The sequence below is a fragment of the Bradyrhizobium sp. CFUWI genome (assembly GCF_056429085.1).
Genome location: NZ_JBWJZE010000006.1, coordinates 229,673 through 339,011 on the forward strand (window position 1 = coordinate 229,673; position 109,339 = coordinate 339,011).

Annotated in this window: 119 protein-coding genes and 1 tRNA gene (1 of these 120 only partly in view); 29 read left to right on the forward strand and 91 right to left on the reverse strand. The window is 64.5% G+C overall.

Annotated elements, in window-relative coordinates; genetic code table 11:
• Both mhpA and AC066S_RS15700 read left to right on the forward strand, forming a co-directional pair.
• Positions 1-1,448, forward strand: partial view of a bifunctional 3-(3-hydroxy-phenyl)propionate/3-hydroxycinnamic acid hydroxylase MhpA gene (mhpA, locus tag AC066S_RS15695; protein ID WP_478270125.1) — the 3' portion only. The gene continues 61 nt to the left of window position 1, outside the view; only the last 1,448 of its 1,509 coding nucleotides appear in the window; its start codon lies off the left edge, out of view; the stop codon is at positions 1,446-1,448.
• A gap of 25 nt (positions 1,449-1,473) precedes the next feature.
• Positions 1,474-2,325 (forward strand): fumarylacetoacetate hydrolase family protein, encoded by an 852-nt coding sequence (locus AC066S_RS15700; protein WP_126258174.1) that lies wholly within the window; start codon positions 1,474-1,476, stop codon positions 2,323-2,325.
• A gap of 24 nt (positions 2,326-2,349) precedes the next feature.
• Here the strand turns inward: AC066S_RS15700 and AC066S_RS15705 are convergent, their stop codons facing one another.
• The gene (locus tag AC066S_RS15705; RefSeq protein ID WP_478270126.1) at positions 2,350-3,192 is read right to left on the reverse strand and encodes a hypothetical protein; all 843 of its coding nucleotides are present in this window, start codon (positions 3,190-3,192) and stop codon (positions 2,350-2,352) included.
• A 214-nt stretch (positions 3,193-3,406) separates the two neighbouring features.
• On the opposite strand from AC066S_RS15705, the gene AC066S_RS15710 reads away from it, so the two are divergent.
• The 3 genes from AC066S_RS15710 (at position 3,407) to AC066S_RS15720 (ending at position 6,604) form a co-directional block, all read left to right on the forward strand.
• Positions 3,407-4,291 carry an IclR family transcriptional regulator gene (locus AC066S_RS15710; protein WP_478270127.1) on the forward strand — a complete coding sequence of 295 codons (885 nt, stop codon included), beginning with the start codon at positions 3,407-3,409 and terminating at the stop codon, positions 4,289-4,291.
• A 124-nt stretch (positions 4,292-4,415) separates the two neighbouring features.
• The gene (locus tag AC066S_RS15715; RefSeq protein ID WP_478270206.1) at positions 4,416-5,360 is read left to right on the forward strand and encodes a Bug family tripartite tricarboxylate transporter substrate binding protein; all 945 of its coding nucleotides are present in this window, start codon (positions 4,416-4,418) and stop codon (positions 5,358-5,360) included.
• A gap of 23 nt (positions 5,361-5,383) precedes the next feature.
• Positions 5,384-6,604 (forward strand): ABC transporter substrate-binding protein, encoded by a 1,221-nt coding sequence (locus AC066S_RS15720; protein ID WP_478270128.1) that lies wholly within the window; start codon positions 5,384-5,386, stop codon positions 6,602-6,604.
• 55 nt (positions 6,605-6,659) lie between these two features.
• Here the strand turns inward: AC066S_RS15720 and AC066S_RS15725 are convergent, their stop codons facing one another.
• Both AC066S_RS15725 and AC066S_RS15730 read right to left on the reverse strand, forming a co-directional pair.
• Entirely contained in the window at positions 6,660-7,151 is a 492-nt protein-coding gene (locus AC066S_RS15725) for an SRPBCC family protein (protein WP_126258169.1), read from the reverse strand.
• Positions 7,148-7,540 carry an ArsR/SmtB family transcription factor gene (locus tag AC066S_RS15730; protein ID WP_478270129.1) on the reverse strand — a complete coding sequence of 131 codons (393 nt, stop codon included), beginning with the start codon at positions 7,538-7,540 and terminating at the stop codon, positions 7,148-7,150. Before AC066S_RS15730 ends, AC066S_RS15725 begins: the two co-directional genes overlap by 4 nt.
• A 285-nt stretch (positions 7,541-7,825) precedes the next feature.
• On the opposite strand from AC066S_RS15730, the gene AC066S_RS15735 reads away from it, so the two are divergent.
• Entirely contained in the window at positions 7,826-8,881 is a 1,056-nt protein-coding gene (locus AC066S_RS15735) for a serine hydrolase (protein ID WP_478270130.1), read from the forward strand.
• Positions 8,882-8,889: 8 nt separating this feature from the next.
• On the opposite strand, the gene AC066S_RS15740 is transcribed toward AC066S_RS15735, so the two are convergent.
• Positions 8,890-9,594 carry an SDR family oxidoreductase gene (locus tag AC066S_RS15740; RefSeq protein ID WP_135169913.1) on the reverse strand — a complete coding sequence of 235 codons (705 nt, stop codon included), beginning with the start codon at positions 9,592-9,594 and terminating at the stop codon, positions 8,890-8,892.
• A 117-nt stretch (positions 9,595-9,711) separates the two neighbouring features.
• Here AC066S_RS15740 and AC066S_RS15745 point away from each other — a divergent pair, with 117 nt between their 5' ends.
• Positions 9,712-10,551 carry a GNAT family N-acetyltransferase gene (locus tag AC066S_RS15745; protein WP_478270131.1) on the forward strand — a complete coding sequence of 280 codons (840 nt, stop codon included), beginning with the start codon at positions 9,712-9,714 and terminating at the stop codon, positions 10,549-10,551.
• 107 nt (positions 10,552-10,658) lie between these two features.
• On the opposite strand, the gene AC066S_RS15750 is transcribed toward AC066S_RS15745, so the two are convergent.
• Both AC066S_RS15750 and AC066S_RS15755 read right to left on the reverse strand, forming a co-directional pair.
• Positions 10,659-11,105, reverse strand: coding sequence for a hypothetical protein (locus tag AC066S_RS15750; protein ID WP_164718677.1), 447 nt, complete (start codon positions 11,103-11,105; stop codon positions 10,659-10,661).
• Between the two features lie 1,200 nt (positions 11,106-12,305).
• Positions 12,306-12,878, reverse strand: coding sequence for a hypothetical protein (locus AC066S_RS15755; RefSeq protein WP_478270132.1), 573 nt, complete (start codon positions 12,876-12,878; stop codon positions 12,306-12,308).
• Between the two features lie 392 nt (positions 12,879-13,270).
• Between AC066S_RS15755 and AC066S_RS15760 the strand changes: the two genes are divergently transcribed.
• A complete protein-coding gene (locus AC066S_RS15760; RefSeq protein WP_126258163.1) occupies positions 13,271-13,930 on the forward strand; it encodes a peroxiredoxin in 660 nt (219 codons plus the stop codon).
• A gap of 95 nt (positions 13,931-14,025) precedes the next feature.
• On the opposite strand, the gene AC066S_RS15765 is transcribed toward AC066S_RS15760, so the two are convergent.
• A complete protein-coding gene (locus tag AC066S_RS15765; protein ID WP_135169911.1) occupies positions 14,026-15,756 on the reverse strand; it encodes a methyl-accepting chemotaxis protein in 1,731 nt (576 codons plus the stop codon).
• Between the two features lie 114 nt (positions 15,757-15,870).
• On the opposite strand from AC066S_RS15765, the gene AC066S_RS15770 reads away from it, so the two are divergent.
• Both AC066S_RS15770 and AC066S_RS15775 read left to right on the forward strand, forming a co-directional pair.
• Entirely contained in the window at positions 15,871-17,316 is a 1,446-nt protein-coding gene (locus AC066S_RS15770; RefSeq protein ID WP_478270207.1) for a cryptochrome/photolyase family protein, read from the forward strand.
• Between the two features lie 68 nt (positions 17,317-17,384).
• Positions 17,385-17,699 carry a histone gene (locus tag AC066S_RS15775; protein WP_478270133.1) on the forward strand — a complete coding sequence of 105 codons (315 nt, stop codon included), beginning with the start codon at positions 17,385-17,387 and terminating at the stop codon, positions 17,697-17,699.
• A gap of 77 nt (positions 17,700-17,776) precedes the next feature.
• Here the strand turns inward: AC066S_RS15775 and AC066S_RS15780 are convergent, their stop codons facing one another.
• Entirely contained in the window at positions 17,777-18,649 is an 873-nt protein-coding gene (locus tag AC066S_RS15780) for a DMT family transporter (protein WP_478270134.1), read from the reverse strand.
• A gap of 98 nt (positions 18,650-18,747) precedes the next feature.
• Positions 18,748-19,194 carry a hypothetical protein gene (locus tag AC066S_RS15785; RefSeq protein WP_126258159.1) on the reverse strand — a complete coding sequence of 149 codons (447 nt, stop codon included), beginning with the start codon at positions 19,192-19,194 and terminating at the stop codon, positions 18,748-18,750.
• A gap of 291 nt (positions 19,195-19,485) precedes the next feature.
• On the opposite strand from AC066S_RS15785, the gene AC066S_RS15790 reads away from it, so the two are divergent.
• Positions 19,486-19,749: a hypothetical protein gene (locus tag AC066S_RS15790; RefSeq protein WP_126258158.1), complete on the forward strand. Its 264-nt coding sequence runs from the start codon at positions 19,486-19,488 to the stop codon at positions 19,747-19,749.
• A gap of 33 nt (positions 19,750-19,782) precedes the next feature.
• On the opposite strand, the gene AC066S_RS15795 is transcribed toward AC066S_RS15790, so the two are convergent.
• Together AC066S_RS15795 and AC066S_RS15800 are read right to left on the reverse strand one after the other, a co-directional pair.
• On the reverse strand, positions 19,783-20,244 hold the full coding sequence (locus AC066S_RS15795) for a host attachment protein (protein ID WP_126258157.1): 462 nt from the start codon (positions 20,242-20,244) through the stop codon (positions 19,783-19,785).
• 38 nt (positions 20,245-20,282) lie between these two features.
• A complete protein-coding gene (locus AC066S_RS15800; RefSeq protein ID WP_126258156.1) occupies positions 20,283-20,693 on the reverse strand; it encodes a DUF3775 domain-containing protein in 411 nt (136 codons plus the stop codon).
• 237 nt (positions 20,694-20,930) lie between these two features.
• Between AC066S_RS15800 and AC066S_RS15805 the strand changes: the two genes are divergently transcribed.
• The 3 genes from AC066S_RS15805 (at position 20,931) to AC066S_RS15815 (ending at position 22,639) form a co-directional block, all read left to right on the forward strand.
• Entirely contained in the window at positions 20,931-21,221 is a 291-nt protein-coding gene (locus AC066S_RS15805) for a hypothetical protein (RefSeq protein WP_126258155.1), read from the forward strand.
• 169 nt (positions 21,222-21,390) lie between these two features.
• Entirely contained in the window at positions 21,391-21,558 is a 168-nt protein-coding gene (locus AC066S_RS15810) for a hypothetical protein (RefSeq protein ID WP_347338956.1), read from the forward strand.
• 112 nt (positions 21,559-21,670) lie between these two features.
• The gene (locus AC066S_RS15815) at positions 21,671-22,639 is read left to right on the forward strand and encodes an AraC family transcriptional regulator (RefSeq protein WP_167767563.1); all 969 of its coding nucleotides are present in this window, start codon (positions 21,671-21,673) and stop codon (positions 22,637-22,639) included.
• A gap of 77 nt (positions 22,640-22,716) precedes the next feature.
• Here AC066S_RS15815 and AC066S_RS15820 read toward each other — a convergent pair.
• From AC066S_RS15820 to AC066S_RS15830, 3 genes are all read right to left on the reverse strand, one after another.
• Positions 22,717-22,793: transfer RNA gene (locus AC066S_RS15820), tRNA-Arg, on the reverse strand.
• Between the two features lie 149 nt (positions 22,794-22,942).
• Positions 22,943-23,470, reverse strand: a complete 528-nt coding sequence (locus AC066S_RS15825) for a hypothetical protein (protein WP_478270135.1) — start codon at positions 23,468-23,470, stop codon at positions 22,943-22,945.
• 160 nt (positions 23,471-23,630) lie between these two features.
• Positions 23,631-24,203 carry a hypothetical protein gene (locus AC066S_RS15830; RefSeq protein ID WP_478270136.1) on the reverse strand — a complete coding sequence of 191 codons (573 nt, stop codon included), beginning with the start codon at positions 24,201-24,203 and terminating at the stop codon, positions 23,631-23,633.
• Positions 24,204-24,383: 180 nt separating this feature from the next.
• Between AC066S_RS15830 and AC066S_RS15835 the strand changes: the two genes are divergently transcribed.
• A complete protein-coding gene (locus AC066S_RS15835) occupies positions 24,384-24,767 on the forward strand; it encodes a VOC family protein (protein WP_126258151.1) in 384 nt (127 codons plus the stop codon).
• A gap of 148 nt (positions 24,768-24,915) precedes the next feature.
• Here the strand turns inward: AC066S_RS15835 and AC066S_RS15840 are convergent, their stop codons facing one another.
• On the reverse strand, positions 24,916-25,413 hold the full coding sequence (locus AC066S_RS15840) for a hypothetical protein (RefSeq protein ID WP_126258150.1): 498 nt from the start codon (positions 25,411-25,413) through the stop codon (positions 24,916-24,918).
• 255 nt (positions 25,414-25,668) lie between these two features.
• On the opposite strand from AC066S_RS15840, the gene AC066S_RS15845 reads away from it, so the two are divergent.
• Entirely contained in the window at positions 25,669-26,022 is a 354-nt protein-coding gene (locus AC066S_RS15845; RefSeq protein ID WP_164718693.1) for a GrlR family regulatory protein, read from the forward strand.
• Between the two features lie 55 nt (positions 26,023-26,077).
• Here AC066S_RS15845 and AC066S_RS15850 read toward each other — a convergent pair whose 3' ends face one another.
• The 9 genes from AC066S_RS15850 to AC066S_RS15890 all read right to left on the reverse strand — a co-directional run bounded on the left by AC066S_RS15850 (position 26,078) and on the right by AC066S_RS15890 (position 39,414).
• The gene (locus tag AC066S_RS15850; RefSeq protein ID WP_126258148.1) at positions 26,078-28,765 is read right to left on the reverse strand and encodes a PAS domain S-box protein; all 2,688 of its coding nucleotides are present in this window, start codon (positions 28,763-28,765) and stop codon (positions 26,078-26,080) included.
• 122 nt (positions 28,766-28,887) lie between these two features.
• Complete coding sequence (locus AC066S_RS15855; RefSeq protein ID WP_478270137.1) at positions 28,888-29,802, reverse strand: DMT family transporter; 915 nt, start codon at positions 29,800-29,802, stop codon at positions 28,888-28,890.
• 77 nt (positions 29,803-29,879) lie between these two features.
• The gene (locus tag AC066S_RS15860; RefSeq protein WP_135169906.1) at positions 29,880-30,695 is read right to left on the reverse strand and encodes an NUDIX hydrolase; all 816 of its coding nucleotides are present in this window, start codon (positions 30,693-30,695) and stop codon (positions 29,880-29,882) included.
• A 4-nt stretch (positions 30,696-30,699) separates the two neighbouring features.
• Positions 30,700-31,653 carry a dihydrodipicolinate synthase family protein gene (locus tag AC066S_RS15865; RefSeq protein ID WP_126258145.1) on the reverse strand — a complete coding sequence of 318 codons (954 nt, stop codon included), beginning with the start codon at positions 31,651-31,653 and terminating at the stop codon, positions 30,700-30,702.
• Between the two features lie 108 nt (positions 31,654-31,761).
• Positions 31,762-32,640: an SDR family oxidoreductase gene (locus AC066S_RS15870; protein ID WP_478270138.1), complete on the reverse strand. Its 879-nt coding sequence runs from the start codon at positions 32,638-32,640 to the stop codon at positions 31,762-31,764.
• Positions 32,641-32,763: 123 nt separating this feature from the next.
• Positions 32,764-33,624 (reverse strand): MaoC family dehydratase, encoded by an 861-nt coding sequence (locus AC066S_RS15875; RefSeq protein WP_478270139.1) that lies wholly within the window; start codon positions 33,622-33,624, stop codon positions 32,764-32,766.
• A 257-nt stretch (positions 33,625-33,881) separates the two neighbouring features.
• Positions 33,882-34,271, reverse strand: a complete 390-nt coding sequence (locus tag AC066S_RS15880; RefSeq protein ID WP_126258142.1) for a Zn-ribbon domain-containing OB-fold protein — start codon at positions 34,269-34,271, stop codon at positions 33,882-33,884.
• The gene (locus AC066S_RS15885) at positions 34,271-35,428 is read right to left on the reverse strand and encodes a thiolase domain-containing protein (protein ID WP_478270140.1); all 1,158 of its coding nucleotides are present in this window, start codon (positions 35,426-35,428) and stop codon (positions 34,271-34,273) included. Before AC066S_RS15885 ends, AC066S_RS15880 begins: the two co-directional genes overlap by 1 nt.
• A 494-nt stretch (positions 35,429-35,922) precedes the next feature.
• A complete protein-coding gene (locus tag AC066S_RS15890) occupies positions 35,923-39,414 on the reverse strand; it encodes an indolepyruvate ferredoxin oxidoreductase family protein (protein WP_478270141.1) in 3,492 nt (1,163 codons plus the stop codon).
• A gap of 282 nt (positions 39,415-39,696) precedes the next feature.
• On the opposite strand from AC066S_RS15890, the gene AC066S_RS15895 reads away from it, so the two are divergent.
• The gene (locus tag AC066S_RS15895) at positions 39,697-40,932 is read left to right on the forward strand and encodes a c-type cytochrome (protein WP_478270142.1); all 1,236 of its coding nucleotides are present in this window, start codon (positions 39,697-39,699) and stop codon (positions 40,930-40,932) included.
• Between the two features lie 62 nt (positions 40,933-40,994).
• Here the strand turns inward: AC066S_RS15895 and AC066S_RS15900 are convergent, their stop codons facing one another.
• Positions 40,995-41,639, reverse strand: coding sequence for a trimeric intracellular cation channel family protein (locus AC066S_RS15900; protein WP_126258138.1), 645 nt, complete (start codon positions 41,637-41,639; stop codon positions 40,995-40,997).
• 168 nt (positions 41,640-41,807) lie between these two features.
• Between AC066S_RS15900 and AC066S_RS15905 the strand changes: the two genes are divergently transcribed.
• Entirely contained in the window at positions 41,808-42,203 is a 396-nt protein-coding gene (locus tag AC066S_RS15905; RefSeq protein WP_126258137.1) for a hypothetical protein, read from the forward strand.
• Positions 42,204-42,382: 179 nt separating this feature from the next.
• Here AC066S_RS15905 and AC066S_RS15910 read toward each other — a convergent pair whose 3' ends face one another.
• The 3 genes from AC066S_RS15910 to AC066S_RS15920 form a co-directional block, all read right to left on the reverse strand.
• Positions 42,383-43,192 carry an isocitrate lyase/PEP mutase family protein gene (locus tag AC066S_RS15910; protein WP_126258136.1) on the reverse strand — a complete coding sequence of 270 codons (810 nt, stop codon included), beginning with the start codon at positions 43,190-43,192 and terminating at the stop codon, positions 42,383-42,385.
• A 70-nt stretch (positions 43,193-43,262) separates the two neighbouring features.
• Positions 43,263-43,613, reverse strand: coding sequence for an antibiotic biosynthesis monooxygenase family protein (locus AC066S_RS15915; protein ID WP_126258135.1), 351 nt, complete (start codon positions 43,611-43,613; stop codon positions 43,263-43,265).
• A 36-nt stretch (positions 43,614-43,649) separates the two neighbouring features.
• Positions 43,650-43,958 (reverse strand): NIPSNAP family protein, encoded by a 309-nt coding sequence (locus AC066S_RS15920; protein WP_126258134.1) that lies wholly within the window; start codon positions 43,956-43,958, stop codon positions 43,650-43,652.
• Positions 43,959-44,175: 217 nt separating this feature from the next.
• Here AC066S_RS15920 and AC066S_RS15925 point away from each other — a divergent pair, with 217 nt between their 5' ends.
• The 3 genes from AC066S_RS15925 to AC066S_RS15935 all read left to right on the forward strand — a co-directional run bounded on the left by AC066S_RS15925 (position 44,176) and on the right by AC066S_RS15935 (position 46,520).
• Positions 44,176-44,874 carry an ArsR/SmtB family transcription factor gene (locus tag AC066S_RS15925; protein WP_478270143.1) on the forward strand — a complete coding sequence of 233 codons (699 nt, stop codon included), beginning with the start codon at positions 44,176-44,178 and terminating at the stop codon, positions 44,872-44,874.
• Between the two features lie 194 nt (positions 44,875-45,068).
• A complete protein-coding gene (locus tag AC066S_RS15930; protein ID WP_478270144.1) occupies positions 45,069-46,079 on the forward strand; it encodes an alpha/beta fold hydrolase in 1,011 nt (336 codons plus the stop codon).
• Positions 46,080-46,271: 192 nt separating this feature from the next.
• Positions 46,272-46,520 (forward strand): GCG_CRPN prefix-to-repeats domain-containing protein, encoded by a 249-nt coding sequence (locus AC066S_RS15935; protein WP_126258131.1) that lies wholly within the window; start codon positions 46,272-46,274, stop codon positions 46,518-46,520.
• Between the two features lie 159 nt (positions 46,521-46,679).
• Here AC066S_RS15935 and AC066S_RS15940 read toward each other — a convergent pair whose 3' ends face one another.
• Both AC066S_RS15940 and AC066S_RS15945 read right to left on the reverse strand, forming a co-directional pair.
• Positions 46,680-46,958: a twin-arginine translocation signal domain-containing protein gene (locus AC066S_RS15940; protein ID WP_126258130.1), complete on the reverse strand. Its 279-nt coding sequence runs from the start codon at positions 46,956-46,958 to the stop codon at positions 46,680-46,682.
• 114 nt (positions 46,959-47,072) lie between these two features.
• A complete protein-coding gene (locus AC066S_RS15945; RefSeq protein ID WP_126258129.1) occupies positions 47,073-47,387 on the reverse strand; it encodes a hypothetical protein in 315 nt (104 codons plus the stop codon).
• Positions 47,388-47,517: 130 nt separating this feature from the next.
• Here AC066S_RS15945 and AC066S_RS15950 point away from each other — a divergent pair, with 130 nt between their 5' ends.
• Both AC066S_RS15950 and AC066S_RS15955 read left to right on the forward strand, forming a co-directional pair.
• A complete protein-coding gene (locus tag AC066S_RS15950; RefSeq protein ID WP_478270145.1) occupies positions 47,518-48,171 on the forward strand; it encodes a glutathione S-transferase family protein in 654 nt (217 codons plus the stop codon).
• Between the two features lie 74 nt (positions 48,172-48,245).
• Positions 48,246-48,398 carry a hypothetical protein gene (locus tag AC066S_RS15955; RefSeq protein WP_164718673.1) on the forward strand — a complete coding sequence of 51 codons (153 nt, stop codon included), beginning with the start codon at positions 48,246-48,248 and terminating at the stop codon, positions 48,396-48,398.
• A 16-nt stretch (positions 48,399-48,414) separates the two neighbouring features.
• Here AC066S_RS15955 and AC066S_RS15960 read toward each other — a convergent pair whose 3' ends face one another.
• The 3 genes from AC066S_RS15960 to AC066S_RS15970 all read right to left on the reverse strand — a co-directional run bounded on the left by AC066S_RS15960 (position 48,415) and on the right by AC066S_RS15970 (position 50,919).
• Positions 48,415-48,762 carry a hypothetical protein gene (locus AC066S_RS15960; RefSeq protein WP_135169894.1) on the reverse strand — a complete coding sequence of 116 codons (348 nt, stop codon included), beginning with the start codon at positions 48,760-48,762 and terminating at the stop codon, positions 48,415-48,417.
• A gap of 61 nt (positions 48,763-48,823) precedes the next feature.
• Positions 48,824-49,246, reverse strand: a complete 423-nt coding sequence (locus tag AC066S_RS15965) for a hypothetical protein (protein ID WP_478270146.1) — start codon at positions 49,244-49,246, stop codon at positions 48,824-48,826.
• A 140-nt stretch (positions 49,247-49,386) separates the two neighbouring features.
• Entirely contained in the window at positions 49,387-50,919 is a 1,533-nt protein-coding gene (locus tag AC066S_RS15970) for an acyl-CoA carboxylase subunit beta (protein WP_028136994.1), read from the reverse strand.
• A gap of 140 nt (positions 50,920-51,059) precedes the next feature.
• On the opposite strand from AC066S_RS15970, the gene AC066S_RS15975 reads away from it, so the two are divergent.
• From AC066S_RS15975 to AC066S_RS15985, 3 genes are all read left to right on the forward strand, one after another.
• Positions 51,060-51,464, forward strand: a complete 405-nt coding sequence (locus AC066S_RS15975) for a DUF4260 domain-containing protein (protein ID WP_126258125.1) — start codon at positions 51,060-51,062, stop codon at positions 51,462-51,464.
• Between the two features lie 143 nt (positions 51,465-51,607).
• Positions 51,608-52,198 carry a hypothetical protein gene (locus AC066S_RS15980; RefSeq protein WP_478270147.1) on the forward strand — a complete coding sequence of 197 codons (591 nt, stop codon included), beginning with the start codon at positions 51,608-51,610 and terminating at the stop codon, positions 52,196-52,198.
• Between the two features lie 283 nt (positions 52,199-52,481).
• Positions 52,482-52,829 (forward strand): DUF1330 domain-containing protein, encoded by a 348-nt coding sequence (locus tag AC066S_RS15985; RefSeq protein WP_478270148.1) that lies wholly within the window; start codon positions 52,482-52,484, stop codon positions 52,827-52,829.
• Between the two features lie 169 nt (positions 52,830-52,998).
• Here AC066S_RS15985 and blaOXA read toward each other — a convergent pair whose 3' ends face one another.
• The 10 genes from blaOXA to AC066S_RS16035 all read right to left on the reverse strand — a co-directional run bounded on the left by blaOXA (position 52,999) and on the right by AC066S_RS16035 (position 61,832).
• On the reverse strand, positions 52,999-53,817 hold the full coding sequence (gene blaOXA / locus AC066S_RS15990; RefSeq protein WP_478270149.1) for a class D beta-lactamase: 819 nt from the start codon (positions 53,815-53,817) through the stop codon (positions 52,999-53,001).
• Positions 53,818-53,985: 168 nt separating this feature from the next.
• Positions 53,986-54,249 carry an EscU/YscU/HrcU family type III secretion system export apparatus switch protein gene (locus AC066S_RS15995; RefSeq protein ID WP_126258121.1) on the reverse strand — a complete coding sequence of 88 codons (264 nt, stop codon included), beginning with the start codon at positions 54,247-54,249 and terminating at the stop codon, positions 53,986-53,988.
• Positions 54,246-55,859, reverse strand: coding sequence for a flagellar hook-length control protein FliK (gene fliK, locus AC066S_RS16000; protein ID WP_478270150.1), 1,614 nt, complete (start codon positions 55,857-55,859; stop codon positions 54,246-54,248). The genes AC066S_RS15995 and fliK overlap by 4 nt, the downstream gene beginning before the upstream one ends.
• Before the next feature lie 80 nt (positions 55,860-55,939).
• Positions 55,940-56,734 (reverse strand): ATP12 family chaperone protein, encoded by a 795-nt coding sequence (locus tag AC066S_RS16005; protein WP_478270151.1) that lies wholly within the window; start codon positions 56,732-56,734, stop codon positions 55,940-55,942.
• A gap of 107 nt (positions 56,735-56,841) precedes the next feature.
• A complete protein-coding gene (locus AC066S_RS16010; RefSeq protein WP_478270152.1) occupies positions 56,842-58,059 on the reverse strand; it encodes an RluA family pseudouridine synthase in 1,218 nt (405 codons plus the stop codon).
• The gene (locus tag AC066S_RS16015; RefSeq protein ID WP_478270153.1) at positions 58,056-58,397 is read right to left on the reverse strand and encodes a HigA family addiction module antitoxin; all 342 of its coding nucleotides are present in this window, start codon (positions 58,395-58,397) and stop codon (positions 58,056-58,058) included. The genes AC066S_RS16010 and AC066S_RS16015 overlap by 4 nt, the downstream gene beginning before the upstream one ends.
• A complete protein-coding gene (locus AC066S_RS16020) occupies positions 58,394-58,684 on the reverse strand; it encodes a helix-turn-helix domain-containing protein (RefSeq protein ID WP_028137002.1) in 291 nt (96 codons plus the stop codon). Before AC066S_RS16020 ends, AC066S_RS16015 begins: the two co-directional genes overlap by 4 nt.
• Complete coding sequence (locus AC066S_RS16025; protein ID WP_478270154.1) at positions 58,684-59,031, reverse strand: type II toxin-antitoxin system RelE/ParE family toxin; 348 nt, start codon at positions 59,029-59,031, stop codon at positions 58,684-58,686. The genes AC066S_RS16020 and AC066S_RS16025 overlap by 1 nt, the downstream gene beginning before the upstream one ends.
• Before the next feature lie 63 nt (positions 59,032-59,094).
• Entirely contained in the window at positions 59,095-60,429 is a 1,335-nt protein-coding gene (locus AC066S_RS16030) for a replication-associated recombination protein A (protein WP_478270155.1), read from the reverse strand.
• Positions 60,426-61,832, reverse strand: a complete 1,407-nt coding sequence (locus AC066S_RS16035; protein WP_478270156.1) for a DegQ family serine endoprotease — start codon at positions 61,830-61,832, stop codon at positions 60,426-60,428. The genes AC066S_RS16030 and AC066S_RS16035 overlap by 4 nt, the downstream gene beginning before the upstream one ends.
• 315 nt (positions 61,833-62,147) lie before the next feature.
• Between AC066S_RS16035 and AC066S_RS16040 the strand changes: the two genes are divergently transcribed.
• Positions 62,148-63,761: an OprO/OprP family phosphate-selective porin gene (locus AC066S_RS16040; protein ID WP_126258117.1), complete on the forward strand. Its 1,614-nt coding sequence runs from the start codon at positions 62,148-62,150 to the stop codon at positions 63,759-63,761.
• Between the two features lie 42 nt (positions 63,762-63,803).
• On the opposite strand, the gene AC066S_RS16045 is transcribed toward AC066S_RS16040, so the two are convergent.
• Positions 63,804-64,181 (reverse strand): winged helix-turn-helix transcriptional regulator, encoded by a 378-nt coding sequence (locus tag AC066S_RS16045; RefSeq protein ID WP_126258116.1) that lies wholly within the window; start codon positions 64,179-64,181, stop codon positions 63,804-63,806.
• 120 nt (positions 64,182-64,301) lie between these two features.
• On the opposite strand from AC066S_RS16045, the gene AC066S_RS16050 reads away from it, so the two are divergent.
• Complete coding sequence (locus AC066S_RS16050) at positions 64,302-65,315, forward strand: zinc-binding alcohol dehydrogenase family protein (RefSeq protein ID WP_126258115.1); 1,014 nt, start codon at positions 64,302-64,304, stop codon at positions 65,313-65,315.
• Between the two features lie 98 nt (positions 65,316-65,413).
• Here AC066S_RS16050 and AC066S_RS16055 read toward each other — a convergent pair whose 3' ends face one another.
• Both AC066S_RS16055 and AC066S_RS16060 read right to left on the reverse strand, forming a co-directional pair.
• Positions 65,414-65,719: a DUF1330 domain-containing protein gene (locus tag AC066S_RS16055; RefSeq protein ID WP_135169883.1), complete on the reverse strand. Its 306-nt coding sequence runs from the start codon at positions 65,717-65,719 to the stop codon at positions 65,414-65,416.
• A gap of 8 nt (positions 65,720-65,727) precedes the next feature.
• A complete protein-coding gene (locus AC066S_RS16060; RefSeq protein WP_135166009.1) occupies positions 65,728-66,516 on the reverse strand; it encodes an SDR family NAD(P)-dependent oxidoreductase in 789 nt (262 codons plus the stop codon).
• 181 nt (positions 66,517-66,697) lie between these two features.
• Between AC066S_RS16060 and AC066S_RS16065 the strand changes: the two genes are divergently transcribed.
• Positions 66,698-67,675, forward strand: a complete 978-nt coding sequence (locus tag AC066S_RS16065; protein ID WP_126258112.1) for a Bug family tripartite tricarboxylate transporter substrate binding protein — start codon at positions 66,698-66,700, stop codon at positions 67,673-67,675.
• A gap of 77 nt (positions 67,676-67,752) precedes the next feature.
• Here AC066S_RS16065 and rplQ read toward each other — a convergent pair whose 3' ends face one another.
• The 45 genes from rplQ to AC066S_RS16290 all read right to left on the reverse strand — a co-directional run bounded on the left by rplQ (position 67,753) and on the right by AC066S_RS16290 (position 109,300).
• Positions 67,753-68,169, reverse strand: coding sequence for a 50S ribosomal protein L17 (gene rplQ / locus AC066S_RS16070; RefSeq protein ID WP_025036979.1), 417 nt, complete (start codon positions 68,167-68,169; stop codon positions 67,753-67,755).
• Positions 68,170-68,313: 144 nt separating this feature from the next.
• Entirely contained in the window at positions 68,314-69,345 is a 1,032-nt protein-coding gene (locus AC066S_RS16075; RefSeq protein ID WP_049820165.1) for a DNA-directed RNA polymerase subunit alpha, read from the reverse strand.
• Between the two features lie 114 nt (positions 69,346-69,459).
• Positions 69,460-69,849: a 30S ribosomal protein S11 gene (gene rpsK, locus AC066S_RS16080; RefSeq protein ID WP_007603045.1), complete on the reverse strand. Its 390-nt coding sequence runs from the start codon at positions 69,847-69,849 to the stop codon at positions 69,460-69,462.
• 131 nt (positions 69,850-69,980) lie between these two features.
• Positions 69,981-70,349, reverse strand: a complete 369-nt coding sequence (rpsM, locus tag AC066S_RS16085) for a 30S ribosomal protein S13 (protein ID WP_008549231.1) — start codon at positions 70,347-70,349, stop codon at positions 69,981-69,983.
• A gap of 185 nt (positions 70,350-70,534) precedes the next feature.
• The gene (locus AC066S_RS16090) at positions 70,535-71,425 is read right to left on the reverse strand and encodes an adenylate kinase (protein ID WP_135169881.1); all 891 of its coding nucleotides are present in this window, start codon (positions 71,423-71,425) and stop codon (positions 70,535-70,537) included.
• Between the two features lie 268 nt (positions 71,426-71,693).
• Positions 71,694-73,025 (reverse strand): preprotein translocase subunit SecY, encoded by a 1,332-nt coding sequence (secY, locus tag AC066S_RS16095; RefSeq protein ID WP_478270157.1) that lies wholly within the window; start codon positions 73,023-73,025, stop codon positions 71,694-71,696.
• Between the two features lie 151 nt (positions 73,026-73,176).
• Complete coding sequence (gene rplO, locus AC066S_RS16100; protein ID WP_478270158.1) at positions 73,177-73,662, reverse strand: 50S ribosomal protein L15; 486 nt, start codon at positions 73,660-73,662, stop codon at positions 73,177-73,179.
• 76 nt (positions 73,663-73,738) lie between these two features.
• Entirely contained in the window at positions 73,739-73,933 is a 195-nt protein-coding gene (gene rpmD, locus AC066S_RS16105) for a 50S ribosomal protein L30 (RefSeq protein ID WP_011088137.1), read from the reverse strand.
• A gap of 25 nt (positions 73,934-73,958) precedes the next feature.
• Positions 73,959-74,555 (reverse strand): 30S ribosomal protein S5, encoded by a 597-nt coding sequence (gene rpsE / locus AC066S_RS16110; protein WP_014494507.1) that lies wholly within the window; start codon positions 74,553-74,555, stop codon positions 73,959-73,961.
• Positions 74,556-74,602: 47 nt separating this feature from the next.
• A complete protein-coding gene (gene rplR, locus AC066S_RS16115) occupies positions 74,603-74,965 on the reverse strand; it encodes a 50S ribosomal protein L18 (protein WP_007603036.1) in 363 nt (120 codons plus the stop codon).
• A gap of 11 nt (positions 74,966-74,976) precedes the next feature.
• Positions 74,977-75,510: a 50S ribosomal protein L6 gene (rplF, locus tag AC066S_RS16120; RefSeq protein ID WP_126258108.1), complete on the reverse strand. Its 534-nt coding sequence runs from the start codon at positions 75,508-75,510 to the stop codon at positions 74,977-74,979.
• Between the two features lie 16 nt (positions 75,511-75,526).
• Entirely contained in the window at positions 75,527-75,925 is a 399-nt protein-coding gene (gene rpsH, locus AC066S_RS16125) for a 30S ribosomal protein S8 (protein ID WP_014494505.1), read from the reverse strand.
• A gap of 14 nt (positions 75,926-75,939) precedes the next feature.
• Positions 75,940-76,245 carry a 30S ribosomal protein S14 gene (gene rpsN, locus AC066S_RS16130; protein ID WP_126258107.1) on the reverse strand — a complete coding sequence of 102 codons (306 nt, stop codon included), beginning with the start codon at positions 76,243-76,245 and terminating at the stop codon, positions 75,940-75,942.
• Positions 76,246-76,291: 46 nt separating this feature from the next.
• Positions 76,292-76,849 (reverse strand): 50S ribosomal protein L5, encoded by a 558-nt coding sequence (rplE, locus tag AC066S_RS16135; RefSeq protein ID WP_018647250.1) that lies wholly within the window; start codon positions 76,847-76,849, stop codon positions 76,292-76,294.
• Positions 76,842-77,156 carry a 50S ribosomal protein L24 gene (rplX, locus tag AC066S_RS16140; protein WP_007603031.1) on the reverse strand — a complete coding sequence of 105 codons (315 nt, stop codon included), beginning with the start codon at positions 77,154-77,156 and terminating at the stop codon, positions 76,842-76,844. The genes rplE and rplX overlap by 8 nt, the downstream gene beginning before the upstream one ends.
• Entirely contained in the window at positions 77,156-77,524 is a 369-nt protein-coding gene (gene rplN / locus AC066S_RS16145; protein WP_007603030.1) for a 50S ribosomal protein L14, read from the reverse strand. Before rplN ends, rplX begins: the two co-directional genes overlap by 1 nt.
• 83 nt (positions 77,525-77,607) lie before the next feature.
• Entirely contained in the window at positions 77,608-77,856 is a 249-nt protein-coding gene (rpsQ, locus tag AC066S_RS16150; protein ID WP_007603028.1) for a 30S ribosomal protein S17, read from the reverse strand.
• 13 nt (positions 77,857-77,869) lie between these two features.
• Positions 77,870-78,076, reverse strand: a complete 207-nt coding sequence (gene rpmC, locus AC066S_RS16155; protein WP_011088144.1) for a 50S ribosomal protein L29 — start codon at positions 78,074-78,076, stop codon at positions 77,870-77,872.
• A gap of 5 nt (positions 78,077-78,081) precedes the next feature.
• Positions 78,082-78,495, reverse strand: a complete 414-nt coding sequence (gene rplP / locus AC066S_RS16160; RefSeq protein ID WP_008136349.1) for a 50S ribosomal protein L16 — start codon at positions 78,493-78,495, stop codon at positions 78,082-78,084.
• A gap of 30 nt (positions 78,496-78,525) precedes the next feature.
• On the reverse strand, positions 78,526-79,251 hold the full coding sequence (gene rpsC / locus AC066S_RS16165) for a 30S ribosomal protein S3 (RefSeq protein WP_092294149.1): 726 nt from the start codon (positions 79,249-79,251) through the stop codon (positions 78,526-78,528).
• 17 nt (positions 79,252-79,268) lie between these two features.
• Positions 79,269-79,655: a 50S ribosomal protein L22 gene (gene rplV, locus AC066S_RS16170; RefSeq protein WP_126258106.1), complete on the reverse strand. Its 387-nt coding sequence runs from the start codon at positions 79,653-79,655 to the stop codon at positions 79,269-79,271.
• Positions 79,656-79,665: 10 nt separating this feature from the next.
• The gene (gene rpsS, locus AC066S_RS16175) at positions 79,666-79,944 is read right to left on the reverse strand and encodes a 30S ribosomal protein S19 (RefSeq protein ID WP_008136357.1); all 279 of its coding nucleotides are present in this window, start codon (positions 79,942-79,944) and stop codon (positions 79,666-79,668) included.
• Positions 79,945-79,956: 12 nt separating this feature from the next.
• Positions 79,957-80,790 carry a 50S ribosomal protein L2 gene (gene rplB / locus AC066S_RS16180; protein WP_126258105.1) on the reverse strand — a complete coding sequence of 278 codons (834 nt, stop codon included), beginning with the start codon at positions 80,788-80,790 and terminating at the stop codon, positions 79,957-79,959.
• Positions 80,791-80,802: 12 nt separating this feature from the next.
• On the reverse strand, positions 80,803-81,105 hold the full coding sequence (locus AC066S_RS16185) for a 50S ribosomal protein L23 (RefSeq protein ID WP_028137022.1): 303 nt from the start codon (positions 81,103-81,105) through the stop codon (positions 80,803-80,805).
• Positions 81,102-81,722 carry a 50S ribosomal protein L4 gene (gene rplD, locus AC066S_RS16190; protein WP_074116741.1) on the reverse strand — a complete coding sequence of 207 codons (621 nt, stop codon included), beginning with the start codon at positions 81,720-81,722 and terminating at the stop codon, positions 81,102-81,104. Before rplD ends, AC066S_RS16185 begins: the two co-directional genes overlap by 4 nt.
• Before the next feature lies 1 nt (position 81,723).
• Entirely contained in the window at positions 81,724-82,437 is a 714-nt protein-coding gene (gene rplC / locus AC066S_RS16195) for a 50S ribosomal protein L3 (RefSeq protein ID WP_028137024.1), read from the reverse strand.
• 98 nt (positions 82,438-82,535) lie between these two features.
• On the reverse strand, positions 82,536-82,844 hold the full coding sequence (rpsJ, locus tag AC066S_RS16200; protein ID WP_002712302.1) for a 30S ribosomal protein S10: 309 nt from the start codon (positions 82,842-82,844) through the stop codon (positions 82,536-82,538).
• An 83-nt stretch (positions 82,845-82,927) separates the two neighbouring features.
• The gene (gene tuf / locus AC066S_RS16205) at positions 82,928-84,118 is read right to left on the reverse strand and encodes an elongation factor Tu (protein ID WP_126258104.1); all 1,191 of its coding nucleotides are present in this window, start codon (positions 84,116-84,118) and stop codon (positions 82,928-82,930) included.
• A gap of 40 nt (positions 84,119-84,158) precedes the next feature.
• Complete coding sequence (gene fusA, locus AC066S_RS16210) at positions 84,159-86,231, reverse strand: elongation factor G (protein ID WP_126258103.1); 2,073 nt, start codon at positions 86,229-86,231, stop codon at positions 84,159-84,161.
• 33 nt (positions 86,232-86,264) lie between these two features.
• Positions 86,265-86,735, reverse strand: coding sequence for a 30S ribosomal protein S7 (gene rpsG / locus AC066S_RS16215; RefSeq protein ID WP_008136420.1), 471 nt, complete (start codon positions 86,733-86,735; stop codon positions 86,265-86,267).
• A gap of 15 nt (positions 86,736-86,750) precedes the next feature.
• Positions 86,751-87,122, reverse strand: coding sequence for a 30S ribosomal protein S12 (rpsL, locus tag AC066S_RS16220; protein ID WP_007603006.1), 372 nt, complete (start codon positions 87,120-87,122; stop codon positions 86,751-86,753).
• A gap of 882 nt (positions 87,123-88,004) precedes the next feature.
• Entirely contained in the window at positions 88,005-90,026 is a 2,022-nt protein-coding gene (locus tag AC066S_RS16225; protein WP_478270159.1) for an ABC transporter ATP-binding protein, read from the reverse strand.
• Between the two features lie 134 nt (positions 90,027-90,160).
• Positions 90,161-92,221, reverse strand: coding sequence for an FAD-dependent oxidoreductase (locus AC066S_RS16230; RefSeq protein ID WP_478270160.1), 2,061 nt, complete (start codon positions 92,219-92,221; stop codon positions 90,161-90,163).
• A 193-nt stretch (positions 92,222-92,414) separates the two neighbouring features.
• Positions 92,415-96,611 (reverse strand): DNA-directed RNA polymerase subunit beta', encoded by a 4,197-nt coding sequence (rpoC, locus tag AC066S_RS16235; protein WP_126258100.1) that lies wholly within the window; start codon positions 96,609-96,611, stop codon positions 92,415-92,417.
• Between the two features lie 129 nt (positions 96,612-96,740).
• Entirely contained in the window at positions 96,741-100,859 is a 4,119-nt protein-coding gene (gene rpoB / locus AC066S_RS16240; RefSeq protein WP_126258099.1) for a DNA-directed RNA polymerase subunit beta, read from the reverse strand.
• A 514-nt stretch (positions 100,860-101,373) separates the two neighbouring features.
• Complete coding sequence (gene rplL, locus AC066S_RS16245; protein WP_100177007.1) at positions 101,374-101,751, reverse strand: 50S ribosomal protein L7/L12; 378 nt, start codon at positions 101,749-101,751, stop codon at positions 101,374-101,376.
• A gap of 54 nt (positions 101,752-101,805) precedes the next feature.
• On the reverse strand, positions 101,806-102,324 hold the full coding sequence (gene rplJ / locus AC066S_RS16250) for a 50S ribosomal protein L10 (RefSeq protein ID WP_126258098.1): 519 nt from the start codon (positions 102,322-102,324) through the stop codon (positions 101,806-101,808).
• A 586-nt stretch (positions 102,325-102,910) separates the two neighbouring features.
• Positions 102,911-103,864 (reverse strand): 2-hydroxyacid dehydrogenase, encoded by a 954-nt coding sequence (locus tag AC066S_RS16255; protein WP_478270161.1) that lies wholly within the window; start codon positions 103,862-103,864, stop codon positions 102,911-102,913.
• Positions 103,865-103,954: 90 nt separating this feature from the next.
• Positions 103,955-104,647: a 50S ribosomal protein L1 gene (gene rplA / locus AC066S_RS16260; protein ID WP_126258096.1), complete on the reverse strand. Its 693-nt coding sequence runs from the start codon at positions 104,645-104,647 to the stop codon at positions 103,955-103,957.
• Positions 104,648-104,653: 6 nt separating this feature from the next.
• Positions 104,654-105,082: a 50S ribosomal protein L11 gene (gene rplK, locus AC066S_RS16265; RefSeq protein ID WP_006611824.1), complete on the reverse strand. Its 429-nt coding sequence runs from the start codon at positions 105,080-105,082 to the stop codon at positions 104,654-104,656.
• Positions 105,083-105,213: 131 nt separating this feature from the next.
• A complete protein-coding gene (gene nusG / locus AC066S_RS16270) occupies positions 105,214-105,768 on the reverse strand; it encodes a transcription termination/antitermination protein NusG (RefSeq protein WP_007602985.1) in 555 nt (184 codons plus the stop codon).
• Positions 105,768-105,959 carry a preprotein translocase subunit SecE gene (secE, locus tag AC066S_RS16275; protein ID WP_028137033.1) on the reverse strand — a complete coding sequence of 64 codons (192 nt, stop codon included), beginning with the start codon at positions 105,957-105,959 and terminating at the stop codon, positions 105,768-105,770. Before secE ends, nusG begins: the two co-directional genes overlap by 1 nt.
• Before the next feature lie 370 nt (positions 105,960-106,329).
• A complete protein-coding gene (locus AC066S_RS16280; protein ID WP_478270162.1) occupies positions 106,330-107,598 on the reverse strand; it encodes a methyltransferase domain-containing protein in 1,269 nt (422 codons plus the stop codon).
• An 85-nt stretch (positions 107,599-107,683) separates the two neighbouring features.
• Complete coding sequence (locus tag AC066S_RS16285; RefSeq protein WP_478270163.1) at positions 107,684-108,700, reverse strand: lysylphosphatidylglycerol synthase transmembrane domain-containing protein; 1,017 nt, start codon at positions 108,698-108,700, stop codon at positions 107,684-107,686.
• A 12-nt stretch (positions 108,701-108,712) separates the two neighbouring features.
• Positions 108,713-109,300 (reverse strand): SIS domain-containing protein, encoded by a 588-nt coding sequence (locus AC066S_RS16290; protein ID WP_245481408.1) that lies wholly within the window; start codon positions 109,298-109,300, stop codon positions 108,713-108,715.
• Positions 109,301-109,339: the final 39 nt, after the last annotated feature.

Genomic DNA, 109,339 nt, shown 5'->3' on the forward strand with positions numbered 1-109,339 from the left:
GCGCCACGCTCGCCAACCTGCTCGGCCTGTGCGGCGTGCGCACGCTGGTGCTGGAGCGCGAGGCGCGGACCTATCATTTGCCGCGCGCGGTGCATTTCGACGACGAATGCATGCGCGTGTTCCAGACCATCGGCCTGGCCGACGCCATCCTGCCGCACGTGATCCTGAGCCCCGGGATGCTGTTTCTCGACGCCGACGGCCGCATGCTGCTGGACTGGTCCCGTCCGCAAACGCTGACCCCGATGGGCTGGCATCTCAGCTATCGCTTCCACCAGCCCGAGCTGGAGGATGTCCTGATCGGCGGCCTCTCCCGCTGGCCACACGTCGCCTTGCGCAATCGGTGCGACGTCTTCGCGCTCGATCAGGACGAGCGTGGCGTGCGCGTCCGCTACGAAGACCTCTCGAACGGAAAGCTCACTGAAGTCCACGCAGCCTATGTGATCGGCTGCGACGGCGCACGCTCGCTGGTCCGCCGCTTCATCGGCTCCGGCATGGACGATCTCGGTTTCCACGAGCGCTGGCTGGTCATCGACGTGCTGCTCAAGCGCGCGCGCGACGATCTTGGCGACTACAGCCTCCAGCATTGCGATCCCAGGCGGCCCGCGACCTATGTGCGCGGCACCGGCACGCGGCGGCGCTGGGAGATCACGGTTCTTCCGGACGAGGACTCCCAGGACGTCGCGCAACCAGCCAAAGTCTGGGACCTGCTGTCGCGCTGGATCACACCCAACGATGCCGAGATCGAGCGTGCTGCGGTCTACACTTTTCATTCCGCGATTGCCCAGCAATGGCGGAATGGACGGTTGCTGCTCGCGGGCGATTCCGCACATCAGACCCCGCCCTTCCTCGGCCAGGGGATGTGCGCGGGCATCCGCGATGCCGCGAACCTTGCCTGGAAGCTCGACGCCATCATCCGGGGCGGCGCCAGGTCCGAACTGCTCGACAGCTATCAGAGCGAGCGCCTGCCGCATGTGCGCGAATTCATCGAGCTCGCCATTCGCCTCGGCGGATTGATCAACACCAAGGCGATCGAAGCGGGTCTGGCTGCGGGCGAGCCCCGCGAGAACGCGCCGGTGAAGCTCGAGGTGAAGAAGCCCCTGCTCGGCCCCGGGCTGGCACCCCGCGACCTGCCTCTCGCCGGAGATCTGGCGCCGCAGTTCGAGCTGCGAGACGGCAGCCGCAGCGACGACCAGGTCGGCTACAGCCATGTGCTGTTCGTCGCAAACGCGGCCGCTCTCTCCCTGCGCCCGGCCCTCGCCCAGACAGGACTCAAGATCCTGAGCAGCGATGACGCGCCGGCCATCGGCGACTGGCTGCGCAAGCACGACATCACCGCCGCGCTCGTTCGCCCCGACCGCTATGTGCGCGGCACGGCCCGTAGCGAAGCCGAACTCGACCAGTTGATCGCCGCCATCCAGCCTTTAGCCTGCGTGCCGTCCGCGGCCTGACCGAACATTTCTCAGGGATGATCTCATGAAGCTGCTTTCTTTCATCGCCGACGGCCGCTCCTCCTTCGGCGCCGTCAAGGACAATGCCGTCGTCGATCTCGGCGCGCGGATGACAGGCTGCACGACGCTGCGGCAATTGCTCGAAACCGGCCGCGTGGCCGAGGCGACCAGGCTGGTCGCGTCCACCGCGCCCGATCATCCGCTCGAGCGCATCACCTTCCTCCCGGTCATCCCCGATCCCGGCAAAATCATCTGCGTCGGCCTCAATTATCGGGACCACGTCGCGGAGACCGGCCGCACCGTCACCGAGAAGCCGGCGCTCTTCGCGCGCTTCGCCTGTAGCCAAGTCGGCCATCTCCGGCCGATCGTGAAGCCGAAGGTCAGCGACGATTTCGACTATGAAGGCGAGCTCGCGCTGGTCATCGGCAAGCAAGGGCGCCACATCCCACCAGACCGTGCGCTCGGGCACGTCGCCGGCTATTCCTGCTACAATGAAGGCAGCGTCCGCGACTGGCAGCGCCACACCAGCCAGTTCCTGTCCGGCAAGACCTTTGCCGAGAGCGGCAGCTTCGGTCCGTGGCTGGTGACGGCGGACGAGATTCCCGATCCGTCAAAGCTCAGCTTGCAGACGCGCCTGAACGGCACCGTCGTGCAGGACACCACCACCGATCTCCTGATCACCGCCATCCCCGAGCTGATCGCCTACATCTCCACGATCTGCCCGCTCGACCCCGGCGACGTCATCGTGACGGGCACGCCCGGCGGCGTCGGTGCCAAGCGCACGCCGCCCCTGTGGATGCGCCCGGGCGACACCGTCGAGGTCGAGATTTCCGGCATCGGAACCTTACGCAACAAGGTGATCGCCGAGCCGGCCTGACCGCCGCCTTCGCGATCAGAACGTTCACGCCAGATAGAGCGCCAGATAGCCCTGCATCGCATAGAGCGCGCAGAGCGCCAGGCTCGACCACACTGCGGCGCTGAAATACAGGAACATCCAGGTCAGCTCGCCCTTCCAATGCGCGATGTCGTGGGTCACCACCCAGCGCGTCGAGACGTCATGCAGGCCTTCGAGGAAGCCCATGAACGTATTGCCCTCGGCGTGCCCTGCCCGCCAGCGGCTGAGATACATCGGCACGTCGACGGTGACGAGGAAGGCGAGGAAGCAGGCGATGCCGACGATGCCTGACATCAGCGCCCAGCGCACCACGCCCTGGAATTCCGGCACCAGGCGGCACAATGCGATGCCGGCGAGGAAGAAGGTCACCGCCCACAGCGAGTTCTCGATCGCGTTGTAGAGGAAGTTGGTCGTCACCACCGCATACCAGGAGAAGCACTCCGCGAGGATGATGATGGGCACGATCACGAGCGCGATGTTCACCGCGGTCTCCGCGCCCGTCATGTGACCCAGCTGATGCAGGATGATGGCCCATTGCGCAACGAAGCAGAGCTCGGCCACGGTCGCGACCGTCCGGCCGACCACGACGCTCGACAGCCAGGTGTCGAACAGGCAGATGCGCTGCACGTCGGCGCGCGGCAGGAACGATCGGAACGCGCAGCCGAACACATAGCCGGCGCAGAGCAGGAACATCAGCCCGATGCCGGAGCCGGCACCGTAGCTGCCCGAAGGCGTCGGGTAGAACTCGCGGTACAGCATGAACCAGACCAGGATATTGGCGCTGCTTACAAGCGTGAGAGATCCCCACCACCACGCGAGGGGGTTTGACCGCGCCTGCCACTGCAACATTGAGCCGCTCCGCAAATAATTCGATCTGACATGTCGTCGTAATAATCCTGTCACAGGACGGCATGCAATCACGACAAAAATCTGTGTGCTTGGTCCTGCCGCGCGCGCTTTTCGGCGAAACGCCGGCGTCGTATGGGTGTCCACATATCGGACAATTTTAGCGGGAATGGCGAATCTATTGGACAGCGCCAGCATTCGCGTCTGATACTTCGGTATGGCCGCGACAACCCCATCCAAGCCGCGACATCCGCTCTCCTCTGCCGCCGCCGTGCTGGCGGAGAGCGTCGATGACGCCGCCTTCGCCACGACGCTGGCAAAGGGGCTCGTCGTGCTCGAAGCGTTCAAGGCCGGGAGCCCGCTGCTGGGCAACATGGAGCTGTCGACGCTGACGGGCATCCCGCGGCCCACAGTCGCGCGGCTCACCCACACGCTGGCCGAACTCGGCTACCTCCGCTACGACGCCGAGCGGGCCAAGTATCGCGTCGGGGCGCGGGCGCTGCGGATCGCGCATCCTCTGCTCGCAGGAATGCAGTTCCGCCAAGTGGCGCGGCCGATGATGCAGGAGCTGGCGCTCAGCGTCCGCGGCACGGTCTCGATCGGCCTGCTCGACGCCACCTCGATGATCTATGTCGAGACCGCGCGCTCCGGCGATGTCGGACCGCACGTGCCCGACATCGGCATGCCGATTCCCGTGGTGCTGACCGCGATGGGACGCGCCGCGGCGGCGACCCTGCCGCCGGCCGATGCCGACCGGCTCGAGCGGAACATCGCCGCCGAAGACGCCGAGCTATGGTCGGCCTTTCGCGACAAGTACCGCGCCGGGATCGCGCAATGCAAAAGCCGCGGCTTCTGCACCTGCTGGGGCGAGTACATGGCCTCCATCCATGCGGTCGCGGCACCGCTGTTCCACGCCGGCGAATCGAAGCAATCGTTCTCGATCAATTGCGGCATCCCCGCGTTCCGCCTCCAGTCTGGCCAGCTGGAAGGCGAGATCGGTCCGCGCATCGCGGCGCTCGCCGACAGCATCCGCGCCATCGTCGGGCAGGCAGAGCTCGCGCCGCCGCGCAAAACCAGGAAGGTCACAAGCGCTGCAACATGACATGCCTGGCCGCGCGAAGGACCGAAGGTTCTCGCCGCGGTGATGGAAGACGACCAACGATAAAAACGGGAGGAAGACCACAGTGGCATCGCTCGAAGTCACACGCCGAGCCCTGCTGGGCGCAATGGCAGGCGGCCTGGTCGCCGGCTCGGACCTGACGGCACGGGCCGAGGATGCATGGCCCTCGCGCCTGGTGCGGCTGATCTCGCCCTACGGGCCCGGCGGCTCCAACGACATCTCGCTGCGCCTGCTCGCCGAAGAGTTCGGCCGCAGTCTCCGTCAGCAATTCATCGTCGAGAACAAGCCGGGCGCCGGCACCCGCATCGCCAACGACATGGTCGCCCATGCCCCCGGCGACGGCTACACGCTTCTGTACGTCGCGGCCCCCTACGCCACCGCCGAGGCGCTGTTCGGCAAGCTGACCTATGACCGCAAGGAGCTGCAGCCGGTCGCAATGGCCGTGATCGCGCCGCTGTTTCTCATCATCAGCGCGGACGCACCGTTCAAGACGCTTCCCGAGCTGATCGCCTACGGCAAATCCAAGCCCGATGGGCTGACCTTCGCCTCTCCCGGCGCCGGCTCGCAGCCACATCTTGCCGGAGAGCTGCTGTTCCGCGACGCCGGCGTCAAGGGTCTCAATATCCCGTTCCGGGGCGATGCCGCCTCCTACACCGAGCTGCTCGCCGGCCGGGTCGATGCCACGCTGACGGCGCTGCCGACCGCCCTGCCCTACATCCAGAGCGGCAAGTTCATCGTGCTCGGCGTCGCCTCGGCCGAGCGCAGCGCGCTCTACCCGCAGGCGCCGACCCTGCGCGAGCAGGGCTTTCCCAACGTCGCTGCCGCCGGCTGGTACGGCTTCATGGCGCCTTCCACGACGCCGCGCGCGATCGTCGACAAATTCCAGGCCGAAGTCCTGCGCGCGCTCGCCGAGCCTGCCATCAAAGACAAGCTGACAGCTCAAGGCCTCGAAGTGCGCGCCGGCACCGCCGCCGAGTTCGGCCGGTTCATCGACAGCGAAACGCAGAAATGGACCAAGCTGATCCGCGACGCCGGGCTCAAGGGCGAATGACCGTGTGCGAACAGGGAATGGAAATGAAGAACCGTCTTCTCGGACGCATCGCGGCCTCCGCACTCGCTCTGGCGCTGTCGATCTCACAGGCTCACGCGCAGAAGAAATACGATCAGGGCGCTTCCGACACCGCGATCAAGGTCGGACAGACCGTGCCGCTGAGCGGTCCTGCCTCGGCCTACGCCGTGATCGGCAAGACCCAGGCGGCCTATATGAAGATGATCAACGACCAGGGCGGCGTGAACGGCCGCAAGGTCGAGCTGATCCAGTATGACGACGCCTATTCGCCGCCGAAGACGGTCGAGCAGGTCCGCAAGCTGGTGGAAAGCGACGAGGTGCTGCTGACGTTCCAGATCATCGGCACCGCGCCGAACGTCGCCGTGCAGAAATATCTCAACGCCAGGAAGATCCCGCAGCTGTTCGCGGCCACCGGCGCGGCACGCTTCACCGATCCCAAGACCTTTCCCTGGACCATGGGCTTCAACCCCTCCTACCTCGTCGAGGGCCGGATCTACGCGCAGTATCTCCTGAAGAACCACCCGAACGCCAGGATCGGCGTGCTCTATCAGAATGACGATCTGGGCAAGGACTATCTTGCCGGCCTCAAGGCGGGCCTCGGCGACAAGGCGAAGATGATCGTGGCCGAGACCTCCTACGAGATCACCGAGCCGACCATCGACTCGCAGATCTTGCGGTTGAAGGACGCCGGCGCCGACGTGCTGTTCAGCGCCACGACGCCGAAACAGGCGGCGCAGGCGATCAAGAAGGTCGCCGAGATCGGCTGGAAGCCGCTGCACATCATCGACATCAACGCCTCCTCGCTCAGCGCCGTGCTGAAGCCGGCGGGTCTGGACAATTCCAAGGGCGTCGTCAGCGTCGGTTACGTCAAGGATTCCGCCGATCCCGAATGGAAGGACGATGCCGGCATGAAGCGCTACCTCGCCTTCATGGCGAAATACTATCCCGAGGGCGACAAGGAATCGAACCTGAACGTCTACGGCTACATCACGGCCCAGCTGCTGGTGCAGGTGCTGAAGCAATGCGGCGACGATCTGACCCGCGAGAACGTGATGCGGCAGGCAGCGAGCCTCAGGAACGTCGTGCTCGATCTGACGCTTCCCGGAATCTCGGTGACGACAACGCCGACCGACTATCGCGTCAACAAGCAGTTCCAGATGGTGCAGTTCGACGGCCAGCGCTGGCAGAAGCTCGGAGACATCGTGACGGACGAGGCGAAGGAGTGAGGCGGCGAGACGCGAAAGCGGTCCCGGCGAATCCTTCGCCGGGACCGCCTTGGCATCAACGCTTCATGCCCGCCACATAGGCCGCGAGCTTGTCCAGCGTCTGATAGCCGTATTCGACCGCGCCGAAGCCGATCATGCCGTCGCGCTGCTCGGCGCTCGAGGCCAGCTGGCGCATCATCAGCACGGTCTTGCCGTTGCTCTGCTCGGCAAAGGTGACGGTGAAGCGGAACATGCCGGGATCCTCGTCCTGGTCGAGGCCGTGATCCATCTCCATCAGGGACGGCCGCTCGATGCGGCGGAAGCGCATGCGGTTCGGATAGACCGTGCCGTCGGGGCCGATCATGTTGAAGCGCCAGACGCCGCCGACCCGCACGTCGATCTCGAAGGTCTCGATCTTGAACCCCTTCGGCCCGAACCATTGCGGCAGGTGCTTCGGGTCGGACCAGGCCTCGAACACCAGATCGCGCGGCGCGTCGATCACGCGCGACATCACGATCTCGCGGTCGAGCGACCATTGCGACAGTGCGGGATTGGCGGACTTCGTCATCGCTCAGAACCTTTCCGTTTGGTTGTTCGGGACGGCCGCTTGACGGCCGCCCTCTCCTTCTCTTTCTTGAGCTTCATCACATAGGCCTCGAAGCGGTCGAGCCGCGCCTCCCAGATCGCGCGCTGCCGCTGGAACCAGTCCTCCGCACCGAGCAGCGCATTCGGGCTGAGACGGCAGGTGCGCACGCGGCCGGATTTCTCCGACATCAGCAGTCCGCTCGTCTCCAGCACGCGAATGTGTTTCATGAAACTCGGCAGCGCCATGTCGAAGGGATCGGCGAGCTCGCCGACCGAAGCCTCGCCGGCGCACAGCCGCATCACGATCGCCCGCCGGGTCGGATCGGCAAGCGCTGCGAAAACCTGGTCGAGGCGGGTCAATTGGTTATCCATGAAGCTAACTATAGGCGACTTGGTCAGCCGCGTCAACAATTGTTAGCTCATAAGCTAAGTGATTTTGATGCCGCGTGGCGATGCGGAACCTGCAGCGCGCAATTGTGAATTGGGCCGCGGGAGGTTTCCGGATAGAGCAGATCGGGGGCGCATCAACATCGTTGATCAGAGCAAGTGCGCCCTGTTGTCACCCCATCCCCGATCACTCGGCGAATCTTCACCCGCGCTGCCCTCGTTCCCCTTGCGATCGCGCTTGGCCCGCGCCGCGCCTTTGCGGATTCCGACATGATCGCGCAGATGCGCGACATCGTCGCGAGCGAGCTGGCGCCGACCGCGACGCCGGACCATGCCGGCGGCCTCGCCGCGGCCCTTTATGCCGGGCGCCATGTCGAGTTCTTCAGCTACGGCTTTGCCGATGATGCCACCAAACGGAAGGTGACGCCGGACACGCTGTTCAACCTCGCCTCGTTGCGCAAGCCGTTCGAGGCCACGCTGGTGGCGCTCGGCGCGGCGCGCGGCGAGCTGCGGCTCGACGACCGCCTGCCGAAATACCTGCCCGAGCTGAACGGCAACTACATCCGCAACGTCACTGTTGGCCAGTTGGCGGCGCACACGTCGGGCCTGTTGCTGCCGACCGACCATCCGCCCTGGCCGAACGAAGAGTACACGCGCGAGCATTTCATCGCCTTGCTGAACGCCTTCATGCCGGCGCCCGGCATCGCACCCGGCCGGCAACGCATCTACACCCATGCCGGCTACGTGCTGCTTCAGCTCGTGCTCGAGCGCTGCTACGGCATGCCGATCCATGCGCTGATCCAGCACCGCATTCTCCGCCCCCTCGCCATGGACTCCACTTTCGTCCCCGAGCGCGGCGCGGACAATCGCGCCGTCATGGACCGGGCCTGGATGCCGCGCCTGGTCCAGGGTTATTCCGACCAGGGCATGGCCATCGGCCCGATCGGCAACCAGCAGAGTTATTTTGACTTTCCCGGCACGGGCCAGATGTTCGGCTCCGCGCGGGATTTGGCGATCTTCGCGGCGGCCTGCGTCGACGGCCGCGCGATCAATCCGAATTTGCGCGAGGCGTTGCGGATGACGCAGCGCGAGGCCTTCCGCGTCGACGAAAAATTCGGACAGGGTATGGCCTGGGAGACCATGCATCTTCCGGGCGTCACCATCATCGACAAGCCCGGCGGCCTCAACAACGCCTCCGGCTATATCGGCCTGGTGCCGGCGCGGCGGATCGCCATCGTCCTGCTGGCCAATCGCGGCGAATATCCGCACGAGATCGCCCGCTACAGGATCCTGCCGGAACTGGTGAGGCTTGTCGCTTCACATTGAGGCGGCGCTCAGACCGAGCGCGTCAGCCCGCCGTCGACGCGGATGTTCTGGCCGGTGATGTAGGCGGCGCCGTCGGAGGCCAGGAACGAGATCGTCGCCGCGATCTCCTCCACTTTGCCGTAGCGCTTCATCGGCACGCTGTCGCGGCGCGTATCCTGCTGCGGCAGGCTGTCGATCCAGCCCGGCAAGACGTTGTTCATGCGGACGTTGTCGGCGGCATAGGTGTCGGTGAAGATCTTTGTGAAGGCGGCAAGGCCGGCGCGGAACACCGCCGAGGTCGGGAACATCGCGCTCGGCTCGAACGCCCAGGCGGTCGAGATGTTGATGATGGCGCCGCCCTTCTGCGCCTGCATCAGCGGCGTCACCAGCCGCGTCGGGCGGATCACGTTCAGGAGATAGGTGTCGAGGCCGCTGTGCCACTGCTCGTCGGTGATCTCGGTGATGGGAGCGCGCGGTCCGTGGCCGGCGCTGTTGACGAGCACGTCGATCCGTCCCCATTTCGTCATGGCACCGTCGACGAGACGCTTCAGGTCGTCGTTCTCCGTGTTCGAGCCGGTGACGCCGAGCCCGCCAAGCTCGGCGGCCAGCGCCTCGCCCTTGCCGGAGGACGACAGGATCGCGACGCGAAACCCGTCCGCCGCCAGCCGCCGCGCAGCCCCTGCCCCCATGCCGCTGCCGCCGGCGGTAACGAGCGCAACTTTCTCTGCTGCCATGACCGATCATCCCTTTGAGTTGAGGCGAGCTGCAGGCTCGGCCTATCATGCGGCCTTCTACAGCCAGACCTGTCGGCAGGTCCATGGTCGAAGGATGCATCCCATGAGCAACGCGCGATGAGTGACTTGCTGATCCGCAATCTGCGCCCCGAGGAAATCTCCCTCACCATCGACTGGGCCGCGGCCGAGGGCTGGAATCCGGGCCGCGGCGATGCCGCCTGCTTCGCAATCCCCGACGCGCAAGGCTTCTTCGTCGGCGAGATCGATGGCAAGCCGGCCGCGACCGTCTCTTGCGTCAATTACGACGATCGCTTCGCCTTCCTCGGCTTCTACATCGTGCGTGCAGACCTTCGCGGCTCCGGCCACGGCCTGCGGATCTGGAACGCGGCTATCGCCCATGCGGGCTCCCGCGTGATCGGGCTCGACGGCGTGGTGGCGCAGCAGGACAATTACAGGAAGTCCGGTTTCCAGCTTGCTTACGCCAATATCCGCTACGGCGGCGGCGTCGCCGCGCCGGCGAGGTCACCCGCCGATGTCGTCGCGCTCGACACGATCCCGTTCGCGCTTGTGGACGTCGACGACACCACGGTCTTCCCGGCCCGGCGCAGCGCCTTCCTGCGCGCCTGGATCAACACGCCAGGCCATGTCGGCCGCGCGCTATTGCGCGACGGCAAGCTCGCCGCCTGGGGCGTGATCCGGCCGTGCCGGACCGGCTACAAGATCGGCCCGCTGGTCGCCGACGGCCGCACGGCGGCGGAGGCGATCGTGCAAGCCCTGCTGGCCAGCGCGGATGGCGAGGTGTTTCTCGATGTCCCCGCCGTCAATCGCGAGGCCATCGCGCTCGCGGAGGCGCTCGGGCTCAAGCCGGTGTTCGAGACGGCACGGATGTACACGGGCGCGATCCCGCCGCTGCGCATCGATCGCGTCTTCGGCGTGACCAGCTTCGAGCTCGGCTAAAGCATGTTCCGGAAAAGTGCGCAGCGGTTTTCCGAAAAGATCATGCTCAAACAACAACCTAAAGCGCGATGACGATTCATCCTAATCGCATCGCGCTTTAGCGCCGCTCAGTAACAGCGCGTGATGTTGACGGTGTGCTCGCTGCCACCGCGTCCGGGCACCGTCACCTGCTCCGTCGGACAGCTCGGCACGTAGGGCCGGTCGGACGGCACGACGTTGGGCGGGAAACGATGCGTCCAATCCCACGGAACGTCATAAGTGTAGGTGTAGCGCACGTCGGCGGAGAGCGGCTGGGCTGGGTCGACGAAGGGCTGGCTGTAGCCGGCGCTGTCGTGGAAGAAGCCGCCGCCGCCGGGCCAGTAGACGAAGGGGTTGTTGCGCCGGTGGAACCGGGCGCCCGGCGCGATGGGCGGACGCGCGATTGCGCCGGACCGCGCCGCGGTCACCCCGTGCGGCGCAGCGCCACCGGGTTGTGCAGAACTATCGCTGAGGCTAAGGAGCAGCGCGGCTGCGCTGAGTGAGGCGAGCAAGGCCCCATGCATTCTGTAGGTCATGATACGCACCAACTCGTTTGGCTTCGGCGGCTCCCCGCAGCTACGCTAGGCCGGGCCGTCGCCCACCCGCAAACGTATAATTAATCTTTGGTTAAGGCACGGGATTAACCGGGGAACCGATGCGTCAAAGCGCGCCCGATTGCCGCCTTCTGGCTCGTTCGGCCTCGCAGGGCGACGTCGGCCCTGACGGGGACAACGCCGGCACCCTGACCGGCCGCTATCGCTGGTGGAGCCGCTCTCTCACCATCCGTTGCGTTGCCCGGCGGGCAAAACACCCGAGACCTAGGTCAACGCCCGTCGCCGAAAATATTCCACTTTACCGAAATTCGGAAATGACGTATGTGTCGCGCAACCCGGCCCAAGGAAGAGGGGCGTATCGCGATCGTCACGAACGCGGGCCGGGCGGCGGTGGACGCCGATGGCATCGGCGCGAAGGGTTTTGCAGGGCGGAGAGCCGTGAGCGAAACGTCTCGCGCACACGACCGATGCGATCGGCGTACGGCAAAATCGTGTGGTCCTGACGCCCGGGGTCTGGCGTCAAGTCTTGCGGTGATGTGGCGGCCCGACCGGGCACGCGCATCAGCCATCCGCAAGGCGACGGGGGCAATAGTGCAACGCTCCCCGGGGAGAGCACGACATAAGCCGTCAAACCACTGCGCAGGGAAGGCCGGATGTTTGGCTCCACCTGTATGCCGCTGTGCAGCTTTTCTTAAGCACACGCTTTCGCACAGTGGACCGTGGGTGCCCGGCCGGCACCCGGTCTTCCCTGCGCCCTCTTTCAATTGATGAGGGTGAGACGACCAGGCAAAGCTCGGGCGAAGTGCGCCGCGAGGATGCGACGCTGTGTCCGCATGAAGGCGAGTACGTTGCAAACCCTATGCACCACCGTCACCCTGAGGTGCGCGCGCTGCGGCGCGATAGCGTCGCAGAGCAAGCCTCGAAGGGCGACGGCCCCGCTGCACCAGCTCGGCCGCACATCCTTCGAGGCTCCGCATGCGATGCATTCGCATCGCACGCCTCGCACCTCAGGATGACGGATCAATTATTGTCGCGGCGGAGCGATTCTGACGATGCTGAGGCAGTATGCGCGAAGACTCCGGTCTCGTGCCCCGGACGCAGCGCAGCGTCCCTGGCGTTGCGAAGCATCGTCCGGTGCGGTGCGCTGCAGAGCCGGGGCCCATGCAGCAGAGAGTGCGCGTCTCACATGCCGATGTCGAACACGTTCGGCAATTGGCCCGCCAGCGGCAGCGCGGTGGCGCCGAGGAAGGTCGCCACCATCGCCATCAGGCGACGGTTGTTGTGGCGCTTGCCGCGCATCTGGCCGGCGATCCACTCCAGCATCTCGCTGTTGACCTTGGAGGCGTAGGACGGCGCCCAGCTCTCGATCTCGGTGTCGGCCGACAGCGCGACGCTGCGCGGCGGCACCTTCAGGCCCGAGGCGCTCGCGGCATAATGGGCAACGGCCTTGGCGAGCAGGTCGTCGAAGCGGCCGCCATCGCTGCGCTCGGTCGCGGCCTCGTTGATCTCGAACAGGACCTCGGCCTCAGCCCGGCTGACCGGCTGGTCGTTGACGGCGGTGGCGGCCAGGATCCGCATGCACCAAGCGGTGTCATCGGCATCGAGCGAACGGGAGAAGTGCACCCTTCCCTTGGTGGTCGGGCCTTCGCCGGTGATCACACCGTCACGCACGATGGAGAGTGCGTGCGCCGCGGTGTCGCGGCAGGACGGTTCGAGGGACGAGGACTCGACAGATTTAGGCGCAGCGGCAGACATAGTTCACTTCCAGACTTCTTCTGATCGGCCAGCATTTTCATGCCGGCGTAAAGGGGTGGTTAACGATTCGATACGGCGATCACGACTTTTCGAGATGGTTGCCAATTGGTCGCTGTCAGAACCGTTTTGGTTCCAGGACGCGCCGGGCGAGCGTGATGGAAGTCATAAAAGGCATAATCGGGGCGAGCGAGACCGTGCGACCCCGGGTGGAGATGTTTCGCCGCAGGGGCCGCTGTAACAATAAGTTGCTAGGAAATCGGGCCTTCAAGGAAGAAATTCACATTTTACTTGAACCGGTTCAGCGGCCGTTCACTTGGCTTGGTAAGGCCCTATAATGAGGATGACGGCCAGAGAAAAATTCCCCAGTAGATTCAATGCGATGAGGTAACATCATGACACTCCCGATCGGCACCACCGCACCCGACTTCGAAGCCGAGACCACCGAAGGGAAGATCAAGTTCCACGACTGGATCGGTAACAGCTGGGCGCTCTTGTTCTCGCACCCCAAGGACTTCACGCCGGTTTGCACGACCGAGCTCGGCGCCCTCGCCAAGCTGAAGCCGGAATTCGACAAGCGCGGCGTCAAGCTGATGGGCCTCTCGGTCGATCCGGTCGACAACCATGCCCGTTGGTCGGAGGACATCAAGGAGACGCAAGGCGCAGCGCCCAATTATCCGATGATCGGCGACACCGATTACAACGTCTCGAAGCTCTACGGCATGCTGCCGGCCGCGATCTCCGGCGATCCCCTCAAGCGCACCGCGGCCGACAACCAAACCGTCCGTAACGTCTTCATCATCGGGCCTGACAAGAAGATCAAGCTGGTGCTGGTCTATCCGATGACCACGGGCCGGAACTTCCAGGAGATCCTGCGCGTCATCGACTCGCTCCAGCTCACCGCCAAGCATCGCGTCGCCACGCCGGCCGACTGGACCCAGGGCGACGACGTCATCATCGCCGGCTCGGTCTCCAACGACGAGGCCAAGACGATCTATCCGCAGGGCTGGAAGGAGCCGAAGCCTTATCTGCGCATCGTGCCGCAGCCGAAATAGTCGACAGTCATTCCGGGGCGGTCCGAAGGACCGAGCCCGGAATCTCGAGATCCCGGGTTCGGTGCTTCGCACCGCCCCGGGATGACAACGCTGAATTAAGCCGTCCGCACGCGGTCGAGGAAACCGTCGACCTCTGCCTTCAGATGCAGGCTCTCGCCGGACAGCGCCTGCGCCGAGGCAAACATCCGGCTCGAGGTCTCGCCCGTCTCGCCGGCGCCCTTGGCGGCGTGCCGGACGTTGACGGCGACCTCGGCCGTGCCTGAGACCGCCGCGCGAACGCTCGCCACGATGTTGTGGGTTGCGCTTTTCTGCTGCTCGACCGCAGCCGAGATCGAGCCGGCAATCCCGCTGATGCGCTCGATGGTCTCGCTGATCGCCTTGATGGCGGCGACCGATTCCTCGGTCGCAAGCTGCATGCTCTCGATCTGGTTCGATATCTCGTCGGTCGCTTTCGCGGTCTGGCCGGCCAGCGTCTTGACCTCCTGGGCCACCACCGCAAAGCCGCGGCCGGCATCGCCCGCACGCGCGGCCTCGATGGTGGCGTTGAGCGCCAGCAGGTTGGTCTGCTCGGCGATCGAGGTGATCAGCTTGACGACGTCGCCAATGCGCGCGCCGGCTTCCGAGAGCTGCGCGATGCGCTGGTCGGTGGCCTCGGCCTGCCGGACGGCCTCGGCGGAAATCTCGTTCGATTCCTGCACGCGTCGGGCGATCTCGGAGATCGACTGAGACAGCTCGTCGGAGGCCGATGCCGCCGAACGCACGTGCTCGGAGGCATGTTCGGAAGCGCCCGCGGACTGCGCCGAGAGATCGGCGGTGGAGCGTGCGACGTCGGTCAGTTGTCGTGCCGCGCGCTCGAACTCGCCCGACGATGTCAGCACCTTGTCGAGGATGCCGCCGACGCTGCCGCGGAACTCCTCGACGAAGTTGCGCAGGTCGGATTTGCGCTGCTCGGCCGCCGCGGCCGAGGCCGCCGCCTGCTCGCTGCGCATGCGCGCCCGCTCCAGCGAATTGCTCTTGAACACGGCGACCGTGCGGGCGATCTCGCCGATTTCGTCGGCGCGATCCTCGCATTCGATCGTAACGTCGCTCTGGCCGTCGGCAAGTGCGGTGAGCGAGCGCGTAACGGAGGTGAGCGGTCGGGTGACGCGGCGGACGACCAGCAGGGTCAGGCCCAGCACCAGAAGCGCGGCAAGTCCGGCGGCCGCGGCCATGCTCTCGATCGCGTGGGCCAGCATGCTCTCGTACTGCACCATGGGGATGCCGACATAGAGAATACCGACGACCTTGCCGGCCGCGTCAGCGATGGGGAAATAGGCGGTCATGAAGGTCTTGCCGAACAGCGTGGCCGGACCTTTGTAGGCCTCGCCACGGCGCAGCGGCGCCTGTCCTGGATGGTCGGCGGCAAGCTGGGTGCCGACGGCGCGATCGCCGTTTTCCTTTTTCACGTTGGTGGAGCGGCGGACGAACTGCCCGCTCGCATCGTCGAACACGAACAGGGTCGCATTGCCGCCGACATAGGACACCGCCCGGTCGACGATGGCGTGATCCTTGAAGTCGGGCATCTTGGGGATTTCGGCGCGCACCACCGCGCCATCCCGCATCGTGATCTTGGCGGCCGGAACGATCTCGGTGAAGGCGAGCGCCAGCGTGCGCAGGTTGACTTCGATGTCGCGCAATGCGCGGTCATTGAAGGCGGAGGTCAGCGACCAATAGCCGGCGCCGACCACGAGTGCCGTGTTCACCGCGATCAGCAACACGGCGCACAGAACCGCTTTGGTGCCCAGCTTGAACTGCGGCAAGAACTTCCCGGTCAGAACCTTGGACATGAATGGAACCACCCCCGTAATCCCTGCATAATCCTGCAGTGGTATTACAGTCCCATTAACGACAGTTCCCTACCGCCGCCCCCGCATGCTTTCCAAATCGTAAACGAGGATCCCCTGACCGCGCCGAGCGTGCCGTCCATCATCGTCTGGTTTCGCGACGACCTTCGCCTGGCCGACCATCCTGCTCTGCACGCCGCTGCGAAGACCGGTGCGCCGGTGGTCTGCCTATACGTGCTCGACGACGGCCTCGCCCGACCGCCCGGCGCCGCGACGCGATGGTGGCTGGCGCAGTCGCTGCGAGCGCTCGGTGCCGCAATCGCTGCGTGCGGCGGATCACTGGTCCTGCGCAAGGGACCGGCGGCCAGGATCATTCCGGACGTGGCACGCGAAAGCGGTGCCCGCGCCGTCTACTGGAATGGAATTGCACAGGCACCGCATCAGGCCGTCGAGAGCCAGCTTGAGGCGGCGCTGACAAAGCTCGGCGTCGATTCGCAAAGCTTCCCCGGCGATCTCCTGGCCCCGCCCTCGGCCATCCGCACCAAGGAGGGCCGCGGCTTGCGCGTGTTCACGCCGTTCTGGCGGCGCGTACTGTCGCTCGGCGATCCGGCAAAACCGCTGCCTGCTCCGAAGCAGCTGCGCCCCGCACCGAAGATCGCCGGCGATGTGCTGGAGAGCTGGCGACTGGAGCCGGCCAAGCCGGATTGGGCGGGCGGCCTGCGCGAAACATGGACCCCGGGCGAGGCCTCGGCCCGGCAGCGCCTGCGCGACTTCCTCAGGCACAGCGCGCGCGCCTATGTCGGCAACCGCGACCGTCCGGACCGGGACGGCACCTCACGGCTCTCGCCGCATCTGAGGTTCGGCGAACTCAGCCCGCGCCAGATCTGGCACGCGGCACGGTTCGCGGCGGACGAAGACCCGGCACTCCGTCCCGGCATCGAGAAATTCCTGAGCGAGCTCGGCTGGCGCGAGTTCTGCCGCCATCTCCTCCACGATCACCCCGACCTCGCCACCAGAAACCTGCAAGCGAATTTCGACGGCTTCCCCTGGACGCGCGACATCAAGGCGCTCGCCGCCTGGCAGCGCGGCCGCACCGGCTATCCGATCGTCGATGCCGGCCTGCGCCAGCTCTGGCACACCGGAGCGATGCACAACCGGGTGCGGATGGTGGTGGCTTCCTTCCTGGTCAAGCACCTCTTGATCGACTGGCGCGAGGGCGAAGCCTGGTTCTGGGACACGCTGGTCGACGCGGACGCCGGCAGCAATCCCGCCAATTGGCAATGGGTCGCCGGCTGCGGCGCCGACGCTGCGCCCTATTTCCGCGTGTTCAATCCGCAGCTGCAGGGCGAGAAGTTCGATCCGGATGGAACCTATGTCCGGCGCTGGGTGCCGGAGCTGAAACAGATGCCGGCCAAGCTGATCCACCGCCCCTGGCAGGCAACGCCGATCGAGCTCGCGAGCGCAGGCATCACGCTCGGCGAGACCTATCCGCACCCGATAGTCGATCATGCCAGTGGACGCGAACGCGCGCTCGCAGCCTACGCGAAGATCCGCAAAGGTTGAGCGTTGCTTTGACACAATTATGAAACGCGCTATCGTCGTCGCTCCATACAAACCGTGGGGGACACGATATGGACGACGACAAGCCGATCACCGAACAAGCGATGGAAACGATCACCAATGCCGTGGAAGCGACCAAGGACGCGGCAGTCACCGCCGTCAAGAAGGTCAGGAAGGCCGCCAAGAAGGTCGCGAAGAAAGTAGCGCCGAAGAAGGCTTCCAAGAAGAAGGCCAAGAAGGCCGCGAAGAAGGGTTCGAAGAAGGCCGCCAAGAAGGCCACCAAGAAATCCTCGAAGAAAGCGGCCAAGAAGACCGTGAAGAAGACCGTGAAGAAGGCCGCCAAGAAAGCTGCAAAGAAGAAGAAAGCCAGGAAGGCGAAGCGCTGATCGAGCCGCTCAGACGGGTCTCCGGATGCGAGCGCCTCCGGAGACCCTGTCCCGCCGCGCTCTTTCCGGATCCCGATCTAGAAGCGGCGGTTGACCACGAACACCGCAGCGGCGCACATCGCCATGCCGGCGATCGCCAGTGCATCGAGCTCCTCGCCGAACAGCAGGTAGGCCATCAGCGCAGTCACGGCCGGCACCAGATAGAACAGGCTCGCGACCGAGGTCGCCGCGGCGTGGCGGATCAGCCAATACAGTAGCCCGATCGATCCGATCGAGAGCGCCACGGCGAGCCAGGCGAGCGCGAGCACGAACTCCCGCGTCCAGTGCACCACGCGGTCCTCGAACAGGAAGGCCCCGATCGCGAAGAAGATCGTGACCGCGGCATATTGCACGAGATTGCCGGCGCGCCAGTCGATCTGGTTGCAATAGCGGCGCTGATAGAGCGTGCCGAGCGTGATGCTGATCAGCGAAACCACCGAGGCGAGCCAGCCTAGCCCGGCGTCCCCCGTCATGGGACGGTTGTGCAGAATCATCACCACGCCGCCGAGGCCGAGCACGAGCCCGGCCCATTGCACCGGCGTCACCTTCTCGCCGAGCCAGCGGTTGGCGATCGTCGAGGTCAGGATCGGCTGAAGGCCCGGGATCAGCGCTGAGAGCCCGGCGGGAATCGAATGCGCGATCGCGATTGCGGTGCCGCCAAGATAAAAGCCATGGACGAGAATGCCCGCGACCGCGCTGTGGGCGATGCCGGCGCTGTCAGGCCATTTCGGCCGCGCGAGGCCGGCGATGATCGCCATCAGGCCGACCACGATCGCCATGCGGATAGCGAGATAGGTCAAGGGATCGGCGTTGTTGACGACGTATTTGGTGCCGATGAATCCGGTGCTCCAGAGCAGGACGAACAGGATCGGCGCGGCGCGGGCGGTCAGGGCTTCTTGATTATGGTTCATTGCCGCCCTCATTGCCCCACCGGGGGGATATGCGGCAATGCGAATTTCGTCCGGACGATGCTGCGTTGCGATGGAGGCTTGCGACTCAGCGCAGCCGCTCACCACTCTTCCGGACAGGGGTCGATGATCTTCCAGAGCTCGACGCCGTTCTTGATCTTCTTCATGTCGGTGGTGAGCCCGCCATTGCGACGAATCCAGTCCTTCACCGTATCGGGATAGTAGGACATCAGGTCGGAGGTCCCCTCGGAGCTGGTGACCTTGATGCCGAAGGTGAAGGCCTTGTCGTAATAGGCCTGATGGAAGCCAAGGCTTGCGCGCGGCGTCACGCAGATCTTGTTCATCGGCACGATGCCGAGCACCAGCGTGCAGGCCGAATTGCAGATGCCGTCGATGATGACGCGCTCGCCCTTTTCGCGGACCCGCTTGTACTTGGCCTTGTATTCCTCGACATAGCCGCCGTGGTCGCGGGTGATATGCAGCTCGGCTCGCGCCGGCGTAGCGGCGGCGAGACAGAGCAACAGCAGGCTCAGGTGCGTGATGCGCATGGCAAGGTGCGGCGATAGCCTTCAGGGAATGCACCGGCCTCGAAGGAGCCCCAAAAGGCCGGCGACAGGATTCTTTACCGAATAGTCTTTGGTCATACTTGTGTGGGGAATTCGTTAAGCATCCCGAGAAGGCCAAAAATGGGCAGGCCTGGCCGCCACTTGGGCAATTCTGTCACACCCACCCGGGAATCTGCGGGTTTGCCCCGGATTTCCGGCCGCCGGACGGGTGCCCCGGCGGCTCGAAATGGCTATAAATGGCTGACCTATTCGCGCGGGTCCCGGAGAATCGAGATGAGCAAGTTGACGCTAATCGCCGCGGTTGCGGCCCTGTCGGCCGCAATCCTAGCCCCTGGCCTGGCGGAGGCGGGGGGCCATCACCGGCACCACCGCGCCTATGCCAACCCGCTGCCCTACCCGATCAGCTATCTGCACAATTACGGTCCCGGCATCACCCCCGGCACCTTCGCCTATTACGACGGCCCCTCGACCAACCATTGTTACCAGAGCGCGGCCGCCTATCGCGGTCAGGACCGCCGCCGGCACCCCTGCTACTGAGGGACGCCGGCCGCGGCCTGTTTCCGGGCGCCTCTATTTGGCGGCGCCCGACAGCAGCAATTGCTTCTCGATCTCGTAGACCGGCAGCTTGACGAGATCCTTGCCGACCTCGCCCTGAAGCGCCTTGCGCACAAGGTCCGAGTAGTCGGCGCGGATCATGCCAAGCGCACGCGGCGAGGCCACCATGGTCAGGGAAGTGGTCTCGCCGGAGCTGACGGCGGCATCGAGCCGGCCGGCCAGGCTTCGCAGGAAAGCGCGCTCGGCCTCGTCGTGCCAATCGGTCTGCTCGACCGAGCTGCGGGCACCGCCGGCAGCGGCATGCACTCGCCCCGGCGCATCGCTCCCTTGCGCGCTGGTCGACGGATTCGGCTGCTCGTGCACCTCCTTGGTGTGAAGGTTGGGAAACATCTCGTCGCCGAGGTTCTCCAGAATCAGCGCCTTGCGCCCGTCGCACACCACCAGCCAGTCGCCCTTGTCGATTCTCATTTTATCCATTGCAACTCTCCTTGAAACTTACCGACGCGCATCGAGCATCAGAGATGGTCTTCGAATTCCTCGAAAGACTTGCCGAACTGCGCCATCGCCTCCTCCAAATAGTCGGCGAGCATTGGCGTGCCGATCAGGTAGGAAGCCGTGCGCGCGTTGTGCGCCTGCGCGGCCTGGGCATGCAATTCGCGCCAATTGGAGAGATCGCCGTCGCCGCGGCCAAGCCAGGTCAGCGCCACCAGATCGATCTGCTCGTCAACATTGAGATCGCGAATGAAGCCCGCGAGCTCCGCACGGTCGGTGGTCCCGCCGCGCCCGTTGCGGCCATAGCTCATGTCATCGTCGCCAGACTCCAGGATGACGCCGCCTCCGGCCGCCTCGCTGTCGGACCGGCGCGATTTCGAGATGACGAAGAAGACTTTCTCCGGCGAGATCGACAGATTTGGAATGACTCGCATCCAGTTCACCTTGCCCGGCAGCGAGCCCCATGCTGCCGCCACACAGCAACACTATGAGCCGAGGCGGATTTGCGAATTGCGCAGGATCAAGGTCGGAACGGCATTAGGCATGCGGCCAAGCCCAGCCCGGTGGGCGGATTTGCTGAAGATCTGTTCATCAGCATTACATTTCGGCTCCGCCACAATTTGATCAGAACCACTTCGATATCCTGTCTTGCGTAAGCGGAGGAAGACATCATGACTCGCAAGATTGGCCTCGTCGCCGCAGGCCTGTTCAGTGCCATGTTGGGTGCTCTGGCGGCATCGCCAACGGCGTCTGCCATGCCTATCGCGCCCGCGCCTGCAACATCCGATATCGCCGGCGTCGAGCAGGTGCGCATGGTCTGCGACGCCTGGGGGCGCTGCTGGTGGCGCCCGAACTACTATGGATATTACAGGCCCCGGCCGTATTACGCCCCTCGATATTATGGGCCGCCGCGCTATTACGGCCCGCGCCATTATGGCTATTACGGCTATCGCGGCTGGTAACATGTGAAGGGGCCCTCCGGGGCCCCTCGCTCTTGCGAGATCACGTCTTGCGCCGTTGTCGTCAGCCTGAAGCGATTCCAGAACTGATCTAGATCAAAGATGAAACCGCCCACACCGTCATTCTGCGGTGATGGCCGAGTTGATCGTCTTTCGATGCCCCGAGACGGGCATGAACGTGCAGACGCATCTGGAGAAGCAGGAGAGAACAGAGGGGCGGAGCTTTGCGTCCTTTGCCTGCCCCGTCTGCCCACGTCTGCACTTCATCGACCTCGCTTCCGGAAAGCCGATGAGCGGGGAGCGTGGACGTGACATTGATCCGACAGACATCATGACATGATGTCCGCAATAGTACGGCCTGAAATTCGGTTTACTGGAACGCGATGTTTCGCCATTGATGGCGCTGCATCGACGTTCATTTGATTGTCACTTTTCAGCAGCCGGTCAGACCCATGTTGTTCGACGCTCTCACTCCGTCCTCCGCGCTACAGCTGATCGGCTTTGCCGACGTCGACGCGTTTCGACCGATCGAGTCGATGGAGGATGCCCGAAGCATTCCGCTCGACATCCCGAACTTCGCCGCGGCCCGCGCCGTCGTCTCCCTTCCGGCGTGCCGCATCATCGTGATGAGATCGTTCGCGCGCATCCTGGACACGGCCTATCGGATGCCGGGCGGGATGGTGATCCTGTCCATGACCGACGACCTCCAGGTCAACCTCAAGGGCCTGGATCTCGATGCGCGCTTCTTCGTCACGCTCCGCGGCAACGATGAATGCCATTTCGTCGAGCCGCAGACCAATCATTACGCGATGATCATCTTCTCCCCCGGGCTGAAAGACCGAGGCTGGTTCGATCGCGCCGACGATTTGCGGGCCCGTGTCGCGAACCGGCCGGCCCTGCTCCACACGCGGCAACTCCTGCTCGACATCCTGCGGACCGCCTCGGTGCAGCCGCTCCTGTTCGAAACCACCGAAGTCGCGCTCCATCTCCAGGAAGGCCTGCTGCTCGCGCTCGACGATTTGTTTCAGACCGATTCGATGTCGGACCTGAGCGCCTCGGCCCAGGCCGAGCGTTCGATCAAGCTGGTGCAGCGGATCGACGATTACGTCGCGGCCCATCCGACCGCTGCGATCTATACCGCTGATCTCGCCGGCGAGTTCGGCGTCTCGATCCGGACGCTCGGCGGCGCGGTAAGCAAGGTGCGGGGCATGAGCCTGCATCAGTACATCCGGCTCAAGAGGCTGTGGGCGACCCGCGCCCGCCTCCTCAAGGGTGGCGGCGCCACCGTCACCACATGCGCGCGCGCCCAGGGCTTCCACCATCTGGGTGAATTTGCCGCGGCCTACCGCGCGATCTTCCACGAGACGCCCTCCGACACGCTGGCGCGTGGACGGCAGAGCGGTGTCCGTCAGGCTGACTGACCCAGCGAGCCTTGCGACGGTGCCCAGCCTCAGCGCCGGTTCGGAACATATCTGGAACGGGCTGGACAAAGGAGGACTGGCGCGCTCGGAAGGATTCGAACCTCCGACCCTCGGAATCGAAATCCGATGCTCTATCCAGCTGAGCTACGAGCGCCTGGGCCCGATTGGACCAGAACCGGGAAACACCGCACCGTGGCTGGCGAGCCAGCGCACCGACGGGCGTTCGGATGGATTGGAATTAGCAGAGAGACTGACCAATAAAAAGCCCTCCCCGCCTCGTTTCGAAGCGGGGCGTGGCCGTTTTTACCAGGTGTTGCCGAAGAAGCCGAATTGCGGACGCTGCGCGACCATCATCGGCCGGTCCTGCTGTTGCGGTACCGAATGCGCCCTGGCGATTCTGCGCTTCGGCGGCTGCGCCTGAGGCGCCTGAGCAGGCTGGGCTTGCGCTTGAACCTGCGGCTTGGTGTCCGCCTTGTTCGCTGCGGCGGCGCCCGCCTTCGGTCCTCCCGGCGTGAACTGGGCGAACGTCTCGCGCACCCGCGCCTTGGCCGACATCTCGGCGAGGGCTGCCGACGTGCTGTCCTGCACCGGCGGCTGAGGCGCAACCACAGCGGCAGTTTTCATCGCAGCCGGGACGAGCGTGGGCTGGGTAGTGTCGAGCACGACACGCTCGGGCAGATGGCGATCGGAGCGAATCCGGATCAGCGGCTGATCATTGCTTGCGGTGGCGACGGCCTGCGCAACCGGCTGCGATGGCAGAACGAAGTCCGCTGCGAACAGCAGTGCGAGCAAAGCTCCACCGACAAAGACGAAATATCGAAAGACAGGCATTGGCCACGCTCCGCCCCCCGCATCCCCGCGTGGGCTCTCCGCCTCAACAGGCGATCTCTTAATTGGTTCCTGGCCCAGCCTTCCGGTTCAAATGGCGACGCGAGGTTTTTTGGCCAAGGGCCGCGGAGGGTAACTTTTCCGCTACCGGAACATGCCGCCTTTATGCGCGGCGTGCCGCAACCAGGGAACATTTCGCCTGATCGGCATTCACGTTGACGAAGCCGACGGGAATCCGGGCGTAGGTCTTGCGGCTCCTCATGCCGACCGGGTCTGCCAGCACGCGACTGCGATCGGTGAGATGGCTGCCATCGCGCCGCGCAAAGGCGCAGACGATCTCGACATCTTTTACGGCATAGTCGTTGTCGTTTCGCAGCGTGAACGTCACCAGGGCTTTCGAGCCAAGGCCGCCGCGGCGCCAGGTCTGCGAGGAAATCCTGAGACGACCAAGGTCCGCCATGGCCGGGACCTGAGCTTCGGAAGCCAGCGACGCCGATCCGGCCGGATCGTTCGAAGGAGCCGTCTCGACGGCTGCCATCTCCGACTTGACCTGCTCAGCGCTATTGCCTTTGGACAGAGGCAGCAGCATCCAGACGCCGCAGCCGACGATGATGGCCGCCAGCAACCACAGAAGGCTGCGACCAAATGAGACGCTTGCAATCGTGACGGCTCGCGCCAGTCGCTCGCCGGTCCCTGCAAAGCGCCTCAATCCGATCCGGTCGAGCCTGGCGTTCATGGTTGCTTCACCGATCGCAGCCGAAGCCGTCGAGCGACGGAATGGGCCACTGCTTACCTTAATCCGGAAGACGACCTAGGGTTCCCGCACGCTTGCGAATCGGCAAGGACGGTGGCGATCACCGACCACGGCCGCTAACATGCGCGGCAACATCGCGCAGGACCATCAGGAGACATCGAAATGCCAGTCGTCACTTGGGATCACGTCCATCTGCGCAGCCCCGATCCGGAGGCGACCGCAGCCTGGCTGCGGGACATCCTCGGTGGCGAGATCGTCCGCGCGCCGGGGCGGATCGACGTGAACCTTGGCGGCGCCAGGATCTTCATCGCGCCGCTCGAGGGCGACAGCGCGGTCAACCCGCCGCCTCCGCACCCGCATCAGGGCCTCGACCATTTCGGGCTGACGGTGAAGGACATCGATGCCGTCGCGGCCGAGATCAAGGCCAAAGGCGTCACCTTCACGCGCGAGCCGACCACGATCCGGCCCGGGGTGCGCATCTGCTTCATCCGCGGCCCCGAAGGCATCTCCATCGAGCTGCTCGAGCGGGACAACAAATATACCTGACCCGCGCGCGCCGCGTCGACGCATCGGGCAACATGCCGCCGAGGCCGCTAAAGCATGATCCGGAAAAGGGCGCAGCGGCTTTCTGAAAAGACCATGCTCAAACAATAATCTAGAGCGCGATGACGATTCTTCCTCGCCTCATCGCGCTTCAGGTCATGCTGCCCGGCATGAAGCAGCGGACGGTGACGCCCATATAGCCGTAGATCGGCCACACCATGGTGCGCCCCACCCGGTTCGGCTCGGAGATCACGGCCTCCTCGGGGACATCGACCCAGACCAGCTCCTGCGGCTGTCCTTCCAGCCCGGAGCCGTAGCGCGGGAGGCGGACGCGGTAGTGCCCGTCCTTGCTGTCCCAGTCACTATCCGAGAGCGCCGAACCGTCGGCATCGGAGCAGCACGGCCCCTTGCCGCTGCGCAGGCCGTCGAACCAGGCTTTCAAATCCGGATTGGTGTTGGCGAACTGGCCGCGGTCGCGTGCCTGGCCGATGGGGGCTGCGAGCGCAAGCAAGACCAGGGCCCCTGCCAGTCTCGTCGCGCCTCGCCAGCGTGTTACGCTGCCGGAGCGCCGTCGTTCCGTTTTGCAATTCGTGGGACGCGCACTGTACAGACGCGGCTCATCGCCGCCGGAATCGATCCAGTTCCTCATCGTCTTGCTCCAGCACCCCGCGGCCAGTGCAGCTAGTTGTTGTGCATTTTGCGGGCCAACTCTGATTCGCAACGACCGGCCTCGCCCCATCATCAGACCGTCATGATTGCGTCAAGCACAAGTCGGGACAACTACGGCTCGCGGCAACCTCCGGCGGCGGCCGGCAAACTGCCGCGTTGCGCGGGGCGATACGCTTTGGCATAAAAGCCGGACCGGCTACGCCATTGGGCGATGGCGGCCGGCCCGTGGGACGTTATGAAGAACGGCCTCTATTCGATTCACGTGACCCTGCTCGATGGTCGAGTCGGCAAGGGCAGCGGCGTGATCCTTTTTCGCGACGGCAAGATTCTTGGCGGCGATGCCTACCTCTATTACACCGGCAGCTACGTGGTGAAGGACGACACCAGCTTCAAAGGCGAGGTGCTGGTGCAGCGGCACACCTCGCCGCGGGGCGACGACAATCCGCTGTTCGGCGGCCCTGCCCCGGTCGGCATCGGTGTCAACGGCACCTACACGGACACGCGCGCGGAGATGACGGGCACGGCGCTGGTCGGCAAAGCCAGCCTGATCTTCGGCGCAACGCTGCACAAGCTCGCTGACGTCGACTAAAGCGGATACCGGTTCGCGTCAAGAACGCGCGCCAAAACCAAAAGCTGGAGCGCGACTATTCCGCAGCCTGCTCCAGCGGCGCCACGCGCGGCAGGATGATCTGGATGCGCGTGCCGTTGCCCGGCTCGGAATCGAGATCGAGCCGCCCGCCGAGCCGATTGGTGACGATGCTGTAGACGATGTGCAATCCGAGGCCGGTGCCGCCCTGGTCGCGCCGCGTCGTGAAAAACGGATCGAAGGCGCGCCGACGCACGTCGAGCGACATGCCGCAGCCATTGTCGGAGAAGATGATCTCGACATTGTCCTTGCCGGACTCCCGCACCTGGATGTCGATCGTCCCCGGCCGGCCGTCCGGGAAGGCGTGCGCCACCGAATTGAGGAACAGATTGGTCAGCACCTGGCCATAGGGGCCCGGATAGCTGTTCATGGTGAGATCGGGCTGGCACTCGACATTGAGCGTCAGATTGTGCTTGCGCAGGCCCGGTCGCAGGCTCATCACCACCTGCTCGGTGAGGTCGCCGAGATCGAAAGTGCGCTGGTCCGAATAGTTGCGGTCGGCGGCGACCTGCTTGAACGACTGGATCAGCTCGGCGGCGCGGTTGAGATTGGAGACGAGCTGCGAGGACGCATCGCGGCTGGTGCTGAGGAAATCGTTGAGTGTGGAGCGGCGGAGCTCGCCGCGCTCGACCTCGGCGGTGAACATCGCAGTCTTGCGCTCCAGCGCGGAGGCGACAGTGAGGCTGATGCCGACGGGATTGTTGACCTCGTGCGCGACGCCGGCAACGAGGCGCCCGAGCGCGGCGAGCTTCTCGGCCTCGATCAGCGAGGCCTGCGTCTCGCGCAGATTACGCAGCGCGGTCTCGGCGGCTTCCTTGGCCTTGCGCATCTCCTGCTCACCGCGCTTGCGCTCGCCGATGTCGAGCGCGACGGTGACGATGCGCTCGATCTCGCCCTCGGCATCGAGCAGCGGCAGCTTGTTGACAAGCCATTGCCGCATGTTGCCGGAGACGTCCTTGTATTCCTCCTCGTAGAAGCCGAGCCCCTTTCGCAGGGCCAGCACGCGCTTGTCGTTCTCGTCGGTCTTGGCCGCGCCATAGCGCGACATCAGGTCCGCCGTGGTGCGGCCGAGCGCGTCGCCGGGCTCGATGCCGAAGATGCCGGCCATGTAGCGGTTCATCAGCACATAGCGCAGGTCGCGGTCCTTGACATTGATCACCGCCGGAACGGTGTCGATGACCTGCTGGAGCAGGCGCCGGCCTTCGGCAATGGCGTCTTCCGCCCGCTTCTGGTCGGTGATGTCGCGCAGCGTGCCCTCGTAGCGGACGATGTTGCCCGCTTCGTCCCGCACGCCGGTGGCGCTGTCGGAAAGCCACAGGATGTCGCCGCTGCGCTGGCGCACCTGATACTCGAATTCGCGCACCATGCCGTCACGCGCCATCAGCCGCTGGTATTCGGCGCGCGCCTCGGGATGGACATAGATCGTGTGGGCAATGTCGTTGATGCTGGCGATGAGATGCTGCGGGCTGTCGTAGCCCATCATCCGGGCCAGCGCCGGATTGGCGTTGAGGAGCTCGCCGGCCGGCGTCGTCACGTAGATGCCGTCGATCGAGCCCTCGAACAGTTTCCGGTAGCTCTCTTCGGCGAGGCGCTGCTCGGTGAGCGCGCGCACCGCCGCCTCGCGTGCCGTGTCGGCCTCCTCCAGCGCGCGGCGGAAGACTTCGGCGGCACGCGCGATGTCGCCGATCTCGTTGTCGAGGTCGGCCGACGGGATCGAGGTGTCTTTCCGGCCCGCCGCAAGCGCGCGGATGGAGCGTGCGATCTGAGCCAGCGGACGAACCGTCCGCCGCACCACGAAGCCGGCCGCCAGAATGCCGATCAGAACGCCGATGCTGCCCAGCACGATGCTCTGCCATCGCGCCTCCGTCAGCGTGCGGGCAAAGTCGCGCGACAGCACATGGCCGCGCCGGTCGCTGACCTCGCGCAGCAATTCGGTGACGCGGCCGATCAGCCGCCCCTCGGTTCCCAGCACCTCGCGGTCGATATCGGCGATCTGCCGCTCGCGGACGGCCACGGCCATAATGGCCTCGGCATAGTCGTTCACCGCCGCCTTGAGCTTGGCATCGCCGATGTCCAGTGCCCGCATGTTCTGGGCGGCCTGCTCCGCGGCGGACGGGTTGCGCGCGAGCAGCCCGAGCGCGATGCGGCTCTGGGTCTCCAACAGGCGCGAGGCCAGCTCACGGTCGGCGGTGCCGGAGACGGCCACATCGAACTGTTCGCGCAGCGGCGGCAGGCCGGCGAGCAGCTGGGCGCGGCGGTCGATCAGGGTCGATATCCGCTCGAGGCCGGTCCGATAGGTCGCGAGGCGTTCGGTGACCCCGTCGATCATGTCCTGCTGCTCTGGCGCGAGCTCGATGCGGGTCTTTTTCAGGATGTCGCTGAGCGTCGAGGCCGCCTCGCCCACCTGCTGGAACTGGATGCCGGCGCCGGGATCGGTGACGAAGTCGCGGGCGGCGAGGCGCAATTCGTTCATGCGGCGGTCGATGTCCTCGGCGAGGTCGCCGACGCTCTGGAGCCGCTGCAGCTCGGCGAAGGTGGTGTCGATGTGCCGGATCGCGATCACGCTCGCGGTCGAGGTGACGATGATCACCGCCAGCACCAACAGAAAGCTGCCGAAGGTGAGCTGGCCGATGGAGAGCGAGAAGGTTCGCTTTTTCTCAGGGGTCGGCGTCAATTCGGCGGACATTGGGATGATGAGAGGACCGGGCTATTGGCGGCCCAATATACGACGTATTGCCGCCCGGGGGGAACATGCCTCCGGACGCCGTTTATGCTTAATATCGCGGTCCCGGAGCCCCCGTCCCCGACCTATGACGGTTTGCCGCTCGCGAGCTGCCGGGCCGGGATCGTCATGGCGGCGACGCCGAGGACGACGCAGGCCAGCCCGATCCAGGCGGTCGGGCTCAGGCTCTCGCCGAGGAAGGCGACGCTGATGGCGACGCCGATGGGCACACGGAGATAGGCCTGCGCGGTGGTGCCGACCGAGCCAAGGGTCTGGATCAGGCGGAAGTAGATCGCAAACGCCGCGGCCGTCGAGAACACGGCGAGCGCAAGCAACGCCAGCACGGAGCTCAGCGACGGCGACAGCGTCCAGGGCTGCTCGACCGCGAGCGAGGCCGGGATCAGGACGGCGGCCCCGGCCAGCAGCGAGCCGGCGGCCGGCGCCATCGGGTCGAGGCCTCCAAAGCTGCGGCCGAAAATCGCGGCGCAGGCATAGCAGATGGTGGCCGCGACGATGGCGGCCTCGGCGAGGAGGCCGCCGCCGATGTCATGGAAGGCATCGACGCCGACGATGAGGCAGATGCCGGCCATCCCTGCCATCACGCCGAACAGCTTTCGCGGGCTCGTCGCCTCGTGGCGGGTGACGACGGCCGTGAGCAGGAAGGTGAAGATCGGTGCGGCGGAGTTGAGAATGGTGGCGAGGGCGGCATCGACATGGCGCTCGCCCCAGGCGATCAGCGTCCAGGGGACGACGCTGTTGAGCACGGCCTGGAAGGCGAAGCGCCGCCAGGTCGCGGCGTCGCTGGGCATCTTGATGCCTCGCGCCGCCATGACGCCGAGCAGCAGGAGGCCGGCGATCGCGGTTCGCGCGGCGATCAACGTGATCGGCGGAATGGTGGCAACGCCGAGCTTGATGAACGTGTAGGAGCCGCCCCACAGCGTTGCGAGCGCGACCAGCAGCGCCAGCTCGGCGGCGATGTTGGTGTCCTGCCTGATATCCATGGCCTGCTCCGTCCTTCACAATGGACGGAACCTAACGCGACCACGGTCCTCAATACTTCGTCGGGCGTCGAAGTGTATTAGCCCAGCGCCCCGACCTCGAACACCTCGCCGTCATAGCCGGCCTCGCGGGGAATGCGGAGCTGGCGGCCGGTGTCGGTCTTGGTCATGACCGGCATCACCGTGACGATCGACAGGCTGCGGGCATGCTCGAGCGCGGCTTGCACCGTTGGCTGCTTCGCCAGCCGGATCAAATTGCGCGTGGTCGGGAACGGCAGCTTGAAGCGGCCGCTTTCGCCGCCCTCCACCGCCTCGCGCGGCGACACCCAGATCGAATCGGTGGATTCCCGGCCGTCATGGGCGCCGAGCTGGTCCGGCGGCGCGGCCGCCAGGAAGAACCAGGTGTCGAAACGCTTGGGCATGCCCTCCGGCGTGATCCAGTGCGCGTAAGGCACCAGCGTGTCGAGCGCGAGCTGCAGACCGTTGTCGGCCAGGATGCTCAGGAAGCTGACTTTGTGCTCGTTGAGCGCGACGCGATGCGCGTCTGCGATCTCGCCGGCACGCCTGGCGTCAACGGGAGCGCCCGTCGCCTTTGACCGCGCCAGCAGGATGCCGCTCTCCTCAAAAGTCTCGCGGATCGCGGCGATACGAAAACCCCGGTCCGCCTCGCTCAAGCCCTCCCCGCCCGAATAGAGGTCCGCACGGGCGACGATCTCCTTGTCGCCGGCATCGACGCTGCCGCCGGGAAACACCAGCGCGCCCGAATTGAACTCGATCTGATGATGGCGAACCATCATGAAGAGCTCGATCTCGCCGCGGCTCTTGCCGTCGGCCTGCTCGCCGTCACGGAGCAGGAGGATCGTCGAGGCCGGGCGTGATGCTGATGTCTCGGCCATGCAGCTAACCTGCGGCGCTGGATTGCGGGCCGAGATTGGCGCGCTTGTCGAAGCGGGCGACGCGCGACAGCAGATAATCCACCTCGGCCTTCGCCGTCGCGGTGATCGTCGCGCCCGGCTTGCGCTGCGCGCTGGAGGCGATGATGCCGCGCTTCTGCAGCACGTATTTGCGCACGGTCAGGCCGACGCCGGGCTGCTGCTCGTAGCGGATCAGCGGCAGATGCGCGTCAAACAGATCATGCGCGGCATCGCGCTTGCCGGCCTTGGAGAGGTTGACGACGTCGATCAGAAGCTCCGGGAAGGCGTAGCCGGTCATGGCGCCGTCGGCGCCGCGCTCCATCTCGAAGTCCAGGAACGTGCCGCCATTGCCGCAGAGGATCGAGAGCGGCCGGAGCGAGCCGTCCTTCTGGAAGCCGCGCAGCGTCGTGATCTTCTCCAGGCCCGGCCAGTCCTCGTGCTTGAGCATCACGCAGTTCGGATTGTCCATCACGATCTTGCGGATCACGGCGGGGGTGAACACCACCTGCAAGGTGAGCGGGTAATCCTGCAGCACCCAGGGCACGTCGGGGCCGATCGCCTCGGCCGCCTGCTTGAAATAGCCGATGATCTGATCGTCGGTGCGCAAGCTCGGCGGCGGCGCGATCATCACGCCGGCCGCGCCGGCGTCCATCGAGGCCTTGGCCAGCGAGCGCATGGTGGCAAAGCCCGGCGCGGAGACGCCGACGATGACCTGCATCTTCTTGGCGCGCTTGACGTAGCGCACCGCCACCTGCTCGGCCTCGCTGGCATCGAGCTTCGGGGCCTCGCCGAGGATGCCCAGCACCGTGACGCCGTCGCAGCCGACCTCCTCGTAGAAATCGGTCAAACGGTCGATCGAGCGCTCGTCGATGCGGCCGTCGTCATGGAACGGCGTCGGCGCGATTGCGAAAGTGCCCTTGGCGTCGGCGGTCAGTTTCATCAGTCCTCTTGTCCTCTTGTTCGTCATTCCGGGGCGATGCGCAGCATCGAACCCGGAATCTCGAGGTTCCGGGTTCACGCTACGCGTGCCCCGGAACGACAGTTCAAGCTAAAACCTCCGCGCGCCCATCTTGATCTGCTCCTCGGAGAAGAAGATCTCCTTGGCATGATCGACGATGTCCTCGGCCTTCCAGCCCGAATGCGGCGGTTTCCAGCCTTCCATCTCCATCATCCGCATCTCGCGCACGCCGCGGGGCCCGGACACGCCCAGCACCTTGCCGGTCTGGTCGCCCGACAAGTCGCTGACCATGTATAGCACGGCCGGCGCGATGCCGTCCGGTCCCAGCGCCGCCCCCGGGTTCTCCTTATAGCGGGGCAGGTCTGCGGTCATGCGGGTCAGGGCGCCGGGGGCGAGCGTCCAGATCCGGATGTTGTACTTGCGGCCCTCGATCGCCAGCACGTTGGACAGACCCCAGATGCCGCCCTTCGCCGCGCCGTAATTGGTCTGGCCGAAATTGCCGATCAGCCCTGATGTCGAGGAGGTGTTGACGATGACGCCGCCGCCGTTTTCCCGCATCCAGCGAAACACCGGCAGGGTGCAACAAAAGGTGCCCTTGAGGTGGACCTTGATGACCTTGTCCCAGTCGGCCTCCGAAGCCTTGTGAAAGGTCTGGTCGCGCAGGATGCCGGCATTGTTGACCAGGATGTCGGCGCGGCCGAAATGCTTGATGGCGTCGTCGAACACCGACTGACCGCCCCCCATGGTGGAGATGTCGGCGCCGTTGGCGACCGCCTTGCCGCCCTCGGCCCTGATCGCATCCACCACCTGCTGCGCCATGGACTTGTCGGCGCCGGAACCGTCACGAGGCCCGCCGAGGTCGTTGACGACGACCGAGGCCCCTTCCCGCGCGAACAGCTTTGCGTAGGCCTCGCCGAGGCCCCCGCCCGCACCGGTGATCAGCGCAACCTTGCCGTCGAGCAATCCCATGGTGGCGTCTCCCTGTTTGTTATTGTCATTCCGGGGCAGCGCGCAGCGCTGAACCCGGAATCCAGAGATTGTAGCGCGAGATTCCGGGTTCGCGCTGCGCGCGCCCCGGAATGACAACGGAGATTAACCCAGCACCGTCTTGCCGTTCTTGATCACGGTGACGCCGCGCGACTTCACCTTGGCTTCGAACGAGATCACGTTGCCGTCCTTCCAGAGATCCATGGTCACGGTCTCGCCGGGATAGACCGGCGAGGAGAACCGCGCGACGTGCTGGCGGAACGCGCCGGCGTCGTAGTTGGCATAGGTCTGGAGCACGCCGCGGCAGGTGATGCCGTAGGTGCACATGCCGTGCAGGATCGGGCGCGGGAAGCCGGCCTTCTTGGCGAATTCGGGATCGGAGTGCAGCGGGTTGCGGTCACCGCAGAGGCGATAGACCAGCGCCTGGTCGGGGCGCGTGGTGATGTCGATGGTCTTGTCGGGGCTGCGCGATGGGATCTTGTGCGGATCGGGTTGGGTCAGGTTCGGACCGCCAAAGCCGCCATCGCCGCGGGCGAAGCGCGAGGCGACGAGGGTTGCGAGCTTCTCGCCCTTCTCGTTCTTCAGCACGGTCTGATGCACGATGACGACGCCCTTGTCCTTGCCCTTGTCGTAGACCTCGAGCACGGAGGAATCGGCGGTGATGTTCGCGGCCACCGGCAGCGGCTGGTGGAAGGTGATGTCGCGCTCGCCGTCGACCACCATGACGCGGTTGAGGTTCATCTCGCCCGGCCCCGAGCCCCACGCCGCCACGGACGCAAAGGTCGGCACCACCTTGAGCGGCCGCGGCGTCAACGTGCCCTCGTTGACGAAGGCGAGCTCGTTCTCGTCCATGGGATCGGCGCCGAGGCCGATGCCGTAGGCGTAGAGCATCACCTCGCGATCGGTGTAGGCGTATTTCTGGCCGAGGCTTTTGAGGGACTTGAGCTCTTCGTATCTGGCGGACATTTTGTTTGGTTTCCTCTGGTTCTCATCCTCATGGTGAGGAGGCGCTCTTGCGCCGTCTCGAACCATGAGGATGCCCGAAACGCTTCTTCGTTGTGGCCATCCTTCGAGACGCTTGCTTCGCAAGCTCCTCAGGATGAGGACCGTCCTACACAAGGTTGAGGACGGAGAATTCGTAGGATGGGTAGAGCGCAGCGAAACCCATCATTGCCTGCGTCGGTGGGTTTCGCTTCGCTCTACCCACCCTACGCAGCTTCGCGTCAGGCCGGCGTGAAGAACGGCAGCGGCGCGCCGTCGGTCGGCTTGAACACCACCTTCACCTTCTGGCCGATCTTGAGCGTCGTGAGATCGCAGTCGACGAAATTGGTCTGCACCGACGGCCCCTCCTTCAGCGTGACATAGCCAATCGCATAAGGGCCGGTCGGCGACTTCCGCATCAGGCTCCAGGTGTAGATCGTGCCCTCGCCCGAGGCCTGCTCCCACACCGTCTTGTCGGAATAGCAGAACGGGCAGATCGAGCGCGGGAAGTAGTGCGCCTCGCCGCACGCCGTGCAGCGCTTGATCATGAACTTGCCCTCTTTCGCCGCGTCCCAGAACGCGGCGGTCTCGGGGTTCGTCACCGGGGCCGGATACTTCTTCGCTTCACTCATCACACGCGCTCCAGAATGGCCGTCGAGGCGGCGTGGCGGACGCCCAGGAGGCCGCCGGTGCCGTGGGCGATGGCGAGATCGCAATTCTTGACCTGCACCTTCGGATGCGCCTCGCCGCGCAGCTGCCGTACGGCCTCGATGATCTTGGTCATGCCGCCGCGGTTGACGGGATGGTTGCTGCAGAGGCCGCCGCCGTCGGTGTTGAACGGCAGCTTGCCGACGCCCGAGATCAGGTTGCCGTCGGCGACGAACTTGCCGCCCTCGCCCTTCTTGCAGAAGCCGAGGTCCTCGAGCTGCATCAGCACCGTGATGGTGAAGCTGTCGTAGATCGAAGCGTACTTGATGTCCTTCGGCGTGATGCCGGCTTCCTCGAATGCACGCGGGCCGGACCAGATGCCGGCCGAATGAGTGAGGTCGAGATCCTTGCCGCCGCGCGGTCCCTTCATCGCCTCGCCATGGCCGATCAGGCGCACCAGCGGCTTCTTCAGGCTCTTGGCGATCTCGGGCGTTGTCACGATCAGCGCGCCGCCGCCGTCGGAGACGACGCAGCAATCCATGCGGTGGAGGGGATCGGAGATCATCGGCGAGTTCAGCACGTCCTCGACGGTGACGACGTCCTTGAGCATCGCATGCGGATTGTACTGAGCGTGATGCGAGGCCGCGACCTTGATCCAGGCCAGCTGCTCCGACGTGGTGCCATAGTCGTGCATGTGGCGCATGGCACACATGCCGTAGGCATTGTGCGTGGTCGCGCCGTAAGCGGATTCGAAATCGGCCTCGGCGCCGGCGGCGCGCGGCGGCATCGCGCCGGTGCGCGGCTTGCCGGCCAGCGTGACGAGCGCGATCGAGCACTTGCCCGCGGCGATCGCCTCGGCGGCATGGCCGAGATGGATGATGTAGGAGCAGCCGCCGGTCTCGGTGGAATCGATATGGCGGAGCTTCTTGGTGTTCAGGCCGAGATAATCGACCATCGGCCAGGCGCCACCGGGCGCATCGCCCGCGCAGAAATAGCCGTCGATGTCGTCCTTGCTGATCCCTGCATCCTCGATGGCCCCCTTGGCGACCTCGGCGTGGAGCTGGGCGGTGGATTTGTCCGGCGCATGCCGGGTCGGGTGTTCGTAGATACCGGCAATGTAGGCCTTGCCCTTGATGGTCAAACTCAGGTCTCCGCTCGCGTTTCTTATTGCCCCGTTTTTCTGAACCGCGGTGGGCGGATTGGCAAGCGCGGAAATATTCCGTCCTGCGAGAGGGCCGCGGGCGAGCGCAAGCGGAGATGCTCTGGTGTCCCGGACGCGCTGCACCGCTTCAGCGTTGCTGCGCAGAGCCGGCACCGATGCGGCTGCGAATTCAATGCACGAAGGTTCTGGGGCCCGGCTCTGCAACGCACCGCCAAGAAGCGCTGCGCCGCGTCCGGGGCACGACAGGCTGAGCAAGATCAGAGGTGCTCTGCCCGACGCTTCGGTTTTGCGAAAACAACCCCATGCACAGTAGAACGGTGGTTGATTTCACACGAGAATTCGCAGGGTGGGCAAAGCGACTTGTCTGCCATAGCTCGAAGAGCGACGGCGGAAGCGTGCCCACGTCTTTTGCGCAACTACGGCGAGATGGTGGGCACGGCGCTTTGCGCCTTTGCCCACCCTACGGGGCCGTCCTACTCCGCCGCGATCTGCCTTGGCGCCGGCGGGGGGGTTGCCAGATCGGCGGCGAGCTGCGCGTAACGCACCTTGGCGTCGTTTACCGCCTTCTCCTTCACCGGGCCGTAGCCGCGGATGCGATCGGGTAGCGAGAGCAATTCGACCGCGGTGTCGATCGTCACCGGCGACAACAGGCCGAGCACGGTCGTGACGTCCTTCTCGTAGCCGGCGATCAGGTCGCGTTCGAGCTTGCGGTCGGCGCTGCGGCCGAAGATGTCGAACGGGGTGCCGCGCAGGAATTTGAACTTTGCCAGGACGCGAAAGACGTTCAGCATCCACGGGCCGAAGGCGCGCTTCTTCGGGCGCCCCAGCGCATCGACGCCGCTCGCCAAAATCGGCGGCGCGAGGTTGAAGTTGAACTTGAAATCGCCCTCGAACTGATCGCGGAGCTGTTGCTCGAAAGCGCCGTCGGTGTAGAGGCGCGCGACTTCGTATTCGTCCTTGTAGGCCAGCAGCTTGGCATAATTCACAGCGACCGCGCGCGGCAGCGCGTCGCCATAGCCGCCCTTCACCGCGGCCTCGCGAACCTGATCCACCAGCTTGCGATAGCGTTTGGCCAGACGGCTGTTCTGATAGGCGGTGAGGTGCTTGACGCGATGCTCGATGACCTCGTCCAGCGTCATCGCGTCCAGAGTCTTGGGCGCAACGACCTCATCTGTGCCCTTCAGCATGTCGGCCAGGCGCTGGGGATCTGCGACCGCGAGGCGGCCGAGGCGGAAGGCTTCCTTGTTCATCTTGATCGAGACGCCGTTGACCTCGATCGCCTGCTCGATCGCTTCCGCCGACAGCGGGAACAGACCCTTCTGATAGGCGTAGCCCATCATCATCATGTTGGTGGCGATGGCATCGCCGAGCAGTTGCTCGGCCGGCTTGGTGAAGTCGAAGAAGATGGAGTCCTTGTGCAGCGCCGTCTCCAGCACCGCGTTCAGCTTGCGGGTCTGGAAGTTGAAGTCGCGGTTGAGGACGAAATCGGCGGTGGGAATGACGTGGCTGTTGATGATGCCGCGGGTGCGGCTGGAGTCACACAGCGAGATGGTGTCCTTGGCGACGGCAACCACTTCATCTGCCGCAAGCACCAGATCGGCCGTGCCGGTGACGATGCGCGAGCAGGTCACCTCGGCCGGATGATCCGACAGGCGGACGTGGCTGAGCACCGCCCCACCCTTCTGCGCCAGGCCTGACATGTCCAGGATCATCGAGGCCTTGCCCTCGATATGGGCGGCCATGCCGAGCAGCGCACCGATGGTGAGCACGCCGGTGCCGCCGACGCCGCCGACCGCGATGTTATATGGCCTATCAAGCGTCGGGCGCGACGCCGGCTCGGGCAATTCGCCGATCTCGCTGAGCTCGGCCGGTGCGCGGTGGCGCGGCTTGCCGCCGTCCACGGTGACGAAGGACGGGCAGAAACCCTTGAGGCAGGAATAATCCTTGTTGCAGGACGACTGGTTGATGGCGCGCTTGCGGCCGAACTCGGTCTCCAGCGGCTCGACCGAGATGCAGTTCGACTGCACCGAGCAGTCGCCGCAGCCTTCGCAGACCGCCGGATTGATCATGACGCGGCGCGCCGGATCTTCCATCAGGCCGCGCTTGCGGCGGCGGCGCTTTTCTGCCGCGCAGGTCTGCACGAACACGATGGCCGAGGTGCCCTTGTAATCCCGGCACATCTTCATGACCTTGTCGAGCTCGTCGCGGTGATACTTCTTCACGCCGGGCGCGATCGTGTCGGCCGGATAGGAGTCGGGCGCCTCCGACACCAGGTAGATCTCGCGGATGCCTTCGGCGTGCAGCTGGTGGGTGATCTGCTGCGGCGAGAGATCGCCGTCGTGGCGCTGGCCGCCCGTCATGGCGACGGCGTCGTTGTAGAGGATCTTGTAGGTGATGTTGGTCTTGGAGGCGACCGCCTGGCGGATCGCAAGAATGCCGGAGTGGAAGTAGGTGCCGTCGCCGAGATTGGCGAAGATGTGGTTCTCGTTGGTGAACGGCGCGATGCCGACCCACGGCACGCCCTCGCCGCCCATATGCGTAAAGGTCTCGGTCGAGCGATCCATCCACAGCGCCATGAAATGGCAGCCGATGCCGGCGAGCGCTCGGCTGCCTTCTGGAACTTTCGTCGAGGTGTTGTGGGGGCAGCCGGAGCAGAAATAAGGAGTGCGGGAGACGGGCGCGACCGCCTGCATCTGGGTCGCCTGGCGGCCGTTGAACCAGTCGGCCTTGACGCGGAGCATCTCCGCGATTTCAGGGTTGAGATTAAGCCTGAGCAGCCGCTCGGTGAGCGAGGTCGCAAGCGAGGCGACGCTGAGCTCGGCGGCGAAGGTCAAGAAGCGCTTGTCGTGCTCGTCCATCTTGCCGACGATGCGCGGGCGGACGTCGTCGCGCCAGTTGAACAGCTCCTGCTTGACCTGGTTCTCGACGATCTCGCGGCGCTCTTCGACGATGAATATCTCTTCGAGCCCGACCGCGAACTGGCGCACCCCTTCCGGCTCGAGCGGCCAGGGCATGCCGATCTTGTAGAGGCGAAGGCCGATCTTTGCGGCGACCTCCTCGGTGATGCCGAGCTCGCGCAACGCCTGGCGGACGTCCTCATAGCTCTTGCCCGAGGCCATGATGCCGAAGCGAGCATTCGGCGAATCCATGGTGACGCGGTTGACCTTGTTGGCGCGCGCAAAGGCGATGGCGGCAAAGCCCTTGTAATCCTGCAGCCGGCGGTCTTGCTCGAAACGGTCATCGGGCCAGCGCAGATTGAGGCCGCCGGGCGGCAGCTCGAAATCGGCGGGGATGATGAAGGGCTTCATCTCGTCGGTGAGGTCGATCTCGGCGGTGGTTTCCACCGTCTCCGTGATCACCTTCATGCCGACCCAGCAGCCGGAATAGCGCGACATCGCGATGCCGAGCAGGCCCATCTCGATCATCTCGTGGATGCTCGAGGGATAGAGATAGGGCATCAGCGCGGACATGAAGGCGTGGTCGGACTGATGCGGGACGGTCGAGGATTTTGCGCCGTGGTCGTCACCGGCGAGGCACAGCACGCCGCCGTTCTTGGCCGAGCCCGCGGCATTGCCGTGGCGGAACACGTCGCCGCAGCGATCGACGCCGGGGCCCTTGCCGTACCAGATGCCGACCACGCCGTCGTACTTCGCGCCGGGCGAGAGGTTGAGCTGCTGCGAGCCCCAGACCGCAGTGGCCGCCAGATCCTCGTTCACGCCGGGCTGGAACTTGATGTTGTACTGTTCGAGATGCTTGCGGGCGGCAAAGAGCTGCTGGTCATAGCCGCCGAGCGGGGAGCCGCGATAGCCGGAGATGAAGCCGGCGGTGTTCAGCCCCGCCGCGCGGTCGCGCCGGATCTGGGCCATGGGCAGGCGGACCAGGGCCTGAATGCCCGTGGTGAAGACGTGCCCGGTCTCCTGCGTGTATTTCTGATCGAGACTGATCGGACCCTGGTTGATGCCCATGCTGTCCTCTTTTGCCGCCCTGTTCAGGTCTTGCCGACTTAAGCCGTTGCCGTCCCGTTGTTTTTAGCTAGGGCGCGCCGACCAATTCCGCCACTCTATGTCGGATATTTCACGCTCCGCATCACAAATCTGGAGCAAGGCGAGCGCCGGGTAAAAATCGCAATTTCGTGGCCTGAAACACGCATGCCGTTTTCAATTTGTGTCACGATACCCCCGCCGTCGCGAAATGAATGGATGCTCCCTCGTGCCGGATGCGGGCGTTTGGTCGCAGGAGTGGCTTCGATGCGGACGATTCTGGCTTGCTCGGTTGTTGTCGGTTTGGCGTTGTGCAGTGCGATTGCATGCGCAGCCCACGCCGCCGAGCCGTCGGCGGAGCTGATCGCCCATGGCAAGGCGCTGGCCGAAGCCGGCGGCTGCGCGGGCTGCCACACCGCCGATCCGGCAAAACCCTTCGCCGGGGGCAAGCGCATTGAGACGCCCTTCGGCGCGATCTATGCGCCGAACCTGACCCCGGACCGCGACACCGGGATCGGCGCCTGGACGGATGCCGACTTCGTGCGCGCGGTGCGCACCGGCATCGCGCCTGACGGCTCGAACTATTACCCGGCCTTCCCGTATCCCTACTTCACGAAGATGACGAAGGACGACACGCTGGCGATCCGCGCCTATCTCGGCACGCTCGCGCCTGTCGTGAGCCGCAACAAGCCGCCGGAGCTGCGCTGGCCATTCGGCTATCGCGGCCTGATGCGGGTCTGGAACGCCATGTATTTCAAGCCCGGCCTGTTCGAACCGGACCAGAGCAAGAGCGCGGCCTGGAACAGAGGCGGCTATCTCGTCACCGGGCTCGGCCATTGCGGCGCATGTCATACCCCGAAGAATTTTTTCGGCGCTGACAGGGACGCGCAGGCGCTGTCCGGCAATGAGGTCGCGGGCTGGTTCGCTCCCCGGCTCGATGGCGCCGCGCGCACGGGATTGAAATCGTGGAGCGAGGCGGACATCGCGGAATATCTGCAGAGCGGACGCAACGCCAGGAGCCACGCCGGCGGACCGATGGCGGACGTCATCGTCAACTCGACCTCCAGGATGAGCGATGCCGATGTGCGCGCGATCGCGCTCTATCTGAAGAGCCTGCCGCCGGCACGGCGCGAGACCATCGTGACGCCGCCTGACGATGCCGAGATGAAAGCCGGCCAGGCGGTCTACGCGAAGCTCTGCGTCGCCTGCCACGAAGCGGACGGCACCGGCGCCCCGCGCATCTATCCGCCACTGCCGGGCAATGCGCTGCTGCAATCCAACAATCCGTCCTCCACCTTGCGCATCATCCTCGACGGCGCCCACACCCTGACCACGCCGCGCGCGCCGAACGCCGGCGAGATGCCGGGCTATGCCAGGCAATTGTCCAACGAGGAGATCGCGGCCGTGACGAACTACATCCGCAATTCCTGGGGCAATTCGGGACTGCTGGTGACGCCGGCGCAGGTCGCGAAGGCGAGGCAGCAGGGGGCGAATGGGGAGTAGCGAATAGCGAGTAGCCTAGATCCATTCGCTAATCGCCATTCGCTATTCGCGCGCGATCGCGCCTACTTCTCCTCATCCTCCGTGAACACGAATTTCGGCATCTCCCATTTGTAGCGCACCGCCAGCAGGCGGAAGCTGATGCCGAGCGCGAAGGTCAAAATGGTCGAGAGCTCGGCGTTGAGCTTGAGGCCGAACGCGGTCGCATAGAAAAGGCCGGTCACCACCGACACGCTGGCGTAAAGCTCGGAGCGGAACAGCAGCGGCACGTCGTTGCAGAGCACGTCGCGCAACACGCCGCCGGCGCAGCCGGTCACCATGCCCGAGACGATGACGATCGGCAGCGAGGCGTCCATCTGCCAGGCGACGTCGCAGCCCGCCATGGTGAAGACGACGAGCCCGATGGCGTCGAGCACGATGAAGGCGACCTTCAATCGGTGCACGAGACGCGCGAACAGGATGGTGAGGAAGGCCGCGCCGCCGGCCAGCGCGAGATAGATCGGGTTCTGCACCCAGGCCAGCGGATAATGTCCAAGGAAGAGATCGCGCAGCGTGCCGCCGCCGAGCGCGGTGATGCAACCGAGAAAGCAGACCCCCAACCAGTCCATGCTGCGGCGTCCGGCAGCCAGCGCGGCCGTCATGCCCTGTGCGGCGACCGCGATCAGCGAAAGAAAATGCAGCACGCTGTCGGTCGGCGGCAGGCTCCACATCGGCTTGTTCCCTCCTCGTTGCCTCCCTGGAACTCGCTTCAGTTCCCGGGAACAACTGGTTCCCGATTCCCGGGGGCTGAGCAACATGCGACGAAAGCACAAGGGGGCGCGGAACAGAATCTCGCATCCCCGGGTTGTCCGGGCGTCTTAACCGAGGAGACCAAATCGATGGCTGACGACCGTTTTCCCAACGATCCGTACCGCCCGAACCTCGCCGACGATGAGTATCTTCGCGCGGCGCGCCGGGATGCCGACCTTCAGGCCGATCCCGAGCTTGGCGAAGGCCCCGCCTCCAGCGGCAAGGTTGCCTTGTTCGCCGTTGCGATTGCACTGGTGCTGGGCGCCGTGTTCTACGGCCTGAACAATACCAGCACGACCAATCAGGCCAGCAACGCGCCGACCTCGCAGACGGCACAGACGCAGCCCGCCAATCCGACCGCGCCTCCGCCTCCCGGCATGCGCGACGTGACGCCGCGCACCAACACCGCACCGGGCGTGACCACGGGTGCGGCGCCGAGCAAGCCGGCCCCGGATGCGCAGACGCCGTCTGAGGGCGCGAAGTAACAGGCGACCGCTTCACGCACAACTGTCATCGCCCGGCTTGACCGGGCGATCCAGTACTCCGAGACAGTCGTGGTTGAATCGAAAGGCCGCGGCGTACTGGATGCCCCGCCTGCGCGGGACATGACACCGAGAGGATGAGAGAGCGGCGGAACTCATAAAGTCCCGCCGCTTTTGTTTGGTCAGCTAAACATCTTGTTGAGCTCGCCGCCGGGATAGCCGCTGCCGAGCTCGGTAAACGTCCCCTTCTCCGCCATCTCCTTCGCCGCGCGCATGAAGCCGCCCCAGGCGGTGCGGGCCAGCGAGCCGCCGACGCTGATCCGGCGCACGCCGAGATCCTCGGCCTCCTTCAGCGACAGGCCGGACGCGCCAATCAAGAGATTGAACGGCTTTGGTGCGACAGCCTTCACCACGGCGCTGATGTCCTCGCGAGTCTTCAGGCCCGGCGCATAAAGGCAGTCGGCGCCGGCGTCGGCATAGGCGGTCAACCTGTCGATGACGAGCTTGAGATCGGTCACGCCCCACAAATAGGCTTCGCAGCGGCCGACCAGCAACGTGCCGCTGTCACCGATCGCCTTGCGCGAGGCCTTGATGCGCTCGACCGCGAGCGTGCGGTCGTAGAGCGGCTTGGCCTTGTCGCCGGTGGAGTCTTCGATCGACAGACCAGCGACGCCGGTGCGCACGCAGCGCTCGACATTGTCGGCCACCTTGTCCGGCTCGACCGCAAAGCCGCCCTCGAAATCGGCGTTGAGGGGAATGTCGACCGCCGAGCTCAATGCTGCCAGATGCTGACAGACGTCCTCGACAGTGACGTGGTTGTCGGCCTTGCCAATGGTCCAGGCAAAGCCCGCGCTCGACGAGGCGATCGCCTTGAAACCGAGATGCTGCAACGCCTTGGCGCTGCCGACGTCGACCGGATTGGGCAGGATGAAGCACCCGCTCTCGTGCATCTTCTTGAAGGTCGCGCGCTTGTCAGCAGTTGTCACATGCATGTTTCTCTCCCAATTTGCCGCGAAGACATAAGCGCGCATTCACGGCAGCGCCAGAGCGCGCCGGACAGCGCTAGTGGGCGTCGTGCACCGCGCGACTGTCCTTCGGCGCCTGCTCGCGATCGTTCATGCTGTAGTCCCTGATCACGCTGGCGATGCGCAGATGATAGTCGGCGAAGATTTTTGCGCGGCCCTTGGCCTGGGTGCGGCGATGCTCCATCGTGTTGCGCCAGGCGGCGACGGCCGCCTCGTCCCGCCAGAACGACACCGACAGGATCTTGCCCTTCTCGGTCAGGCTCTCGAAGCGCTCGACCGAGATGAAGCCGTCGATGGTTTGCAGCAGCGGCTTCAGGTCGGCTGCGAGGTCGAAATAATCCTGGCGGTGTTCCGGCTTCGGCCAGACCTCGAAGATCACGGCGATCATGGGCGTCTCCTCGTCGTTGTTGGCCTACCATACCACTCATAGGACCACCTTGCGCAGGAAGGTGCGTTCTTCGGCGAGGATGAATTTGTGTTCCTCGGCGAAATGAAAGTTGGCCATGCCTTCGGCATCCTGACGCAGCCGGGCGCGATAGGATTCGTAGGCGGCCAGGCTCTCGAACGTGATCAGCCCAAAGGCGATGTTGTTGGTGCCCTCATGCGGCATGAAATAGCCGATCAGATCGCCACCGCATTTGGGGATGATGGTGAGCCAGCGTTTCGAATAGTCCTCGAACTGCGCGCGCTTGAAGGGGTCGAGCTGATAGCGGATGAAGACGGTGACGGACATGATAGGGCTCCTGTGTTTCGGTCGTCATTGCGAGCAGAGCGAGGTCTCGTAGGGTGGGCAAAGCGAAGCGTGCCCACGTCCTTTGTCCGCAACGACGATTGGTGGGCACGTCGCTGCGCTCCTTTGCCCACCCTACGGCTTCGCTCCTCGCGATGACGTGTTTGCAGAGACACGTTACGCGCTTGCCCGACCGCAATGCTTCGGCTACCATCGAAGCATGAAATCAGGACCCGACATCGCCATGGTCGCTGCGCTGGTCGGCGACCCCGCCCGCGCCAACATGCTCACCGCGCTGATGAACGGCCGCGCGCTGACCGCGAGCGAGCTGGCGCAGGAGGCCGGCATCACGCCGCAGACGGCGAGCTCGCACCTGGCCAAGCTCGAGGCCGGCGGCCTGATCGAGCCGGAGAAGCAGGGCCGCCACCGCTATTATCGCCTCACCGACGACGACGTCGCCGGCGTGCTCGAAGGTCTCGCCGGACTTGCGGCGCGGACCGGCCATATGCGGGTGCGCACCGGGCCAAAGGATCCGGCGCTGCGGCGCGCGCGGATCTGCTACGACCATCTCGCCGGCGATCTCGGCGTGCAGATGCTCGATTCCTTGCGCGAGGGGAATCTAGTCAGACAGAAGAAGCAGGACATCGAGCTGACCGCCGAGGGCGAGCGCTTCCTCGCAAAGCATCTGCAGATCTCGCCCGACATGCTGGCTCATCCGCGCCGTCCGGTGTGCAAGGCCTGCCTCGACTGGAGCGAGCGGCGGCATCACCTCGCCGGCACGCTGGGGGCCGCCATGATGCAGCGTTTCGCCGAACTGAAATGGGCCTCGCGCGATGCCACGCCGGGCAGCCGCGTGGTGAATTTCACCCGCACCGGCGAGAAGCAGTTCGCCGCGCTGTTCGGCAGCGTGCAGGACTGATCACGCGGGGCGCGTGGGTTCGCACGTTTGCGTGTGAATGCGCGCTCTCGTCGCGGCCGGGCTTGACCCGGCCATTCACGCGTTTATGGCCACGTCATTCCGGGGCGGCTCGTAGAGCAGAGCCCGGAATCTCGAGGTTCCGGGTTCGATGCTTCGCATCGTCCCGGAACGACATGGCCAACCACGAGACCCCCATGATCCGCATCCTCTCCGCCGCACTTGCGGTCGCCCTCCTCGCTTTCCCCCTCACGCCTACGCGCGCCGCCGACAGCCCGCCCCGTGAGCCCTATGGCATCGCGCTCGAAGGCTTTGCCTATCCCTACCCCGTGCACCTCCTGCCGGTCGTCAACGACGGCGAGCAGCTCAGCATGGCCTACATGGACGTGTCTCCCGCGCAGCCGAACGGCCGCACCGTCGTGCTGCTGCACGGGCGCAATTTCAGGTCGAGCTATTGGGCACCCGTGATCAAGATGCTGAGCGAGGCCGGCTTTCGCGTCGTGGTGCCGGACCAGATCGGATTCGGCAAATCCTCCAAGCCGCAGGGCGAACTGCATTTCGACAATCTGGCGCGCAACACCATTGCGCTGCTCGATCACCTCAAGATCGACAAGGCCGAGATCGTCGCCCACTCGCTCGGCGGCATGCTCGGCGTGCGCATCGCCCGCGCCTATCCCGACCGCGTCGCCCATCTGGTGCTGACCGCGCCGATCGGGCTGGAGGATTACCGCCTCTACGTACCCCCGACGCCGACCGAGAAGATGATCGAGACCGAGGACAAGCTCACGGCGGAAGGCTATCGCAAGCAGCTCCAGACCAATTACGCGATCAAGCTGCCGGCCGAGGCAATCACGCCGTTCATCGATGCCCGCTTCAACATCAAGGGCAGCCCCGACTATCCGCGCTGGCTGCGCGCCTTCGTCAGTTCCGGCCAGATGATCTACCGAGAGCCAGTGGCGCACGAGATTCCGCTCATCGCGCTGCCCACGCTGTTCATCATGGGGGCCGACGACCACAACGCGCCGGGCCGGCCACTCGCGCCCGAGGCGCTGCGGGCCAAGATGGGGCAGAACGCCGAGCTGGCGAAGGCGCTGGCGACGAAGATGCCGAATGCGCGGGCAGAAGTGATCCCGAACACCGGCCATCTCGTCTTCCTGGAGGCGCCCGAGAAGTACAAGGAGCTGGTGCTTGGTTTTCTCGGCCGCTAGCGACACTTGCGTGTCGTCTGAGGCAGGATGCGCGGAACGTTCATGCCGCATTCAGGTCATGATTGGCAGGTTTGGATTGCGCGGTGCCGATGTGTTGCCAGATTTGACATGTCGAATCGCGTCCTCTGATTCATTGTGCGCCACGAGCGCCGCCCCCAAAGACTTGCCCCAAAAGACGAGAAGGAAGATCAAATGAAATATCTGTTCGCCGCCGCCATGCTGGCCAGCGCGGTCGTCGGTTTCGGCGAGGCGGCCAGCGCCGCCGAGGGTTGCGGCCGAGGGTTCTATCGCGGTCCCTATGGCCATTGCCGCCCGATGCGCGGCGCGGTCGTGGTGCGCCCCGCGCCCGTGGTGGTCGCCCCGCCGGTCGTCGTCGTGCCCCGCGCGCGCGTATGCCCCTATGGCTTCCGCTGGTACGCCGGCCGCTGCCGCCCGTTCTGATCTTTCTTCATCGCAACATGGCCGCGCGGCGAAAGCCTGCGCGGCCTTTTTTTCGTTTCAGGGTGCTGCCGGCGATTCGCCGCGAAACTGGAGCACCTCAAAATCGAAACGGGGACCGCCGGCTGCGATCCCCGTCCAATTTACTTCTCTGCCGCGGGCCTACCAGTAATGGCGACGGTGCCAGCGCCGGTAATGTCGGCGCCAATGACGGCGACGCCAGCCCCAGTGGCGGTGATGGCCATGCCAGTGCACCTGCTCGGGCGTCAGCTTCTCGGCTTCCTCGCTGGTGGTGACGGCAGCGTCGGGACTGCCCTCCGGCGTGCGGGCGGGATCAGCGACAGGAAGCGGCGACAGCGGCGCGGCCTGCGCGGTCGCAGCGAAGACGGCGGCGCCCGCCGTCACCCCCAAGGCAAGTTTCAAAAAGTTCCGGCGCTCCATGACATGTCCTCTAGGCTATCGAGCAAGTGATGCAGAGGAAGTGTCGCGGCCACGACCTGAACCAAGGCTGAATCGTGCGTTCAGACTCGCTGCGAAGCGACGGTTCGAAATGCTCTACGTCGAAAACTGCTGCGCCAGCACCATGGTCTCGCGCGAGCGCTTCACGTCGGGCCAGTCGCGGTTGAAATCGGCGACCAGCTTTTGCAGCGCGTCACCTTTCAGCATCGCCGCGAGCTTGGCCTCGTCATCGAACTGATACATCGCCTGGTGCAGCGAGGGATCATCGAGGCTCCAGAACCGCGACGCTCTGCTGACACCGAATGCCTTCACCGCATCGGGCAGATGTTCCGTCTCGTACCACCTGTCGAAGGCGGCGCGCTTTTCGGCGTCGGGGACAATGGCGCGGACGACGAAGAAGGCGGCAGGCATCGGATTTCCTCCTGTTGTTTGAACCCAGATTAACCGCTTGCGCCGCCGGCGACAAAAAGAGTTGGCACCGGTGTCGGAATGGGCGCCCCTCGTCCGTCCTTTGCTTCGAACCAGGACACGGAGACAGCAGATGGCCGACCTCACCCTCACCACTTTCGATTGGGTTCCCGAAGGGCCGCGTGGCCTCGTGCGCGACCTGCGCGTGCGCTGGGCCCTCGAAGAGGCCGCTCTGCCCTATCGCGTCGCCAGCGTGCCGTTCGACGATCGCGGGCCCGCGCACTTCGCGCACCAGCCGTTCGGCCAGGTGCCGTGGCTGACCGACGGCGACCTCTCGATCTTCGAGACCGGCGCGATCCTGCTGCATCTTGGCGAACGCAGCGAGAAGCTGATGCCCACAGGTCCGCGCGGTCGGGCCGAGACGACGAAATGGGTGTTCGCGGCGCTCAATTCGGTGGAGATGGCGAGCCTGCCCTGGGCAATCTCGAAATTCATGGGACATCCGACCGACACGGCGGCGTGGAAGTTCGTGGACGACTTCCTCAAGCTTCGGCTGAAGCATCTCGAACCGGTATTGGCTAGCCGCGAATGGCTGGCCGGTTCCTTCTCCGTCGCCGACATCTTGATGGCGGACGTGCTGCGCGTCGTCGATCAATTCGGCGGGCTGACGGACAGTCCTGCCTGCCGCGCCTACGTCGCGCGCGCCACCGGCCGTCCGCCGTTCATCAAGGCGCACGCCGACCAGTTGGCGCATTTCGCTGCGGCGGACAAGGCGCGCGAAACGTGATGCGCCTCACACAATCGATCCAGCGCCCGGCCTATAGTCGCCAGCACCGGACGGAAGCAATCGAAAGGTGACACATGGTCCGCATCGAATATCTCAAGCAACAGATCGCCCGCGCCGAGCGGCTGGCCAAAGCCATCCTCGACCGGCAGACCGCCGAGCGGCTGCAAGCCTTCGCCGCCGAATGCCGCACGGAATTGTCGGAGCTGACGCTCAAGACCGCCGCGTGAGACGTGCTGGCGCGCGTCACACCAGCTTCAGCGGCGCATCGGCAACGACGCGGAGGTCGATGCTGCCGATCAGCGCCGCACGCCGCGCCTCCGCAGCGCTGATAGCCTCGTCCGTCTGCCGCAACGTCGAGACGTTCGAGCCGAGCGAGACGATCCCGCCCAGCACCAGGGCGATCGAGCCGAGCGCGGCGGTCTGACCGAACCCGAACACGCCGAGGATCGTGACCACCAGCAGCGCGGCCCCGCCCCCGATCGCGATCTTGGACGCCAGGATGTACTTCCGGCAGCGCTCGGCGATCTCGGCGAGCCGCTCGATGCGATCTTCGATGTCGGAGATTTCGTCGGTCGGGTCGTCTTCAATCATCGGATTTGCGAGTGAACGGATCGGGGCACAAACGAACTTCGTTGATAGAGCACGCCACCGCCTAGGACACCGGCACGACGCATGCGGGGATAGGCCCAGGCGACATAGCGGGCTCGCGCGAAGAATCACCAGGGCTGGCCGGTACGTCGGAATCCTTTCCAACGCCGGGTAAGACCGTGACGCGAACAGCCACCCGATCCCGCCTTCGATCGGTGATCGCTTCGTAGCGCAGACTATCCGGCCCGCTGTAACCAGCTCGAGCCGAATAGAAAATGCTTATGCCGCGGACCCAGCGCCCGACACAAAATTGATCTCTTCCAGAGTCGCTCGCCACCTCGAAATCCTCAATGCGGTAACAGACGCTCCCATGTTCCGGTGTCTTCACGAGCAAGAGCCGGGGAAGCTCGACCGGCGCGCACGTATTGTCCGCGTCGGCGTAGCCTTCGATCACGGTCTCTTCCGACGTCCGGGCGGTGACGGTCATCTCGCTCTCTTGCGCGAAGCTCGAGATGTTCATCGTCAGGACTGCGGACAACACGCCCAATATCAGGTCGCACGATCCGATGGCGCGCCGCCATAATCTCGATCGACGACGCCGAATTGCCATGACGTTTCCCGCCCCCTCTACAACGGCAAATTGTCGTGCTTCTTCGCCGGCGCTTCCACCTTCTTGTCCTTCAGCATCGCCAGCGCGCGCGCGATGCGCTTGCGGGTCGAGTGCGGCATGATGACGTCGTCGATGTAGCCGCGCTCGGCGGCGATGAAGGGGGACAGGAAGCGGTCTTCGTATTCCTTGGTCCGGGCTGCGATCTTGTCGGGGTCGCCGATGTCGGAACGGAAGATGATCTCGACCGCGCCCTTGGCGCCCATCACCGCGATCTGGGCGGTCGGCCAGGCGTAGTTCATGTCGGCGCCGATTTCCTTGGAGGCCATGACGTCGAAGGCGCCGCCATAGGCCTTGCGGGTGATGACGGTGACCAGCGGCACGGTGCATTGCGAATAAGCGAACAGCAGCTTTGCGCCGTGCTTGATCAGGCCGCCATATTCCTGCGCGGTGCCGGGCAGGAAGCCCGGCACGTCGACGAAGGTGACGATCGGGATGTTGAAGGCGTCGCAGAAGCGGACGAAGCGTGCGGCTTTCCGCGATGCGTCGCTGTCGAGCACGCCGGCCAACACCATCGGCTGGTTGGCGACGAAGCCGACGGTGCGCCCCGCGATGCGGCCGAAGCCGGTGACGATGTTCTTGGCGAAGGCTTCCGCGATCTCGAAGAAGTCGCCCTCGTCCACGACCTTCAGGATCAGCTCCTTCATGTCGTAGGGCTTGTTCGGATTGTCGGGGATCAGCGTGTCGAGCGACATGTCGACGCGGCCGATGTCGTCGAAGCTCGGCCATTCCGGCACGCCGTCGGTGTTGTTGGACGGCAGGAAGTCGATCAGGCGGCGCATCTGCAGCAGCGTCTCGACGTCGTTCTCGAAGGCGCCGTCCGCGATCGAGGAGCGCGTGGCGTGCACCGAGGCGCCGCCGAGCTCTTCCGCGGTGACGACCTCGTTGGTGACGGTCTTCACGACGTCCGGGCCGGTGACGAACATGTAGCTGGTGTTCTTCACCATGAAGATGAAGTCGGTCATCGCAGGCGAATAGACGTCGCCGCCGGCGCAGGGGCCCATGATGACGGAGATCTGCGGGATCACGCCCGAGGCCAGCACGTTGCGGCGGAACACGTAGGAATAGCCGGCGAGCGCGGCGACGCCTTCCTGGATGCGGGCTCCGCCCGCGTCGTAGAGGCCGATGATGGGCGCCCTCGCCTTCATCGCCATGTCCTGGAGTTTTGTAATTTTCAGCGCGTGGGTCTCGGACAGCGAGCCGCCGAACACGGTGAAATCCTTGGCGAAGACGAAGGTCTTGCGGCCGTTGACGGTGCCCCAGCCGGTGACGACGCCGTCGCCGGGTACCTTTGTCTTCTCCATGCCGAACTCGGTGGAGCGGTGCTCGACGAACATGTCGAACTCCTCGAACGATCCCTTGTCGAGCAACAGCTCGATACGCTCGCGCGCCGTCAGCTTGCCGCGGGCGTGCTGCGCCTCGATGCGCTTCTCCCCGCCGCCGAGCTTGGCGCCGGCGCGACGATCTTCAAGGGCGTCCAGGATGTGTTTCATTTGCTCCCGCCAGTTCTTAAGTGATGGGCGGGTTCTAACACGGCATTTTGCGGCCCGGAAAGCCGCTTTCACCGTCGCAGGGCTGCCCTGCCGTAGCGGGAAAGCGCAAGGAATTACAAAGTTTTGCCCAGGAGGCGAGCGTGACGGAAGGAACGGCCGAGACGGGCGCTGCGACGGGCGGCGTCAACATCCTGCTGCGGCTGGAGGGCCTGACCCTGTTTGCAGGGATGGTGACGCTCTATGCGGCCTGGGACGGGTCGTGGCTGGTGTTTGCGCTGCTGTTCTTCGTGCCCGATCTGAGCTTCCTGGCCTACCTGTCCGACGCCCGGTTCGGCGCGATGGTCTACAACGCCGCCCACAGCTACATGGCGCCGGTGGCGCTGCTGACGCTGGGCTTCGCCCTCGCCTCGCCCCTCACTCTCTCCATCGCCTTGATCTGGCTCGCCCATATCGGCATCGACCGGGCACTCGGCTATGGCCTGAAATATTCCGCCGGGTTCGGCTTCACCCATCTGGGGCGGATCGGGCGGCAGAAGGATTCATGATCTCAAATTTGGCAGCCCGGCAGGTTGACCGGGCCGACCGATTCAGGCTTGCTCCGAGTCAGATCAGGCGCCGAATGTTGCGTGAGCCCAGTCGGTACGGCGGTGATCCCTGACTCCAGCATCTACCTACTGGCATCACCGAGATGTCCGCAACGGTCGTTCCCCTGCCGCCGAACCCATCGTCCGAAACCATCGACTTCCTGCGCCGCATGGCCGGCATGGTGTCGGGTCGGAACGGCGAGATGCTGCTGCGCGCAGCCAGCATGATCGAGACGCTGAGCCAGCGGGCGATGTCGGCCGAGCGGCTCTATCATCAGGCGCAGGAAGAGAGCACGCGCAATGCCGAGCTGCGCGAATCCGCCGAACTCGCCTCCGACGCCATGGTCGGCCAGATCGCGGCGCTGCGGGCGCAGCTCGCCGAGCTCACCGCCGCGACCGCAGCCGAGCGCGCCGCCTTCGATGCCGAGCGCGGCAAGCTGCTTGAGCTGATGCAGCATGCCGAGAGACATATCGGCAAGCTCACGACGGAGCTCGGCAGCTTGCGCGCCTCCGTCGACAGCTTCAACGAGACCGCGGTCTCGGTGCCGATCGAGGTGCTGCGGCTGGCGCGGTCGCAGTTCGATTATCTCTCGAGCGGCTTTGCCCGGCGCGGCGATCCGATCTCGCAGGCCATGAGTGAGATCGGCGGCTTCGCCATCGACCGGGCCCTGACGGCGAAGCCTGACCCTGCCTGAACGCCGCCCGGCGAGCGAAACAGGTGCTGCCGCGGTCTCGCAAGCGGGAGAGGGAGCGCACGACGCGAACGAACTGGAGCAGGTTGAGCAGCTGCTGATGGCTGCGTGGTGTTGCCACGGCGTCATCATAGCCGTGACATCGAAACCACTACAAGGCCGGGCGTCGGAAGCGATATCAGCTCGCGACAAGAACCCACGTCCGGAGAGAACAATGTTCGTCGATATCGATAGTGCCTCACTCGAAACGGCAGGCTCGAGCTTGCCCGGAGATCAACCCATCTTCATGCTCAATCTTCTCCGCTATCGGGATGAGGCCTTGTACCCGGACAAATCCGAGCTTCCGGCCTGTAGCGGCCGCGAAGCCTACTACGCGCGCTATGTCCCCGCATTTCGCAAGGTCGCGATCCCGCTAGGGGTCACGCCAACTTGGCTCGGATCTGTCGGAGCTCTGCTGGTGGCAGCGCAAGGCGAAGCCTGGCACGACGCCGCAATGGTCCGCTACCCCGACTTCGCGACCTTTCGCGCCATCGTCTCGAGCTCCGATTATCGGCGTGAGGCCGAGCCCCACCGCTTGGCCGCGCTCGCCGATTGGCGCCTGATTGCGACGACCGAGGTTCAGGTGCCGGGTTGAGTGCAATCGCGCGCATTGAGGTGGGCCGTGTGCGACGGGTCGCTTCTCCATCAAACCACACGGTCACGCTAAAGCGCGATGCGATTAGGATGGTTCGTTATCGCGCTTTAGGTTATTGTTTGAGCATGATCTTTCCGGAAAACCGCTTCACACTTTTCCGGATCATGCTCTAGATCGCGCCGATGTCGGCAAGGCAGGCTTGCGTCAGCGACATGCGCTCGCCGACGAGGCGCGGCTCCTTGCAATCCATGTTGAGCGCAAACACCGTGTGCGCCTCGCCCTTCTCGGCCCAGCCGACCATCCAGCCGAGCGACGGCTCGCCGCGCTCGGCGCCCAGGAGACCGGATTTGGCGCGGATGACGGCGTCGCCGACTTTGGTCACCGGCAGGATGTCGGCGACCAGATCCTGGCTGCGCTTTGAGACCGGCAGCGCGCGGCGGCGCAGCCGGTCGACGAAATCGATCTGCTCGACGGGATCGATGCGCAGGGCCCCCGTGAGCCAGAACTGGTCGATGCCGCCGCCGATGTCGCGGTTGCCGTAGTCGAACTCGTCGACATATTTCTGCATGCGCTCCTGGCCGATGCGGCGCGCGATCTCCTGATAGACCGGCACCGCGCTCACGGCGATCGCACTGCGCAGCGTGTGATCCTTGTTCCAGGCCTCGATGGGACGTTTCACGCCGTCCCACGGGAAGACGTCCTTGTCGGGGTCGGCGACCACGCCGGTCTCGAGCGCGATCAGCGAGTTCGGGATCTTGAACGTCGAGGCCGGCAGCTTGCCCTCGCCGGAGCGATCCTTGTCGCTGGCGACGACCAGATAGTCCTCCACCTTGTAGCCGACGAAAGTCCCCGATGTGCCGAGGTCGGTGAAGCGCTTTGCGAGACTGTCACGGATCTCGTTGCGCGGCGGGGCGACGTGAGCGAACGCGCGCCGCGGCAGGATGGCGGATGCGGCGAGAAGGCCGAGAGTGGAGCGGCGGGTCAGCAAGCGGGCCATCCTGAATTGAGAAACACGTCGGCACCATGGAGGCGCCACGTGGTGAAACGATGACGGGCTAAAGCATGATCCGGAAAAGTGCGCAGCGGTTTTCCGATAAGATCATGCTTAAACAACAACCTAAAGCGCGATGACGATTCATCCTAATCGCATCGCGCTTTAGCGCCCCCGGCCCGACAGCCGCAGCACGAACACCAGGACCTCGGCAACGGCCTTGTAGAGGTCGGGCGGGATCTCCTCGCCGAGCTCGACCTTGGACAGCGCACCGGCCAGGACCTCGTTTTCCTCGATCGGGATGTCGTGGGCCCTGGCGATCTCGACGATCTTTTCGCCGATCGTACCCTTGCCCTTGGCGACGACGACCGGCGCGCCCGAGCCCTTCTCGTAATGCAGCGCGATCGCGAGCTTGGACGGGTCGCTCATGTGGCGCGATCCAGAAAGTGGCCGGCGCGGGCCGGCGCCGGTTGCGGTGGCGTACCGTCGCCAACCAGGATGTCGCCGGGCTTGAGCTCGGCCCGCATCAGGGCCTGGCTGAGCTCACCGATGCCGGCGCGGAGCTGCTGCGCGGTGGCCGGCCGCTCGGCCCACATCCGCACGAAGGTCTTGTCGCCGCTCAGCGTGATCAGCGCGTGGACGGGGCCCGCCGGCTCGACATTGAGCGTGAAGCGCGCGCGCCAGGCCTGCTTGGCGGCATCGGCGGATTCGCCGGCGCCATCGCGCGAGATCTCGAACTGCGCCATCGCGGTGCCTTGCGGCGTTGCAAAGGGAATCTCGAAATTCCACTGCGGCACACTTGGATCAACGCGGTGACCGCTGGCGTCGGTGCGATCGGGAAGCGATGCGACCTGGAGCAGGGTCTGTCGCGCGATCGCGGCATCGGTCTCGTCGAGCAGCCGATGCACGGTCGCAGAGAGCGGCGTATCCGGCGCGAGCGAGGGCGAGGCGATGGATTGCGCCGATGGCAGCGCGCCACGGAACGGCGGCGGTGTCGCGCGCGCCGCCTCCTCGAAGATCTGACCGTCGGCCACCGCTTTGTTGGAGCCGGGAACATTGCCGGTCAGGCGCGGCAGGTTTTGCGTGGCCTCCTGGAGCAGGCTCGCGGCAAGGCCGGCGGACATGCGCGGCATCGCCGTTTGCGGCGCGCCGGCCGCCAGGTTGCCCAGCACCGCCGCTGCGAGATTGGCGTTGCGCAGCATTTGCGGCTGTTGGGCCATTTCGGGTGCGATCGACGGCGATACGGCGTGTGCGACCTCACCTGCCGGCTGAGCCGGCGCGGCGGCGACCTGCGGCGTCGCCGCGGTGATGGCCGGGATCGTGGCGCCCAGGCTCTGCGGCGCGGCCGTCCCGATCGTGGCCAAGGTCTGGCGCAACACCAGCAACGCCGCTTTCAAATCCGGAACGGCCCCGGACGACGTCGTGCCCGCAGCCAGCGAAGCCTCGAGGAACAGCCCCGACTTCTGGAAGGCGGATTCGATGTCGCCGCCGTCGAGCGCGGGGTCGAGCGGCGTCTGCTGTGCCAGCACGTCCAGCACCGCCTGCTTCAAGCCCGCCGGCAAATCGCTGCCGGTGACGACGGCCGCCAGATTGGCGAACAGCGGCGCCTGGCTGCCCTGCTTTGCCGCAGCCTCGGCCGAGGCCGCGGTGACGGCGACCTGCTCCAACGGCGTGAGCGTATTGCGCGGCGCGGTCGCGGACGGCGAGAGCGGCGGGCTTTCCACCAGCGAGGCAGCGCGAGGCGTGAGCGTAACCTGATCGGGCGTTGCCTCGCCTGCGCCGCTCATCACCGCAAGACGGATGGTGCCGTCGCTCTGCGACACCGCGAGCTGCAGATTCTGCCCCGGTGTCAGCGCCACTTCCGACATCACGTCCATCGAGAGGTTGGCGATCGCGATCCGCACCAGATTGTCGGCCATCACGCTGACGACGCGTGCGTCCACGACGCTGCCCGCCTGAAGGACGAGGTCAGGCGTCGTCGCGTCAGCCACAGGGCTGGCGGCACTGACGCGAACGATGGACGTGACCGGCGTCGGCATCTCAGGGGGCCCAAGGGAGCGCAGAAGGGAACACGGGAGGGAGCACGAGCCACCCTAACGCCTGCGTCGTAAACCTCTCGTTAAGGACCTCTGGCCAGGGGCGCCTTGACCGCCGCCAATACCGTCACGGCGGCCTCGAAATCGCGCAGGCGCGTGGCCCGGCGGGCGGCCGCCTCCTCGTCCACGCCCCAGTGCTCGGCGTTCCAGTCCTCATCGACATGGGCGGCGGCCCAGACCTGGCCGGCATCGCGCACGCCATGGGCCAGCGCCAAGGCCAGCAGCGCCGAACCGGTCAGGGTCGTCACCATGTGGAGAGCGGCGACCGACCAGGCGTCCTCGGGCAGCGCGGCACGCGCTGCCTTCAGCGCCTCGTCCGGCTGCTTCACGTGCATGACGCCCTCGGACAGGATGAAATGCGCCCCCAGCGCCTCCGCTGCCCAGAACAGCACGGGGTCCCAATGCGCCGCCTCGCGGGCGACGAGCCCTTCCGGATGGCCGGCGCGATAGAACAGCAAATCGGACTCGAAGTATTTCGCGAGATCATCGCTGACCAGCTCGACGCGGTCGACGACGCCCTCGACCACGCTATTGGCAATCCGCGTCAGCGGCATGCGCACCGGGTCGATGCTCTCGCCCTGGGCCGCCCATTCCGCGGCCACGGCATCGGCTAGCGTCCGCGGGGGGATCACCACCTGGCGGCCGGACGGCGTGCGGATCGGCCTGCCATCGAGCGTAACGGCAAAACCGCCCTCGGCATCGGCGACACCGGCCTCCTTGTAGAAGCGCTTGCGCAGCGGCGTGCGCGCGGACGCGCGCGCCGATTCCCGCGGATCCGGCGGGGGCTGGCTTGCTGCTTCTTCGAACAATTCACGCATCGGTTTTTCGATCCCTGTCGTTCGTCAAGTTACCGCCAACACCACAAGACAGATCGAGAGCCGTGTCATGGCGGACATGTCGTGCCTCCGCCCCCCGTTCAACCCGGCTATTCCTCCGGCGCGTTCTCGATCGGATCGAACCGGCTTGCATCGAGCCCGAGCAGATTCCACGATTGCTGCATGTGCGGCGGCAGCGGCGCGGTGGCGTCGATCACGCCGCCGCGCGGATGCGGGATGACGATGCGGCGTGCCAAGAGATGCAACCGGTTCTGCAGGCCGCCCGGCAGCTGCCAGTTCTCGATGTTGAAATATTTGGGATCGCCAACGATGGGATGGCCGATATGGGCCATGTGCGCGCGCAGCTGGTGGGTGCGGCCCGTCACAGGCTTCAGCGACACCCAGGTCAGCTTGTTGCCGGCGGTCTCGACCACCGCGTAATAGGTCACCGCGTGGCTCGCGCCATCGTCGCCGTGCTGGGCGATGCGCATGATGGTGTCGTCCTCGCTCTCCTCCTTGGCGAGGAACGTCGAGATGCGACCCTGCTTCGGCTTCGGCAGGCCCGGCACCAGCGCCCAATAGACTTTTCGCGCCGACCGCGAGCGGAACGCGCCGGTCAGATGCGAGGCCGCGAAGCGCGTCTTGGCGATCAACAGACAGCCCGACGTCTCGCGATCGATGCGGTGCACGAGGCGCGGCTTCTGGCCCTTGGCATCGCGCATCACCTCGAGCATCTGGTCGATGTGCCGCGTCATGCCGGAGCCGCCCTGCACGGCAAGGCCGGCCGGCTTGTTGAGGACGAGAACGTCGTCGTCCTCGTAGATCGTCATCTCCTTCAGCGCCTTCAGCGTCTTCTGCGCAGCTTCCGAGAGCTCGCCGACGACCTTCGGCGCATCGAGCTTCAGCGGCGGGATGCGGACGCTCTGCCCCTCCTCGAGGCGGTCCTTGCTGTCGACGCGCTTGCCGTCGACGCGCAGCTCGCCTTTGCGGACGACGCGCTGGATATGGGAGAACGACAGCCCGGGAAAGCGCGCCTCGAGGAAGCGGTCGACACGCATGTTGTTCTCGTCCGCCGTCACCTTGACGGTCTGGACCTTGGTCGGCAGCAGCGGTTCGATGGATTTTTCCGGCGCGAACGTTTCCGGCGCAGCGGCTTTTGCCACGCGCCGCTCGGTCCGCTCCGCCGCGAGACGGGGCGGCTTGCCCCCAGGCTTGCCGCCCGGCCGCGACGTTGCCTTTGATGAGCCGCGCGCCTGATACGGACGTGCCTCCTTGCGCTCATCGCGCTCCCGAGGCTTCGGGTTCATTCTCTTGATGCGACGGCTCATACGGTCTTTCCAAGCTTGCGTGTCGATTGCGCGCTGGCGCGGCGTGGCAGCGACGCAAGTTGCGCGCCCACCTCCTCCGCCAACCGCAACTCATATTGCTGTTGCAGGTTCATCCAGAATTGCGGGCTGGTGCCGAACCAGTGACCCAGCCGCAGCGCCGTGTCAGCGGTGATGCCGCGCTGCCCGTTGATGATCCCGGTGATGCGATTGACCGGCACGTCGATCTGACGCGACAGCTCAGCGGCGGTGATGCCGAGCTCGCGTAGCTCTTCAACAAGCTGTTCGCCGGGATGAACGGGCGTCCCGCGCGCGATCACTCCGGATGAAAGCAACGTCATACCAATTCGACTTTCAGCGTCCGTCCCACAGCGCTCGCGGCGCGCTGCAAGGTATCAAGCGTCACGGAGGGCGTCGTTGGATCAAGGAGTCTGTCAAGTTGCCGACGACTCGTCTTCATACGTTCCGCCATCGCCGTCTTCGTAATTCCTTGCGTCTTCATTGCTTCCGTTAGTTGCTCGGCTATGAGTTCCTTGATGGCGCGCTCCTCACACGCACCAAGTATACCTTGCTCAGCAAGAAATTCGTCGAACGTCTCTTCGCTTACGTGCGCTTTTCTCTTCGCCATTACGTCACCTCTCGTCTGCGCTTCAGCGCGAGGTCGAGATCCTGCTTTGGTACCTTTCGTGTCTTCTTGACGAAGCCATGAAGCAGAATCATCTGGCCGCCTTCCAGACAGAAGATCACTCGCGCAATTCGGTTTCTGTCGAGATCACTCCGGACCTCCCACAATCCATCTCCCAGCGGAGCGCAATGCGGGCGCCCTATGGGCCAACCGAATTCGACTTTCTGAATATCCTTCCCGACAGTTCGACGATCTTCCGCAGGCAATTCCAATATCCACTCGCGAACAGGATTTCGACCTGTCGAGCTGACGTAAAATCTCGCGGGAAGCTTCTTCGTGCGATCGATCATCCGGCCGCATTCATGTGTCATTTTTGACACGCAAATGCAAGCCTTCGTTTGGCGCCGGAGACCCTACTTCCCGCCCCGCTCCTTGCGCAGCTTGGCCCAGTAATCCAGCCGCTTCCGGATCTCGCGCTCGAAGCCGCGCTCCGGCGGGTCGTAGAAGGTCTGGCGGCCCAGGGCTTCCGGAAAATAGTCCTGGCCGGAGAAGGCCTCGGGGGCGTCGTGGTCGTATTCGTAAGCTGCGCCGTAGCCTTCCGACTTCATCAGCTTGGTCGGGGAGTTGAGGATGTGCTTTGGCGGCAGCAGCGAACCGGCCTGTTTGGCAACCTGCATCGCCGTGCCGAAGGCGGTGTAGACCGCGTTCGATTTCGGTGCGGTGGCGAGATAGACCACGGCCTGCGCGATGGCGAGCTCGCCTTCGGGATGGCCGAGGAAGTCGAAGGCATCCTTGGCCGCGTTGGCGATGACGAGCGCCTGCGGGTCGGCCAGCCCGATGTCCTCGACCGCCATGCGCACGACGCGGCGGGCCAGGAACAACGGGTCCTCGCCGGCGTCCAGCATCCGCGCGAGATAGTACAGCGCCGCATCGGGATCGGAGCCGCGCACCGACTTATGCAGCGCCGAGATCAGGTTGTAATGGCCGTCCGCCGACTTGTCGTAGATCGGGGCGCGGCGCTGCAGGATCTCCTGCAATTGCGCGGCATTGAAGATCTCGTCCGCCCGCGCCGAGCGCCAGACCTCTTCGGCGAGCGTCAGTGAGGCCCGGCCATCGCCGTCGGCCATGCGCACCAGCACGGCGCGCGCCTCTGCGTCGAGCGGCAGCTTCCTGCCCTCGACCGCCTCGGCGTGCGCGAACAGTTTTTCGATCGCGGCCGCGTCGAGCGAGCGAAACACCAGGACGCGCGCGCGCGACAGAAGCGCCGCGTTGAGCTCGAAGGACGGGTTCTCGGTGGTGGCGCCCACCATCACCACCGTGCCGTCCTCCATCACGGGCAGAAACGAATCCTGCTGGGCACGGTTGAATCTGTGGACCTCGTCGACGAACAACAGCGTGCCCTTGCCCATCTCGCGGCGGGCGCGCGCCGCGTCGAAGGCTTTCTTCAGATCGGCGACGCCGGAGAACACCGCGGAGATCTGCTCGAAATGCAGGTCAGTCGCATCCGCCAAGAGCCGCGCCACCGTGGTCTTGCCGGTGCCGGGCGGTCCCCAGAACACCAGCGAGCCCAGCGTGCGCGTTTCCAGCATACGCGTCAGCGCACCATCGGGGCCGAGGATATGGTCCTGGCCGACGACCTCCGACAGTACGCGCGGGCGCAACCGATCCGGCAGCGGATGCGGCGCATCGTGGTCGAGCCCCGCCGCGGCAAAGAGCGTTGGCGTCTCTTGTGGTCGCTTCGGACTCATCCGCCCAGCGTGACGTTGATCTGCTGGCCGCCGCGCACCAGCGTGATACGCCAGATCCGCTGACGCTCGCCTGCGGCCTTCTCGAGATCTCCGGTCTTGCTGATCTTCTGGTTGTTGACGGCCAGGATGATGTCGCCCTTCTGGAAGCCGACATTCGCAGCCGTGCTGTCGCCGCCGAGGTCGGTGATCACGACGCCTTCGGTGTCCGCGTCGAGACGCAGCTCGTCGGCGACCGCCGGGGTGATGGTCGAAACCTTCGCGCCCTGGAACGGCGAACGCGCGGTGACGACGAGCTCGTTGCGTCCCGTATCGGGCGCAGTCTCCAGCGCAACCGTCAGCTTCAGCGGCTTGCCGCCACGTTGCACGTCGATCTGCGCGGAGCCGCCGAGCAGACGGGTGGCGAAGCGATAATCGAAGGCATTGGGATCGTCCACCGTCTGGCCGTCGATCCCGGTGATGAGATCGGAAGATTTCAGACCGGCCTTCGCCGCAGGGCCATTCGACACCACGCTCGCGACCAGCGCACCGGTCGGCGAACGCAGGCCGAGACTCTCGGCGATCTCGGGCGTCACCGCCTGCAACTTTGCCCCCAACCATGGCCGCTTGACCGCCTTACCGCCGCTCTTGGCGGAGGCGACGACGACGCGCACCATGTTGGCGGGAATTGCAAAGCCGATGCCTTGCGAGCCGCCGGAGCGCGAGTAGATCGCGGTGTTGATGCCGGCGAGCCGGCCGTTCATGTCGACCAGCGCACCGCCGGAATTGCCGGGATTGATCGCCGCATCGGTCTGGATGAAGAACTGGTAGTCGGTGATCCCGACCTGCGTGCGCGCAAGCGCCGAGATGATGCCGTGGGTGACGGTCTGGCCGACGCCGAAGGGATTGCCGATCGCGAGCACGACGTCGCCGACCAGCAGCTCATCGGAATTGGTGAATTCGAGCGCCGGAAACTTCTCCTTCAAATCTTTCAGGCGCAGCACCGCAAGATCGGTGCGGGAATCCTTCAGCACGATCTCGGCCTCGAACTCGCGCTTGTCCGACAGCGACACCTTCACCTGGTCGGCGCCTTCGATGACATGGACGTTGGTGACGACGAGGCCGGACGTATCGACGATGACACCGGAGCCGAGCGAGCGCTGCACTTGCTCGGGCTGCTGGCCCGGCACACCGAAGAAGCGGCGGAAGATCGGATCGTCCAGCAGCGGATTGCGGTTCTGCACCACCTTGGCGGCATAGACGTTGACCACAGCCGGCTGAACCTTTTGCACGATCGGCGCATAGGACAGCCGCAGCTCGGCCGGCGAGGACGGGACGCGGCGGTCCTGCGCTGAGGCCGGATTGAAATGGGCCGAAAAGGCTATGCACAAGGCCGTGACGGCGGCGGTCCAGGTCGATCGAAACATTCCTACCTCTTGGAAAAGACGCCGGAATATAGGCGCGTTCGCCCCTCAATAGAAGGGCGCGGGGTGGCAATATTCGGCCTCATTCCGACGGCTCGAGCCCCTCGCCAGGCGTGCGAAACGACAACTTGCCGGCGGCGCGGATTGGCATGACACGCATCAATCTTGCATGCTCGCTCTCGGCAGATTCGGTTGCGACGAATTTGCATCAGCGGGAACCAGCGCAACCGAGGCTCGCCGTCGCGGGGCAGTCATCGACCGTTCTTAGGCTCTGCGCTGACGACTTGGGGAAGTTGGTCCAACCGATGGAGTGATGACGTGAGCAGGACAAGAATTACAGCCACGGCGATTGGTCTCGCCGGCGCCCTGGCAGCCTCGCAGGCTCAGGCCCAATCGGCGAGCAGCAGCGAGCAGGAGATCGCGCTGCTGAAGCAGCAGTTGAAGCTGCTGGAGCAGAAGCTCGACAAGCTCCAGAATCAAACCGCGGCGAACACGGCGGCCGCGGCCAAAGCCAGGGCCGAAGCGAAGGCTGAAGCGAAGGCCGAGGCGCGCTCGGAGGCAAAGGCCGTCGTTGCCAACGCCAATGCCGCGATTCCCGTCAAAGGGCCGGCCCCGGCATCCGGCGTCGTCGTGACGATGCCGAACAACCGCCCGACGATCTGCACCGCCGACCAGGCCAATTGCGTCGCCATCACCAGCCGCCTGCATTGGGATGTCGGCGGCTACGACTATCGCCCCAACACCGCGGCCACCGTGCCGCAGAAGCTCGACAGCGGCCAGAACGTCCGCCGTGCGCGCATCGGCGTCACCGGCAAGTTCTTCAACGACTGGAACTTCGCGCTGGTCTACGATTTCGGCGGCTCCTCCGACGGGTTTGGCGGGACGGCTCCGGGATCGCTGCCGGGCGGCGGCGTCTCCGGTGTCGAGAACGCCTATCTCAGCTACACCGGCCTGAAACCGTTCGGCGGGCGGATGGCGATCGAGGCGGGCATCATGGACCTGCCCTACACCATGGACGAGGCCACCAGCTCCAACGACATCATGTTCATGGAGCGTGCCTCACCGGGCGTGATCGCGACCAACATCGCCGCCGGCGACTTCCGCTCCGCGGCCGGCACACGCTGGTACAACGACCAGCTCTGGATCGGCGGCTATGTCACGGGACCGTCGACCGGCGCGATCCACTCCGCCTCGAGCGCTGCCCCCGCGGGCACGAGCGAGCAGTATGGCGCGGTGGCGCGCGTCGCCGGCAATCCCATCAGCGGCAAGGACTATTCGGTGCACATCGGCGCCAACGCGCAATGGCTGATCCAGCCGCCGCGCAACCTCATCGCCAACACGCAGACATTGACGCTCAGCGATCGCCCCGAACTGCGGCTTGATCCAACGACGCTGGTCTCGACAGGCGCGATGGCCAACGTCTCGGGCGCGCAGGTCTATAGCGTCGAGGCGGCCGCAACCTACGGGCCGCTCATCGTCCAGGGCGAGTACTTCTGGTACAATGTCGACCGCACCGCCAACACCGGCGTGCCGCTGGTCGGCGCGCCCAGCCTGAAATTCCAGGGCGGATATGCGCAGGCCGGCTACGTGCTGACGGGCGAAGGCCGGACCTACAACGCCGCCAACGCCGCCTATCACGGCGTCAAGCCGGCGCATCCGTTCTCGCTCGACGGCGGCGGCTGGGGCGCGTGGGAAATCGCGGGGCGGTTCTCGACGATCGACCTCAATGACCAGCTCGCAACCGTGACCGGCGTCGCCGGCGGCCGGCAGACCGTCTACACCCTCGCGCTCAACTGGTACGTCAACGGCAATGTCCGCTTCATGCTGGACTATCTGCACGGCACCGTGTCACGACAGGCCTCGCCGGTCTCCACCGCCGATGTCGGCTCGAAGTTCGACGCGGTCGCGATGCGGACGCAGTTCGCATTCTGAGGCTCACCTTTTCCGGGAGCGTACGATCCGCTCCCGGAAAACTCACGCCGCGCGCTTCGGCTTTTTCACCACGACCGGCTCAGGCGCGCAGGACAGCCGCTCCTGATGGCTCTCGCCCCAGGCCTTCAGGGTGTCGATGACCGGCTTGAGGCTCTCGCCGAGCTCGGAGAGGCAGTACTCCACCCGCGGCGGCACCTCGGCATAGACCTTGCGGATGACGAGCTTGTCCTCCTCCAGAGCGCGCAGCTGTTTTGTCAGCATGCGCTGGGTGATGCCGGGCATCCGGCGGCGCAATTCGCCGAAGCGCTGGGTGCCGCTCTGCAGGTGATAGAGGATCACGCCCTTCCACTTGCCGTCGATCAGGTCCAGCGTCGCCTCGACCGAGCAGCCGGGACGACGGGCAAAATTGCGCCGTTTCATGCGTCTTTCCCAATAGTATCCAAACGGGGACTATATCCCCGAATTTACAGTACTTGCCAAGTCGGAGCCAGAGCGACAGTTAGGACGGCAGGCGAGCAAGCCATCTGATGGAGACAAGCCATGAAGGCCGTCGGCTACAAGAAATCGCTTCCGATCGAGGACGCGGATTCGCTGTTCGATTTCGAGACCGCAAAACCGGAGCCCAAAGGGCGCGACATCCGCGTCGCCGTGAAGGCGATCTCGGCCAATCCGGTCGATTACAAGGTGCGCAAGCGCGCAGCCCCGCCCGAGGGCGAGACCAAGATCCTGGGCTATGACGCAGCCGGCGTGGTCGATGCCGTCGGGCCCGAGGTTACGTTGTTCAAGCCGGGCGACGAGGTGTTCTACGCCGGCTCGATCCTGCGCCAGGGCACCAACGCCGAATTCCACCTGGTCGATGAGCGCATCGTCGGCAACAAGCCGAAGAGCCTGTCATTCGCGCAAGGAGCCGCCCTTCCCCTCACCTCCATCACCGCCTGGGAATTGCTGTTCGATCGGCTCGGCGCGGTACCCGGCAAGAGCGTCGATCCGCGCACGCTCCTGATCACGGGCGGCGCCGGCGGCGTCGGCTCGATCCTGATCCAACTTGCCCGCCGCCTCACCGGGCTGACGGTACTTGCCACCGCGACGCGGCCGGAGTCGCAGAAATGGTGCCTCGATCTCGGCGCTCATGCGGTGATCGACCACGGCAAGCCGATGAAGGACCAGATCGAGAAGTTGAAGCTGCCGCCGGTCGCGCTGGTGGCGAGCCTCACCTTCACCGATCAGCACTACAAGGCGATCGCGGACTTCATGGCACCGCAGGGCAAGTTCGGCCTGATCGACGATCCGCCGGAATTCACCATGAGCACGTTCAAGGGCAAGGCGATCTCGGTGCACTGGGAATCGATGTTCACCCGCTCCTCGTTCCAGACGGCGGACATGATCGCGCAGCATCATCTGCTGAACGACGTCGCCGACCTCATCGACAAGGGCGTGCTGCGCACCACGCTCGACCAGACCTTCGGCACGATCAACGCCGCCAATCTCAAGCGCGCGCATGCGCTGCTCGAGAGCGGCAAATCGCGCGGCAAGATCGTGCTGGAGGGGTGGTAGGCGAAGGATTCGCAGGGTGGGCAAAGGCGCACTTGCGCCGTGCCCACCACCTCTCTCGGTCGCCAAAAGTGTGTGGGCACGCTGTCGCTTTGCCCACCCTACGGCAGCGACGCTTCCGCCACCCCCTCGACGAACAGCAGCCGCCGCTCCAGCGCCGTCTGACGCAACTTCAGCGCCTCGGCATATTCCGGCGAGGCGTACCATTCCTTCAGCCTCGCCATCGACGGAAATTCGACGATGACGATCGCCTTCGCCGGGAGGTTGCCTTCGGCAAGCTCGGCCTTGCCGCCACGGACGAGATAACGTCCGCCGTACCGCTCGATCGTCTTCGCGGCGAGCGTGCGATAGGCTGCAAATCCGTCGGGATCGCGCATCTCGACTTCGGAGATCACATAGGCTGTCATGCGCGGCCTCAGGCAATGGTGTTGACGATGCCGCCTTCTGCGCGCAGCGCCGCGCCGTTGGTGGCGGATGCCTGCTTCGAGGCGACGTAGACCACCATGTTGGCGATCTCGTCGACGCCGGCGAAACGCTGAAGCAGAGAGCTCGGACGGTGCTGCTTGACGAAATTGGCAGCGGCCTCGTCCACCGACTGTCCGTTCTGCCTGGCGAGATCCTTCACGAAAGTCTCGACACCCTCCGACATGGTCGGGCCCGGCAGCACGGAGTTGACGGTGACACCGGTGCCACGGGTGAGCTGCGCCAGGCCGCGGGCGACCGAGAGCTGCGCCGTCTTGGTCATGCCGTAATGGATCATCTCGACGGGAATGTTGAGGCCGGACTCCGAGGAGATGAAGACGATGCGGCCCCAATTGCGCTCGAGCATGCCCTTCATGTAGGCCCGCGACAGCCGCACGCCGCTCATGACGTTGACCTCGAAGAAGCGGCTCCAGTCCTCGTCGGGAATGTCGAAGAAGTCCTTCGGCTCGAAGATGCCGGCATTGTTGACGAGGATGTCGACGTCCGGCAGTGCCGCAACCAGCGTCTTGCAGCCCGCAGCAGTCGAGACGTCGGCGGCGATGCCGCGGACCTTGGCGCCCGTCCCTTCCAGCTTGCGCACGGCGGCATCGACCTTGTCCTGGCCGCGGCCGTTGATCACGACGCTGGCGCCGGAGGCCGCCAGGCCTTTGGCGATGGCATGGCCGATGCCCGCGGTCGAGCCGGTCACCAGGGCGGTTTTTCCCGAGAGGTCGATGTTCATGTAATATCTCCATCAGATCGATGCCGGGGATATCGGACGCGATGGACCGGCTCGCAATCGGCGCTCACCAATCAGTGAGACGATCGGGAGCTGTTCCGCCTCGGCCCGAGTGCAGGTGGAATGAATATTGCTAAACCGGACCCGAGCATCTGCGCTCATGCGAACACGGAAGGACCATGCGATGAAGAGAACCGCCCTCACTGTTGCGCTCGGGTTGCTCGGCCTGATGGGCAGCAATTCGCTCGCGCCGGCGCAAGCGGTCTATCCGGACAAAGCCCTGCAATTGATCGTCCCTTTCCCGCCCGGCGGCGCCTCCGACGTGGTGGCGCGCATCATCGGCGGCGATCTGGAGACGCGGCTCGGCAAGCCCGTGATCATCATGAACCGCCCCGGCGGCGGCACCACGATTGCGGCCAAGGAAGTGGCGCGAGCGGCGCCGGACGGATACACCCTGTTCTTCAGCTCGAACTCGAGCTTCACGCTGCCGGCAGCCGTCAAGGAAAGCGTGCCCTACGACGCGGCCAAGGATTTCGAGCCACTCGGCCAGGTCGGCAAAATCACGTTGGTACTGGTCACCTACAAGGACAATCCGGTCAAGGACGTGGCTGCGCTCGTCGCCGAGGCCAAGGCCAATCCCGACAAGCTCTCGCTGGCGTCTTTCGGCGTCGCGACCGTCTCGCACTTTGCCGGCGAGCTGTTCAAATCGGCGGCCGGGATCAAGATGGTCCACCTGCCCTACAAGGGCAGCGCGCCGGCGATGAACGACCTCATCGGCAAGCACATCCAGTACCACGTCGACACCGTGATCGCGGTCAAGCCGCAGATCGAGGCGGGCGCCGTCAAGGTGCTCGCCGTGTTCTCGGCCAAGCGCACGCCGTTCCTGCCTGACGTGCCGACGCTCGCCGAGCTCGGCTATGGCAACATCGACTTCGCCTCATGGGGCGCCGTGGTCACTCCCAAGGGCCTGCCGCCGGCCGTTCACGACAAGCTCTCGGCAACGCTGGAGGAGACGATCAAAAATCCCTCCGTGGCCGAGCGCTTCGCCAAGGTCGGCTTCGAGCCCGGCTTCGCGCGTTTCGGCGATTGGGCGGGAGCGATCGGCAAGGAGACCGCAGAAATGAAGGACATCGCGCAAAAGGCGGGGATCAAGGAGGAATAGTCCCGCGCATCTGCGCGGTCCCAGAAACAAAAACGGCGCCCGAGGGCGCCGTTTTCAATCCATAACCACCGAACGGCTTACGCCGCCTCGGCTTCCTTTTCCTGCACGGGCCCGGAATCCTGACCCTTGGCATCGACGTCGCGGTCGACGAACTCGATCACGGCCATCGCGGCGTTGTCGCCGTAGCGGAAGCCGGCCTTGATGATGCGGGTGTAGCCGCCCTGACGGTCCTTGTAGCGGGTCGCCAGCGTGTCGAAGAGCTTCTTGACCATGTCGACGTCGCGCAGCTCCGAGATCGCCTGGCGGCGCAGCGACAGGCCGCCCTTCTTGCCGAGGGTGACGAGCTTCTCGACGATCGGTCGGAGCTCCTTGGCCTTCGGCAGCGTGGTGACGATCTGCTCGTGCTTGATCAGCGCGGCCGCCATGTTGGCGAACATCGCCTTGCGATGCTCGGCCGTACGGTTGAGCTTCCGATGAACCTTGCCGTGACGCATGTGAGTAAGTCCTTACGTTAAAACTGCCGCGACGGTTCGTCGGACATGTTGCTCAGGTGGGCTGCCTGCGTTCGCCCGGATAGCGAGTAGTGAATGGCGAGTAGCGAGTTGTATTCGCTATTCGCCACTCCCCATTCGCCAAACTCAGTAATGATCCTCGAAGCGCTTGGCGAGCTCGTCGATGTTCTCCGGCGGCCAGCCCGGCACTTCCATGCCGAGATGCAGACCCATCTGGGCCAGCACTTCCTTGATCTCGTTCAGCGACTTGCGGCCGAAGTTCGGGGTGCGGAGCATTTCGGCTTCGCTCTTCTGCACGAGGTCGCCGATATAGACGATGTTGTCGTTCTTCAGGCAGTTGGCCGAACGCACCGACAGCTCGAGCTCGTCCACCTTCTTGAGGAAGGCCGGGTTGAAGGCGAGGTCCGGAATGATCTCCTGGGCGACTTCCTTGCGCGGCTCTTCGAAGTTGACGAACACGTTGAGCTGGTCCTGCAGGATGCGGGCAGCGTAAGCCACCGAGTCATCCGGCGAGATCGCACCGTTGGTCTCGATCGTCATGGTCAGCTTGTCGTAGTCGAGGATCTGGCCCTCGCGGGTGTTCTCGACCTTGTAGGAGACCTTGCGGACCGGCGAGTAGAGGCTGTCGACCGGGATCAGGCCGATCGGCGCATCCTCGGGACGGTTGCGCTCGGCGGGCACGTAGCCCTTGCCGGTGGCGACCGTGAACTCCATGCGGATCTCGGCGCCCTCGTCGAGGGTGCAGATCTGCAGGTCCGGGTTGAGCACGACGACGTCGCCGACGGTCTGGATGTCACCGGCGGTGACGACGCCGGGGCCCTGCTTCTTCACGACCATGCGCTTGGGGCCTTCGCCCTGCATCTTGATCGAGATGTCCTTGATGTTCAGCACGATGTCGGTGACGTCCTCACGGACGCCCGCGATCGAGGAGAACTCGTGCAGCACGCCGTCGATGTGCACCGACTGCACCGCCGCGCCCTGGAGCGAGGATAGCAGGATGCGGCGCAGGGCGTTGCCGAGCGTCTGGCCGAAGCCGCGCTCGAGCGGCTCGGCGACGATCGTCGCGAAACGCGAGGAATCGCTGCCGGGCGTCACCTGGAGCTTGTTCGGCCGAATCAGTTCTTGCCAATTTTTCTGGATCGTCACTGTTTCACCCATACAGGCCAGCCAATTTGAGGCATCAAATACTGGCGTTGGAGAAAGGCCGCAGAGCATTCCTGCGGCTTCTTGCAAAGTCATTGCGGGCGCCGATGCGCCCGCAACTCGTAAAAATCAAACGCGACGACGCTTGCGCGGACGGCAACCGTTGTGCGGGATCGTGGTCACGTCGCGGATCGAGGTGACGGTGAAGCCGGCGGCCTGAAGCGCACGGAGCGCCGATTCGCGGCCCGAACCGGGACCGGCGACTTCGACTTCCAGCGTGCGCATGCCGTGCTCCTGCGCCTTCTTGGACACGTCCTCGGCGGCAACCTGCGCCGCGTACGGGGTCGACTTGCGCGAGCCCTTGAAGCCCATCGTGCCGGCGGAGGACCAGGCAATCGTGTTGCCCTGCGCGTCGGTGATGGTGATGGTCGTGTTGTTGAACGACGAGTTCACATGCGCGACGCCGGAGGCGATGTTCTTGCGCTCACGACGACGAACGCGGGTGGCTTCCTTGCCCATTGAGTCCCTTTCCTGAAGATCTCAAACGCCGCCGTAATGCCAGCGGCTACACCTGTGGAAGCAAATAGTGAGTAGCGAATGGCGAATAGGGATGCTCCCTACTCGCCATTCGCCATTCCCTATTCGCGAGCTTACTTCTTCTTGCCGGCGATGGCTTTCGCCGGACCCTTGCGCGTACGCGCATTGGTGTGGGTGCGCTGGCCGCGCACCGGCAGACCGCGACGATGACGCAGACCGCGATAGCAGCCGAGGTCCATCAGACGCTTGATGTTGATACCGACCTCGCGGCGCAGGTCGCCCTCGACGAGATAGTCGCGGTCGATCACTTCGCGGATCTGGAGCACTTCAGCATCGCTGAGCTGATTGACGCGACGATCCACGGGGATCTTCACCTTCTCCAGGATCTCACCGGCGATCTTCTGACCGATGCCATGGATGTACTGGAGCGCGATCAGCACGCGCTTGTTGGTGGGAATGTTCACGCCGGCAATACGGGCCACGGCCTTCTCTCCTGTTGCCGATCCTCGTCAGGATCGGGCTTTAAGTGCTTGTGTTCTCGGGCAGGTGTTCACAAACGCGAACACGACGCCCTCCCCCGGTCTTCCTGGGGCCCGGCATCGTCTGAAACTATCCGACTTGGATGCGGGGCTTATTAGGGGATTCCGGGGGCTTTCGTCAACCGCTGCTAGCGCTTGGCTCGCTTTTTCGTGACCTTTTTTGCAACCTTCTTGGCACCCTTTTTGACCGCCTTTTTGGCGGTCTTCTTGGCTGCCTTCTTGACCGTTTTTTTGACGCTTTTCTTGGCCGCGTTCCTGGGACCCTTCACGGCCTTCTTGCTTGCCTTTTTGGCGGATTTGGCCGGTTTGGCGGCCTTTTTGGCTGCTTTCGCCGGCTTTTTGGCCGATTTCTTCGCCGCCCTGGCCTTCTTGACCGGGGCGGTCTTGGCCGCGCTCCTGGTCTTTCCCTTGCCAGCCTCCTGGGGCTCGACCGCCCCCAGCGCCTGGAGCTGGCGATCAATGGCGCGGGTGACCTCGTCGATGGCCATCATACCGTCGATGGTCGAGAGCTTCCGCCGCTCGGAATAGTAGTGAATCAGCGGTTCCGTTTGGCTGCGGTAGTTGGCGAGTCGCTTGGTCAGAACCTCCGGCGTGTCGTCGAGCCGGACCTCCTCGCCACGCTCCCGCATCTGGGCGACGCGGGTTTCGACACGGTGCAGGAGCGCGCTCTCGTTGACGCGGAGCTCGATCACGGCGTCGAGCTTGAGGCGCTTGGCCTTGAGCAGTTCGTCGAGCGCTTCGGCCTGCGGCACGGTGCGCGGGAAGCCGTCGAGGATGAAACCGTTCCTGGCGTCGGGCTGGTCGATGCGATCGGAGATGATTCCGACCACGACCTCGTCGGGCACGAGGCTGCCGCTGGCCATGATCTCCTTGGCCTTGAGTCCGACCGGCGTTCCGGCCGCCACCGCGGCGCGCAGCATCTCGCCGGTCGAGAGCTGGACGATGCCATAGCGCTGCACCAACAGCTGCGCCTGCGTCCCCTTGCCCGACCCCGGCGGTCCCAGAAGTATAATTCTCATCGGCGTACGCCCCCCGGACTGGTGAGCGATACGTCGCGCACCTGTGTTTGAAATCGAAGAACAGTGCAAACCACAATCGGCGCTGCACCGCTACCCTATCATAGGGGAGCAGATGGGTGGACGCCAAGAAGGGCTTTGAAATCAGTGATTGCGCAGCAGTGAGAGCAGCTCTGCCGAAGCAACCGAACGATCGCCTCCAGGCGGCGGCGCGCTGCTCGCGCGGCGAATCGGCGGCGCGGTCGCGCGCCGCCTTGAGAGCACGCCGCGTTTAGCGGCGGCGGCCGCGCAGCTTCGACTTGCGGATCAGGCCTTCATACTGGTGCGCCAGCAGATAGCCCTGCACCTGTGCCACCGTATCCATGGTGACGCTGACGACGATCAGCAGCGAGGTGCCGCCGAAGTAGAACGGCACCGAGGCGTAGGAGATCAGGACCTCCGGGATCAAGCAGACGATCGCCAGATAGGCGGCGCCGAGCACGGTGATGCGCGAGAGCACGTAGTCGATGTATTCCGCGGTGCGCTCGCCGGGACGGATGCCCGGAATGAAACCGCCGTGCTTCTTCAAATTGTCCGCGGTCTCGGTCGGGTTGAACACGATCGCGGTGTAGAAGAAGGCGAAGAACACGATCAGCGCCAGATACATGAACAGGAACAGCGGACGGCCGTGGCCGAGCTGGGTGGTGATCCACTGGAACCATTCCGGACCGCTGCCCGCGTTGAAATTCGCGACCGTCGTCGGCAGCAGCAACAGCGAGGACGCGAAGATCGGCGGAATCACGCCGGAGGTATTGAGCTTGAGCGGCAGATGCGAGGACTGGCCCTCGAACATCTTGTTGCCGACCTGGCGCTTCGGATACTGGATGAGGAGGCGGCGCTGCGCGCGCTCCATGAACACGATGAAGGCGATCACGGCGACGGCCATGATGATGACGACCAGAATCAGGCCGGTCGACATCGCGCCCTGACGGCCGAGCTCGAGCATGCTGGCGAGCGCAGCGGGCAGCTCGGCGACGATGCCGGCGAGAATGATCAGCGAGATGCCGTTGCCGATGCCGCGCGAGGTGATCTGCTCGCCCAGCCACATCAGGAACATGGTGCCGCCGGTCAGCGTGATCGCGGTCGAGAGCCGGAAGAACATGCCGGGTTCGCTGACGACGTTGCCGGCGCCTTCGAGGCCGACCGCGATGCCGTAAGACTGGAACGCGGCCAGGATCACGGTGAGATAGCGGGTGTACTGGTTCAGCAGCTTGCGGCCCGACTCGCCCTCCTTCTTCAGCGCCTCGAGTTGCGGCGAGACGGTGGTGAGGAGCTGGATGATGATCGAGGCCGAGATATACGGCATGATGTTCAACGCGAAGATCGCCATGCGGTGGATGCCGCCGCCGGCGAACATGTTGAACATGCCGAGGATGCCGCCCGCCTGGGAGCGGAACACCTGCTCCCAAATATTGGGATCGATGCCGGGCAGCGGGATATAGGTCCCGAGCCGATAAACGAGCAGCGCACCCAGGGTGAACCAGATGCGCTTCTTCAGTTCGTCAGCCTTGGCGAACGCACTGAAATTGAGATTGGCTGCCAGTTGTTCCGCTGCAGAGGCCATCTTGGACTTTCTCCCGCCGCCTATCGCGCCGTCATGCCCGCGGCCGGGCTACATTATACCGGACACCGGACATTATCTGGGGCTCGGCTTCGATAAGTCCATCGTCCCACATGCGTAAAGGCCCGCGCGCCGCGGGCCGATGACGCAGTTGTTACGCCGCCTCGCCTTCTTCCTTGGTAGGGGCGAGGATCTTCACCGAGCCGCCGGCCTTCTCGACCGCCTCAATCGCGGTCTTGCTGGCGCCGTGGACTTCGATGTTGAGCTTGGATTTGAGCTCGCCACGGCCGAGCAGCCGCAGGCCGCCCTTGGCGCGGCGCAGCACGCCGCCCTTCACCAGGGCCTCGACGTTCACGACGCTGCCGGCGTCGATCTTCTTGGCATCGACCGCTTCCTGGAGCCGGTCGAGATTGATCTCGGCGAACTCGACGCGGAAGATGTTGTTGAAGCCGCGCTTGGGCAGGCGGCGATGCATCGGCATCTGGCCGCCTTCGAAACCCTTGATGCGCACGCCGGAACGCGCGGTCTGGCCCTTGCCGCCGCGGCCGGACTGCTTGCCCTTGCCCGAACCGATGCCGCGGCCGACGCGCATACGCTTCTTGCGCGAGCCGGCGTTGTCGGCGATATCGCTGAGCTTCATCGCCCTTCTCCTTGTGTCTTGCGCCTGATCTTCGCCGAAAACGGGTAGCCCGCTGTTCGGGATCGTGCGCCCTTGCTTACTTCTCGTCGACGATGCGGACGAGATGGTGAACCTTCTCGATCATGCCACGAACCGCCGGGGTATCCGGCAGTTCGCTGGTGCGGCCGATCTTGTTGAGCTTGAGCCCAATCAGCGTCGAGCGCTGCGAGTGATGGCGGCGGATCGCGCTGCCGGTCTGCTCGAGCTTGATCGTCTTTGCGGCCTTGGCCATGGGAGTCTACTCCGAAAAGCTTCCGTTAGTCGGCAGCCGCCTCGGCGTCGCCACCGATACGGCGGGACTGGAGGGTGGACACCTTGATATTGCGGCGGGCAGCGACCGAGCGCGGCGAGTCCTGGTGCTTCAGCGCGTCGAAGGTCGCACGAACCATGTTGTAGGGGTTCGACGAGCCGATCGACTTCGCCACCACGTCCTGGACACCGAGCGTCTCGAACACGGCGCGCATCGGACCACCGGCGATGATCCCGGTACCGGCCGGAGCTGCACGCAGGTAGACACGGCCCGCGCCATGACGGCCGGCGATGTCGTGATGCAGCGTGCGGCCCTCGCGCAGCGACACGCGGGTCAGGTTGCGCTTGGCGGACTCGGTGGCCTTGCGGATCGCCTCGGGCACTTCGCGCGCCTTGCCGTGACCGAAGCCGGCGCGGCCCTTCTGGTCGCCGATCACGACCAGCGCTGCGAAACCGAAGCGCTTGCCGCCCTTGACGACCTTGGCCACGCGATTGATGTGGACGAGCTTGTCGACGAACTCGCTGTCGCGCTCCTCGCGCTCCCTGCGTTCACGTCCGCCGCCGCGTTGATCGCGTCCACCACGTTGTTCGCGTTCAGCTGCCATGGTTTTTCCAATCCTTCAGAGGCTTACGCCTCAATCCTCAAATTCCGTTAGAAGCTCAGCCCACTCTCACGCGCAGCGTCGGCGAGAGCCTTGACGCGCCCGTGATAGAGGTAGCTGCCCCGATCGAACACGACTTCCTTGACACCCTTCTCGGCGGCGCGCTCGGCCAGCAGCTTGCCGACCGCCTTTGCCGCATCGATGTCGGCGCCGGTCTTGCCGCCGTCGCGCATCGACTTCTCGAGCGAGGAGGCAGAGGCCAGCGTCTCGCCCTTCAGGTCGTCGATGACCTGGGCGTAGATGTGCTTGGACGAGCGGAACACCGACAGACGCGGACGACCACCACCGGAGCGGCGCAGCTTCAGCCGCACACTCCGCTTGCGCCGGGCATTGGTAACCTTGGCTTTGGACATGACCGGCTCCGTTACTTCTTCTTGCCTTCCTTGCGGAAGATGAATTCGCCAACATACTTCACGCCCTTGCCCTTGTAGGGCTCCGGCGGGCGATAGCTGCGGATCTCGGCCGCGACCTGGCCGACACGCTGGATGTCGCTGCCGGACACCGTGATCTCGGTCGGCTTCGGCACCGTGATCGTGATCCCTTCCGGGATCGCGTAGACCACGTCGTGGCTGTACCCGAGCGCGAGCTGCAGGTTCTTGCCCTGCATCGCGGCGCGGTAACCGACGCCGGTGATCTCGAGCTTCTTCTCGAAGCCCTTGGTGACGCCTTCGACCAGATTCGCGACCTGGGCGCGAGCGGTCCCGTACAGGGCACGCGCGCGATTGGTCTCGAAGCGCGGCTGAACCTTGATCTGGCCGCTATCGAGCTTCACCTCGACGTCGTCATGGACGACGAACTGAAGCTGGCCCTTCGGCCCCTTCATCTTGACGGTCTGCCCATCGACAGTCGCGGTAACACCCGACGGCACCGCCACAGGCCTTTTGCCAACACGTGACATGGATGAAAAATCCTTCTCAGAACACCGTGAAGAGGACTTCACCGCCCACATTCGCGTCGCGCGCGCTGTGGTCGGCCATGATCCCCTTCGGCGTCGACAACACCGAAATGCCGAGCCCGTTGTTGACCCGCGGCAGGTTCTTCACCGAGGCGTAGACGCGGCGCCCGGGCTTGGAGACACGTTCGATCTCGCGGATGACGGGCTCGCCGTCGAAATACTTCAGCTCGATCTCGATCTCGCTGCGGCCCGAGGAATGCTCGAGCGTGGCGTAGCCGCGGATGTAACCCTCGGACTTGAGGACCTCGAGCACGTTCTCGCGCATCTTCGAGCCAGGCGTGGAGACCTTGCTCTTCGAGCGCATCTGCGCGTTGCGGATACGGGTGATCAGATCGCTGATTGGATCGTGCGTAGACATCTAAACGACCCTCCTTACCAGCTGGACTTCACGAGGCCCGGGACCATGCCCTTGGAGCCAAGCTCGCGCAGCGCGATACGGGACAGCTTGTTCTTGCGGTAGTTCGAGCGCGGACGGCCCGACAGCTCGCAACGCAGGCGAATGCGGGTCGCCGACGAGTTGCGCGGCATTTCCGCCAGCTTCAGGGTCGCGGCGAACCGCTCTTCCATCGGCAGCGCCTTGTCGGCGATGATCGCCTTCAACCGCTCGCGCTTGGCGGCGGCGTTCTTCACCATCCGCTTGCGCCGGTTGTTCTTCTCGACTGAACTCTTCTTTGCCATGCTTGGCTCCTGGGTATCCGCGTTTGAGAGGCTTTAGGTCAGCGTCTCACTGCCGGAACGGGAAATTGAAAGCGGTCAACAAGGCCCTCGCCTCTTCGTCGGTCTTGGCCGTGGTGCAGACGGTGATGTCCATACCGCGGGCTTCGGTGACCTTGTCGAAGTCGATCTCGGGGAAAATGATGTGCTCCTTGATGCCGAGCGAATAATTGCCGCGGCCGTCGAAGCTCTTCGGGTTCAGGCCGCGGAAGTCGCGGACGCGCGGCAGCGCGACCGTCACCAGGCGATCGATGAACTCGTACATGCGGGCCTTGCGCAGCGTGACCTTGCAGCCGATCGGCTGGTTCTCGCGCAGCTTGAAGGTCGCGATCGCGATCCGCGAATAGGTCACGATTGCCTTCTGGCCGGCGATCTGGGTCAGCTCGGCAGCGGCGGTCTCGGCCTTCTTGCGGTCGTTGACGCTGTCGCCGACGCCCATGTTCAGCACGACCTTGTCCAGGCGCGGAACCTGCATGACGTTCTCATAACCGAACTTCTCGGTCAGAGCCGTGCGGATCTTCGCGTCGTATTCCGCGCGCAGGCGCGGGGTATAAGCGGCCTCAGCCATCGATCTCAGCTCCCGAGCTCTTGGCGATGCGGACCTTCTTGCCGTCCGCCAGAATCTTGAATCCGACGCGGGTCGGCTTTCCGTCCTTGCCGACATACGCGATGTTGGAAAGTTGGATCGGCGACTCCTTCGAGATGATGCCGCCCTCCTGGGCCTGCGTCTGCTTCTGGTGACGCTTGACCATGTTGATGCCGCGCACCAGCGCCGTGCCGGCGTCGGGACGCACTTCGAACACTTCGCCGGTCCGGCCCTTGTCGCGACCGGTCAGCACGACGACCTTGTCGCCCTTGCGGATCTTCGCAGCCATCACAGCACCTCCGGCGCGAGCGAGATGATCTTCATGTGGTTCTTGGCGCGCAGCTCGCGCGGCACGGGCCCGAAGATACGGGTGCCGACCGGCTCGGACTGATTGTTGATCAGAACGGCGGCGTTGCGGTCGAAGCGGATGACCGAACCGTCGGCGCGGCGGATGTCCTTGCGGACGCGCACCACGACGGCCTTCATCACGTCGCCCTTCTTCACCTTGCCACGCGGAATCGCTTCCTTGATCGAGACGACGATGATGTCGCCGATCGTGGCGTAGCGGCGCTTGGAGCCCCCGAGCACCTTGATACACATGACACGGCGTGCGCCAGAATTGTCGGCCACGTCGAGGTTGGTCTGCATCTGAATCATTGATGCACCTCGTCCTCTTCTCTTTGCGCCAGCCCAGCCGGCGCTCAACATTTCCCTGAAGTCAGTCGGCTAAAGCCAACAGATCAGGCGCTTTTCTTGTGCTCGCCCCGGATCACGACCCAGCGCTTCAACTTCGAAATCGGCTTCGATTCCTCGATCCACACCATGTCGCCCGGCTTGAACTCGTTGCTCTCGTCGTGCGCGTGGTAGTTCTTCGAACGGCGGATCGTCTTCTTGTAGATCGGGTGCGTGAAGCGGCGATCAACGCGCACCACGATGGTCTTGGCCTGCTTGTCGCTGACGACCACGCCCTGCAAAGTACGTTTCGGCATCTTCGTAAGCCTCTTACTTCTTCTTGGCGCGCGTCTGCGCGGCGACGGTCTTGATCCGGGCGATGTCACGGCGGGCCTCGCGCAGGCGCGAGGTGTTCTCGAGCTGCCCGGTGGCGCGCTGGAAGCGCAGGTTGAAGCGCTCCTTCTTCAGGTTCAGGATGGCGTCATCCTGCTGGTCGGGGCTCATCGCGCGGATGTCTTCGATCTTCATCTGGGCCATGGCCATTACTCCGCAATGCGCTCGACGAAGCGCGTCTTGATCGGCAGCTTGGCGGCCGCCAGGGTCAGCGCCTCACGCGCCGTCTGGGTGTTGACGCCATCGATCTCGAACAGCACCCGGCCCGGCTTGACGCGCGCGACCCACAATTCCGGCGAACCCTTGCCGGAGCCCATGCGGACTTCGGCCGGCTTCTTCGACACCGGAACGTCCGGGAACACGCGGATCCAGACGCGGCCGGCGCGCTTCATGTGGCGGGTCAGCGCGCGGCGAGCGGCTTCGATCTGGCGCGCGGTGACGCGCTCAGGCTCGGTCGCCTTCAGGCCGAACTGGCCGAACGCCAACGTCGCGCCCGAAGACGCAACGCCGTGGATGCGGCCCTTATGCGCCTTCCGGAACTTCGTTTTCTTAGGTTGCATCATGGCTTTGAGCCCTCAAATTCTCAGTGCAGATCAGGCTGCAGCCGTATCGCGGCGCTGACGGCCACCACGATCGCTGCTGCCACCCGTCTCGCCTTCGGCCATTCTCTTGTCCTGGGCCATTGGATCGTGCTCGAGGATCTCGCCCTTGAAGATCCAGACCTTGACGCCGCAGGTGCCGAAGGTCGTGAACGCGGTCGCAACGCCGTAGTCGATGTCGGCGCGCAGCGTATGCAGCGGCACGCGACCTTCGCGGTACCATTCCATACGCGCGATTTCCGCACCGCCCAGACGACCCGAGCAGTTGATGCGGATGCCTTCCGCGCCGAGACGCATCGCCGACTGCACGGCGCGCTTCATGGCCCGGCGGAACGCCACGCGGCGCTCCAGCTGCTGCGCGATCGACTCGGCCACCAGCGTCGCATCGAGCTCCGGCTTGCGGATCTCGACGATGTTGATGACGACGTCGGACGAGGTGATGTCCGCGACCTTCTTGCGCAGCTTGTCGATGTCGGCGCCCTTCTTGCCGATCACCACGCCCGGACGGGCCGAGTGGATGGTGACGCGGCACTTCTTGTGCGGACGCTCGATCACGATGCGGGCGACAGCCGCCTGCTTGAGCTCCTTGTGCAGGATCTCACGGATCTTGACGTCCTCGTGCAGCAGCTTGCCGTATTCCTGCTTGCCGGCGAACCAGCGGGAATCCCAGGTACGGTTGATGCCGAGGCGCAGACCGATCGGATTGATCTTTTGACCCATCGTGTTCTCCTGCGCCCTTAAGCGGCGGCTTCAGCTTCGACCTGACGAACGATGATCGTCAGCTGCGAAAATGGTTTGTAGACCCGGCCCGAGCGGCCGCGGCCGCGAGCGGCGAAGCGCTTCATCACCAGACCGTTGCCGACGAAGGCCTGCGCCACGACGAGATCGTCGACGTCGAGATCGTGGTTGTTCTCGGCGTTGGCGATAGCCGATTCCAGGCACTTCTTCACGTCGACCGCGATCCGCTTGCGCGAAAACTGCAGATCTGCGAGCGCAGCAGCAGCCTTCCGGCCGCGAATGAGCTGGGCGACCAGGTTGAGCTTCTGCGGGCTCACCCGCAGCATCCGGGCGACCGCCTTGGCCTCGGTGTCGGCGAGGCTCCGTTCGCGCTTAGGTTTGCTCATCGTTTAATCCTCAAGCCTTCTTGGCTTTCTTGTCGCCGGAGTGGCCATGGAAGGTCCGGGTCGGCGAGAACTCGCCGAACTTGTGACCGACCATTTCCTCGTTGACGGCCACCGGCACGTGCTTCTGACCGTTGTAGACGCCGAAGGTCAGGCCGACGAACTGCGGCAGGATCGTCGAACGACGGCTCCAGATCTTGATGACGTCGTGACGGCCGGACGCGCGCGCGGCATCTGCCTTCTTGAGCAGAGAACCCTCGACGAACGGGCCTTTCCAGACTGAACGAACCATGTCCGGCGTTCCTTACTTCTTCCGCTTGTGGCGGCTTAGGAGAATGAATTTGTTGGTCGACTTGTTGGTGCGGGTCTTCTTGCCCTTGGTCGGCTTGCCCCACGGCGTGACCGGGTGGCGGCCGCCCGAGGTACGACCTTCACCACCGCCGTGCGGATGGTCGATCGGGTTCATCGCGACACCGCGGTTGTGCGGGCGACGGCCCATCCAACGCTTGCGACCAGCCTTGCCGATCGAGGTGTTCATGTGATCCGGGTTCGACACCGCGCCGATCGTGCCGCGGCAACGGCCGTGCACCAGGCGCTGCTCGCCCGAATTCAGGCGGATGATGACGTAGTCCTGGTCACGGCCGACGAGCTGGGCGTAGGTGCCGGCGGAACGGGCGAGCTGGCCGCCCTTCCCGATCTTGACCTCGATGTTGTGGATGATCGTGCCGACCGGCATGTTGCCGAGCGGCATGACGTTGCCCGGCTTCACGTCGACGTAGTTGCCGGCGACGATGGTGTCGCCCACGGCCAGGCGCTGCGGCGCCAGGATGTAGGCCTGCTCACCGTCCTGATACTTGATCAGCGCGATGAAACCGGTGCGGTTCGGATCATACTCGAGCCGCTCGACGGTCGCGGGAACGTCGATCTTCTCGCGCTTGAAATCGACGGTGCGCAGCGTCTTCTTGTGACCGCCGCCACGGAAGCGCACGGTGATGCGGCCGGTGTTGTTGCGGCCGCCCGAGGAATGCTTGCCCTCGGTGAGCGCCTTGACCGGCTTGCCCTTGTAGAGGGCCGAACGATCGACCATGACCAGCTGGCGCTGGCCCGGCGTCGTGGGGTTGAATTTCTTCAGTGCCATCGTCGTACGACCTTACAGACCGGTGGTGACGTCGATCCGGTGGCCCTCTTCGAGGGTCACGATCGCGCGCTTGGTGTTCGACTGCGAGCCGAGATTGCCGCGGAAGACCTTGGTCTTGCCCTTGCGGACCAGCGTGTTGACGCTCTTGACCTTGACGTCGAACAGCTTCTCGATCGCTTCCTTGATCTGCGGCTTGGTCGCCTTCGCGGCGACCTTGAACAGCACCTTGTTGTGCTCGGAGGCGATCGTCGCCTTTTCGGTCACGACCGGCGCAACGATCACGTCGTAGTGGCGAGCCTCGATGTTCTTCGTCATTTGAAGCGCGCCTCCAGCGCATCGATGGCGGCCTTGGTCAGAACGAGCTTCTGACGGCGCAGGATGTCGTAGACGTTGATGCCCTGGATCGGCAGCACGTCCATGTTCGGGATGTTGCGGGCCGCAGCGGCAAAACCGTTGTTGAGCTCGGCACCGTCGATGATCAGCGCGTTGGTCAAGCCCAGACCCGAGAAATGACCGAGCAGCGCCTTGGTCTTGGCGGCTTCCAGCGCGGCCTTGTCGATCACGACGAGATCGCCGTCCTTGGCCTTGGCCGAGAGCGCATGCTTCAGGGCCAGCGCGCGGACCTTCTTCGGCAGGTCGGTGGCGTGCGAGCGCACCACCGGACCGAAGGCACGACCGCCGCCGCGGAACTGCGGCACGCGGGCCGAGCCGTGACGAGCACCGCCGGTGCCCTTCTGCTTGTACATCTTCTTGCCGGTGCGCCAGATCTCCGCGCGGCCCTTGGCCTTGTGCGTACCGGCCTGGCGCTTGTTGAGCTGCCACTGCACGCAACGTGCAATGATGTCCTGGCGCGGCTCGAGGCCGAAAATGGTGTCGGAGAGCTGGACCGAGCCGGCTTCCTTACCTTCGAGGGTGGTGACCTTCAATTCCATCTCACGCCTCCTGCGCAGCCGGAGCGGCTTCCGCGTCACCAGCAACCTTGAACTTGCCGGGCTTCGGAGCTTCCTTCGGCAGCGGCTTCTTGACGGCGTCGCGCACGCGGATCCAGCCGCCCTTGGAGCCGGGAACGGCACCTTCGACGAGGATCAGGCCGCGCTCGACATCGGTCTGGACGACGCGAAGGTTGAGCGTGGTGATGCGGTCGACACCCATGTGGCCGGGCATCTTCTTGTTCTTCCAGGTCTTGCCGGGGTCCTGACGGCCGCCGGTCGAACCGATCGAACGGTGCGAGACCGACACGCCGTGGGTGGCGCGCAAACCGCCGAAGTTCCAGCGCTTCATGCCGCCGGCGAACCCCTTACCGACCGAGGTGCCGGTGACGTCGACGAACTGACCGACGACGAAGTGATCCGCAAGGATCTCGGCGCCGACGGGGATCATCGCGTCCTGCGAGACGCGGAATTCCTCGACCCGCCGCTTCGGCTCGACCTTGGCGACCGCGAACTGGCCGCGTTCCGCCTTGGGCATGTAAACGGTCTTGCGGCTGCCAGAACCGAGCTGGAGCGCGACGTAACCGTTCTTTTCTTCGGTACGGTGGCCTACGACCTGGCAATTGCCGAGCTTCAGCACGGTCACGGGGATATGTTCGCCGGCCTCCGTAAAGACCCGCGTCATCCCGACCTTTTGTGCGATCACTCCGGAGCGCATCGGCTTGCTTCCTGTTCTTTCTGTCCTTGCGGACTAGCTAATCTTCGTAAGTGAGCATGACCCGATCCGAAAACCGGTGCCCACTTTTCGGGGCATGCTCAGAGCTTGATCTCGACGTCGACACCGGCGGCCAGGTCGAGCTTCATCAAAGCATCGACGGTCTGCGGGGTCGGATCGACGATGTCGAGCAGGCGCTTGTGAGTGCGCATCTCGAACTGCTCGCGGCTCTTCTTGTCGACGTGGGGCGAACGGTTGACGGTGAACTTCTCGATGCGGGTGGGCAGCGGAATGGGTCCGCGGACCTGCGCGCCGGTGCGTTTCGCCGTGTTCACGATCTCGCGGGTCGACGTATCGAGGATACGATGGTCGAACGCCTTGAGACGGATACGAATGTTTTGGCCGTTCATTGCCGTGCTTTCTCTAGTGAGTGGCGAGTAGCGAGTAGCGAATAGAGATCCCTATTCGCCACTCACCATTCCCTATTCGCTTGTTACTCGATGATCGAGGCGACGACGCCGGCGCCGACGGTGCGGCCACCTTCGCGGATCGCGAAGCGGAGCTTCTCTTCCATCGCGATCGGCACGATCAGGTGCACTTCCATCGCGATGTTGTCGCCCGGCATCACCATCTCGGTGCCTTCCGGCAGATGCACCACACCGGTCACGTCGGTGGTGCGGAAGTAGAACTGCGGACGGTAGTTGGTGAAGAACGGGGTGTGGCGACCGCCCTCTTCCTTGGTGAGGATGTAAGCCTCAGCCTTGAACTTGGTATGCGGCTTGACCGAACCCGGCTTGCACAGCACCTGGCCGCGCTCGACGTCTTCGCGCTTGGTGCCGCGGAGCAGCGCACCGATGTTGTCGCCGGCCTGGCCCTGATCGAGCAGCTTGCGGAACATCTCGACGCCGGTGACCGTGGTCTTCTGCGTGGCGCGCAGACCGACGATCTCGATTTCCTCGCCGACCTTGACGACGCCGCGCTCGACACGGCCGGTCACGACGGTGCCGCGGCCCGAGATCGAGAACACGTCTTCGACCGGCATCAGGAACGGCTGGTCGATCGGACGCTCCGGCTGCGGGATGTACTCGTCGACGTTCTTCATCAGCTCGAGAATGGCGTCGTGGCCGAGCTTCTTGTCGGAATCTTCGAGGGCGGCGAGCGCCGAGCCCTTGATGATCGGGATCTTGTCGCCCGGGAAGTCGTACTTGGAGAGCAGCTCGCGGACTTCGAGCTCGACGAGCTCGAGCAGCTCCGGATCGTCGACCATGTCGCACTTGTTGAGGAACACGACGAGCGCGGGCACGCCGACCTGGCGGGCGAGCAGGATGTGCTCGCGGGTCTGCGGCATCGGGCCGTCAGCGGCCGACACGACCAGGATCGCACCGTCCATCTGGGCGGCGCCGGTGATCATGTTCTTGACGTAGTCGGCGTGGCCGGGGCAGTCGACGTGGGCGTAGTGACGGTTCGGCGTCTCGTACTCGACGTGCGCGGTCGAGATGGTGATGCCGCGCGCCTTCTCTTCCGGCGCCTTGTCGATCTGGTCGTACGCGGTGAACGTCGCACCGCCGGCTTCGGCGAGAACCTTGGTGATCGCCGCGGTCAGCGACGTCTTGCCATGGTCGACGTGACCGATGGTGCCGATGTTGCAGTGCGGCTTGTTACGTTCAAACTTTGCTTTGGCCATTTGACTCTCCGTTCAATCGTCAGCTTTAGACCGACGACAATCAGGCAAACTTCTTCTGGACTTCTGCCGACACGTTGGCCGGCGCTTCTGCGTAGTGGTCGAACTGCATGGTGAAGGTCGCGCGACCCTGGCTCATCGAGCGCAGGTTGTTCACGTAACCGAACATGTTCATGAGCGGCACCATCGCGTTGATGACGTTGGCGTTGCCGCGCATGTCCTGACCTTGGATCTGACCGCGCCGGGAATTCAGGTCGCCGATGACCGAGCCGGTGTAGTCTTCCGGGGTCACGACTTCGACCTTCATGATCGGCTCGAGCAGGACGGACTTGCCCTTCTGCAAGGCTTCGCGGAATGCCGCGCGCGCTGCGATTTCGAAGGCGAGCGCCGACGAGTCGACGTCGTGATACTTGCCGTCGACGAGCTGAACCTTGACGTCGACCACGGGGAAGCCCGCGACCACGCCGGAGCTCATCACGCTGTTGAGGCCCTTTTCGACGCCGGGGATGTATTCCTTCGGAACCGCACCGCCGACGATCTTGGACTCGAACTCGTAGCCCTTGCCGGGCTCGTTCGGCTCGACCACGATCGACACTTCGGCGAACTGACCGGTACCGCCGGTCTGCTTCTTGTGGGTGTACTTGACCTCGGCCTTCTTGGTGACGCGCTCACGGAACGCAACCTGCGGGGCGCCGATGTTGGCGTCGACCTTGTAGGTACGCTTGAGAATGTCGACCTTGATGTCGAGATGGAGTTCGCCCATGCCCTTGAGGATGGTCTGGCCGGACTCCTGGTCGGTCGACACGCGGAAGGACGGATCCTCCGCGGCGAGCTTGGCCAGCGCCACGCCCAGCTTTTCCTGGTCGGCCTTGGACTTCGGCTCGATCGCGATCTCGATGACCGGCTCGGGGAATTCCATCTTCTCCAGGATCACCTGCTTGTCGGGATCGCACAGCGTGTCACCGGTGCGCGCTTCCTTCAGGCCGGCCAGCGCGACGATGTCGCCGGCATAGGCTTCCTTGATGTCTTCGCGGTTGTTCGCATGCATCAACAGCATGCGCCCGATGCGCTCCTTCTTCTCGCGCGTCGAGTTCACGACGCCGGTGCCGCTCTGCAGCACGCCGGAATAGATGCGGCAGAAGGTGATGGTGCCGACGAACGGGTCGTCCATGATCTTGAACGCGAGCAGCGCCAGCGGCTCCTTGTCGTCCGCCTTGCGCACGACCTCGTTGCCGCGGTCGTCGGTACCCTTGATCGCGGGCACGTCGATCGGCGACGGCAGATAGTCGACGACGGCGTCGAGCAGCGGCTGCACGCCCTTGTTCTTGAAGGCCGAGCCGCACAGCACCGGATAGAACGCGCCGGTCAGCACCGCCTTGCGGATCAGCCGCTTCAGCGTCGCCTCGTCCGGCTCCTTGCCGTCGAGATAGGCGGCCATGGCGTCGTCGTCGAGCTCGACGGCGGCTTCCACCATCTTCTCGCGGTATTCCTTGGCCTGCTCGACGAGATCCTCGGGAATGTCGACATAATCGAACTTCGCGCCGAGCGATTCATCGTTCCAGATGATGCCCTGCATCTTCACGAGGTCGACGAGGCCCTTGAAGTTGTTCTCGGCGCCGATCGGAAGCTGGATCGCGATCGGCTTGGCGCCAAGGCGGTCGACGATGTCGGTCAGGCACTTGAAGAAGTCGGCGCCGGTCTTGTCCATCTTGTTGGCGAAGACGATACGCGGAACCTTGTACTTGTCGCCCTGGCGCCAGACGGTCTCGGTCTGGGGTTCGACGCCCTGGTTCGAGTCGAGCACGCAGACGGCGCCGTCGAGCACGCGCAAGCTGCGCTCGACCTCGATGGTGAAGTCGACGTGGCCGGGGGTGTCGATGATGTTCAGGCGCTTGCCGGCCCAGAACGCGGTGGTCGCAGCCGAGGTGATCGTGATGCCACGCTCCTGCTCCTGCTCCATCCAGTCCATCGTCGCGGCACCTTCGTGCACTTCGCCGATCTTGTGGCTCTTGCCGGTGTAATAGAGGATGCGCTCGGTCGTCGTGGTCTTGCCGGCGTCGATATGCGCCATGATACCGAAGTTACGGTAGTCCTCGATGGCATGTTGGCGGGGCATGAGTCGTTCCTTGCGAGTCCGAGTGTGTCGCCGTTACCAGCGATAATGCGAGAAGGCGCGGTTGGCTTCCGCCATCCGATGCACGTCTTCACGCTTCTTGACGGCGTTCCCGCGGTTGTTCGATGCGTCCAGCAGCTCGGCCGAAAGCCGCTCGGTCATGGTCTTCTCGTTGCGCTCGCGCGCGGCCGAGATCAGCCAGCGGATGCCCAGCGCCTGCCGGCGGGTCGAGCGAACCTCGACCGGAACCTGGTAGGTCGCGCCGCCGACGCGGCGGGAGCGAACCTCGATCGTCGGCATGACGTTCTCGAGCGCCTGCTCGAACACGCCGAGCGGGTTCTGCTTGGTCTTGGATTCGATGATACCGAACGCACCGTAGACGATGCCCTCGGCGACCGACTTCTTGCCGGCATACATCACCGAGTTCATGAACTTCGTGACGATGATGTTCCCGAACTTCGGATCGGGAAGGACTTCGCGCTTTTCCGCTGAGTGGCGACGAGACATAGAGCTGGTTCCCGCTTACTTCGGACGCTTCGCGCCGTACTTCGAACGACGCTGCTTACGGTTCTTGACGCCCTGGGTATCCAGAACGCCGCGGAGGATGTGGTAACGCACGCCGGGCAAGTCCTTGACGCGGCCGCCGCGGATCATGACCACCGAGTGCTCCTGGAGGTTATGGCCCTCGCCGGGGATGTAGCCGATCACCTCGAAGCCGTTGGTCAGGCGCACCTTGGCGACCTTACGAAGCGCCGAGTTCGGCTTCTTCGGGGTCGTGGTGTAGACGCGGGTGCAAACACCACGCTTCTGCGGCGACTGCTGCAGCGCCGGCACCTTCTTGCGCGACTTCTGCACTTCACGCGGTTGAGCGATCAGCTGGTTGATCGTCGGCATCCTGGCCTTACCCTTTGTTCTGTCGCGGCCCCTTCCGGATCCGCTGTCTTGCCGCAGCCCGTTGCCGGGACTGCAAATTCTTTCGAGCCACCTGCCCGACGAGGCCGCCTTCCGCGGAACTATCCGCACAAAGCGAAATCGCGCCAACCGCCCCATCAACGGGCGGAAAGCGCTTCGACGCCACAGAGGACCGCAGCATTAAGGCCGGTCAGCGTAGAGCCGCGGCCTGCGTACTGAGGTCATGCATCCGAATTCGATCTCAAGAGAACTCGCTCAAGAGACCTAGAATCGCACTGGCATTGCCTAGCTATGATCGACAGCGTTTGAGCGGCATTCGTCGAGGTTGGTGCCCGCCTTGAGCGATCCCTTGTGGACTTGGTCCTTGGGGATCTAACGGGTGGCCCGTTCCGACGCTGGCGATGCTCACCGCCTGTCGTTAAGTGAGGCGCTTTCTATAAGTGAGAGTCGCTCAAGTCAAGGCGAAACGACAGTCACGAAGCGCTTCAGGAGCCTGTCAAAATCGCTGTTTGCCACCCTTGCCGCGCTCCCCTGATATGGGAGGCCAGCCTCCACTTGGCCAGCCTGGTTGCATTTTATACCCGGGTAAAACGCAACTTTATAACCATTGGCAGGGCTTTTTCTTGCTCGCCATGCGTTAAGGGGCGTTAATCTCTCCGCTTCGGCAGTCATCGGCACCAGAGATTTCACCGGGAGCGCCCGAAGTTGCCGCGCGACCAACGCCCACGACGGCGGCCGCGCGGACGTTTCGACGCTGACGATCAATTCGAATGAGAGCTATCGACCGGGTTTTCGAATCGAAAACTCGTCGTCTGGTGCGGACCGCGCCGATGCCGATCACCGGAATCACCGAATCGCGGCCGGTCATTCCTCGTCATCGTCTTCGTCGTCCTCGTCTCGGCCATCGTCGACGGGGGCGGCTGCGCCGTGCGGCTGGTGGATCTGGTCGTTCCACAGCTTGCGATAGGTCCCGTTCTTGGCGAGCAGCTGGGCATGAGTGCCGCGTTCGATCGCCCTGCCCCCGGAAATGACGATGATCTCGTCCATCTCGACCACCGACGTCAGACGGTGGGTCGACCAGATCATGGTGCGGCCCTTGGCGACCTTGAGCAGCGTGCGGTTGATCGCAGCTTCCGTGGTCTGGTCCAGCGCCGAGGTGGCTTCGTCGAGCAGCAGCACAGATGGGTTGCGGATGATCGCGCGCGCGATCGCGATGCGCTGGCGCTGGCCGCCCGACAGGGTATCGCCGCGCTCGCCGACCGGCGTGTCGTATCGCTGCGGCAGGCTCATGATGTAGCGGTGGATCTCGGCCTTCTTGGCCGCGTCCTCCACCTCCTCGTCGGTCGCGCCCTCCTTGCCGAGCCGGATGTTCTCCCGGATCGACATGTTGAACAGCATGTTCTCCTGGAACACCACCGCCATGCTCCGGCGCAGCGAATCCAGCGTCACTTTGCGGACGTCGACGCCGTCGATGGTGACGCGACCCTCGTCGGGCACGTAGAGCCGCAGGATCAGGTTGAGCAACGTGCTCTTGCCGGAGCCGCTCGGGCCGACGATCGCGATGCGCTTGCCTGCGTCGAGCTTGAGGCTGAGATTATCCAGCACCGGCGTCTGACTGCCCTCGTACTGGAAGGTGACGTGGTCGAAGGTGATGTCGTTGGTGATGCGCGGCAAATCGGGCGCACCGGCCCGATCGGCGCCGCGGGTCGGCTCGTCCAGCAGCTCCTGGATATGGCGGATCGCGGCGGCCGAGGAGATCGACACCGGGATGAAATGCATCAGATGGGCGATGTTGTAGGAGACCTCCCAGAACGCGCTCTCGAAGGTGACGAAGGTGCCGATGGTGATCTGGCCCTTGGTCGCGAGATACGCGCCGATCGCGAGCACCACGAGGTGCAGCAATAGCACCGAGATGGTGACCGTCCGCTCCACCATTGTCGACAGGAAAGCGGCCGAGGCGATCCTGTTGCGCGTCTCGTCGTTGCGGAAGGCGAAGAAGCCGAACATCTTGCGCTGCAGGCTGAATGCCTTGATCACGGCCTGCGCCGCCACGTTCTCCTGCACCATGCCGAGCAGCGCGCTCTCGTTGAGCTTCTGCTCGTAATTGGCCTGCACTGCCTTGGGCGTCAGGATCCGCGGGCCGATCAGCGTGATCGGAAACACGAGCAGCGCGACCACCGCGAGCTGCCAGTTCAAGAACACCATCAGGACGATACCCGCGATCAGTTCCAGAAACGGCAGCGCGGCGCTGTTGGCGAAGGTCTTCACCGAGCCTTCGAATGCCGAGAGGTCGACCGAGAAGCGCGACAGAATCTCGCCGCGCTTGGTGCGGCCGAAATAGGCCGCGGGCAAGTCCTGAACGTGCTCGAACAGGCGTTTGCGGACGTCCGAGATGATGCAGGCGGCCAGCCGCGCATCCCAGCGCTCGTACCAGACCGCGACGATCGAGGTGAAGATGCCGGCGACGGCGAGCACGCCGAGGATCTTGTACAGCGCCTGGAAGTCCTCCTCGCCGAGCGCCTCGTCGATCAGAAACTTGAGGCTGAGCGGCATGATGACGTTGAACAGCGTCTCGACGAAGACGCCGAACGCCACGAACGACAGCATCCGCTTGTAGTTCGTCAGATAGGGTTTGACGAAGCCGAGGATGGTCGCGAGCGCGCCGGCGGCTTCGCGGGCAGTAAAGACGACGAGGTCCTCGTCCTCATCGTCGTCATCGAGTTCCTGCCCGTCGTCCGCCTCGTCCTCGTCATCCTCCTCGTCGTCGAGGTCCGGCTTGGCCGCCGCGGCGTGCTTGTCGTCGAGCTCGGCCGCTTTTTCTGCGGCGAGCTTCTGTTTGTCGGGGGAGAGAGGCTTGTCGTCGGGCGAAAGAGGCTTGGATGCCATGAAACCAACCGATGCTGACGGCCGGCATGACCGCAGAGAAAGCAGGATATAGCGGCAACCGCTATTGCACCGATTCTATGCGATCAAGATGAATTCGGCAAAACAATTGGCCGAATTCGACGCGTGTCCCGCGGCTATTCCTCGTCCTCGTCCTCGACCTTGTCGAAGAAGGAATAGCGCAAGCTGTCGGCGTCGGCGTACCACTGCCCCGGCCCCTTGTTGGCGGCGAGCGTCGCCTCCCAGAGCGCATCGGTGCAATCCTTGCGGTGCATCGAGAGGTCGAAACCATTACCGAAGAACAGTTCGGACCATTCCCACCAGGTGCCGAGTTTCTTGACCCCGCGCAGCAGGTCGTAGCGGTCGATCAGGGCGGGAGCCATGTCCGAGGTGATCGATCCGAACACGAGGCCGGTCTTGACCACGCGGTTGAGCTCGCGGATCGCGCGGACCAGCTGCTTCGGGGAAACGTGGCAGAGGCTGGTCTCGAACACGAAGTCGAACGCGCCGTCCTTGAACGGCATGTCGGTGATCGAGCCGAGCTTGTTGTACTTCTTCAGCGCCTTCGGCGTCTTGGCGTGGATGGCGCGGTTGTTCTCGATGCCGAAGGCATCGATGCCGCGCTCGCGCAGCGCGCCGACCAGCTCGCCGCTGGCGGAGCCCGCGACGAGCAGCCTGGCGCCCTTCGTCTTGCCCCAGACGATGCCGAGCAGCTTGGTGAGATAATCGGGGTCGGTAAAGTGGCGCCACGCCTCGTGATAAGGACCGAGGCCGCGATAGTTCTCGAAATAATCGCGATCGACCTTGTCGGAGAGCGGCTTGTCCTCCTGCGCGCGTTCCCGGCGCAGCCGCATCATCTCGGTCAGGATGATGTCGGTAGCGGCGTCGGAGGAGTCGAGCAGGCCGTTGAGCGTGGAGTCGAACAGATAGTCGCCGACCACCACGATGCCCGGATGCTCCTTCGGCTCCGGCCGGTGATTGGTCATGACGTCGCGCACGGGCAGACCGCCCGGTATGGCGTTCACTGACGACAGCCAGCGGTGGATCTTGCCTTCCATGAAATGCGAACGCGCATCGCCGAGCGAGGCCGGCAGCGACTTCAGCGCGGCGTCGATCAGCTCCTGGTCCGACAGGTTGGCGAAGGCCAGCGCGTCGGAGCCGGGAATCAGCCAGTTCAGCACGCCGTGCCTGCCGACGTCGTGACGCGCGCCCTCGTTGTAGACGCAGCAGCCGCCGAAGGCTTCCGACATGAACCAGGCGCCAGGAATCTTCTCGCCCCAGAACGGCGTGTCGAACAGGATCGAGACGCGCAGGTAATGCGCGGGACGGTCGAAATAGGAGACGTGCTTGACCATCGACTTGCGCAGCTGCTCGCCTTCCCAGCCGAGCGTGGCGAGCCAGGAATGCGGCAGGCAGACCAGCACGAGATCGAAGTCGCGGGTCTCCGGTCCCTTGCCGTTCATCATCTTGAGCTGGTAGCGGCCGGTCGGCGCCTTGCCCACGGCGAGCACGCGATGATTGAGCTGGATGTCGGCGTTGACCTCCGACTGCAGGCACTCGATCAGCTGCTCATTGCCGTTCTGGATGGAATAGAGGCCGATATAGCCGTCGACATCCATCAGGTAGTTCTTGAGCGCGTTGAGGCCGTTGGTGTTGTGGCTCTCGGTCGCGATGTCAGAGCGCGCCATCACCTTGAAGAAGCGCTTGGCGGTCTCGTCCTCGACCTCCTCGTCGAGCACCTGCTCGGCGGTCTTGTAAGCCCAGGGATTCTCGTTGTCGTGCGCGCCGACGCCCTCGTAATATTCGACCGGCGACAACACCTCGGTGCAACGCTTGCGAAAGGCCTCGATCGCAGCCGCGGTCTTGGCGCCGTATTTGCGGCGCATGCCGGCCACATCGTTCAGCAGCTCGCCGCCAAGATGCACCTGCTCGGCGTCCATCGGGATGGTTTGCAGGCCGAAATGCTGGATCAACTCGCGCAGCGGATCCGGACCCGTCATCGAGTAATCGTAGATCTCGGCCACGCCGGCCTCGTAGATCGCGGGCGCCGAATCGAACTTGCGCGTGACGATCTTGCCGCCGAGCCGGTCCGAGGCCTCGTAGATGGTGACGCGGCAGAGATCGCCAAGCTTGCGCTTCAGGTACCAGGCGCTCATCAGCCCGCCGGGACCGCCGCCTACGATTGCGAGATCAAGCATATGAGTTCCGTGGTCTCCCGGTCCGCCCCCCTTCGCGGGACCACCGGTGTAAACTCTCCTAGCAGAAGCCCTTTTACGCCTGAAGGAAAGATGAACAAAGGCTGATCCTGCATTGCAGCAAGCGAGGAATGCAGCAAAAAGGCCGGCTTGCGCCGGCCCTTTCATTGTCCTCAGTATTCCTACGGATGAACGATCATTCCGCGGGCGGCAGCGCGGGAAGCTCCGCTTCCGGCGCGGGCGACACGACGGCCGCCTGCTTCTCGCGTTCGTCCAGGATCAGCTTGTCGCGCTTCATGGCGACTTCGCGGATCTTGGCCATGGAGGCGCCGGTACCTGCCGGAATCAGCCGGCCGACGATGACGTTCTCCTTGAGGCCTTCGAGCGGATCGACCTTGCCGTTGACCGCCGCTTCCGTGAGGACGCGGGTGGTCTCCTGGAACGAGGCCGCCGAGAAGAACGAACGGGTCTGGAGACTCGCCTTGGTGATGCCGAGCAGAACCGGCGTTCCCGTGGCGGGCTTCTTGCCCTCTTCCTTGGCCTTCTCGTTCAACGCGTCGAACTCGATCTTGTCGACCTGCTCGCCCGAGATCATGTCCGTATCGCCCTGGTCGGTGACTTCCACCTTCTGGAGCATCTGACGGACAATCACCTCGATGTGCTTGTCGTTGATGAGCACGCCCTGGAGCCGGTAGACCTCCTGGATCTCGTTGACCAGATAGGCCGCGAGTTCCTCGATGCCCTTGACCGCCAGGATGTCGTGCGGCGCCGGATTGCCTTCGACGATGAAGTCGCCCTTTTCGACGACGTCGCCGTCCTGAAGGTGGATGTGCTTGCCCTTCGGGATCAGGTACTCGCGCGGCTCGTCGGTCTTGTCCATCGGCTCGATCGAGATGCGACGCTTGTTCTTGTAGTCGCGCCCGAACCGGATGGTGCCCGCGATCTCGGCGATGATCGCCGCATCCTTCGGACGCCGTGCCTCGAACAGTTCCGCCACCCGCGGCAGACCGCCGGTGATGTCACGCGTCTTGGCGCTTTCGGTCGAGACACGGGCGAGAATGTCGCCCGGATTGACCTTGGCTCCGACGTCGACCGAGAGAATGGCGTCGACCGACAGCATGTAGCGGGCATCGCCGCCACGGGCGAGCTTGAGCACCTTGCCGTCCTTGCCCTTGACCACGATGGCCGGACGCAGGTCCGAGCCGCCGCGGGTCGAGCGCCAGTCGATGACCACGCGCTTGGCGATACCGGTGGCTTCGTCGAGCGTTTCCGAGATCGACTGCCCCTCGACCAGATCCTCGAAGCCGATGGTACCTTCGACTTCGGTGAGGAGCGGACGGGTGTAGGGATCCCACTCGACGATGCGCTGGCCGCGCTTGACCATGTCGCCCTCGTCGACGTGCAGGCGCGAGCCGTACTGGACGCGGTGCGTCGCACGCTCGGTGCCGTCGGCATCGACGATCGCCACCACCATGTTGCGCACCATCGCGATCAGGTGACCTTCGCTGTTGCGGGCGATGGCCTTGTTCCTGATCACGATCTTGCCGTCGAAGTTGGCTTCGACGAAGGACTGCTCGTTGAGCTGCGCCGCACCGCCGATGTGGAAGGTGCGCATGGTGAGCTGGGTGCCCGGCTCGCCGATCGACTGCGCCGCGATGACGCCTACGGCTTCACCGTGGTTGACCGGCGTGCCGCGGGCGAGGTCGCGGCCGTAGCACTTGCCGCAGATGCCGTTGACGAGCTCGCAGGTCAGCGCCGAGCGGATCTTCACCTCCTGCACGCCACCCTGCTGGATGGCGTCCAGATGGCTCTCTTCCATCAGCGTGTCGCGCTTAATGATCACCTTGCCGGAGCTGTCGCGGATGTCTTCGCAGGCCGTGCGTCCGAGGATGCGCGAGCCGAGCGAAGCGACCACGGTGCCGGCATCGACGATGGCGCGCATCTTGATGCCGAGCTTGGTGCCGCAATCGCTCTGCGTGATGATGCAGTCCTGCGCGACGTCGACCAGACGACGGGTCAGGTAGCCGGAGTTGGCGGTCTTCAACGCGGTGTCCGCGAGGCCCTTGCGGGCGCCGTGGGTCGAGTTGAAGTACTCGAGCACCGAGAGGCCTTCCTTGAAGTTCGAGATGATCGGCGTCTCGATGATCTCGCCCGACGGCTTGGCCATCAGGCCGCGCATGCCGGCGAGCTGGCGCATCTGGGCCGGCGAACCGCGGGCACCGGAGTGAGCCATCATGTAGATCGAGTTGATGTCGGCATCGGCCCCGCTCGCCGTCTTCTTGGTCGAGGAGATCTCCTTCATCATCGCCTTGGCGATTTCTTCCGTGGCCTTCGACCAGGCGTCGACGACCTTGTTGTACTTCTCGCCGTGGGTGATCAGACCGTCGTTGTACTGCTGCTCGAAATCCTTCGCCAGCGTACGGGTGGTGTCGACGATCTTCCACTTGCCGTGCGGCACGACCATGTCGTCCTTGCCGAACGAGATGCCGGCCTTGAACGCGTTGTAGAAGCCGAGCGCCATGATGCGGTCGCAGAAGATCACCGTCTCCTTCTGACCGCAGTGACGGTAGACCTGGTCGATCACGCCCGAGATCTCGCGCTTGGTCATCAGCTTGTTGATGATCTCGTACGAAATCCGCGGGTTCTTCGGCAGCAGATTGCCGAGCATGACGCGGCCGGCGGTGGTCTCGATCCAGCGCGTCGAGACCTTGCCGGTCTCGTCCATGCCCTGCCAACGGTACTTGATCTTGGTGTGGAGGTGGATGACCTTCGCGTGCAGGGCGTGCTCGAGCTCGGCCATGTCGCCGAAGATCTTGCCCTCGCCGGGCAGACCTTCGCGCATGATCGAAACGTAATAGAGACCGAGCACGATGTCCTGCGACGGCACGATGATCGGCTGACCGTTGGCCGGATGCAGGATGTTGTTGGTCGACATCATTAGGACGCGCGCTTCCAGCTGCGCTTCGAGCGACAGCGGAACGTGCACGGCCATCTGGTCGCCGTCGAAGTCGGCGTTGAACGCCGAGCAGACCAGCGGGTGAAGCTGGATCGCCTTGCCCTCGATCAGCACGGGCTCGAACGCCTGGATGCCGAGGCGATGCAGCGTCGGGGCGCGGTTGAGCAGCACCGGATGCTCGCGGATCACCTCATCCAGGATGTCCCAGACCTCGGGCCGCTCCTTCTCGACCAGCTTCTTGGCCTGCTTCACCGTGGTGGACAGGCCCTTGGCGTCGAGCCGCGAATAGATGAACGGCTTGAACAGCTCGAGCGCCATCTTCTTCGGCAGGCCGCACTGATGCAGGCGCAGCTCGGGACCGACCACGATCACCGAACGGCCCGAATAGTCGACGCGCTTGCCGAGCAGGTTCTGGCGGAAGCGGCCCTGCTTGCCCTTGAGCATGTCGGCGAGCGACTTCAGCGGACGCTTGTTGGCGCCCGTGATGACGCGGCCGCGGCGGCCGTTGTCGAACAGCGCATCGACCGCTTCCTGAAGCATGCGCTTCTCGTTGCGGATGATGATGTCCGGCGCGCGCAGCTCCATCAGCCGCTTCAAGCGGTTGTTGCGGTTGATGACGCGGCGATAGAGGTCGTTGAGGTCCGAGGTCGCGAAGCGGCCGCCGTCCAGCGGCACCAGCGGACGCAGGTCCGGCGGAATCACCGGGACCACGGTCATGATCATCCATTCCGGCTTGTTGCCGGAGTGGCGGAACGCTTCCACGATCTTCAGGCGCTTAGCGAGCTTCTTGTGCTTGATGTCGGAGTCGGTCTCCTGCATCTCGACGCGCAGCGAGGCCTCCAGCTTCTCGAGGTCCATGCCCTTGAGCAGCTCGCGGATCGCTTCGGCGCCGATCATGGCGGTGAAGCTGTCCTGGCCGTATTCGTCCTGCGCCTTCAGATACTCGTCCTCGGACAGCAGCTGACGGTCCTTGAGCGCGGTGAGACCCGGCTCGAGCACGACGTAGTATTCGAAGTAGAGGATCCGCTCGAGATCCTTCAGCGTCATGTCCAGCAGAAGGCCGATGCGCGAGGGCAGCGACTTCAGGAACCAGATGTGGGCGACCGGGGCTGCGAGCTCGATATGACCCATGCGCTCGCGCCGGACGCGCGACAGCGTGACCTCGACCGAGCACTTCTCGCAGATGATGCCCTTGTACTTCATGCGCTTGTACTTGCCGCACAAGCACTCGTAGTCCTTGATCGGCCCGAAGATGCGGGCGCAGAACAGGCCGTCGCGCTCGGGCTTGAAGGTGCGGTAGTTGATGGTCTCCGGCTTCTTGATCTCGCCGTAGGACCAGGACAGAATCTTCTCTGGAGACGCGATCGAGATCCGGATCTGGTCGAAGACCTGAGCCGGCGTCGTCGGGTTGAAGAGATTCATAATTTCTTGGTTCATCGTCTTCTCCTCGCGTGCCGGTCGCCTCCGGCCGCAAATTCGAAAATCACTTCAAGCAGGCGCCCTGCCCTCAAGGCCTTGGGCGGGGCGCCGGTGCCCGGCCGCAAAGGCCGGGCATGACAGGTCGAATTACTCGGCCGCTTCCGACGTCGGCGCCGGTCCTATCTTGGAGTTGTGCAGGTCGACGTTGAGGCCGAGCGAGCGCATTTCCTTGACCAGCACGTTGAACGATTCCGGAATACCGGCCTCGAACGTGTCGTCGCCGCGCACGATCGCCTCGTACACCTTGGTACGGCCGGCGACGTCGTCCGACTTCACCGTCAGCATCTCCTGGAGCGTGTACGCCGCGCCGTAGGCCTCGAGCGCCCACACCTCCATTTCGCCGAAGCGCTGGCCGCCGAACTGCGCCTTGCCGCCCAGCGGCTGCTGGGTGACGAGCGAGTACGGACCGATCGAACGTGCGTGGATCTTGTCGTCGACCAGATGGTGCAGCTTGAGCATGTAGATGTAGCCCACCGTCACCTTGCGATCGAACGGATCGCCGGTACGGCCGTCATAGACGGTCGACTGGCCCGAGGCGTCCAGACCGGCAAGCTTCAGCATCTCCTCGATGTCGGCTTCCTTGGCGCCGTCGAACACCGGCGTCGCGATCGGCACGCCGCGGCTCAAGTTGTGGCCGAGCTCGAGCAGCTCATTGTCGTTGAGCGACTTGATCGTCTCGTCGTCGCCGTAGACCTTCTTCAAGGTCTCCTTCAGCGGCTTGATGTCCTGCTTCGACAGGTACGCATCGACGGTCTGGCCGATACGCTTGCCGAGGCCGGCGCAGGCCCAGCCGAGATGGGTCTCGAGGATCTGTCCGACGTTCATGCGCGAGGGCACGCCGAGCGGATTGAGCACGATGTCGGCATGCGTGCCGTCTTCGAGGAACGGCATGTCCTCGATCGGCACGATCTTCGACACCACGCCCTTGTTGCCGTGGCGGCCGGCCATCTTGTCGCCGGGCTGGATCTTGCGCTTCACCGCGACGAAGACCTTGACCATCTTCATCACGCCGGGCGGCAATTCGTCACCGCGCTGAAGCTTCTCGACCTTGTCGAGGAAGCGCTGTTCAAGCCCCTTCTTCGACTCGTCGTACTGCTTCCGCATGGCCTCGATCTCGGCCATCAGCTTGTCGTTCGGCGACGCGAACAGCCACCACTGCGACTTCGGGTACTCCTCGAGCACCGCGCGGGTGATCTTGGTGTCCTTCTTGAAGCCCTTGGGACCTGCAATGCCCTGCCGCCCTTCGAGCAGCTCGGCAAGACGGTTGTAGACGTTGCGATCCAGGATCGCCTGCTCGTCGTCGCGGTCCTTGGCCAGACGCTCGATCTCTTCCCGCTCGATCGCCAGCGCACGCTCGTCCTTGTCGACGCCGTGACGGTTGAACACGCGCACTTCCACGATCGTGCCCTGCACGCCCGGGGGAACGCGCAGCGAGGTGTCGCGAACGTCGGAAGCCTTCTCGCCGAAGATGGCGCGCAGCAGCTTCTCTTCCGGCGTCATCGGGCTCTCGCCCTTCGGCGTGATCTTGCCGACCAGGATGTCGCCGGCGCGCACTTCCGCACCGATGTAGACGATACCGGCCTCGTCGAGGTTCTTCAGCGCTTCTTCCGAGACGTTCGGAATGTCGCGGGTGATTTCCTCAGGGCCGAGCTTGGTGTCGCGCGCCATCACCTCGAACTCCTCGATGTGGATCGAGGTGAAGACGTCTTCCTTCACGATCCGCTCGGAGAGCAGGATCGAGTCTTCGAAGTTGTAGCCGTTCCACGGCATGAACGCGACCAGCACGTTCCGCCCCAGCGCGAGCTCGCCGAGATCGGTCGACGGACCGTCGGCGATGATGTCGCCCTTCTTGACGATGTCGCCGACCTTCACCAGCGGACGCTGGTTGATGCAGGTCGACTGGTTGGAGCGCTGGTACTTCATCAGGCGGTAGATATCGACGCCCGACTTGGTCGGATCGAGATCTTCCGTGGCGCGGATGACGACGCGGGTGGCGTCGATCTGGTCGATCACGCCCGAACGGCGCGCCGCGATCGCAGCACCCGAGTCGCGCGCGACCACGCCTTCCATGCCGGTGCCGACGAACGGCGCCTCGGCGCGAACCAGCGGCACCGCCTGGCGCTGCATGTTCGAGCCCATCAGCGCGCGGTTGGCGTCGTCGTTCTCGAGGAACGGGATCAGCGCCGCGGCGACCGAAACCAGCTGCTTCGGCGACACGTCCATGTAGTCGACCTTGTCCGGCGTCACCGGCAAGACTTCGCCGGCATGACGGCAGACCACGAGGTCTTCGGTGAAGCGGCCCTTCGGGTCGAGCGGCACGTTGGCCTGCGCGACCGTGTAGCGGCCCTCTTCCATCGCCGACAGGTACACGACCTCGTCGGTGACGCGGCCGTCCTTGACCTTGCGATACGGCGTCTCGACGAAGCCGTACTTGTTCACGCGCGCGAAGGTCGCGAGCGAGTTGATCAGGCCGATGTTCGGACCTTCCGGCGTCTCGATCGGACAGATGCGGCCGTAATGCGTCGGATGCACGTCGCGCACCTCGAAGCCGGCGCGCTCGCGGGTCAGACCGCCCGGTCCAAGTGCCGACAAGCGGCGCTTGTGGGTGATCTCCGACAGCGGGTTGGTCTGGTCCATGAACTGCGAGAGCTGCGAGGAGCCGAAGAACTCGCGCACGGCGGCAGCCGCCGGCTTGGCGTTGATCAGGTCCTGCGGCATGACCGTGTCGATGTCGACCGAGGACATGCGCTCCTTGATCGCGCGCTCCATGCGCAGCAGGCCGATGCGGTACTGGTTCTCCATGAGCTCGCCGACCGAGCGCACACGGCGGTTGCCGAGATGGTCGATGTCGTCGATCTCGCCCTTGCCGTCGCGCAGGTCCACCAGCGTCTTGATGACGGAGAGGATGTCCTCCTTGCGCAGCGTGCGCTGGGTGTCCGGCGCATCGAGGTCGAGGCGCATGTTCATCTTGACGCGGCCGACCGCGGAGAGGTCGTAGCGTTCGGCGTCGAAGAACAGCGACTGGAACATGGCCTGCGCCGAATCCAGCGTCGGCGGCTCACCCGGACGCATCACGCGGTAGATGTCGAACAGCGCGTCCTCGCGCGTCATGTTCTTGTCCGCCGAGAGCGTGTTGCGGATATAGGGGCCGACATTGACGTGGTCGATGTCGAGCAGCGGCAGCTCCTTGTAGCCCTGCTCGTTGAGCGCCTTCATCAGCTTGTCGGTGATTTCCTCACCGGCTTCGGCGTGAATCTCGCCCGTCTTCGGGTTGACGAGGTCCTCGGCGACGTAGTTGCCGACCAGCTCCTCGTCGGACATGCGCAACGCCTTCAGCCCCTTCTCCTGGAGCTGGCGGGCGGCACGGACGGTGAGCTTCTTGCCGGCCTCAAGCACGACCTTGCCGGTGTCGGCATCGATCAGGTCGTTGACGGTCGAATAGCCGCGGAAACGGTTGGCGTCGAACGGAACGCGCCAGCCTTCCTTGGTCCGCTTGTAGAGAATCTTCTTGTAGAACGTGGACAGGATCGCCTCGCCGTCGAGGCCGAGGGCGAACATCAGCGACGTCACCGGAATCTTGCGGCGACGGTCGATACGCGCATAGACGATGTCCTTGGCGTCGAACTCGATGTCGAGCCAGGAGCCGCGATACGGGATCACGCGGGCGGCGAACAGCAGCTTGCCCGAGGAATGGGTCTTGCCCTTGTCGTGGTCGAAGAACACGCCGGGCGAGCGGTGCATCTGCGAGACGATGACGCGCTCGGTGCCGTTGACGATGAAGGTGCCGTTCATCGTCATGAGCGGGATGTCGCCCATGTAGACGTCCTGCTCCTTGATGTCCTTCACCGACTTGGCGCCGGTTTCCTCGTCGATATCGAACACGATGAGGCGCAGCGTCACCTTGAGGGGAGCCGCGAAGGTCATGCCGCGCTGACGGCACTCGTCGACGTCGTATTTCGGCTGCTCGAACTCGTAGCGGACGAATTCCAGCATCGAGGTGCCCGAGAAATCGGAGATCGGAAACACCGAGCGGAACACCGCCTGCAGACCCTCGTCGAGACGGCCACCCTGGGGTTCATCGACCATCAGGAACTGGTCATAGGACGCCTTCTGAACCTCGATGAGGTTCGGCATCTCGGCCACTTCCTTGATGTGTCCGAAGAACTTGCGAACGCGTTTGCGACCGGTGAATGTCTGCTGCGCCATCGTGGCCTCTCATTTTCGTCGCCCGATCTGGGCGCGCCGTCCAGGACGCGGCTGCCACCGCTCCCCGGGTTGAATTTTTCGAACCCGTTTTGGGGGCCGCAGACTCAGTTTCAGGCGAGAATGTCCCGAATCTGTTCTTCAGACCTTCAAAACGCAAAACGACGCGCGGGGCGCTGGTGCGCGCCCGCCCGTCACAACGATCGTCTTCACGGACTGCAAAAGCCCGAAATAGCCTGCTCTCCCAACGGCTTACAGGGATCCGGAACCCCCGCCACCGCGCTTTCGTGCTGCCGACCCGATATGGGGCGACAATAGTGGAGATTCGAGGGGTAGACCCTCAAATCCCCGCACTTTTTCGTGTTCAGCCCGCGTCGGGACGTTCCGTCGCACGCCTTTTGCATCTGGCGCCCGTCTTTCCGATCGTCATGGCCGGGCTGGACCCGGCCATCCACGATCTTGGGACGAGATCCCGGGTCTCGCTTCGCGAGCCCGGGATTTCGCTGAGTAACTTGCGTTACTTCAGCTCAACCTTGGCGCCAGCCTTCTCGAGCTGGGCCTTGATCTTGTCGGCTTCTTCCTTGTTCACGCCTTCCTTCAGCGGCTTCGGAGCACCCTCGACGAGGTCCTTTGCTTCCTTCAGGCCGAGACCGGTGATGGCGCGGACTTCCTTGATGACCTCGATCTTCTTGTCGCCGGCGCTGGCGAGAACGACCGTGAACTCGGTCTTCTCTTCCGCCGGAGCGGCAGCAGCGCCACCGCCAGCCGGACCGGCCACGGCGACGGCCGCGGCAGCCGAAACGCCCCACTTCTCTTCGAGGAGCTTCGCCAGTTCAGCAGCTTCGAGCACGGTGAGGCTCGAGAGGTCGTCAACGATCTTCTGCAAGTCAGCCATTGTTCAGTTTCCTTACGTGTAAGTCTGGTTCGGGTTTGAGTTTTGCGAAGGGCGTCAGGCCGCTTCGCCCTTTGAGGCATGAGCCTGGATGACGCGCGCGAGCTTGCCCGCGGGCGCATTGGCGAGCTGAGCCAGCTTGGTCGCCGGGGCCACGATGAGGCCGACGATCTTGCCGCGCAGTTCATCAAGCGACGGCAGCGAGGCAAGCGCCTTCACGCCGTCGACATTCAGGACGGTCTTTCCCATCGAGCCGCCGATGATGACGAACTTTTCGTTCGCCTTGGCGAATTCGATGGCGACCTTTGGCGCCGCTACCGGATCGTTCGAAGTGGCGATCACGGTCGGTCCCTTCAGCATGGGGCCGATGGCAACGACGTCAGTGCCTTCAAGAGCAATTTTGGCGAGACGGTTCTTCGAGACCTTCACCGCGGCACCCGCCTGCTTCATCTGCTGGCGCAGCTTCTGCATCTGGGCGACGGTGAGGCCGGAATATTGAGCAACGACCGCGACGCTCGTGGTCTTGAAGACCTCATTGAGCTGTTCGACCGCCTCTTTTTTTGCCGCTCGTTCCACAGCAAGCTCTCTCCGGTTGGCAGTCATCGCGAAAGCGGGACCGCCGGGTTGCACCCATCGTCCCACCCAAAACCTGAACCTCGGGGCCAAAGACCCTTCGGACACGCGCCGGGCGAGACGACAATTCAAAGCCTGCCCTCCGGGAGCACCTGAAGGCGCCCACGGCGTGTCGAGGTCCGAACCAGACCCGTTTCGCGAACCAGCCCTTAAAGCTGGATGCGAAGTGAAATCCGGTCTTCACCCGTCTATGCAGGCCATGCGATTAAGCCGTTGAGAAATCGAAATTTCCCGCAGGCGCCTGCAGTCTTGGACAGGACAAGGTCAGCCGGCGAACCGCCCGACCCCTGCCCACATTCCACCAACCGACGGGTTTTCCTTCCTTTTCGGGCAAATCCTTACGGACGTCCTGAAAAGGAATGATCTCCTGTCTTGTCGGGTTTTCGGAATGCGTGCACGAACGCGCCCGCCGAAGCCGGCACGTCCGGAAGCGGTTCTTTAACCGCTCTCTGCCGGCTTGCCAAGAGCAAAATTCACACCAGTTCCGATCCGTTGCCCGCAGGGCCTGAGGCGGCCGATAAGGACCGATTCAGGCCGATTTGACTGCGTAAGGCAGCGGCTTGCCCGCGAAGAACGCGGTCAGGTTCGCCAGCACGCAAGCTTGCATGGCAACGTGCGATTCGAGGGTGTGGCCGCCGATATGGGGGGCGAACACCACGTTCGGCAGCGCGGTCAGGGCATCGGGGCGGTGCGGTTCCTTCTCGAACACGTCGAGGCCGGCGCCGGCGATGGTCTTGTCGGTAAGGGCCGCCACCAGGGCCTTCTCGTCGATCACCGAGCCGCGGGAGATGTTGACGACATAGCCGTCCGCGCCGAGGCGCTTCAGGACGTCGGCGTCGACGACGTGCTGGGTCTCGGCCCCCGCCCGGACCGCGATCATCAACACGCTGCACCAGTCGGCCAACGCCTCCAGCGACGAGAAATATCGATAAGGCAGATCGTATCGGGTGCGGCTGAAATAGCCGACCTCGCTCTCGAAAGCGGCGCAGCGCGCCGCGATCTTGCGGCCGATTTCGCCCATGCCGTAGACGCCGATGCGGCGGCCGGGCATGCCGGCCTGCGGGCGCATCATCGGCGACGGCTTCGAGGCGGCCCAATCGCCGCTGCGGACATATTGGTCGGCGACCAGGATCCGTCGTGTCGTCGCCAGCATCAGGGTCATCGCGATGTCGGCGACCGAGGCGGCGTTGGCGCCGGGACTGTGGCCGACCGCGATGTTGCGGCTGGCGGCCGCCTTCAGGTCGACGCCGTCATAGCCGGTGCCGTAGCAGACGATGGCACCGAGCTTGGGAAACAGGTCCATCGCCTCCGCGCCGAGCGGTGTGCCGCCGGCGGTCAGCAGCGCGCGGATGCCGCCGAGTTCCTCGGCCGGAAACACGTCGCGAGCGGGCTTGCCGCCGGTGTCGAGCAGCTCGAAGCGCTCGGCGAAGCGCGCCATCATCGTCTTGGGAAAGCGCGAATAGATCAGAACCTTGTCAGCCATTGTTCTTGTTTCCGGTGAGCGCCGCCACAAACGACGAGGGGCGGAATCGGTTGCCCAATTCCGCCCCTCGCCTCACGTCATTTCGAAGCCTTAGCCGAGAATGGTGCCCGGCTCGACCTTCACGCCGGGACCCATCGTCGAGGACACCGCAACGCGCTGGATATAGGTGCCCTTGGAGCCGGCGGGCTTGGCCTTGGCGACGGCGTCAGCCAGGGCCTTGATGTTCTCGACCAGCTTTTCCTCGGAGAACGAGGCCTTGCCGACGCCGGCCTGCAGGATGCCGGCCTTCTCGACGCGGAACTCGACCGAGCCGCCCTTGGCACCCTTCACCGCGCCGGTGACGTCCATGGTCACGGTGCCGATCTTCGGGTTCGGCATCAGGCCGCGCGGGCCGAGCACCTTTCCGAGACGGCCGACCAGCGGCATCATGTCGGGGGTGGCGATGCAGCGGTCGAAATCGATCGAGCCATTCTGCACCTTCTCGACCAGGTCTTCGGCGCCGACGACGTCGGCACCCGCAGCCTTGGCCTCATCGGCCTTGGCGCCGCGGGCGAACACGCCGACGCGGAGCGTACGGCCGGTGCCGTTCGGCAGGGTCACGACGCCGCGGACCATCTGGTCGGCGTGACGCGGATCGACGCCGAGGTTGATCGCGATCTCGATGGTCTCGTCGAACTTCGCTTTCGCGCGCTCCTTGACCATCTTGATGGCGTCCGCGAGCGGGTAAAGCTTTTCGCGGTCAACACCTTCGCGGGCTTTGTTCAAACGCTTTCCGATTGCCATGACCGCTTACCCCGCAACTTCCAGGCCCATCGAACGGGCGGAGCCCTCGACCATCTTCATGGCCGATTCGATGGAATCGCAATTGAGATCCTTCATCTTCTTCTCGGCGATCTCGCGCACCTGCGCCTTGGTCACCTTGCCGGCCTTGTCGCGGCCCGGCGCCTTCGAGCCGGACTGGATCTTGGCAGCCTGCTTGAGGAAGAACGACATCGGGGGCGTCTTCATCTCGAAGGTGAACGAACGATCGGCGTAGATCGTGATCACCACGGGAATCGGGGTGTTCTTCTCTTCCTTCTGGGTCTGGGCGTTGAACGCCTTGCAGAACTCCATGATGTTGAGACCGCGCTGACCGAGCGCGGGACCGATCGGGGGCGAAGGATTCGCCGCACCGGCCGGGACCTGAAGCTTCAGGTATCCGGTCACTTTCTTTGCCATGTATCACTCCTGTTGGGCCGGCAAGTCGCCGGCGGTTTCAGGTTCGTGGTCGGGATCAACGGCGGCTGGCAACCGCCCTCGTCCTCCCACGCCTCTTGCCGCGCAAGACCGAGGTCTCGCGCAATACCCGGTCAGACCTTCTCGACCTGACCGAATTCCAGTTCGACCGGCGTTGCGCGACCGAAGATCGACACCGCGACCTTCACGCGCGAGCGCGCCTCGTCGATTTCCTCGACGACGCCCGAGAACGAAGCGAACGGGCCGTCGGCCACGCGCACATTCTCGCCGATCTCGAACGACACCGACGCCTTCGGCCGCTCCACGCCCTCCTGCACCTGGTGCAGGATGCGCATGGCCTCGGCTTCCGAGATCGGCATCGGCTTGTTTTCCGCGCCGAGGAAGCCCGTGACCTTCGGCGTGTTCTTGATCAGATGAAACGCTTCGTCGGTCAGCTTCATCTTCACCAGCACGTAGCCGGGGAAGAACTTGCGCTCGGCGTCGATCTTGCGGCCGCGGCGCACTTCCGTGACCTTCTCGGTCGGCACCAGCACCAGCTCGAACAGCTCCTCGAGCCCGCGCTGCTTGGCCTGCTCGCGGATCGATTCGGCGACCTTCTTCTCGAAGTTCGAATAGGCGTGAACGATGTACCAGCGCTTGTCGGACAGTTGAGCGGTTGCTGTTGCCATCATTGAATGCCCAGAAGGAAGGTGATGAGGACGCGGATGACCTGGTCGGCGGCGAAGAAGAAGATCGAGGCCACGGCGACCATGACGAACACCATGATGGTGGTGATCGTGGTCTCGCGGCGGGTCGGCCAGGTGACCTTGGCGGTCTCCGAGCGCACTTCCTGCAAGAACTTGAACGGGCTGACTGCCATCGTTTTGATGTCCAACGTCTGTCGACAGACGCGAATGAATTTCAGGGATCCGAACAGCCGCCGTTGGCCCAGCCCTCTGTCTCGAAGGATGAGCCGGAAACCGGGCTCGATTGTTCGGGGATTTCAAAGCCGCGCCGGAGATCCGCGTCTAACGGGCCGGCTGCGAGTGCGGGGTATCTACTGCGGATAGGAGCAAAGGTCAAGATATAGAGGGGGCGCCCAGGCGAGCCGATCGCTCCAGGCGGGAGATCAGAGCCAAGCCGGATCAAAGGCTTATCTGCCTCACCCTGGCACGGCGTGACCGCGGCTTCCAACCGCCTTCCTCAGAGCGCCCCGTCGGGGGGCACTCGCCGCTTCCGCCGCCACGGGATCAGTTGGCCCGGTCGACCATCGAAACGCCCGGCAGCGGCACCACGAACTTTCCGCCTTCGGCGAAATAGCGGGCGTGCTTGGCCCGAATCGGGTCGACATAGCGCCAGGCGAAGACGACCACGAACGCCGGCTTGCGCTCGTAAAGGGCGGCAGGCGGCAGGATCGGGATGTCATAGCCCGGGCCGGCCATCACGTTCCCCTTCTTGGGGTCGTCGTCGACCAGGAAGTCGATCTTGTTCTCCAGGCCGAACTGCGGCAGCAGGGTCGTGGTGCCGACCGAGACGCCGTAGCCGGCGACGAGCTGACCGCGCCCATGGGCGGCGTCGGCCATCGCGACCAGCTCGTCGCGGATGGCGGCGATCCTCTTCACGTAGGGCGCATAATAGGCGGGCTGATCGACACCGAGCCGGTCTTCCTCGGCAACGAAGCGCGCGACCTCCGCCGACGGTTTCTTGGCGCCCCCGGCGCGCTGCACGGTCACGCGGATCGAGCCGCCCTTGGTCCAGATGTGCTGGACGTCGATCAGCTCCATGCCGAGCCGGGCAAAGAAACGGATCAGCGGCTTGATGTTAAAATACGACAGGTGCTCGTGATAGACGGTGTCGAGCAGGTTCTTCTCGGTGACGTCGACGCCGTATTGCGTTTCGAAGACGAACAATCCGTCCGGCGCGAGCACGTCGCGAACGCCGATCACCAGGGGATCGAGATTGTCGACATTGGCGATCATGTTGTTGGCGATCACGACGCTCGCCGCACCGTGGCTCTGCAGGATGCGACGTCCGATCGCATCGGTGAAGAAATCGCCGATGGTCTCGATCCCCGCCTCCGTCGCGCGCCGCGCGATCTCGACGGCGGGATCGACGCCGAGCACCCGCATCCCGCGCTCCTTAAAGAAGCCGAGCAGCGATCCGTCGTTGCTGCCGAGCTCGACGACCAGCGAGCCCGGCGCGATGGCGAAGCGGCTGACGACGTCGTCGGCATAGCCCGCGAAGTGCTCCCGCAAACCGAGCGAGAGCGACGTGGTGTAGACGTAATTGCGGTACTGGATCTCCGGATTGCCGACATGGAGAATCTGGAGATGGCCGCAATCCCTGCACAGATGCAGCGCCATCGGCACCGCGGCGCGGAACACGGGATCGTCGACGCTGGCGTCAGGGACCTGGAAGTTCGGCGTGCCGATGGGCATGCCCGCCATCGGGACGACCAGCTCTTGCTTGTCCGAATGGCAGAGGCGGCAGGTTTGGCGGACGTAGAACAGATTTTTCATCGTGGAACCGAAAATTGAGACAGGCGATCGGGTGAGGCAATCCCACCCCGTGAAAACCACACCGGCAGCAATGGGCTCAAGCGGGTCATGGTTGGCTCGAGACTTCCCTGCCCAGCCCGTCGTAGCTGGGGGCTTCCTCCGCCGCCTTGGCGTTGTCCGCGGAATACGATCCGCGCTCCGGACTTGCCAGCCAGATCGCACCTCCGACAAGCCCGATGATGACGCTGATGGCGCCCAGCAGCAGCGACACCGACAGCGCTTGCTCGGAAGGGACGCCGGCCAGACCGAGGCAGGCGACCATCGCCCCCTCCCGAACGCCCCAGCCGCTGATCGAGATCGGGACCGCCGTCAGCAGCACCACCGGCGGAATCAGGACGCCGGCGTCCGTCATCGAGAGCTGGGCGCCGACACCGCGCGCCAAGGCGTAGCAGGCCGCCGCGGTCACGAGATGGATGAGGAGCGCCGATCCGAACAGCAAAGCGCGACTCTTCGACTGCAGGAGAAGGAACCTCACCAGCGTTCCGAACCGGACGAAGCTTGCGATCGCCGGATGCGCAACGAGGCGCCTGGGCAGGCGGTCGAGCGTCAACAGAATTGCAGTGCCGGCGACGCCCGCCAGCGTCAGCCCGCCGATGGCCAGGATCGCGGCCGGATTGGACACGCGTGACGTGAGGAACGGCAATCCGGCCACCATCAGCACGATCAGCCCGATCAAGGCCGTGAAACGATCGGCCGCGACGCCCTTGACCGCCTCGGACCACTGCACGCCGCGCTGGCGCAGCAGCCAGATCCGCACGGCGTCCCCGCCGACCGACGATGGCAACACCTGATTGAACCAGAGGCTGATCATGAGGATGCGCCAGCCGGCGAGCCAGTCCAGCGAGACGCCGAGCGCACGCATGATCAGCTCCCACCGGCCGTTGAGCACGAAGGTCTGGAAGAAAATCAGCGTCAGCGCGAGGACGAACAGGAAAGGATCGACCGAGACAAGATGGCTGCGCAATTGTTGCAGGTCGAGACCGCGCGCGATGTAGACCAGCACGGCGATCGACAGCAGCAGCCTTACCGAAAACAGGGCCGCCTGCTTGAACCGCGACTGCATCGGGTGCCCGCCTCAGGATGCCGGATATTCCGCGCGACCGATGACAAGGTCGATCGCGGCCATCATCCAGAACTGGTGCGTCGTCTCGACAATGTTGTAGCTGCGGCTGTCGACGAAGAAATTGACGTCGCCGAGATTGCGCAGGGGATTGTCCGCATTCATCCCCGACAGCGTGATCACGTCGAGCTTCATCGTCCGCGCCTGCGCAACCGCATTGAGGATGTTCTTCGAGCGCCCGGACGAGCTGATCGCGACGAGGCAGTCGCCGGCACGCGCGTTCAATCGCACGGCGTGCGCGATCCAATCTTCGAAGCCGTAATCGTTGGCGAGGCACGACATCATGCTCGCGTCGCTGAAGCAGAGCGCAGGCACCGCTGCGTTCTTCGCCAGATCGATCGCCAGATGCGAGGCGATGCCCGCCGAACCGCCGTTGCCGATGAAGATGACGCGGCCGCCCTGCTCGCGCGCGCGCAACCAGATGGCGCGGGTGGCGGAGATCCTGGCAAAAACGCCGTCGTCGACAGCCGTCGCGCGATGCAGGCGCCCCACATAATCGATGAGGAAAGCCTTGTGATCGGGATCGACGGACTCGGCAGGCATGGGCTGGCGGCTCGGCTGCAACATGATGCCCTGATACCG

Excerpts from the sequence above, each read along its gene's own strand:
- AC066S_RS15950 (WP_478270145.1), top strand. The coding sequence starts at position 47,518 with ATGGCCGACCTCACCCTCACCACTTTCGATTGGGTTCCCGAAGGGCCG.
- AC066S_RS15995 (WP_126258121.1), bottom strand. The coding sequence starts at position 54,249 with ATGAGCGACCCGTCCAAGCTCGCGATCGCGCTGCATTACGAGAAGGGC.
- AC066S_RS16020 (WP_028137002.1), bottom strand. The coding sequence starts at position 58,684 with ATGGCGAAGAGAAAAGCGCACGTAAGCGAAGAGACGTTCGACGAATTT.
- AC066S_RS15930 (WP_478270144.1), top strand. The coding sequence starts at position 45,069 with ATGATCCGCATCCTCTCCGCCGCACTTGCGGTCGCCCTCCTCGCTTTC.
- rpsJ (WP_002712302.1), bottom strand. The coding sequence starts at position 82,844 with ATGAACGGCCAAAACATTCGTATCCGTCTCAAGGCGTTCGACCATCGT.
- AC066S_RS16255 (WP_478270161.1), bottom strand. The coding sequence starts at position 103,864 with ATGGCTGACAAGGTTCTGATCTATTCGCGCTTTCCCAAGACGATGATG.
- AC066S_RS16030 (WP_478270155.1), bottom strand. The coding sequence starts at position 60,429 with ATGAGTCCGAAGCGACCACAAGAGACGCCAACGCTCTTTGCCGCGGCG.
- AC066S_RS16290 (WP_245481408.1), bottom strand. The coding sequence starts at position 109,300 with ATGCCTGCCGAGTCCGTCGATCCCGATCACAAGGCTTTCCTCATCGAT.
- AC066S_RS15730 (WP_478270129.1), bottom strand. The coding sequence starts at position 7,540 with ATGGATAACCAATTGACCCGCCTCGACCAGGTTTTCGCAGCGCTTGCC.
- AC066S_RS15810 (WP_347338956.1), top strand. The coding sequence starts at position 21,391 with ATGAACGTGCAGACGCATCTGGAGAAGCAGGAGAGAACAGAGGGGCGG.
- AC066S_RS15865 (WP_126258145.1), bottom strand. The coding sequence starts at position 31,653 with ATGAAACTGACCGCCGACGCCAAGGGCACTTTCGCAATCGCGCCGACG.
- AC066S_RS15795 (WP_126258157.1), bottom strand. The coding sequence starts at position 20,244 with ATGGATAAAATGAGAATCGACAAGGGCGACTGGCTGGTGGTGTGCGAC.
- AC066S_RS15935 (WP_126258131.1), top strand. The coding sequence starts at position 46,272 with ATGAAATATCTGTTCGCCGCCGCCATGCTGGCCAGCGCGGTCGTCGGT.
- rplD (WP_074116741.1), bottom strand. The coding sequence starts at position 81,722 with ATGGAATTGAAGGTCACCACCCTCGAAGGTAAGGAAGCCGGCTCGGTC.
- AC066S_RS15725 (WP_126258169.1), bottom strand. The coding sequence starts at position 7,151 with ATGACGAAGTCCGCCAATCCCGCACTGTCGCAATGGTCGCTCGACCGC.
- AC066S_RS16035 (WP_478270156.1), bottom strand. The coding sequence starts at position 61,832 with ATGTTTCGATCGACCTGGACCGCCGCCGTCACGGCCTTGTGCATAGCC.
- AC066S_RS15745 (WP_478270131.1), top strand. The coding sequence starts at position 9,712 with ATGAGTGACTTGCTGATCCGCAATCTGCGCCCCGAGGAAATCTCCCTC.
- AC066S_RS16010 (WP_478270152.1), bottom strand. The coding sequence starts at position 58,059 with ATGAGCCGTCGCATCAAGAGAATGAACCCGAAGCCTCGGGAGCGCGAT.
- AC066S_RS15835 (WP_126258151.1), top strand. The coding sequence starts at position 24,384 with ATGCCAGTCGTCACTTGGGATCACGTCCATCTGCGCAGCCCCGATCCG.
- rplK (WP_006611824.1), bottom strand. The coding sequence starts at position 105,082 with ATGGCAAAGAAAGTGACCGGATACCTGAAGCTTCAGGTCCCGGCCGGT.
- AC066S_RS16225 (WP_478270159.1), bottom strand. The coding sequence starts at position 90,026 with ATGGCATCCAAGCCTCTTTCGCCCGACGACAAGCCTCTCTCCCCCGAC.
- AC066S_RS15735 (WP_478270130.1), top strand. The coding sequence starts at position 7,826 with ATGATCGCGCAGATGCGCGACATCGTCGCGAGCGAGCTGGCGCCGACC.
- rplB (WP_126258105.1), bottom strand. The coding sequence starts at position 80,790 with ATGGCACTGAAGAAATTCAACCCCACGACGCCGGGCCAGCGCCAGCTG.
- AC066S_RS15845 (WP_164718693.1), top strand. The coding sequence starts at position 25,669 with ATGAAGAACGGCCTCTATTCGATTCACGTGACCCTGCTCGATGGTCGA.
- AC066S_RS16065 (WP_126258112.1), top strand. The coding sequence starts at position 66,698 with ATGAAGAGAACCGCCCTCACTGTTGCGCTCGGGTTGCTCGGCCTGATG.
- AC066S_RS15775 (WP_478270133.1), top strand. The coding sequence starts at position 17,385 with ATGGACGACGACAAGCCGATCACCGAACAAGCGATGGAAACGATCACC.
- AC066S_RS15800 (WP_126258156.1), bottom strand. The coding sequence starts at position 20,693 with ATGCGAGTCATTCCAAATCTGTCGATCTCGCCGGAGAAAGTCTTCTTC.
- rpsS (WP_008136357.1), bottom strand. The coding sequence starts at position 79,944 with ATGGTTCGTTCAGTCTGGAAAGGCCCGTTCGTCGAGGGTTCTCTGCTC.
- rpoB (WP_126258099.1), bottom strand. The coding sequence starts at position 100,859 with ATGGCGCAGCAGACATTCACCGGTCGCAAACGCGTTCGCAAGTTCTTC.
- AC066S_RS15985 (WP_478270148.1), top strand. The coding sequence starts at position 52,482 with ATGCTCAATCTTCTCCGCTATCGGGATGAGGCCTTGTACCCGGACAAA.
- rpsL (WP_007603006.1), bottom strand. The coding sequence starts at position 87,122 with ATGCCGACGATCAACCAGCTGATCGCTCAACCGCGTGAAGTGCAGAAG.
- rplV (WP_126258106.1), bottom strand. The coding sequence starts at position 79,655 with ATGAGCAAACCTAAGCGCGAACGGAGCCTCGCCGACACCGAGGCCAAG.
- AC066S_RS15785 (WP_126258159.1), bottom strand. The coding sequence starts at position 19,194 with ATGCGCATCACGCACCTGAGCCTGCTGTTGCTCTGTCTCGCCGCCGCT.
- AC066S_RS15860 (WP_135169906.1), bottom strand. The coding sequence starts at position 30,695 with ATGGCCGAGACATCAGCATCACGCCCGGCCTCGACGATCCTCCTGCTC.
- AC066S_RS15955 (WP_164718673.1), top strand. The coding sequence starts at position 48,246 with ATGGTCCGCATCGAATATCTCAAGCAACAGATCGCCCGCGCCGAGCGG.
- AC066S_RS15880 (WP_126258142.1), bottom strand. The coding sequence starts at position 34,271 with ATGAGTGAAGCGAAGAAGTATCCGGCCCCGGTGACGAACCCCGAGACC.
- AC066S_RS15945 (WP_126258129.1), bottom strand. The coding sequence starts at position 47,387 with ATGCCTGCCGCCTTCTTCGTCGTCCGCGCCATTGTCCCCGACGCCGAA.
- AC066S_RS15900 (WP_126258138.1), bottom strand. The coding sequence starts at position 41,639 with ATGTGGAGCCTGCCGCCGACCGACAGCGTGCTGCATTTTCTTTCGCTG.
- AC066S_RS16055 (WP_135169883.1), bottom strand. The coding sequence starts at position 65,719 with ATGACAGCCTATGTGATCTCCGAAGTCGAGATGCGCGATCCCGACGGA.
- AC066S_RS15825 (WP_478270135.1), bottom strand. The coding sequence starts at position 23,470 with ATGCCTGTCTTTCGATATTTCGTCTTTGTCGGTGGAGCTTTGCTCGCA.
- AC066S_RS15895 (WP_478270142.1), top strand. The coding sequence starts at position 39,697 with ATGCGGACGATTCTGGCTTGCTCGGTTGTTGTCGGTTTGGCGTTGTGC.
- AC066S_RS16050 (WP_126258115.1), top strand. The coding sequence starts at position 64,302 with ATGAAGGCCGTCGGCTACAAGAAATCGCTTCCGATCGAGGACGCGGAT.
- rplF (WP_126258108.1), bottom strand. The coding sequence starts at position 75,510 with ATGTCACGTGTTGGCAAAAGGCCTGTGGCGGTGCCGTCGGGTGTTACC.
- AC066S_RS15910 (WP_126258136.1), bottom strand. The coding sequence starts at position 43,192 with ATGCATGTGACAACTGCTGACAAGCGCGCGACCTTCAAGAAGATGCAC.
- AC066S_RS16230 (WP_478270160.1), bottom strand. The coding sequence starts at position 92,221 with ATGCTTGATCTCGCAATCGTAGGCGGCGGTCCCGGCGGGCTGATGAGC.
- AC066S_RS15715 (WP_478270206.1), top strand. The coding sequence starts at position 4,416 with ATGGCAGGCGGCCTGGTCGCCGGCTCGGACCTGACGGCACGGGCCGAG.
- fliK (WP_478270150.1), bottom strand. The coding sequence starts at position 55,859 with ATGCCGACGCCGGTCACGTCCATCGTTCGCGTCAGTGCCGCCAGCCCT.
- rplC (WP_028137024.1), bottom strand. The coding sequence starts at position 82,437 with ATGCGCTCCGGAGTGATCGCACAAAAGGTCGGGATGACGCGGGTCTTT.
- AC066S_RS16025 (WP_478270154.1), bottom strand. The coding sequence starts at position 59,031 with ATGATCGATCGCACGAAGAAGCTTCCCGCGAGATTTTACGTCAGCTCG.
- rplL (WP_100177007.1), bottom strand. The coding sequence starts at position 101,751 with ATGGCTGACTTGCAGAAGATCGTTGACGACCTCTCGAGCCTCACCGTG.
- AC066S_RS15780 (WP_478270134.1), bottom strand. The coding sequence starts at position 18,649 with ATGAACCATAATCAAGAAGCCCTGACCGCCCGCGCCGCGCCGATCCTG.
- rpmC (WP_011088144.1), bottom strand. The coding sequence starts at position 78,076 with ATGGCCCAGATGAAGATCGAAGACATCCGCGCGATGAGCCCCGACCAG.
- AC066S_RS15940 (WP_126258130.1), bottom strand. The coding sequence starts at position 46,958 with ATGGAGCGCCGGAACTTTTTGAAACTTGCCTTGGGGGTGACGGCGGGC.
- secE (WP_028137033.1), bottom strand. The coding sequence starts at position 105,959 with ATGGCAGTCAGCCCGTTCAAGTTCTTGCAGGAAGTGCGCTCGGAGACC.
- AC066S_RS15765 (WP_135169911.1), bottom strand. The coding sequence starts at position 15,756 with ATGTCCAAGGTTCTGACCGGGAAGTTCTTGCCGCAGTTCAAGCTGGGC.
- rplQ (WP_025036979.1), bottom strand. The coding sequence starts at position 68,169 with ATGCGTCACGGCAAGGTTCATCGGAAGCTCAACCGTACGGCCGAGCAT.
- rplX (WP_007603031.1), bottom strand. The coding sequence starts at position 77,156 with ATGGCTGCGAAGATCCGCAAGGGCGACAAGGTCGTCGTGCTGACCGGT.
- AC066S_RS15710 (WP_478270127.1), top strand. The coding sequence starts at position 3,407 with ATGGCCGCGACAACCCCATCCAAGCCGCGACATCCGCTCTCCTCTGCC.
- AC066S_RS15805 (WP_126258155.1), top strand. The coding sequence starts at position 20,931 with ATGACTCGCAAGATTGGCCTCGTCGCCGCAGGCCTGTTCAGTGCCATG.
- AC066S_RS15755 (WP_478270132.1), bottom strand. The coding sequence starts at position 12,878 with ATGTCTGCCGCTGCGCCTAAATCTGTCGAGTCCTCGTCCCTCGAACCG.
- AC066S_RS15790 (WP_126258158.1), top strand. The coding sequence starts at position 19,486 with ATGAGCAAGTTGACGCTAATCGCCGCGGTTGCGGCCCTGTCGGCCGCA.
- rpsC (WP_092294149.1), bottom strand. The coding sequence starts at position 79,251 with ATGGGTCAAAAGATCAATCCGATCGGTCTGCGCCTCGGCATCAACCGT.
- AC066S_RS16280 (WP_478270162.1), bottom strand. The coding sequence starts at position 107,598 with ATGAAAAATCTGTTCTACGTCCGCCAAACCTGCCGCCTCTGCCATTCG.
- AC066S_RS15830 (WP_478270136.1), bottom strand. The coding sequence starts at position 24,203 with ATGAACGCCAGGCTCGACCGGATCGGATTGAGGCGCTTTGCAGGGACC.
- AC066S_RS15915 (WP_126258135.1), bottom strand. The coding sequence starts at position 43,613 with ATGATCGCCGTGATCTTCGAGGTCTGGCCGAAGCCGGAACACCGCCAG.
- AC066S_RS15705 (WP_478270126.1), bottom strand. The coding sequence starts at position 3,192 with ATGTTGCAGTGGCAGGCGCGGTCAAACCCCCTCGCGTGGTGGTGGGGA.
- rpsQ (WP_007603028.1), bottom strand. The coding sequence starts at position 77,856 with ATGCCGAAACGTACTTTGCAGGGCGTGGTCGTCAGCGACAAGCAGGCC.
- AC066S_RS15925 (WP_478270143.1), top strand. The coding sequence starts at position 44,176 with ATGAAATCAGGACCCGACATCGCCATGGTCGCTGCGCTGGTCGGCGAC.
- rplE (WP_018647250.1), bottom strand. The coding sequence starts at position 76,849 with ATGGCTGAGGCCGCTTATACCCCGCGCCTGCGCGCGGAATACGACGCG.
- fusA (WP_126258103.1), bottom strand. The coding sequence starts at position 86,231 with ATGCCCCGCCAACATGCCATCGAGGACTACCGTAACTTCGGTATCATG.
- rplR (WP_007603036.1), bottom strand. The coding sequence starts at position 74,965 with ATGTCCAAAGCCAAGGTTACCAATGCCCGGCGCAAGCGGAGTGTGCGG.
- AC066S_RS16285 (WP_478270163.1), bottom strand. The coding sequence starts at position 108,700 with ATGCAGTCGCGGTTCAAGCAGGCGGCCCTGTTTTCGGTAAGGCTGCTG.
- AC066S_RS15760 (WP_126258163.1), top strand. The coding sequence starts at position 13,271 with ATGACACTCCCGATCGGCACCACCGCACCCGACTTCGAAGCCGAGACC.
- AC066S_RS15855 (WP_478270137.1), bottom strand. The coding sequence starts at position 29,802 with ATGGATATCAGGCAGGACACCAACATCGCCGCCGAGCTGGCGCTGCTG.
- rplO (WP_478270158.1), bottom strand. The coding sequence starts at position 73,662 with ATGAAGCTCAGCGATATCGCCGACAACGCCGGCTCGCGCAAGAAGCGT.
- rpsG (WP_008136420.1), bottom strand. The coding sequence starts at position 86,735 with ATGTCTCGTCGCCACTCAGCGGAAAAGCGCGAAGTCCTTCCCGATCCG.
- AC066S_RS15750 (WP_164718677.1), bottom strand. The coding sequence starts at position 11,105 with ATGACCTACAGAATGCATGGGGCCTTGCTCGCCTCACTCAGCGCAGCC.
- AC066S_RS15920 (WP_126258134.1), bottom strand. The coding sequence starts at position 43,958 with ATGTCCGTCACCGTCTTCATCCGCTATCAGCTCGACCCCTTCAAGCGC.
- rpsE (WP_014494507.1), bottom strand. The coding sequence starts at position 74,555 with ATGGCAGCTGAACGCGAACAACGTGGTGGACGCGATCAACGCGGCGGC.
- nusG (WP_007602985.1), bottom strand. The coding sequence starts at position 105,768 with ATGGCAACAGCAACCGCTCAACTGTCCGACAAGCGCTGGTACATCGTT.
- AC066S_RS15815 (WP_167767563.1), top strand. The coding sequence starts at position 21,671 with ATGTTGTTCGACGCTCTCACTCCGTCCTCCGCGCTACAGCTGATCGGC.
- AC066S_RS16090 (WP_135169881.1), bottom strand. The coding sequence starts at position 71,425 with ATGAGAATTATACTTCTGGGACCGCCGGGGTCGGGCAAGGGGACGCAG.
- AC066S_RS16015 (WP_478270153.1), bottom strand. The coding sequence starts at position 58,397 with ATGACGTTGCTTTCATCCGGAGTGATCGCGCGCGGGACGCCCGTTCAT.
- secY (WP_478270157.1), bottom strand. The coding sequence starts at position 73,025 with ATGGCCTCTGCAGCGGAACAACTGGCAGCCAATCTCAATTTCAGTGCG.
- AC066S_RS16060 (WP_135166009.1), bottom strand. The coding sequence starts at position 66,516 with ATGAACATCGACCTCTCGGGAAAAACCGCCCTGGTGACCGGCTCGACC.
- AC066S_RS15965 (WP_478270146.1), bottom strand. The coding sequence starts at position 49,246 with ATGACCGTCACCGCCCGGACGTCGGAAGAGACCGTGATCGAAGGCTAC.
- AC066S_RS16185 (WP_028137022.1), bottom strand. The coding sequence starts at position 81,105 with ATGACGAAGAACATCGAGGCTCGCCACTACGACGTGATCGTTGCGCCG.
- AC066S_RS15700 (WP_126258174.1), top strand. The coding sequence starts at position 1,474 with ATGAAGCTGCTTTCTTTCATCGCCGACGGCCGCTCCTCCTTCGGCGCC.
- AC066S_RS15720 (WP_478270128.1), top strand. The coding sequence starts at position 5,384 with ATGAAGAACCGTCTTCTCGGACGCATCGCGGCCTCCGCACTCGCTCTG.
- AC066S_RS16075 (WP_049820165.1), bottom strand. The coding sequence starts at position 69,345 with ATGGGTGAAACAGTGACGATCCAGAAAAATTGGCAAGAACTGATTCGG.
- tuf (WP_126258104.1), bottom strand. The coding sequence starts at position 84,118 with ATGGCCAAAGCAAAGTTTGAACGTAACAAGCCGCACTGCAACATCGGC.
- AC066S_RS15875 (WP_478270139.1), bottom strand. The coding sequence starts at position 33,624 with ATGTCCGCCAGATACGAAGAGCTCAAGTCCCTCAAAAGCCTCGGCCAG.
- rpsH (WP_014494505.1), bottom strand. The coding sequence starts at position 75,925 with ATGTCTACGCACGATCCAATCAGCGATCTGATCACCCGTATCCGCAAC.
- rplP (WP_008136349.1), bottom strand. The coding sequence starts at position 78,495 with ATGATGCAACCTAAGAAAACGAAGTTCCGGAAGGCGCATAAGGGCCGC.
- AC066S_RS16045 (WP_126258116.1), bottom strand. The coding sequence starts at position 64,181 with ATGAAACGGCGCAATTTTGCCCGTCGTCCCGGCTGCTCGGTCGAGGCG.
- AC066S_RS15970 (WP_028136994.1), bottom strand. The coding sequence starts at position 50,919 with ATGAAACACATCCTGGACGCCCTTGAAGATCGTCGCGCCGGCGCCAAG.
- AC066S_RS15905 (WP_126258137.1), top strand. The coding sequence starts at position 41,808 with ATGGCTGACGACCGTTTTCCCAACGATCCGTACCGCCCGAACCTCGCC.
- AC066S_RS15840 (WP_126258150.1), bottom strand. The coding sequence starts at position 25,413 with ATGAGGAACTGGATCGATTCCGGCGGCGATGAGCCGCGTCTGTACAGT.
- rplN (WP_007603030.1), bottom strand. The coding sequence starts at position 77,524 with ATGATTCAGATGCAGACCAACCTCGACGTGGCCGACAATTCTGGCGCA.
- rplA (WP_126258096.1), bottom strand. The coding sequence starts at position 104,647 with ATGGCAATCGGAAAGCGTTTGAACAAAGCCCGCGAAGGTGTTGACCGC.
- AC066S_RS15890 (WP_478270141.1), bottom strand. The coding sequence starts at position 39,414 with ATGGGCATCAACCAGGGTCCGATCAGTCTCGATCAGAAATACACGCAG.
- AC066S_RS15740 (WP_135169913.1), bottom strand. The coding sequence starts at position 9,594 with ATGGCAGCAGAGAAAGTTGCGCTCGTTACCGCCGGCGGCAGCGGCATG.
- AC066S_RS15980 (WP_478270147.1), top strand. The coding sequence starts at position 51,608 with ATGTCCGCAACGGTCGTTCCCCTGCCGCCGAACCCATCGTCCGAAACC.
- AC066S_RS15850 (WP_126258148.1), bottom strand. The coding sequence starts at position 28,765 with ATGTCCGCCGAATTGACGCCGACCCCTGAGAAAAAGCGAACCTTCTCG.
- AC066S_RS15960 (WP_135169894.1), bottom strand. The coding sequence starts at position 48,762 with ATGATTGAAGACGACCCGACCGACGAAATCTCCGACATCGAAGATCGC.
- rpoC (WP_126258100.1), bottom strand. The coding sequence starts at position 96,611 with ATGAACCAAGAAATTATGAATCTCTTCAACCCGACGACGCCGGCTCAG.
- AC066S_RS16005 (WP_478270151.1), bottom strand. The coding sequence starts at position 56,734 with ATGCGTGAATTGTTCGAAGAAGCAGCAAGCCAGCCCCCGCCGGATCCG.
- rpmD (WP_011088137.1), bottom strand. The coding sequence starts at position 73,933 with ATGGCCAAGGCCGCAAAGACGATCAAGCTCGAGCAGACCGGCAGCGCG.
- AC066S_RS15870 (WP_478270138.1), bottom strand. The coding sequence starts at position 32,640 with ATGGGATTGCTCGACGGCAAGGTTGCGCTGATCACCGGTGCGGGCGGG.
- rpsK (WP_007603045.1), bottom strand. The coding sequence starts at position 69,849 with ATGGGCAAGGAAGCCACCCGCGTTCGTCGTCGTGAGCGCAAGAACATC.
- rpsN (WP_126258107.1), bottom strand. The coding sequence starts at position 76,245 with ATGGCAAAGAAGAGTTCAGTCGAGAAGAACAACCGGCGCAAGCGGATG.